97 protein-coding genes and 2 pseudogenes (1 of these 99 cut by a window edge) are annotated in these 102,241 nt (G+C 54.9%); 45 read left to right on the top strand and 54 right to left on the bottom strand.

Annotated features, from left to right (window positions below):
- A protein-coding gene (locus tag ABLV17_RS25210) for a LysR family transcriptional regulator (RefSeq protein WP_348854764.1) crosses the window boundary here: on the top strand, positions 1-379 show its end. It extends 557 nt beyond the left edge of the window; the window shows 379 of its 936 coding nt (coding positions 558-936); its start codon lies off the left edge, out of view; the stop codon is at positions 377-379.
- A gap of 41 nt (positions 380-420) precedes the next feature.
- Here ABLV17_RS25210 and ompW read toward each other — a convergent pair whose 3' ends face one another.
- Positions 421-1,059: an outer membrane protein OmpW gene (gene ompW, locus ABLV17_RS25215; RefSeq protein ID WP_045374891.1), complete on the bottom strand. Its 639-nt coding sequence runs from the start codon at positions 1,057-1,059 to the stop codon at positions 421-423.
- Positions 1,060-1,328: 269 nt separating this feature from the next.
- On the opposite strand from ompW, the gene ABLV17_RS25220 reads away from it, so the two are divergent.
- From ABLV17_RS25220 to yciA, 5 genes are all read left to right on the top strand, one after another.
- Entirely contained in the window at positions 1,329-1,742 is a 414-nt protein-coding gene (locus ABLV17_RS25220) for a YkgJ family cysteine cluster protein (protein WP_045393211.1), read from the top strand.
- 27 nt (positions 1,743-1,769) lie between these two features.
- On the top strand, positions 1,770-2,513 hold the full coding sequence (locus ABLV17_RS25225; RefSeq protein WP_348854765.1) for a YciC family protein: 744 nt from the start codon (positions 1,770-1,772) through the stop codon (positions 2,511-2,513).
- 51 nt (positions 2,514-2,564) lie between these two features.
- Entirely contained in the window at positions 2,565-3,104 is a 540-nt protein-coding gene (locus ABLV17_RS25230) for a septation protein A (protein ID WP_015366196.1), read from the top strand.
- A 286-nt stretch (positions 3,105-3,390) separates the two neighbouring features.
- Positions 3,391-5,574, top strand: coding sequence for a TonB-dependent siderophore receptor (locus tag ABLV17_RS25235; protein WP_308958474.1), 2,184 nt, complete (start codon positions 3,391-3,393; stop codon positions 5,572-5,574).
- 101 nt (positions 5,575-5,675) lie between these two features.
- Positions 5,676-6,074 (top strand): acyl-CoA thioester hydrolase YciA, encoded by a 399-nt coding sequence (gene yciA / locus ABLV17_RS25240; RefSeq protein WP_015705756.1) that lies wholly within the window; start codon positions 5,676-5,678, stop codon positions 6,072-6,074.
- Between the two features lie 33 nt (positions 6,075-6,107).
- Here the strand turns inward: yciA and ABLV17_RS25245 are convergent, their stop codons facing one another.
- Complete coding sequence (locus ABLV17_RS25245) at positions 6,108-6,644, bottom strand: YniB family protein (protein WP_047045057.1); 537 nt, start codon at positions 6,642-6,644, stop codon at positions 6,108-6,110.
- A gap of 151 nt (positions 6,645-6,795) precedes the next feature.
- On the opposite strand from ABLV17_RS25245, the gene hxpB reads away from it, so the two are divergent.
- From hxpB to ABLV17_RS25260, 3 genes are all read left to right on the top strand, one after another.
- Positions 6,796-7,464 carry a hexitol phosphatase HxpB gene (gene hxpB / locus ABLV17_RS25250; RefSeq protein WP_087859353.1) on the top strand — a complete coding sequence of 223 codons (669 nt, stop codon included), beginning with the start codon at positions 6,796-6,798 and terminating at the stop codon, positions 7,462-7,464.
- A 127-nt stretch (positions 7,465-7,591) separates the two neighbouring features.
- Entirely contained in the window at positions 7,592-8,182 is a 591-nt protein-coding gene (locus tag ABLV17_RS25255) for a metal-dependent hydrolase (protein WP_015705758.1), read from the top strand.
- A gap of 133 nt (positions 8,183-8,315) precedes the next feature.
- Entirely contained in the window at positions 8,316-9,707 is a 1,392-nt protein-coding gene (locus tag ABLV17_RS25260) for an L-cystine transporter (protein WP_015366191.1), read from the top strand.
- Positions 9,708-9,763: 56 nt separating this feature from the next.
- On the opposite strand, the gene cedA is transcribed toward ABLV17_RS25260, so the two are convergent.
- Positions 9,764-10,003 carry a cell division activator CedA gene (gene cedA / locus ABLV17_RS25265; protein WP_259678455.1) on the bottom strand — a complete coding sequence of 80 codons (240 nt, stop codon included), beginning with the start codon at positions 10,001-10,003 and terminating at the stop codon, positions 9,764-9,766.
- 205 nt (positions 10,004-10,208) lie between these two features.
- Between cedA and katE the strand changes: the two genes are divergently transcribed.
- A complete protein-coding gene (katE, locus tag ABLV17_RS25270) occupies positions 10,209-12,467 on the top strand; it encodes a catalase HPII (protein ID WP_348854767.1) in 2,259 nt (752 codons plus the stop codon).
- Positions 12,468-12,508: 41 nt separating this feature from the next.
- Here the strand turns inward: katE and chbG are convergent, their stop codons facing one another.
- From chbG to osmE, 8 genes and pseudogenes are all read right to left on the bottom strand, one after another.
- Positions 12,509-13,267: a chitin disaccharide deacetylase gene (gene chbG / locus ABLV17_RS25275; protein WP_348854768.1), complete on the bottom strand. Its 759-nt coding sequence runs from the start codon at positions 13,265-13,267 to the stop codon at positions 12,509-12,511.
- Positions 13,268-13,279: 12 nt separating this feature from the next.
- Complete coding sequence (locus ABLV17_RS25280) at positions 13,280-14,626, bottom strand: 6-phospho-beta-glucosidase (protein WP_087859349.1); 1,347 nt, start codon at positions 14,624-14,626, stop codon at positions 13,280-13,282.
- A gap of 102 nt (positions 14,627-14,728) precedes the next feature.
- Positions 14,729-15,568 (bottom strand): transcriptional regulator ChbR, encoded by an 840-nt coding sequence (gene chbR / locus ABLV17_RS25285; protein WP_045393229.1) that lies wholly within the window; start codon positions 15,566-15,568, stop codon positions 14,729-14,731.
- Between the two features lie 12 nt (positions 15,569-15,580).
- Positions 15,581-15,928: a PTS N,N'-diacetylchitobiose transporter subunit IIA gene (chbA, locus tag ABLV17_RS25290; protein ID WP_015366185.1), complete on the bottom strand. Its 348-nt coding sequence runs from the start codon at positions 15,926-15,928 to the stop codon at positions 15,581-15,583.
- A 52-nt stretch (positions 15,929-15,980) separates the two neighbouring features.
- On the bottom strand, positions 15,981-17,339 hold the full coding sequence (gene chbC / locus ABLV17_RS25295) for a PTS N,N'-diacetylchitobiose transporter subunit IIC (protein WP_015366184.1): 1,359 nt from the start codon (positions 17,337-17,339) through the stop codon (positions 15,981-15,983).
- Positions 17,340-17,350: 11 nt separating this feature from the next.
- A pseudogene (locus ABLV17_RS25300) lies at positions 17,351-17,416 on the bottom strand (hypothetical protein); the annotation flags it as partial.
- A 70-nt stretch (positions 17,417-17,486) separates the two neighbouring features.
- Positions 17,487-17,807 (bottom strand): PTS N,N'-diacetylchitobiose transporter subunit IIB, encoded by a 321-nt coding sequence (gene chbB / locus ABLV17_RS25305; RefSeq protein ID WP_015366183.1) that lies wholly within the window; start codon positions 17,805-17,807, stop codon positions 17,487-17,489.
- Between the two features lie 275 nt (positions 17,808-18,082).
- Positions 18,083-18,421 carry an osmotically-inducible lipoprotein OsmE gene (gene osmE, locus ABLV17_RS25310; RefSeq protein ID WP_045393231.1) on the bottom strand — a complete coding sequence of 113 codons (339 nt, stop codon included), beginning with the start codon at positions 18,419-18,421 and terminating at the stop codon, positions 18,083-18,085.
- 295 nt (positions 18,422-18,716) lie between these two features.
- On the opposite strand from osmE, the gene nadE reads away from it, so the two are divergent.
- Together nadE and cho are read left to right on the top strand one after the other, a co-directional pair.
- Complete coding sequence (gene nadE / locus ABLV17_RS25315) at positions 18,717-19,544, top strand: ammonia-dependent NAD(+) synthetase (protein ID WP_348854769.1); 828 nt, start codon at positions 18,717-18,719, stop codon at positions 19,542-19,544.
- A gap of 101 nt (positions 19,545-19,645) precedes the next feature.
- A complete protein-coding gene (cho, locus tag ABLV17_RS25320) occupies positions 19,646-20,509 on the top strand; it encodes an excinuclease Cho (RefSeq protein ID WP_213794827.1) in 864 nt (287 codons plus the stop codon).
- 91 nt (positions 20,510-20,600) lie between these two features.
- On the opposite strand, the gene spy is transcribed toward cho, so the two are convergent.
- The 5 genes from spy to ABLV17_RS25345 form a co-directional block, all read right to left on the bottom strand.
- Positions 20,601-21,083: an ATP-independent periplasmic protein-refolding chaperone Spy gene (spy, locus tag ABLV17_RS25325; RefSeq protein WP_015366179.1), complete on the bottom strand. Its 483-nt coding sequence runs from the start codon at positions 21,081-21,083 to the stop codon at positions 20,601-20,603.
- Between the two features lie 367 nt (positions 21,084-21,450).
- The gene (gene astE / locus ABLV17_RS25330; protein ID WP_213794828.1) at positions 21,451-22,413 is read right to left on the bottom strand and encodes a succinylglutamate desuccinylase; all 963 of its coding nucleotides are present in this window, start codon (positions 22,411-22,413) and stop codon (positions 21,451-21,453) included.
- A gap of 72 nt (positions 22,414-22,485) precedes the next feature.
- Entirely contained in the window at positions 22,486-23,961 is a 1,476-nt protein-coding gene (gene astD / locus ABLV17_RS25335; RefSeq protein WP_213794829.1) for a succinylglutamate-semialdehyde dehydrogenase, read from the bottom strand.
- Positions 23,958-24,992: an arginine N-succinyltransferase gene (gene astA / locus ABLV17_RS25340; RefSeq protein WP_213794830.1), complete on the bottom strand. Its 1,035-nt coding sequence runs from the start codon at positions 24,990-24,992 to the stop codon at positions 23,958-23,960. Before astA ends, astD begins: the two co-directional genes overlap by 4 nt.
- Positions 24,989-26,209, bottom strand: coding sequence for an aspartate aminotransferase family protein (locus ABLV17_RS25345; RefSeq protein WP_087859342.1), 1,221 nt, complete (start codon positions 26,207-26,209; stop codon positions 24,989-24,991). The genes astA and ABLV17_RS25345 overlap by 4 nt, the downstream gene beginning before the upstream one ends.
- 446 nt (positions 26,210-26,655) lie before the next feature.
- Here ABLV17_RS25345 and xthA point away from each other — a divergent pair, with 446 nt between their 5' ends.
- The 8 genes from xthA to ABLV17_RS25385 all read left to right on the top strand — a co-directional run bounded on the left by xthA (position 26,656) and on the right by ABLV17_RS25385 (position 34,297).
- Positions 26,656-27,462 (top strand): exodeoxyribonuclease III, encoded by an 807-nt coding sequence (xthA, locus tag ABLV17_RS25350; protein ID WP_045393250.1) that lies wholly within the window; start codon positions 26,656-26,658, stop codon positions 27,460-27,462.
- A 198-nt stretch (positions 27,463-27,660) separates the two neighbouring features.
- On the top strand, positions 27,661-28,320 hold the full coding sequence (locus tag ABLV17_RS25355; protein ID WP_213794841.1) for a TVP38/TMEM64 family protein: 660 nt from the start codon (positions 27,661-27,663) through the stop codon (positions 28,318-28,320).
- Positions 28,307-29,017 (top strand): TVP38/TMEM64 family protein, encoded by a 711-nt coding sequence (locus tag ABLV17_RS25360; protein WP_183269065.1) that lies wholly within the window; start codon positions 28,307-28,309, stop codon positions 29,015-29,017. Before ABLV17_RS25355 ends, ABLV17_RS25360 begins: the two co-directional genes overlap by 14 nt.
- Positions 29,014-29,577 (top strand): carboxymuconolactone decarboxylase family protein, encoded by a 564-nt coding sequence (locus tag ABLV17_RS25365; protein ID WP_087859338.1) that lies wholly within the window; start codon positions 29,014-29,016, stop codon positions 29,575-29,577. Before ABLV17_RS25360 ends, ABLV17_RS25365 begins: the two co-directional genes overlap by 4 nt.
- A 9-nt stretch (positions 29,578-29,586) precedes the next feature.
- Complete coding sequence (locus ABLV17_RS25370) at positions 29,587-30,765, top strand: ABC transporter substrate-binding protein (RefSeq protein ID WP_213794831.1); 1,179 nt, start codon at positions 29,587-29,589, stop codon at positions 30,763-30,765.
- A complete protein-coding gene (locus tag ABLV17_RS25375) occupies positions 30,738-32,270 on the top strand; it encodes a thiamine ABC transporter permease (RefSeq protein WP_348854771.1) in 1,533 nt (510 codons plus the stop codon). Before ABLV17_RS25370 ends, ABLV17_RS25375 begins: the two co-directional genes overlap by 28 nt.
- Positions 32,270-32,914, top strand: coding sequence for an ATP-binding cassette domain-containing protein (locus ABLV17_RS25380; protein ID WP_348854772.1), 645 nt, complete (start codon positions 32,270-32,272; stop codon positions 32,912-32,914). Before ABLV17_RS25375 ends, ABLV17_RS25380 begins: the two co-directional genes overlap by 1 nt.
- Positions 32,915-32,989: 75 nt before the next feature.
- The gene (locus tag ABLV17_RS25385; RefSeq protein WP_348854773.1) at positions 32,990-34,297 is read left to right on the top strand and encodes a rhodanese-like domain-containing protein; all 1,308 of its coding nucleotides are present in this window, start codon (positions 32,990-32,992) and stop codon (positions 34,295-34,297) included.
- Positions 34,298-34,302: 5 nt separating this feature from the next.
- On the opposite strand, the gene ABLV17_RS25390 is transcribed toward ABLV17_RS25385, so the two are convergent.
- Positions 34,303-34,935, bottom strand: coding sequence for a CDP-alcohol phosphatidyltransferase family protein (locus ABLV17_RS25390; RefSeq protein WP_348854774.1), 633 nt, complete (start codon positions 34,933-34,935; stop codon positions 34,303-34,305).
- 100 nt (positions 34,936-35,035) lie between these two features.
- Here ABLV17_RS25390 and ABLV17_RS25395 point away from each other — a divergent pair, with 100 nt between their 5' ends.
- Both ABLV17_RS25395 and gdhA read left to right on the top strand, forming a co-directional pair.
- Positions 35,036-35,434 (top strand): pyrimidine (deoxy)nucleoside triphosphate diphosphatase, encoded by a 399-nt coding sequence (locus tag ABLV17_RS25395; RefSeq protein WP_087859332.1) that lies wholly within the window; start codon positions 35,036-35,038, stop codon positions 35,432-35,434.
- Positions 35,435-35,625: 191 nt separating this feature from the next.
- Entirely contained in the window at positions 35,626-36,969 is a 1,344-nt protein-coding gene (gene gdhA, locus ABLV17_RS25400) for an NADP-specific glutamate dehydrogenase (protein ID WP_015705776.1), read from the top strand.
- A gap of 43 nt (positions 36,970-37,012) precedes the next feature.
- On the opposite strand, the gene ABLV17_RS25405 is transcribed toward gdhA, so the two are convergent.
- From ABLV17_RS25405 to selD, 5 genes are all read right to left on the bottom strand, one after another.
- Entirely contained in the window at positions 37,013-37,990 is a 978-nt protein-coding gene (locus ABLV17_RS25405; protein ID WP_045393270.1) for an NAD(P)H-quinone oxidoreductase, read from the bottom strand.
- A gap of 26 nt (positions 37,991-38,016) precedes the next feature.
- On the bottom strand, positions 38,017-38,868 hold the full coding sequence (gene hchA / locus ABLV17_RS25410) for a glyoxalase III HchA (protein ID WP_087859329.1): 852 nt from the start codon (positions 38,866-38,868) through the stop codon (positions 38,017-38,019).
- Between the two features lie 32 nt (positions 38,869-38,900).
- Positions 38,901-39,620 (bottom strand): PA1136 family autoinducer-binding transcriptional regulator, encoded by a 720-nt coding sequence (locus tag ABLV17_RS25415; RefSeq protein ID WP_348854775.1) that lies wholly within the window; start codon positions 39,618-39,620, stop codon positions 38,901-38,903.
- 139 nt (positions 39,621-39,759) lie between these two features.
- The gene (locus tag ABLV17_RS25420; protein WP_087859328.1) at positions 39,760-41,709 is read right to left on the bottom strand and encodes a DNA topoisomerase III; all 1,950 of its coding nucleotides are present in this window, start codon (positions 41,707-41,709) and stop codon (positions 39,760-39,762) included.
- A gap of 4 nt (positions 41,710-41,713) precedes the next feature.
- Positions 41,714-42,757 (bottom strand): selenide, water dikinase SelD, encoded by a 1,044-nt coding sequence (gene selD / locus ABLV17_RS25425; protein WP_032708315.1) that lies wholly within the window; start codon positions 42,755-42,757, stop codon positions 41,714-41,716.
- Positions 42,758-42,983: 226 nt separating this feature from the next.
- On the opposite strand from selD, the gene phoC reads away from it, so the two are divergent.
- Positions 42,984-43,730 (top strand): acid phosphatase PhoC, encoded by a 747-nt coding sequence (phoC, locus tag ABLV17_RS25430; protein ID WP_015705781.1) that lies wholly within the window; start codon positions 42,984-42,986, stop codon positions 43,728-43,730.
- Between the two features lie 310 nt (positions 43,731-44,040).
- On the opposite strand, the gene ABLV17_RS25435 is transcribed toward phoC, so the two are convergent.
- Positions 44,041-44,592 carry an NAD(P)H nitroreductase gene (locus ABLV17_RS25435; protein WP_072383763.1) on the bottom strand — a complete coding sequence of 184 codons (552 nt, stop codon included), beginning with the start codon at positions 44,590-44,592 and terminating at the stop codon, positions 44,041-44,043.
- Positions 44,593-44,756: 164 nt separating this feature from the next.
- On the opposite strand from ABLV17_RS25435, the gene sppA reads away from it, so the two are divergent.
- The 4 genes from sppA (at position 44,757) to ABLV17_RS25455 (ending at position 49,864) form a co-directional block, all read left to right on the top strand.
- Complete coding sequence (gene sppA / locus ABLV17_RS25440) at positions 44,757-46,610, top strand: signal peptide peptidase SppA (protein ID WP_308959102.1); 1,854 nt, start codon at positions 44,757-44,759, stop codon at positions 46,608-46,610.
- A 140-nt stretch (positions 46,611-46,750) separates the two neighbouring features.
- The gene (ansA, locus tag ABLV17_RS25445) at positions 46,751-47,767 is read left to right on the top strand and encodes an asparaginase (RefSeq protein WP_045393280.1); all 1,017 of its coding nucleotides are present in this window, start codon (positions 46,751-46,753) and stop codon (positions 47,765-47,767) included.
- Between the two features lie 10 nt (positions 47,768-47,777).
- Complete coding sequence (pncA, locus tag ABLV17_RS25450; RefSeq protein WP_047036894.1) at positions 47,778-48,419, top strand: bifunctional nicotinamidase/pyrazinamidase; 642 nt, start codon at positions 47,778-47,780, stop codon at positions 48,417-48,419.
- 188 nt (positions 48,420-48,607) lie between these two features.
- Positions 48,608-49,864: a glycoside hydrolase family 18 protein gene (locus ABLV17_RS25455; RefSeq protein WP_308959101.1), complete on the top strand. Its 1,257-nt coding sequence runs from the start codon at positions 48,608-48,610 to the stop codon at positions 49,862-49,864.
- A 79-nt stretch (positions 49,865-49,943) separates the two neighbouring features.
- On the opposite strand, the gene ABLV17_RS25460 is transcribed toward ABLV17_RS25455, so the two are convergent.
- Both ABLV17_RS25460 and msrB read right to left on the bottom strand, forming a co-directional pair.
- Positions 49,944-50,222, bottom strand: a complete 279-nt coding sequence (locus ABLV17_RS25460; RefSeq protein ID WP_015366149.1) for a YeaC family protein — start codon at positions 50,220-50,222, stop codon at positions 49,944-49,946.
- A 41-nt stretch (positions 50,223-50,263) separates the two neighbouring features.
- Positions 50,264-50,677: a peptide-methionine (R)-S-oxide reductase MsrB gene (msrB, locus tag ABLV17_RS25465; protein WP_045393286.1), complete on the bottom strand. Its 414-nt coding sequence runs from the start codon at positions 50,675-50,677 to the stop codon at positions 50,264-50,266.
- A 338-nt stretch (positions 50,678-51,015) separates the two neighbouring features.
- Here msrB and gapA point away from each other — a divergent pair, with 338 nt between their 5' ends.
- Positions 51,016-52,011 (top strand): glyceraldehyde-3-phosphate dehydrogenase, encoded by a 996-nt coding sequence (gene gapA, locus ABLV17_RS25470; RefSeq protein WP_004203784.1) that lies wholly within the window; start codon positions 51,016-51,018, stop codon positions 52,009-52,011.
- A 71-nt stretch (positions 52,012-52,082) separates the two neighbouring features.
- The gene (locus ABLV17_RS25475) at positions 52,083-52,967 is read left to right on the top strand and encodes a D-hexose-6-phosphate mutarotase (RefSeq protein WP_087859325.1); all 885 of its coding nucleotides are present in this window, start codon (positions 52,083-52,085) and stop codon (positions 52,965-52,967) included.
- 227 nt (positions 52,968-53,194) lie between these two features.
- On the opposite strand, the gene ABLV17_RS25480 is transcribed toward ABLV17_RS25475, so the two are convergent.
- The gene (locus ABLV17_RS25480; RefSeq protein ID WP_087859324.1) at positions 53,195-53,941 is read right to left on the bottom strand and encodes a MipA/OmpV family protein; all 747 of its coding nucleotides are present in this window, start codon (positions 53,939-53,941) and stop codon (positions 53,195-53,197) included.
- Positions 53,942-54,368: 427 nt separating this feature from the next.
- On the opposite strand from ABLV17_RS25480, the gene yeaG reads away from it, so the two are divergent.
- The 6 genes from yeaG to ABLV17_RS25510 all read left to right on the top strand — a co-directional run bounded on the left by yeaG (position 54,369) and on the right by ABLV17_RS25510 (position 61,407).
- Positions 54,369-56,303, top strand: coding sequence for a protein kinase YeaG (yeaG, locus tag ABLV17_RS25485; protein WP_015366145.1), 1,935 nt, complete (start codon positions 54,369-54,371; stop codon positions 56,301-56,303).
- Between the two features lie 117 nt (positions 56,304-56,420).
- A complete protein-coding gene (locus ABLV17_RS25490) occupies positions 56,421-57,704 on the top strand; it encodes a YeaH/YhbH family protein (RefSeq protein ID WP_087859323.1) in 1,284 nt (427 codons plus the stop codon).
- A 642-nt stretch (positions 57,705-58,346) separates the two neighbouring features.
- Positions 58,347-58,565: a cold-shock protein gene (locus tag ABLV17_RS25495; RefSeq protein WP_087859322.1), complete on the top strand. Its 219-nt coding sequence runs from the start codon at positions 58,347-58,349 to the stop codon at positions 58,563-58,565.
- Between the two features lie 205 nt (positions 58,566-58,770).
- Positions 58,771-60,258, top strand: a complete 1,488-nt coding sequence (dgcJ, locus tag ABLV17_RS25500) for a diguanylate cyclase DgcJ (RefSeq protein ID WP_271032359.1) — start codon at positions 58,771-58,773, stop codon at positions 60,256-60,258.
- A gap of 63 nt (positions 60,259-60,321) precedes the next feature.
- A complete protein-coding gene (locus tag ABLV17_RS25505; protein WP_308958960.1) occupies positions 60,322-60,822 on the top strand; it encodes a YbaK/prolyl-tRNA synthetase associated domain-containing protein in 501 nt (166 codons plus the stop codon).
- Positions 60,823-60,960: 138 nt separating this feature from the next.
- A complete protein-coding gene (locus ABLV17_RS25510) occupies positions 60,961-61,407 on the top strand; it encodes a DUF441 domain-containing protein (protein ID WP_045393296.1) in 447 nt (148 codons plus the stop codon).
- On the opposite strand, the gene ABLV17_RS25515 is transcribed toward ABLV17_RS25510, so the two are convergent.
- Entirely contained in the window at positions 61,391-62,185 is a 795-nt protein-coding gene (locus ABLV17_RS25515; RefSeq protein ID WP_162750167.1) for a helix-turn-helix transcriptional regulator, read from the bottom strand. The genes ABLV17_RS25510 and ABLV17_RS25515 overlap by 17 nt on opposite strands.
- 97 nt (positions 62,186-62,282) lie before the next feature.
- Between ABLV17_RS25515 and ABLV17_RS25520 the strand changes: the two genes are divergently transcribed.
- Complete coding sequence (locus tag ABLV17_RS25520) at positions 62,283-63,464, top strand: CynX/NimT family MFS transporter (RefSeq protein WP_087859318.1); 1,182 nt, start codon at positions 62,283-62,285, stop codon at positions 63,462-63,464.
- Between the two features lie 33 nt (positions 63,465-63,497).
- Here ABLV17_RS25520 and ABLV17_RS25525 read toward each other — a convergent pair whose 3' ends face one another.
- Positions 63,498-64,190 (bottom strand): CTP synthase, encoded by a 693-nt coding sequence (locus ABLV17_RS25525; RefSeq protein ID WP_113373626.1) that lies wholly within the window; start codon positions 64,188-64,190, stop codon positions 63,498-63,500.
- Positions 64,191-64,330: 140 nt separating this feature from the next.
- Here ABLV17_RS25525 and ABLV17_RS25530 point away from each other — a divergent pair, with 140 nt between their 5' ends.
- Positions 64,331-64,678, top strand: coding sequence for a DUF488 domain-containing protein (locus ABLV17_RS25530; protein ID WP_087859627.1), 348 nt, complete (start codon positions 64,331-64,333; stop codon positions 64,676-64,678).
- Positions 64,679-64,688: 10 nt separating this feature from the next.
- On the opposite strand, the gene ABLV17_RS25535 is transcribed toward ABLV17_RS25530, so the two are convergent.
- A complete protein-coding gene (locus ABLV17_RS25535; protein ID WP_015366135.1) occupies positions 64,689-64,937 on the bottom strand; it encodes a DUF333 domain-containing protein in 249 nt (82 codons plus the stop codon).
- 292 nt (positions 64,938-65,229) lie between these two features.
- Here ABLV17_RS25535 and ABLV17_RS25540 point away from each other — a divergent pair, with 292 nt between their 5' ends.
- The 3 genes from ABLV17_RS25540 (at position 65,230) to ABLV17_RS25550 (ending at position 66,731) form a co-directional block, all read left to right on the top strand.
- Entirely contained in the window at positions 65,230-66,252 is a 1,023-nt protein-coding gene (locus ABLV17_RS25540) for a sensor domain-containing diguanylate cyclase (RefSeq protein ID WP_271032357.1), read from the top strand.
- Between the two features lie 47 nt (positions 66,253-66,299).
- Positions 66,300-66,404, top strand: a complete 105-nt coding sequence (locus tag ABLV17_RS25545; protein ID WP_045374857.1) for a YoaK family small membrane protein — start codon at positions 66,300-66,302, stop codon at positions 66,402-66,404.
- Positions 66,405-66,608: 204 nt separating this feature from the next.
- Entirely contained in the window at positions 66,609-66,731 is a 123-nt protein-coding gene (locus tag ABLV17_RS25550; protein ID WP_015366133.1) for a hypothetical protein, read from the top strand.
- A gap of 46 nt (positions 66,732-66,777) precedes the next feature.
- Here ABLV17_RS25550 and ABLV17_RS25555 read toward each other — a convergent pair whose 3' ends face one another.
- The 3 genes from ABLV17_RS25555 to lpxP all read right to left on the bottom strand — a co-directional run bounded on the left by ABLV17_RS25555 (position 66,778) and on the right by lpxP (position 68,800).
- The gene (locus ABLV17_RS25555; protein ID WP_015366132.1) at positions 66,778-67,041 is read right to left on the bottom strand and encodes a DUF2534 family protein; all 264 of its coding nucleotides are present in this window, start codon (positions 67,039-67,041) and stop codon (positions 66,778-66,780) included.
- Positions 67,042-67,155: 114 nt separating this feature from the next.
- On the bottom strand, positions 67,156-67,794 hold the full coding sequence (gene leuE, locus ABLV17_RS25560) for a leucine efflux protein LeuE (protein WP_087859315.1): 639 nt from the start codon (positions 67,792-67,794) through the stop codon (positions 67,156-67,158).
- A gap of 91 nt (positions 67,795-67,885) precedes the next feature.
- Complete coding sequence (gene lpxP, locus ABLV17_RS25565) at positions 67,886-68,800, bottom strand: kdo(2)-lipid IV(A) palmitoleoyltransferase (RefSeq protein ID WP_308959135.1); 915 nt, start codon at positions 68,798-68,800, stop codon at positions 67,886-67,888.
- 925 nt (positions 68,801-69,725) lie between these two features.
- Here lpxP and ABLV17_RS25570 point away from each other — a divergent pair.
- Positions 69,726-70,913 carry an HD domain-containing phosphohydrolase gene (locus tag ABLV17_RS25570; RefSeq protein ID WP_271032355.1) on the top strand — a complete coding sequence of 396 codons (1,188 nt, stop codon included), beginning with the start codon at positions 69,726-69,728 and terminating at the stop codon, positions 70,911-70,913.
- A gap of 74 nt (positions 70,914-70,987) precedes the next feature.
- Positions 70,988-72,772: a diguanylate cyclase gene (locus ABLV17_RS25575; RefSeq protein ID WP_113373625.1), complete on the top strand. Its 1,785-nt coding sequence runs from the start codon at positions 70,988-70,990 to the stop codon at positions 72,770-72,772.
- A gap of 43 nt (positions 72,773-72,815) precedes the next feature.
- Here the strand turns inward: ABLV17_RS25575 and ABLV17_RS25580 are convergent, their stop codons facing one another.
- Together ABLV17_RS25580 and ABLV17_RS25585 are read right to left on the bottom strand one after the other, a co-directional pair.
- Complete coding sequence (locus tag ABLV17_RS25580; protein ID WP_308958765.1) at positions 72,816-73,244, bottom strand: glycine zipper 2TM domain-containing protein; 429 nt, start codon at positions 73,242-73,244, stop codon at positions 72,816-72,818.
- Between the two features lie 76 nt (positions 73,245-73,320).
- On the bottom strand, positions 73,321-73,731 hold the full coding sequence (locus ABLV17_RS25585) for a hypothetical protein (RefSeq protein WP_015366126.1): 411 nt from the start codon (positions 73,729-73,731) through the stop codon (positions 73,321-73,323).
- Positions 73,732-73,946: 215 nt separating this feature from the next.
- Here ABLV17_RS25585 and ABLV17_RS25590 point away from each other — a divergent pair, with 215 nt between their 5' ends.
- Positions 73,947-74,975, top strand: a complete 1,029-nt coding sequence (locus tag ABLV17_RS25590; protein WP_308958764.1) for a diguanylate cyclase — start codon at positions 73,947-73,949, stop codon at positions 74,973-74,975.
- Positions 74,976-75,485: 510 nt separating this feature from the next.
- Here the strand turns inward: ABLV17_RS25590 and ABLV17_RS25595 are convergent.
- The 8 genes and pseudogenes from ABLV17_RS25595 to tssI form a co-directional block, all read right to left on the bottom strand.
- On the bottom strand, positions 75,486-76,007 hold the full coding sequence (locus tag ABLV17_RS25595) for an SMI1/KNR4 family protein (protein ID WP_308958762.1): 522 nt from the start codon (positions 76,005-76,007) through the stop codon (positions 75,486-75,488).
- 16 nt (positions 76,008-76,023) lie between these two features.
- On the bottom strand, positions 76,024-76,422 hold the full coding sequence (locus ABLV17_RS25600; protein ID WP_221177580.1) for an HNH endonuclease: 399 nt from the start codon (positions 76,420-76,422) through the stop codon (positions 76,024-76,026).
- A pseudogene (locus ABLV17_RS25605) lies at positions 76,408-76,491 on the bottom strand (RHS repeat-associated core domain-containing protein); the annotation flags it as partial. The pseudogene ABLV17_RS25605 and the gene ABLV17_RS25600, both read right to left, overlap by 15 nt.
- Before the next feature lie 127 nt (positions 76,492-76,618).
- Positions 76,619-77,086: a hypothetical protein gene (locus ABLV17_RS25610; protein WP_047045164.1), complete on the bottom strand. Its 468-nt coding sequence runs from the start codon at positions 77,084-77,086 to the stop codon at positions 76,619-76,621.
- Position 77,087: 1 nt separating this feature from the next.
- Positions 77,088-81,194 carry an RHS repeat-associated core domain-containing protein gene (locus ABLV17_RS25615; RefSeq protein WP_308958761.1) on the bottom strand — a complete coding sequence of 1,369 codons (4,107 nt, stop codon included), beginning with the start codon at positions 81,192-81,194 and terminating at the stop codon, positions 77,088-77,090.
- A 10-nt stretch (positions 81,195-81,204) separates the two neighbouring features.
- A complete protein-coding gene (locus tag ABLV17_RS25620) occupies positions 81,205-81,333 on the bottom strand; it encodes a hypothetical protein (RefSeq protein WP_080961905.1) in 129 nt (42 codons plus the stop codon).
- Positions 81,330-82,883: a hypothetical protein gene (locus ABLV17_RS25625; protein WP_308958760.1), complete on the bottom strand. Its 1,554-nt coding sequence runs from the start codon at positions 82,881-82,883 to the stop codon at positions 81,330-81,332. The genes ABLV17_RS25620 and ABLV17_RS25625 overlap by 4 nt, the downstream gene beginning before the upstream one ends.
- A gap of 12 nt (positions 82,884-82,895) precedes the next feature.
- The gene (gene tssI, locus ABLV17_RS25630; RefSeq protein ID WP_308958759.1) at positions 82,896-85,112 is read right to left on the bottom strand and encodes a type VI secretion system tip protein TssI/VgrG; all 2,217 of its coding nucleotides are present in this window, start codon (positions 85,110-85,112) and stop codon (positions 82,896-82,898) included.
- A gap of 653 nt (positions 85,113-85,765) precedes the next feature.
- Here tssI and ABLV17_RS25635 point away from each other — a divergent pair.
- Both ABLV17_RS25635 and ABLV17_RS25640 read left to right on the top strand, forming a co-directional pair.
- Positions 85,766-86,185, top strand: a complete 420-nt coding sequence (locus ABLV17_RS25635; protein ID WP_015705808.1) for a translesion error-prone DNA polymerase V autoproteolytic subunit — start codon at positions 85,766-85,768, stop codon at positions 86,183-86,185.
- 2 nt (positions 86,186-86,187) lie between these two features.
- Complete coding sequence (locus tag ABLV17_RS25640; RefSeq protein ID WP_213316423.1) at positions 86,188-87,453, top strand: Y-family DNA polymerase; 1,266 nt, start codon at positions 86,188-86,190, stop codon at positions 87,451-87,453.
- Between the two features lie 94 nt (positions 87,454-87,547).
- On the opposite strand, the gene tssJ is transcribed toward ABLV17_RS25640, so the two are convergent.
- From tssJ to ABLV17_RS25700, 12 genes are all read right to left on the bottom strand, one after another.
- Positions 87,548-88,087 (bottom strand): type VI secretion system lipoprotein TssJ, encoded by a 540-nt coding sequence (gene tssJ, locus ABLV17_RS25645; RefSeq protein WP_308958758.1) that lies wholly within the window; start codon positions 88,085-88,087, stop codon positions 87,548-87,550.
- Positions 88,065-89,150, bottom strand: a complete 1,086-nt coding sequence (gene tssG, locus ABLV17_RS25650; protein WP_308958756.1) for a type VI secretion system baseplate subunit TssG — start codon at positions 89,148-89,150, stop codon at positions 88,065-88,067. Before tssG ends, tssJ begins: the two co-directional genes overlap by 23 nt.
- The gene (gene tssF / locus ABLV17_RS25655; protein WP_271032347.1) at positions 89,114-90,874 is read right to left on the bottom strand and encodes a type VI secretion system baseplate subunit TssF; all 1,761 of its coding nucleotides are present in this window, start codon (positions 90,872-90,874) and stop codon (positions 89,114-89,116) included. Before tssF ends, tssG begins: the two co-directional genes overlap by 37 nt.
- A gap of 72 nt (positions 90,875-90,946) precedes the next feature.
- Positions 90,947-94,330, bottom strand: a complete 3,384-nt coding sequence (locus tag ABLV17_RS25660; RefSeq protein WP_348854776.1) for an ImcF-related family protein — start codon at positions 94,328-94,330, stop codon at positions 90,947-90,949.
- A gap of 97 nt (positions 94,331-94,427) precedes the next feature.
- Positions 94,428-96,857, bottom strand: coding sequence for a DUF2235 domain-containing protein (locus tag ABLV17_RS25665; RefSeq protein WP_348854777.1), 2,430 nt, complete (start codon positions 96,855-96,857; stop codon positions 94,428-94,430).
- Positions 96,830-97,402: a DUF3304 domain-containing protein gene (locus ABLV17_RS25670; RefSeq protein WP_271031569.1), complete on the bottom strand. Its 573-nt coding sequence runs from the start codon at positions 97,400-97,402 to the stop codon at positions 96,830-96,832. Before ABLV17_RS25670 ends, ABLV17_RS25665 begins: the two co-directional genes overlap by 28 nt.
- Positions 97,403-97,522: 120 nt before the next feature.
- Positions 97,523-99,925 (bottom strand): DUF2235 domain-containing protein, encoded by a 2,403-nt coding sequence (locus tag ABLV17_RS25675; RefSeq protein WP_271031568.1) that lies wholly within the window; start codon positions 99,923-99,925, stop codon positions 97,523-97,525.
- Complete coding sequence (locus tag ABLV17_RS25680) at positions 99,898-100,470, bottom strand: DUF3304 domain-containing protein (RefSeq protein WP_271031567.1); 573 nt, start codon at positions 100,468-100,470, stop codon at positions 99,898-99,900. Before ABLV17_RS25680 ends, ABLV17_RS25675 begins: the two co-directional genes overlap by 28 nt.
- A gap of 116 nt (positions 100,471-100,586) precedes the next feature.
- Positions 100,587-100,736 (bottom strand): hypothetical protein, encoded by a 150-nt coding sequence (locus tag ABLV17_RS25685; protein WP_271031566.1) that lies wholly within the window; start codon positions 100,734-100,736, stop codon positions 100,587-100,589.
- On the bottom strand, positions 100,709-101,281 hold the full coding sequence (locus ABLV17_RS25690; protein ID WP_271031565.1) for a DUF3304 domain-containing protein: 573 nt from the start codon (positions 101,279-101,281) through the stop codon (positions 100,709-100,711). Before ABLV17_RS25690 ends, ABLV17_RS25685 begins: the two co-directional genes overlap by 28 nt.
- Positions 101,282-101,423: 142 nt before the next feature.
- Positions 101,424-101,873 (bottom strand): hypothetical protein, encoded by a 450-nt coding sequence (locus ABLV17_RS25695; protein ID WP_271031564.1) that lies wholly within the window; start codon positions 101,871-101,873, stop codon positions 101,424-101,426.
- A partial coding sequence (locus ABLV17_RS25700; protein ID WP_348854779.1) for a DUF3304 domain-containing protein occupies positions 101,846-102,241 on the bottom strand: 396 nt, incomplete at its 5' end. The genes ABLV17_RS25695 and ABLV17_RS25700, both read right to left, overlap by 28 nt.

Here is a 102,241-nt window from a genome sequence, read left to right on the forward strand (position 1 = left end):
TCTGCACGATGTTGATGAGCTTGCGCAGCACCGCTGTATCACTTTGCGTACGTTGGGCGGGATCCGCAACAGTTGGCATTGCTATAACGCCGCGGGTGAGAGTATTCAGGTAGAGGTCAACGGTTCCAGCGTATGCGATAACATTTTGCCGGCTATCGAGCTTGCCAAGCAGGGCCTGGGCATCGTATATGCCCCTTTTTACTCCGTCGCGGCGGAATTAGAAGCGGGTACGCTACAGCCCTGTCTGCCACGAGAACGCGGCGTGAATATGCAGGCGTGGTTGATTTATCGTCAACGAGGCGTGTTGCCGCATCGCGTGCAGGTGATAATGGATAGCATTATGGAAAGCGCCAAACTGCACGCTCATCGGCTGGTCTGAAGAGGATAAAACTGGCCGCAGGCGGCCAGTTTTATAAAGCATTAGAAGCGATAACCAGCAGAGAACATAAACACCCACGGATCCAGACGGGTACTGACTTTCTGGTCAACGCCGTTAGCTTTGAATTTCACATCGGTGTCGATATCCATGTACCAGACCGACATGTTCAGCAGCCAGTTGCGGTCAATCAGATAATCCAGACCAACCTGTCCTGCCGCGCCCCATGAATCCTTCAGACTCAGGTCGGAAAGCCCGGCGTCCTTACCGGTATCGTTGAAATCATTGTTAAAGAAGGTCGTATAGTTAATACCGGCGCCGATATACGGGCGCACTTTGCTTTGCGCATCGCCAAAGTACCACTGCGCCATCAGCGTCGGCGGCAACTGGTGTACGGTGGCGATAGTGCCGGTCGGCCCGGTACCGACCTTGTGGCGGAACGGCGTTGCCGCCAGCAGTTCGATACCGATATTGTCGGTCGCCATATAGGTAAAGGTTAAACCCAACTGGGTGTTATTACTGACGTTAAAACCGCCGAGACTACCCAGCACGTTGTCAGAGCCCTCAGTGGGGCGAACCGTCGCCGAGCCCGCGCGAATAAAAAACTCCCCCGCTTCATGCGCCCAGGCGCTACCACCAGAAAGCGTACCTAAGATCAATGCCGCCGCTGCTATTTTCTTCATATCCATGTCCCCATTATGGTTTTTATCAGCGGCTGCAAATATACCTACAATGAGTTAGCTTTGATCTGTTTTAGATCACACCAGGCCATTAGATTTAACATTTATTGATCCAGATTAATTTTTGCAGCAGTTAGTAACGTACTGATTCGTCTTTACATCAATTTTTACCCATGAGAAAAATTTTTGCTTGCCCCTCTTGTCGCCGATCGTGCGGATAGCTAATTTAATTGCCGACAATTTGTGTTGATGCGTTTTTTTCAGGTGTAATTATGAGTGAAATCAACCCGTGCATGACGTGCGGTGCCTGTTGTGCGTATTTTCGAGTCTCCTTCTACTGGGCTGAAGCCGACGACGCCGGCGGCGTGGTACCTACGCAGCTCACCGAACCCCTTACCCCTTTTCTGCGCTGCATGAGCGGTACCAATCAGCGGCAAAGCCGCTGTACCGCCTTAAGCGGTGAAATCGGCGAATCGGTACACTGCTCCATCTATCACCAGCGGCCTTCCCCCTGCCGCGAGTTTGCCATGTCAGGCGAAGGCGGCGAACTCAACGAAGCGTGCGATCGCGCCCGTGCCCGCTACGGCCTGCCGCCGCTGGGAACTCTTTACAAAGATATACCTACCGTGACCTCGGCAGAGACTGCTACCCAACCACGTTTTGCGGTACAATCCCCGGCTAGTTAAAACACCTGCAAGACTCAAGGAGAATGCATGTCTATCACGGCGAAGTCCGTCTACCGTGACACGGGGAATTTTTTTCGTAATCAGTTCGTTACTATTCTGCTGATTGCGTTGTTATGCGCGTTCATCACGGTAGTTATTGGCCATGCCTTTTCGCCCAGTGACGAGCAGTTATCGATCCTCAGCGAGGGCGATAACCTGGCGGGCAGCGCCGGCTTGTTTGAGCTGGTGCAAAACATGACGCCGGAACAGCAGCAGATCCTGCTGCGCGCGTCGGCAGCCTCAACCTTCTCGGGCCTGGTGGGGAATGCCATCCTCGTCGGCGGCGTACTGTTGCTGATTCAGCTAATCTCCGCCGGGCATCGCGTCAGCGCGCTGCGGGCAATCGGCGCGGCGGCGCCGGTTCTGCCGAAGCTGTTGCTGCTTATTCTGTTCACCACCTTCGTGGTACAGATGGGGATGATGCTGGTGCTGGTGCCGGGCGTGCTGCTGGCGATTGTCCTGGCGTTCGCGCCGGTGATGCTGGTGCAGGATAAAATCGGCATCTTTAGCGCAATGCGCGGCAGTATGCGTCTGGTGTGGGCGAACATGCGCCTGGTGGCGCCAGCGGTACTCGGCTGGCTGCTGGCAAAAACGGCGCTACTGCTGCTTGCTTCAAGCTTTGCAACGCTGTCGCCAAACGTTGCCGCCGTGGTCATTAATACCATCAGCAATCTGTTCTCTGCGCTGTTGCTGATCTATTTGTTCCGCTTGTATATGCTTATTCGCAACTAACTTTAATCAGGGCCGGGCATTCCGGCCCTTCCTGAACGACGGAATTGATGTATGAAGCAGTTTCTCGATTTTTTACCGCTCGTAGTCTTCTTCGCTTTTTATAAGATTTACGATATCTACGCCGCAACCACCGCGCTGATCGTCGCCACCGCGGTGGTCCTCATTTATAGCTGGGTGCGCTATCGTAAAGTTGAAAAGATGGCGTTGATCACTTTTGTGCTGGTCGCCGTATTCGGCGGGCTGACAATCTTCTTCCACAACGATGAATTTATTAAGTGGAAAGTGACCGTCATCTACGCCCTGTTTGCCGGTGCCCTGCTGTTCAGCCAGTGGGTAATGAAAAAGCCGCTGATCCAACGCATGCTTGGTAAAGAGCTGACGCTGCCGCAGCAGGTGTGGTCACGGCTGAATCTGGCCTGGGCGCTGTTCTTCATTCTCTGCGGGCTGGCCAATATCTACATCGCCTTCTGGCTGCCGCAGAATATCTGGGTCAACTTCAAAGTCTTCGGTTTAACGGCATTGACCCTGGTCTTTACCCTGTTGAGCGGCGTTTATATCTACCGCCACATGCCACAGGACGATAAGCACTAATACCGCTCACCGGTACGCGCTAGCCGGCGCGTACCGCCTCCGTTGTGCTTTTCATTTCTTTTCTCTACCTCCTATCCCGTTCAGTTCAAATTTAACTTCCGAAAGAGTGGGTAAGCCACCTCTTATTACGCCATTCCCCAACGGCTCGCCTTCACGCTTTCTTCATCAAACAGGAAAAATTGCGCCAATTGTGAGGATTTGATGAAGTTTCGTCTCGCCTGATTGTAATGATAATGATTATTATTAATATTCACGTTCTTGTTTTATTTTGATACGGATATTTACAATGAGAACGAACACCGCATTCCCCCTCGCTCCCCTTACCATCATTATCGCCAGCTTCTTTTCAGCGGAGAGTTTGGCCGAAGAAGCCGAACAGGATACTGAAACTATGGTGGTCTACAGCACCGCCGAAGAAGCGTTAAAACAACAGCCCGGCGTTTCGATTATCACTGCCGAAGATATTGCCAAAGAGCCGCCGGTTAATGACCTGTCAGAAATCATCCGTAAGATGCCCGGCGTGAATCTGACCGGCAACAGCGCCAGCGGTAGCCGCGGTAACAACCGTCAAATCGACATTCGCGGGATGGGCCCCGAAAACACGCTGATTTTGATCGATGGCGTACCGGTTACCTCACGAAATTCGGTACGTTACAGCTGGCGCGGTGAACGCGATACCCGCGGTGATAGTAATTGGGTACCCGCTGAAATGGTTGAACGAATTGAAGTCCTGCGCGGACCCGCTGCGGCCCGCTATGGGTCCGGCGCGGCCGGCGGCGTGGTGAATATCATTACCAAACGACCAACCAACGACTGGCACGGCTCACTGTCGTTCTTCACCAATCAACCGGAGAATAACAAAGAAGGCGCCACCAACCGGGCCAACTTTAACCTCAGCGGGCCGCTGGCAGGCGATGCCCTCACCATGCGTTTGTACGGCAACATCAATAAAACCGATGCTGACGCCTGGGATATCAACCATGTGCAGAATGGCTCATACGCCGCCGGTCGCGAAGGCGTGCGTAATAAAGATATTAACGCCCTGCTGTCGTGGAAAATGACCCCACAACAGATCCTCGATTTCAACTATGCCTACAGCCGCCAGGGCAATATTTATGCCGGCGATACCCAGTACAGTAACGGCAACCTTAGCCCCAATGGCCTGGTTGATTCACTCTACGGCCATGAGACCAACCGCCTGTATCGCCAGTCGTGGGGGCTAACCTATAACGGAATTTGGGATTGGGGACAGTCAAAAGCCGGCGTTTATTATGAAAAAACCAATAATACCCGCCTGCAGGAAGGATCAACCGGCCGCGTCGAGGGGATGATCAATAGCGATGAATACGCCACCAGCCGTCTGGAATCATGGCGCTCCACAGGCGAGTTAAACATTCCGTTCTACTGGTTGGCGGATCAAACGTTGACGCTTGGCATGGAGTGGAACCGCGACGAACTCAATGATCCGGCGTCGATGCAGGCCACTGACGTGAGCGGTGAAACCATCGCCGGCACCAGCGGCAATGCCGCCGATCGTAGTAGCAAAAACAGCGCCACGTTAACCGGGATCTACCTGGAAGATAATATCGAGGCCACGCCGGGAACTAACATCATTCCCGGCCTGCGTTTCGATTACCACAACCAGTTCGGCAGTAACTGGAGCCCAAGCCTCAACCTGGCGCAGGCATTAGGTGAGTGGTTTAAAGTAAAAGCAGGTATTGCACGGGTATTTAAAGCACCGAATTTATATCAATCCAGCGAAGGCTATCTGCTCTCCACCCGCGGCAACGGATGCCCGAACGCCATTGCAACAGGCAGTTGCTATCTGCTCGGCAACCCGGATCTGGATCCGGAAATCAGCATCAATAAAGAGCTTGGGCTGGAATTCAACGCCGGCGGCTATAACGCCGGGATCACCTGGTTCCGTAATGATTACAAAAACAAAATCGTCTCCGGCACCGAGGTGCTTGGCTACACTTCCAGCGGCAACAACATTCTACAGTGGCAGAACGGCGGCAAAGCCGTAGTAGAAGGACTGGAAGGGACCGTGCTGATCCCATTGATTGCCGAAACCCTGAACTGGCGCACCAACGCGACCTGGATGATTAAATCGGAAAGTAAAGATACCGGCAATCCGCTGTCGGTGATCCCGAAATATACTATCAATACCATGTTCGACTGGCAGGTAAACAGCAAACTGTCGGCTAACATAAACTGGACAATGTATGGCCGTCAAAAGCCGCGTCAGTACGCAGAAATTCGCAACGAGACCGGGGTTCTCGCCACCAATGAAGTCGGCGCTTATTCGATAATAGGGATCGGCGGCAACTATCAGTTGATGAAAGATATTCGCCTCAACGCCGGCATCAGCAACCTGTTTGATAAGCAGATTTATCGCGAGAACGCCGGTGCTTCAACTTACAACGAGCCGGGGCGCGCCTATTACGCCGGCGTTACCCTAAGTTTCTAATCTGCCGACGCCCGTACCGACGGGCGTATTCCCCTATTCTCTCTGCGCCGTTTTCATAGTAGCATCGCGCCTGATCTTCTTTGACTAGTACAGAGTATAGAATGACAACAACAGATCTCGCCCCGAAGGGCGAATTGGTTTTACGCACCCTGGCCATGCCGGCGGATACCAACGCGAACGGCGATATTTTTGGCGGCTGGCTGATGTCGCAGATGGATATCGGCGGCGCGATTATGGCCAAAGAGATTGCCCGCGGCCGCGTTGTGACCGTCCGTGTTGATGGTATGACTTTTTTACGCCCGGTCGCCGTTGGCGATGTCGTGTGCTGCTATGCCCGCTGCGTAAAACGCGGCAACACCTCAATCACCATTAATATTGAGGTATGGGTGAAAAAAGTATCGACGGAACCACTGGGCCAGCGTTACAAGGCGACGGAAGCCCTGTTTATTTATGTGGCGGTAGACAATGAAGGCAAGCCGCGAGCGCTGCCTGCCGAGTAGGAAATTGCCCGGTTCGCCGGGCAGCTCTTCTGCTTAAAGGAAACCCAACAGCGAGAAGAAAATATAACCAATCACAATCACCACAATCGGCAGTACGTACAGCGTGAAATACTGCTTCAGGATCGTATGACGCGGCACGACAATACGTTCGGCAAGCTGTTCACGAGAAAGGCCTTCCGCTCCTTTAGCCTGTTCCAGAATCAACTGATCTTCCACACCTTCGCGTAGAAACTTCGCCTGGCGGGCCATTCGCGCGCCGGAAGCCTGCAACGCCATGCCGACAAACACCAGCGCGTAGATAATCCAGAAACCGATGTTCAACGCATGTTTGAACTCCGGCAGCGGCGAGTTGTACCAGAAGAAATTCAGGAACGGCGTATTAAAACGCACCATCTCAATCATCAGGTGGGCGAAGTCCATCATCACCGCATCAATACCCGGTTTCTTTTCGCTATGCTCGTACATAAATTTCAGTACGGAAATCAGCGTAGACAGCACGGCTGGAATGAAGATGACCCATCCCAAAATGCGTTTAATGACCGCAATGCGTCCAGCTTGTTGATACGTCATGAGTTCCCCTTGTTTAAAACGCCAGACTCTTCATGCCGACATAGAGTCAGGTATAAGTCTATCTTCGTCAGCGAATTTCGCCTGCTTAAGCGCGGTATGATATACCATATGGACAATTTCGTTATCTACTTACGCCAATGGAGAGGAACTTATGTCAGCGAAGCGCCAGATTCTTGCCGCTATTTTCGATATGGATGGCCTGCTTATCGATTCAGAGCCGCTATGGGACCGCGCAGAGCTGGAGGTACTGGACAGCCTCGGAGTGGATATTAGCCGCCGTGATGAATTACCGGACCTGCTGGGGCTGCGCATCGACCTGGTGGTTGATTTGTGGTTTGCTCAACAGCCCTGGCGAGGCCCGGATCGCGCTGAGGTTACCGCCAGCATTATCCGCAGGGCCATTCAGCTGGTCGAGGAGTCACGGCCGCTGCTGCCCGGCGTGCGTGAAGCCGTGGCATTGTGTAAGGCCGAAGGACTAAAAATCGGCCTCGCTTCCGCGTCGCCGCTGCATATGCTGGAAAAAGTGCTGGAGATGTTTGAACTGCGCGACCAGTTTGACGCGCTGGCTTCCGCCGAGCACCTGCCATACAGTAAACCGCACCCCCAGGTCTATCTCGATTGCGCCGCTAAGCTTGGCGTCGCGCCGATGGCCTGCGTGGCGCTGGAGGATTCAGTTAACGGTATGATTGCCAGCAAAGCGGCGCGTATGCGTTCGATTGTCGTTCCGGAAGCAGAAAACAGCCGCGATCCGCGCTTCGTACTGGCCGATGTGAAACTGGCGTCTCTGCAGCAGCTGACGGTAGCGGACCTGCGCGGCTAAGCGACGTGCGCAGGCATGGGTGTCGTCAAAATATGTCAACCTTGTGACAAAGAGTTACACCGTCACCTCTTCCGTATACTGTATAAAAACCCTATACTGTATGAATTGACAGTTTAGGGTTTTTATCATGACGGCGGAAGGCCACCTCTTCTTTTCTATCGCCTGTGCGGTATTTGCAAAAAATGCAGAACTAACCCCCGTGCTGGCGCAGGGGGACTGGTGGCATATCGTTCCTTCCGCCGTGCTAACCTGCCTGCTGCCCGACATCGACCATCCAAAATCTTTCCTCGGGCAGCGCTTAAGCTGGGTCTCGAAACCGGTAGCGCGCGCCTTTGGCCACCGCGGTTTTACCCACAGTCTGCTGGCGGTATTCGGCGCGCTGGCGCTGTTCTACCTGAAAGTACCTGAGAGCTGGATTATCCCAGCGGATGCGCTGCAGGGTTTAGTGCTGGGCTACCTCAGTCATATACTTGCCGATATGCTCACCCCGGCTGGCGTACCGCTGCTGTGGCCGTGCCGCTGGCGGTTCCGCCTACCAATCCTCGCGCCGCGCAAAGGCAATCAGCTAGAACGCGCGCTGTGCATGGCGCTGTTCATTTACGCCGTCTGGATGCCGCAGAGCATGGCCGAAAATAGCGCCGTGCGCTGGTCATCAAATATGATTAATTCGCTGCAAATAACCTTTAATCGCTTTATTAACCATCAGGCTGAACGATAAATACGCTAAATGGTTTTTTGGTTATAACCCATTCCATTTGAGTATAAGAAAGCAATAAGGCCTTCTGCTACTCTTGGCGCCATAAGAGTTGGTTTCAGACCAACCCAGGTAACAAGATATCAGGAGAACGGGGATGAATTTTCCATTAATAGCGAACGTTGTCGTGTTCGCGGTTTTACTGTTTGCGCTGGCTCAAACCCGCCACAAACAGTGGAGCCTCGCTAAAAAAGTACTGGTCGGTCTCGTTATCGGCGTTATCTTTGGTCTCGGCCTGCAGCTGGTTTACGGCTCCGACAGCCAGGTTCTGAAAGATTCTATTCAGTGGTTCAATATCGTCGGTAACGGTTATGTGCAGCTGCTGCAGATGATCGTCATGCCGCTGGTCTTCGCCTCAATTCTGAGCGCGGTGGCTCGTCTGCACAATGCCTCACAGCTGGGTAAAATCAGTTTCCTGAGTATCGGTACGCTGTTGTTCACCACTCTCATCGCCGCGCTGGTCGGCGTGCTGGTGACCAACCTGTTTGGCCTCACCGCTGAAGGCCTGGTGCAGGGCAGCGCGGAAACCGCCCGTCTGAACGCCATCCAAAGCAACTATGTCGGTAAAGTATCAGATCTGAGCGTTCCGCAGCTGATCCTGTCGTTTGTGCCGAAGAACCCGTTTGCCGATCTGACCGGCGCGAACCCGACTTCTATCATCAGCATCGTTATCTTCTCGGCGTTCCTTGGCGTTGCGGCGCTGAAGCTGCTGAAAGACGATGTGGAGAAAGGTCAACGCGTTCTGACCGCCATCGACACGCTGCAGGGCTGGGTGATGAAGCTGGTGCGTCTGGTGATGCAGCTGACCCCATACGGCGTGCTGGCGCTGATGACCAAAGTGGTTGCCGGCTCCAACCTGCACGACATTATCAAGCTCGGCGGTTTCGTCGTGGCTTCTTACATCGCGTTGGGCATCATGTTTGTGGTGCACGGTCTGCTGTTAGCCGTCAATGGCGTCAGTCCGCTGAAGTATTTCCGTAAAGTCTGGCCGGTGATTACCTTCGCCTTCACCAGCCGTTCCAGCGCGGCTTCTATTCCGCTGAACGTGGAAGCGCAGACGCGCCGTCTGGGTGTACCGGAATCTATTGCCAGCTTCTCCGCCTCATTCGGCGCGACGATTGGTCAGAACGGCTGCGCCGGTATCTATCCGGCAATGCTGGCGGTAATGGTAGCCCCGACCGTTGGCATCAACCCGTTGGATCCAATGTGGATTGCCACCCTCGTGGGTATCGTCACCGTGAGCTCCGCGGGCGTAGCCGGCGTTGGCGGCGGCGCCACCTTCGCGGCATTGATCGTGCTGCCGGCGATGGGTCTGCCGGTCACGTTGGTCGCACTGTTGATTTCCGTCGAGCCGCTGATTGATATGGGCCGTACCGCCCTTAACGTTAACGGCTCAATGACCGCCGGCACGCTGACCAGCCAGTGGCTGCGCCAGACGGATAAAGCTATCCTCGATAGCGAAGAAGACGCCGAGCTGGCGCATCGCTAACGTTAACAGCCACAAAAAAGCCGCTGAAATTCAGCGGCTTTTTTTTGCCTACAAGCTCAAGCCTCTATTTCACCATCCTGGCGTATCTGATTAGCCCAACGCTGCGCCGATTCCGGCACGGTGAACGCCGGAGAACGGCGGAAACGCTCGCCCATCAGTACAAAGGCGACATACTTGCCCCGCAATATCCAGACATCGCGAAAATGGTCCATTTTAACGGCATGATCCGGCGGCGCAGGCTCGACGCGCGGCACGTAGCTAATGACAGGGCGATTTTGTTGGCGCAATGTTTTCATAACAGATGGATTCACTAAGCAAAGCGGGAACATAAACCCCTATCATAGCCGATCGCCCCCCTTTTCGTCGCCCCTCCTGGCACGATGCGCATTTTAGGATAACTCCATTCCTTTCAGAGCGGCATCCTCAGCACAATGTTCTATAGTTAGAAGGGTTTTGGTTTAGCAACGACCACTTTTAGCAATGAAAGCAGGAGACGAGCAGATGTCAGAAAAGCACCACGACCCACACAGCCGACAGGCTCCGGTACACGATAGCGATGAAGCAAAACCGGGCCTCGATTCACTGGCGCCAGAAGATCGCGAGTGGCGCCCTACTCCCCAGCCAACCGCGCCCGGGGAGGAACCGACGGCGCCGGGTAGCCTGAAAGCGCCGGATACCCACAGCATAAAATTAGATACCCTCGAGCCGCAGCGTAAAGGTGGTGAAAACTTTCCGCTGACCACCAATCAGGGGGTACGCATCGCCGACGATCAAAACTCGTTGCGCGCCGGCAACCGCGGGCCAACGTTGCTGGAAGATTTTATCTTACGTGAGAAAATTACCCATTTTGACCATGAACGCATTCCCGAGCGTATCGTTCATGCTCGCGGTTCCGCCGCACACGGCTATTTCCAGCCTTACAAAAGCCTGAAAGAGATTACCAAAGCCGATTTTCTGTCCGCACCGGAAAAAATCACCCCCGTTTTTGTCCGCTTCTCTACCGTTCAGGGCGGCGCGGGTTCAGCCGATACCGTGCGCGATATCCGCGGCTTCGCCACCAAATTCTATACCGAAGAGGGCATTTTCGATCTGGTGGGCAACAACACGCCAATTTTCTTTATCCAGGATGCGATTAAATTTCCCGACTTTGTCCATGCGGTGAAACCTGAACCGCACTGGGCAATCCCACAGGGACAAAGCGCTCATGACACCTTCTGGGATTATGTTTCGCTACAGCCGGAAACGCTGCATAACGTGATGTGGGCCATGTCAGACCGCGGCTTACCGCGCAGTTATCGTACGATGGAAGGTTTCGGCATTCATACCTTCCGCCTGATCAACGCCGAAGGCAAAGCCACCTTTGTGCGCTTCCACTGGAAACCGGTGGCCGGTAAAGCATCGCTGGTGTGGGATGAGGCGCAGAAATTGACCGGCCGCGATCCGGACTTCCATCGCCGCGATTTATGGGAAGCCATTGAGGCTGGCGATTATCCGGAGTTTGAGCTCGGCTTGCAGTTAATTCCGGAGGAAAACGAGTTCGATTTCGACTTCGATCTGCTGGATCCGACCAAGCTCATTCCGGAAGCGCTGGTACCCGTACAACGAGTCGGAAAAATGGTGCTTAGCCGTAACCCCGACAACTTCTTCGCTGAGAACGAACAGGCGGCATTCCATCCTGGTCATATTGTGCCGGGTATCGATTTTAGTAACGACCCGCTGCTGCAAGGGCGACTTTTCTCCTATACCGATACGCAAATTAGCCGCCTCGGCGGGCCAAATTTCCACGAAATTCCAATTAACCGCCCCACCTGCCCGTATCATAATTTCCAGCGTGACGGCATGCACCGAATGGAGATTGATACCAATCCGGCAAACTATGAGCCTAACTCTATCAACGATAACTGGCCTCGCGAAACGCCGCCGGCGCCGAAACGCGGCGGCTTTGAATCGCTGGCGGAACGTGTTGATGGCGAGAAAATCCGTAACCGTAGTCCCTCCTTCGGCGAATACTACGCCCAACCTCGCCTGTTCTGGCTCAGCCAGACGCCGATCGAGCAACAGCACATTATCGGCGGCTTTAGTTTTGAGCTGAGCAAAGTGGTGAGAGTCTGGATCCGCGAGCGGGTGGTCGATCATCTGGCGCATATTGATATCGGGCTGGCGGAAGCGGTAGCCAACAATCTCGGTATCGAACTCAGCGATGAGCAGCGGAATATTGCTCCACCAGCGCCGGTCAACGGCGTGGAGAAAGATCCTACCCTCAGTCTTTACGCCGATGGCGATGGCGATGTAAAAGGGCGAATTGTCGCGGTATTACTCAATGAGAAGACCTGCGCGCAGGATGTACTCAACCTGTTGCAGGCGCTGCAGGCCAGAGGCGTCCACAGCAAACTGCTCTATTCGCGTATGGGCGAAGTCAGCGCCGATGATGGATCGCAGCTACCGATCGCCGGAACCTTCGCCGGCTCGCCATCGTTGACGGTTGATGCGGTTATTGTTCCCGGCGGCGACCTGAGCAGCATCAGCGATAACGGCGATGCCCGCTACTACCTGCTGGAAGCCTATAAGCATCTGAAGCCCATTTTACTGGCGGGCGATGCGCGGCAGTTTAGTTCGCTGCTACAGGTGCCCGCTGCGGGTGAAGAAGGGGTTATCGAATGTGACGCGATTAATACGCTTAGCGTCGATAAGCTGCTGACGCTACTGGCCGCGCATCGCATCTGGTCCAGAAGCAGTAAAGTTGCGGCCATACCCGCATAGTAAAAAGCCCGGCAGTTCATGGCTGCCGGGCTTTCCTCTCTTTATACGTCGCGATAGTTTCCGAGCCTGTAGCCGCGTTCCGCGATCGCGTATTTCAGTTCGCCGGACGTCAGCACGTCCAGTTCGGTCAGCCGCGGATAGCAGTAAGCGCTGCCCATAATGGTGTTATCGACAAATGCCGGATGACACATCACTTCCAGCGAGTTTTCTTGCCGTTCGAGCGATGCATCCAGCGTTTGCAGGAACAGCGCTTGTGAAACCGCTTCACCGTAAAATTCACTGCTGAAGCCATCGCTACTGCGCGCCGCATCCTGGTCGAGGCCATTCAGCGCCGCCACCTGACGATCGATACGCAAAGCGACGCCCTTTTCGCGCGCAAAGGCGGCGACGATGGGGTAGATCTGCGCAATCATATGCACATGGTGGTGACTGTCGATGTGCGTTGGTTCGCAACCAAACAGTTCGATAAAACGCCGGTACTGACACTCCAGTTCGTGGGCGATCTCATCCAGCGGTAGGCTGTCCTCTTCCGCCATCTGCCAAATCCATTTGCCCAACCGCCCGTCGCGGGTTAACCCCGGCATCACCGATAATGGCTCGCCCAGCGTCAACACAAAGTGCATGCCCACCGCCAGCTCGGGCAGGCTGCGGCTTAATTGGGCGGCGTGGCCGATAGCCGCGCCGTTGACCAACGCCGTAGTCGACGTCACCAGTCCATTCTTGCAGGCTTCGATAATGCCGTAATTCTGCCCTTTGCTCAGGCCATAATCATCGGCGTTAACGATCAATACGCGTTCCATCGGCCGCTCCCATTACTGTTTCAGTTTTTCGATAGTCGCTGCAAAATTCGGCAGCCACTTCTCATGGGCGAGGATCATCTCCCGCGCCAGCTGCTCGGCATCGCGATCCGAATGAATCAGCGGGCTTAAATTGAGCGCCAGCAGCACATCATTGAGCTCGCCGCTCATTGCCGCCTGGCTGGCCGCCACTTCAAAGCCTTTGATGGTATAAATCAGTCCCAGCACTTTTTCATCAAAATGCGTGATTCGCGGCGTGGGTTTCGCGCCGTCGCGGCCCAGCGTACAGGTCATTTCTACCGCCCAGTCGGCCGGAATATTATCAACATGGCCATGGTGCGGAATATTCACATAGTGCTCGGCCTGCTTATCATTGTAGATGGCGTTAATCACCTCGCAGGCGGCATCAGAGTAGTAAGCGCCGCCACGCTGCTCAAGCTCCTTCGGCTTAATGTTCAGATCCGGATTTTTGTAAAGTTCGAACAGCTGCTTTTCAACCTTCTGCACCACCTGAGCGCGCGCGCCGCCTTTGTAGTACTCACCCATCTCAATCGCCAGCATCTCTTTCGGCTTGAAGTAATAAAGCAGATACGAGCATGGGATCAGGCGCAGTGAGCGAATCAATCCTTCGCTAAACGGCAGATCGAAGATATTTTTCACCGAGTTCGCGGTCAGGCGGCCTGAAGCCACACCGTCCAGCAGTTCATCGAAGCGCGACACGCCATTGACCAGTACATCGCGAACAAATACCAGGTGGTTAAGACCGAACAGATCGATATTCAGCTCATCGCTCGGATTCAGTTGCAGCACATCGGTAATAAACATCTTCATACCGATTGGAATGTTGCACACGCCGATAAAGCGCTTGAAGTTGGTGTGGCGGTAAACCGCCTCGGTGACCATACCCGCCGGGTTGGTAAAGTTAATGATCCACGCGTCGGGGCAAATTTCCTGCACATCTTTGACGATATCGAAAATCACCGGGATGGTACGCAGACCTTTAAACAGACCGCCCGCACCGTTGGTTTCCTGGCCCAGATAGCCGTGGCTTAGCGGGATACGTTCATCTTTTTCACGCGCTTTCAGCTGGCCAACGCGCAGCTGCGTGGTGACGAAATCCGCCCCTTCCAGCGCCGCGCGGCGATCCAGCGTTTTGTAGACTTTCATCGGCACGCCGGCTTTTTCTACCATCCGCTGGCACAGCGCATGGATGATATCGAGCTTCTCCTGCCCTTCTTCCACGTCCACCAGCCACAGTTCCGTTACCGGCAGCTCATGATAGCGTTTGAGAAAACCTTCCAGTAATTCCGGGGTATAGCTGCTACCGCCGCCGATAGTCACGACTTTTAATTTCTGGCTCATATCTTTCTCCCTTAGGCGCTACGCGTAGACGTAGACCGCTCTCCGCATAAATGCGGACAGTTAACTTGAATGAATAAACCGCGCGGTAAATACCGCTGCGAGTTAATTAATATTGGTCAGCTGTTTACGATAACTGCTTGGCGTGAATGAGGTCAGCTTCTTGAAAGTTTTAATAAACAGACTTGGGCTGCTATATCCTGATTCATACGCAATATCAGTGACCGAATAGTTGGTGATTTCCAGCTGTTTTTTCGCGAAATTGATGCGGATATCATTAATGATCTGCATCGGCGTCTTACCATAATAGCGCTGGGTCGCCCGGGTTAAATATTCTTGCGTTTTCCCGGACAATTGCACCATATTTTCCAGCGCGCTTTCGCCAAATTTATTTTTATCGTGCATATCCTCTACGGTATTTTTCAGCCAGTGAGGAATCACATCTTCAACGGGCTCTTCACGATAATGACGTAAGCGGTTAATGGTGTAAAACGAGACCAGTTCAATAAACTCGTCAAATTCAGTCTCACGAAAATTCAGTGAAGCAATAACCGACTCGATATAACTGAGAAAGGCGCTTTGCACCGCATAGACCTGAGAGGCGACCAGACCGAACGGCAGCAGCGGCAGATAATGTTTCTCAAAGAAGCGTCTGCTGATGCCAACGTTAAGAATGCGCGTCGCACCAAACTCGTAAAAGCTCTGATGGTGCGACCCCATTGGGATGAAGACAAAGTCCCCGCGCTCCAGCAACACCCGTTTGCCATTAATTTCCTGATAATAGCGCCCGGTTAAAACGATAGTGAATTCGTAGTAATCATGCTGGTGAAGCCCGCTCACGCTCTCCGTTTTGTTATAGATGACCACATGAAAGTTTTTCCCGTTGAAGAGCTGTTGTTCCCTGGCGGTACTGATCTCGGTGGTCATCATTTTCGGCTGCCTCATCGTTCGGATAGCCTATTGTACCTTCTCATGCAGCTCGATCAATTCGGCCACCAGTTCACGGGCCAGCATTGAGGTCATCAGATGATCCTGCGCATGAACCAGCACCAGACTTACCTTCATCTTGCCCTCGCCTTCATCGCTTTCAATCAGCTGGGTCTGGACGCGATGTGCTTCGCTCAGCGCCATCCGCGATTGCTCCATCATCGATTTCGCGGCGGCGAAATCCCCCTGCTTTGCCTGCTTCAGCGCCGCATAAGCCAGGCTACGCGCCTGCCCGGAGTTGATAATCAGCCCCATCACCACCTCTTCGAGGTCATTTTCCGGGGTTTCTACCGCGTCGATGTTATCCAGATCAAACATAATATTTCCCTCGTTTCTCAGGCGGTACGGGGTGAACCCGTACCGCTCGACATCAGAATTTCAGTGCGTTAGCAATATCTTCTTCGCTCTCTTCCTGCTCGATGGTGCTCTGCGCTTTGTTCGACAGGATGACGAACGGCAGGTACACGGCAGTAGCGACACAAAGGTTGAAGAGCGCGACCAGCAGGGCAGCAACGCTACCGTTACTGTTAAAGAAAGCGCCCAAACCGGTTGGCATCGTCCAAGGCGCCAGGTTGGTCACCGGTGGGATAATGCCGAGGCTGTAAGCGGCCAGCGTAATCGCGGCCAGAATCGGTTGTACCAGCACGAACGGGATGAACATAACCGGGTTCATGATGATCGGCAGACCGAACAGAATCGGTTCGTTAATCTGGAAGATGCCTGACGGCAGCGCCAGCTTAGCGACCTGACGATGATCGGCGCGGCGAGAAGCGATGAAGATGGCGATAATCAGACCCAGCGTCGCACCGGAACCACCCAGCAGGATGTAGGAGTCGAGCATCGGCTTCGCCCAGAAGTGAAACTGTTTGCCGGCTTCGATGGCCGCGTCGACAGAACCATACTGGTTATACAGCGCGATGTTTTCCAGCGCCCACGGCGTCATAATACCGTTATCCAGCGCGGTCAGCGCCAGCGAGCCGTGCACCCCGAAGAACCACAGCAGGGAGTTAAAGATAACGTACGCCCAGCCAACGACGCTGCCCATCGCCGCCAGCGGCGTGGAGATGGAGTCCATGATGATCTGATGGAAGTTGCTGCCGTAGTTTGACAGAATCCACGAAATAATGCCGAAGACTGACAAAATCAGGAAGCCCGGGATCAGCGCCGAGAAGGAACGTGATACCGATGACGGTACGCTATCCGGCAGTTTGATGACCCAGTTACGGCGAATAACAAAGGTGAACAGTTCCGCCACCACCAGGCCGATAATCATCCCGGAGATGATGTTCTGCCCGCCGAGCCAGTTGGCGCCGACGGCGTAGGCTTCACCCACGCTATAAGGCGTGACGGTCATAAAGGCGGCAACCGCCAGCAGACCTGCTGCCATGGGGTCGACTTTACGCTCCTCGGCCAGCGCGGCGCCGATAAAGAACGGCGCCATCAGCGACATAATGCCCAATGTACCGTTGTAGACATTACCGCCGATGGCTTTAAAGCCGTTTAAGGTTTCAATGGTGGAGGCATCCAGACGAATCCCCATTGAATAAAAGAAAGAACCTTCACCAAAGCTCAGAAAAACGTTGTTGATTAATACGAACATGGCCCCGGCGAGGGTCAGCGGCATTAATTTAATAAAGCCGTTTTTAATCGCATTAATGTGCGGTTGCTTTCCTATTTTAACTGCAAAAGGAAGGAGTACCTTTTCAAGCGAATCGATCACTTTACTCATAGTAAATACCCTTAAAAGCCGCAATAAAATATTACGGCGATGATGTATGAAATTACTCTTTGACGGGAAAATAAACTGTTGAATATCGTGGCGGCTAGTATTAATTAACTACCAGACGCCAGAATATCGCGAGTTTAAAAAATAAAATTATTGTGCAGCAGCTTTCTTAATGGCCGCGACGGCCGCTTTCAATACACCTAAGCCATCAACTTTACCGTACAGAATCGAATCAATTACCTCTACCGGTTTGTTCGGCAGTAGACGTTGAATTTCCGGCAACATATAAGCAATTTGTGGCCCTAATAATACGACATCCGCTTCCGGACCTTTTTCGCCGGCCAGCGTTTCAGGATACGCTTCAATAATAACCGGGACCTCATACTTTTCCGCCTGGGCGCGCATTTTGGAGACCAGTAATGAAGTGGACATGCCAGCCGAGCAGAACAGATAGATATGTTTCTTTTCCATGAACGCTTCCTCAATGTGTAGGACCAGGGCTTCAGCGCTGGCTGAGAGCCGGTAAGACTGGTAACTTTCGGTTAGTTTTGTTTATGCATTGAGTATACGGCAACATTTGGCGGCAGGATAATTCCCTGTTGAACAGAATTGTCTCTCATTGACCTCGCGTTTTGACTACCCTCACATTTCCCCCAAATAATTCGCGCAATTAAATAAGCATTAGCCGCCATAAAAAAGCCCGACCAATGGTCGGGCTTTCGTAGCTCTCAGCTTATGACGCGTAGTTATTTGCTGTTACGTGGATCGGTGTCGTACTCGGCGCAGGTCTGGTAGCCAGAGTTCATCACGTGACCGGTTTCGTCCAGCGCGACAAAGTAGGTTTCAATTTTACCATCCCGTTGACCCAGGATATAAGTCTGGCAGGTTCCGCGCGCGTGGATCATGGTGACTTCAGACGACGGTTTACCGGCAATCTGCATAACCTGGCTGCGGGTCATGCCTTTTTTGACATCCTTAACAACTGGCTGTGTGAACTGGTCTTTGGTGCGGTCATAGGCCGTACACCCTGCCAGCATGGTTAATACTGCCGCTGCGCCCATCAATCCTGCTAATTTTTTGTTCATATTCCGTCCTCATTATGTAATCGGCGTGTTTTAAGCCTGGAATAAAAAGCGTTATTTTTCAAGCCAAACGTCGAATTCATGTAAATTCAGAACTTTTCTGGTAACCAGATATGTGCAAAAAAACAGCGACGGAACGAACTCCTCTACGGACTTCCTGACACACCATAAGTAAAGACTATGTCATTGGCTGCCTTCTTTTCCGTCAGTCAGCGGTACCAGCCTTGTCGTTTCAGCAGCAAAGAGGTAGTTTTAGACCATGCTGGTTGCCATACAGGCTCACTTTCCGGAGGGCGTAATGACGCTTCAACAACAAATTATTCAGGCGCTGGGCGCGAAGCCGCAGATTGATGTCGAAGGCGAAATTCGCCGCAGCGTGGATTTCCTGAAATCCTATCTGCAGACCTATCCGTTCATTAAATCACTGGTGCTCGGGATTAGCGGCGGTCAGGATTCGACCCTTACCGGCAAACTCTGTCAGATGGCGATCGATGAGCTGCGCGCTGAAAGCGGCGATCGGAGCCTGCAATTTATCGCCGTGCGCCTGCCCTATGGCGTCCAGGCCGATGAGCAGGATTGCCAGGATGCCATCGAATTTATCCAACCTGACCGCGTGCTGACCGTCAATATCAAAGGCGCGGTGCTGGCCAGCGAGCAGGCGTTGCGAGAAGCGGGTATTGAGCTGAGCGATTTTGTTCGCGGCAACGAGAAAGCCCGTGAGCGAATGAAAGCGCAATACAGTATCGCCGGCATGACCAAAGGCGTGGTCGTGGGAACTGACCATGCCGCAGAAGCGATCACCGGCTTCTTTACGAAATACGGCGATGGCGGAACCGATATTAACCCTATCTTCCGCCTCAATAAACGTCAGGGTAAACAGCTATTGGCGCAGTTGGGCTGTCCTGAGCACCTTTATATGAAGCAGCCGACCGCCGATCTCGAAGATGACCGCCCTTCTCTGCCGGATGAAATCGCGCTAGGCGTGACCTACGAAAACATTGATGACTATCTGGAAGGCAAAACCCTGGACGAGAACATCGCCAAAACCATCGAAGGCTGGTATCTGAAAACCGAGCATAAGCGCCGCCCGCCAATTACCGTTTTCGACGATTTCTGGAAGAAGTAACGATTCCCCGACACCCCGGCCAGCGCCGGGGTTATTTTTTGTCCTTTTCGCCGCAAAATTCGCCTGCTATACTGGATACATAAACAGTATCAGGAGTTGTTGTGGCCAGAAAGCAATCAGCCCCGCGTCTGGAATTTGAGGCGGCGGCAATCTATGAGTATCCCGAACATTTGCGCCCATGGCTGGAGGCCTTGCCAAAGCTGCCGGGGGTATATCAGTTTCATGGTGAAAGCGAAACATTGCCGCTTTATATCGGTAAGAGCGTGAATATCCGCAGCCGGGTGCTGTCGCACTTGCGCACCGCTGACGAAGCCTCCATGCTGCGGCAGGCGCGGCGCATCAGCTGGCAACGCACCGCCGGGGAATTAGGCGCGCTGTTACTTGAAGCGCGGTTAATTAAAGAACAGCAGCCGCTGTTTAATAAACGACTGCGGCGTAATAAGCAGCTCTGCTCCTGGCTGCTGGAGGCGGGTAAACCGCAAATTGTGTATGCGCGAGAAGTCGATTTCTCCCATCAACAGCACCTCTACGGCCTGTTCGCTAACCGCCGCGCGGCCTTCCAGGCGCTGCAGAGCATCGCCGATGAGCACCGTCTGTGTTATGGCATTCTGGGGCTGGAGCCGCTGAGTCGCGGGCGCGCCTGTTTTCGTTCCGCGCTGGGGCGCTGCGCCGGCGCCTGCTGCGGTAGAGAGCGCGTCGAAGAGCATAATCAGCGGCTGCTGGCGCAGATGAGTAAGCTTCAGCTGGTATGCTGGCCGTGGGCAGGCCCGGTGGCGCTGGAAGAGCGCGGTCCGGATATGGTTCAGTATCACATCATTCATAACTGGCTGTGGCTGGGCGCGGTGGATTCAATGACGCAGGCCGCTGAACTCACCACACTGCCAGCCGGTTTCGATCACGATGGCTACAAGATCCTTTGTAAGCCTTTGCTCAGCGGTGAGTATCAGCTGCACCCGCTTGGCTAATGATATCGTAAACGTAAAAAACCGCCGGCCCTGCCCAAAGCCTTAATGGCAATGATTGGGCAAGACCGGCGGTCTTCATTCTTGGCGCTGATTACTCAGCAGGTGCAGGCATTTTACCTTCCGGCGCTTTACGTTCTGTCAGATGCTTCTCAAAATTCGCATTGAACTGTTTTTTCTGTTCTGGCGTCAGGATGTTGTAAATCTTGTTCTGGGTTTCCATACGGGAAAGCATCATCTCTTTATGCTGCGCTTCCATTTTATCAATCTGCGCGCTGGCTTTCGCTTTGTCGAAAGTATCGCTGGCGATCAGATCGTGCATGGCGCGACGTTCGTCAAGGGACGGACGTTTCATGTTCTGGCGCTGGCTTTTCATGATGTCGCGAACCTGCTGTTTTTGCGCATCGGTCAGGTTCAGGTCTTTGAACATCATATCGTGATGACCCGGCATACCTTTATGGTGCATCATCGGTTTGCTGTCGGTTTGGGTGGTGGCGGTAGTATCGGCCGCGTGAGCCAGGTTAGCAGCACCCAGAGCCAGAGTAGAGGCAACAAACAGAGCAGTAATCTTCTTCATGGTTATGTCCTTACTATCAGTTATTCTGACGGCGCATTGCCGTGTTGACGAGATTAACTTTACGCGCTTTATCGTCAATTAGTCAGTGCAAGCGTAAAACAATGAAAGTGTAAAAAACATTTTCTCACCAATTGTGGAGAAAATAAGGAAAATGAGGAGGGATATGCAACAAAAAATAAATAACAAGCTGTTTTATAAGGAAACTGTGAAGATTATAAAACAGTAGAGATTAAAAACAAAGCATTTAACCAGGAATAATCCGCAAACCATATCAATGGCACAAATAAATAAGATCGGCGTACAGCGATATTTCACTCGATATTCACAACCGCGAACAACAACGGCTGTGAATAGTTAAGAAAGGGAATTACAACCGTTCCAGCATCAGCCCAGCCCGTAGCCCTGGCGCCACGCCGGGGTTGGGAAACAGCACGTACTCTTGCGCCTTTTCGACGACATAGCGCGTTTCGCCATCCTCCGCCAGCAGCGTCCCGGCGCTGAACGGCGTAAAATTGAGCGTTTCCCCTGACATATGCAACCGGAACTGGTCGCTGTGGCGCGTGATCTGCTGCACCACCCGGTAGCGCAGCGGCGCAGGCGCCTCTTCCACGGTTAAATCGCCCACCAATAGTCTACTTAACGCCCGCTGCGTCTCTGAGAATTGGGTTAAATCGTTGTCGCCAAAAGGCAGCGCTTTGCCCAACTCCAGCGTACAGGCCAGCGCGGCAAAACGTTCGCAACTAAAGTGGGTAAAGGTTCCCGCCGGTTGTTGATGAAACACCAGCGCCTCCAGCCCGGCCGCGCCAAGCCAGCTGAGAAAATCTTCACTCCACGGCTCCTCGCGTGCCGGCAATACGCCAAAGCGCGGATGCAGCGAGCCGCGAATAGCGGTATGCATATCCAGATGCCAGCGCACGCCATGGCTATCGCTAAAGAAACGCGTCACAGCGCCTTCCAACTGCCGCGCCCGCACCGTTTCACCACCGGGGGCGAATTTGCGCCATCGCTCGCCGAACATGCGGTTCATATCGCTTTCGAGATAGCGTTTATTTTGCCGCAGCGCCGGCGGGTTGCCGAATATCACCAGCACACGCCAGCGCAGCGGCAGTTCGCCACTAAATAACTGCTGAAGCAAAGCGTTAACCATCTCCACCGGCGCGGTTTCATTGCCGTGAATACCGCACGAAAGCACCAGTGAACGTTCGCAGCGCGCATGCGGGGTCAACAGCAGGATGCCGCAATCGATCCAGTGCCAACGAAAATGGGCGGTTTCGCCATGAAATTGATGCGGCCAGCGCCCCGCCAGAGTTAATGCCAGAAAGTCGTCCACGACGCCTCCTCTATTACTGAAACGGATCGAGGAAAGCACGCGAGGCCGACAGTCTGGCCTCGCGTGCCTTAATCAGCTTGCCTGCGATGAAAAATCCAGACCCGGACTGAGCGTCTCCGGTAGCGTCAGTTCGGCAGATTCCAGGCTGGCCATCGGCCAGGCGCAATAATCGGCGGCGTACCAGGCGCCTGGACGATGATTTCCCGAAGCGCCGGTTCCGCCAAACGGCGCGGTACTGGCGGCGCCGGTGAGCGGCTTGTTCCAGTTGACGATCCCGGCGCGGGCCTCCAGCAACAGGCGCTCAAATTTGTCGCGCTCGGCGGAAATCAATCCGCAGGAGAGACCGAACCGGGTGGCGTTAGCCATCGCGATCGCTTGCGTGAAATCGTCATAGCGCCACACGCACAACAGCGGGCCAAAAACTTCTTCATCCGCCACCTGCTGTACGTTGCTCATGTCGATGATCCCCGGCGTCAGCAGCGAGGTACCGTCGCGCAGTAGACGCGGCTCCAGTAACGTCTGTCCGCCGCTCGCCACATGCCCAAGCCAGGCCTGATGCACCTTTTGCGCGGCCTGCGGCGATACCAGTCCGCCCAGGAACGGCTGCGGCTGCGCATCCCACTCGCCGGGAATAAGACGTTGTGACACTGTCACTAAACGCTGCAAAAACGCATCGCCCGTCGCGCCGCGCTTCACCAACAGGCGGCGCGCGCAGGTACAACGCTGCCCGGCGGTGATAAATGCCGACTGGATGGTCAGGTGGACCGCAGCGTCAATATCCTGCGGTTCGTCAACAATCAGCGGGTTGTTGCCGCCCATTTCGAGAGCGAGGATTTTTTGCGGCTGCCCGGCCAGTTGGCGATGCAGTTGGAAGCCGGTCGCGGAGCTGCCGGTGAACAACAGTCCATCGATATCCGCCTGCCCGCTCAGCGCCTCGCCGGTCTCCCGAGCGCCCTGCAGTAGATTCAAGACCCCAGCGGGTAAGCCCGCCTCCGCCCATAGCTTCACCACCGCTTCGCCGGTTTGCGGCGTAAGCTCGCTGGGCTTAAAGACGACAGTATTACCGGCGAGTAGCGCCGGCACGATATGTCCGTTAGGTAAATGGCCCGGGAAGTTATACGGTCCGAACACCGCCAGTACCCCGTGGGGACGGTGGCGCAGCGTGGCGGCGCCGTCGGCCATCGCCGTCTCGCTCTCGCCGGTGCGGCTATGATAGGCGCGCACTGAGATTGCCACCTTATTTATCATGGCGGTAATTTCCGTGGCCGCCTCCCAGCGCGGTTTACCGGTCTCGGCGGCAATAATCGCCGTCAGCTGGCTTTTGTTCTCTTCCAGCAGCGCCGCAAACTTCTCGACGATCGCCTGACGCGCGCTAAATGGCAGGCGGGCCCAGGCGGGAAAAGCCTGACGCGCGGCGCTAACCGCCTGCGCGACCTGCCCGGCGTCGGCGTCATTTCCCTGCCACAGCAGCGCCTGGTTGACCGGGTTATATTTACTGCGCTGCGGGCCGCGCCCGCTTTGCCATTCGCCGTTAATCCATAAACTCATGATGCTTTCTCCTCCGGGATCAGGCGGACCATCCGTACGCGGTCGCCTGGGTGGCATTTCAGCGTATCCAGCTCACGCGCGCTCAGCTGCAACGTTTCGCTATCCGGATCGGCATGGACCAAAATGGCGCGGAACTGCTGATACTGCTCGTTGGTGACCAGACACTGCGGCCACTCTCCCGGCGCAGGCTGCCCTTCTTCCACCGTCAGCAGGCGGCTTTTGCGTATCGCCCGCACCCGGTCGATTTCGCACTCCAGCGTCGGGCCGCCGTCAAAAATGTCGATGTAGTTGTTAAAACGGAAACCTTCTTTTTCCAGTACTGCACGCGCAGGCGCCGTTTGCGGATGAACCTGGCCGATGACCGCCCGCGCTTCATCGGAAAGAAAGTCGATATATAACGGATGTTTTGGCATTAATGCGGCGATAAACGCTTTTTTACCGGTGCCGGAGAGATAATCGGCGCGGGAAAATTCAATCGCGAAGAAGCGCTTGCCGAGGCTTTCCCAGAACGGAGAATAGCCATGCTCATCAATCACGCCGCGCATCTCGGCGACCACTTTGTCATTAAAGTGGTCGCGGAAACCGGCCATAAACAGCAGTCGTGATTTCGACAACAGGTAGCCATTGCCCTCTTTACGCCATGCCGGATCGAGAAACAGCGTGCAGAGTTCGCTACAGCCGGTGTGATCGTTGCTAAGAAACAGCGTTGGCAGCGCGTGATAAACGTTGAGCTCTTTTGATGCATGTACCTGCGTGCCGACCCGATAGTTGTACCAGGGATCGTTGAGGCCAACGGCGACTTCAATCGCGCAGATCCCAACGACCGCGCCGCTGACGCTATCTTCCAGCACAAAGACATAGCCCTGCTCGCTTTTCGGCAGTTCGCCGCGCCAGGTGCGCTGGGAGCGTTCAATGCGGGCAGCCAGCGTGGGTTCGTCCGCCGGCAGCGACGTCAGGCCGCCACCGGTTTCCCCCGCCAGGGCCATCAGCCCCGGCAAATCGGCTTTTTCAACCGGTCGGATCACCATCATGATGAAACTCCCGCAAGGAAGTGACGGCAGGCCAGCTCAAAGCGATCGAGACCGGTGTTCACCTCTTCCTCGCTCACGTTAAGGGCCGGAGCGAAGCGAACGACGTTTGCCCCGGCAATCAGTACCATCAGCCCATCTTCCGCCGCCTGGGTACTAATGGCTTTAGCTTTCCCGGCATATTCGTCGTTCAGTACACAACCAATCAGCAGCCCCAATCCGCGAATTTCCTTGAACAGGCCGTATTTGGCGTTAATCGCGCTCAGGCGTTCGCTAAACCACTGGTGACGTTGTTTAACGCCGTTCAAAAGCGCTGGGGTATTGACGATAGACAGCAGCTCCCCGGCAACAGCGGTGGCGAGTGGGTTGCCGCCGTAGGTCGTGCCATGGGTGCCGACGGTCATCACGCTGGCGCATTTCTCCGTCGCCAACAGCGCGCCGATCGGGAAGCCGCCGCCCAGCGCTTTCGCCGTCGACAGGACGTCCGGCGTCACGGCGTAGTGCATATAGGCATACAATTCGCCGGTACGCCCGACGCCGGTTTGTACCTCATCAAAAATCAGTAGCGCGTTGTGCTGGTCGCACAGTTCGCGCAGGCCGCGCAAAAATTCCGCTTTCGCCGGCACCACGCCGCCCTCGCCCTGCATCGGCTCGACGATCACCGCGCAGGTGTCGTCATTAATCATCGCGCGCGCCGAGTCGAGGTCGTTATAGGTAGCATGTTGGATCTGCGGCGGCAGCGGCGCAAAATCCTGCGAATAGGAAGGCTGGCCGCCAGCGGACACGGTGAACAATGTGCGCCCGTGGAAGGCGTTTTTGAACGCGACAATGCCGCTTTTGTGGCTGCCGTAATGATCGTGGGCGTATTTACGCGCCAGTTTCAGCGCCGCTTCGTTGGCTTCGGCGCCGGAGTTACAGAAGAAAACGCGGTCGGCAAAGGTGGCGTCGATAAGCTGTTTGGCAAGGCGTAGCGCCGGTTCGTTGGTGTAGCCGTTACCGGTATGCCAGAATTTTCCCGCCTGCTCGGTCAGCGCTTTTACTAACTGTGGGTTAGCGTGCCCCAGCGCATTCACCGCGATACCGCCGGCAAAATCGATATACTCTTTCCCCTGCTGATCCCACAACCGTGAACCTTCGCCGCGTACCGGAATAAAAGCCGCCGGCGCATATACCGGCATCATCCATTGATCAAAATTGCTACGCGTAATTGACTGAGACATATCGACCTCTTCCGGTAAATTAAAAGTAAGCACAATGTTAAAATTTATGAGTTATTACGCTGTAAATGTAGATTGCACGCATCGTGCCAGCCAGAGGCAAAAATGCATAAATTGAGCTCAATCACGTGATATCAATGAGTTACAGAAACTAATTATTCAATAAAAATGCATATTTAGTGAATAATCATCAAATAAACGGCGATGGATAGAGGAAAACGACGAGAAGTTATGCAGCGATAAGATATAATTCTGTAATTGTGATCCTCTACGAAATTTATCGTAGATATCTGCGCTTTTTTGGCGCGACATGCGCCAAAACGGTGCATAATTTGTGCGATTCGCTCGCCAACCGCAGTAATCGGTAGAATTAACCACCTGCCGGCAGCCACCATGATGAAATTCTGCTAACATCCTTGCACTATTCACCTTGCACAGTGGCAGCGACTATGAAATTCATCTCTTTTAATATCAACGGCCTGCGTGCCCGCCCCCATCAACTGGCCGCCATCGTCGATAAACATCAGCCCGATGTTATCGGCCTCCAGGAAACCAAAGTACACGACGATATGTTTCCTCTCGAAGAGGTGGCGAAGCTGGGCTACAACGTCTTTTACCATGGGCAAAAAGGCCATTACGGCGTCGCGCTGCTGACCAAAGAGACTCCGATAGCCGTGCGTCGCGGCTTCCCGGGCGACGGCGAAGATGCGCAACGCCGCATCATCATGGCGGAAATCCCCTCGCCGTTTGGCAATGTCACGGTAATTAACGGCTATTTCCCGCAAGGAGAGAGCCGCGACCACGAGACCAAGTTCCCGGCGAAAGCGGCGTTTTATCAGAATCTGCAGAACTACCTCGATACCGAGCTGAACAAAGAAAATCCGGTGCTTATCATGGGCGATATGAATATTAGCCCTACCGATCTTGATATCGGCATTGGTGAAGAGAACCGCAAACGCTGGCTGCGCACCGGTAAGTGTTCCTTCCTGCCGGAAGAGCGTGAATGGATGGATCGTCTGCTGGGCTGGGGCCTGGTGGATACCTGGCGTCACGCCAACCCGGATAATAATGAGCGCTTCTCATGGTTCGATTACCGCTCTAAAGGTTTTGATGACAACCGCGGTCTGCGTATCGACCTGCTGCTGGCAAGCTCGCCGCTGGCTCAGCGCTGCGTCGAAACCGGCATCGATTACGACATCCGCGGGATGGAAAAGCCTTCCGATCATGCGCCGGTATGGGCAACCTTTAAGCCGTAATTCTTCTTGGGGCTCCGGCGCGGAGCCCCGCTATCCTGAGCAAAATCAATAAAGTGAACGGTATACATTGTCGCTCGCGGCAATTTACTATACTGTCGCGCGCACCCGGCGTTTCCTGCCGGGCAAAACGAAGACAGGAGACCCCCATGCAAAAGAAGCCGTTATCCAACACGCTATAAACTGCTGTTTGCCGTACTCCTGTTTGCCCTGCTGGCATGGCTTGTTCATCACGCCGGGCTGACGCGACTGCTCAGCCACCTTCACGATCTTCAATTACTTATTCTGCACAGCGGTAGCGCAGGCTATGCGCTTTATATCCTGCTGTTTATCATCGCCGCCTTGTGCCTGATGCCCGGCAGCGCGTTGGTCATCGTCGGCGGTATGATATTCGGCCCCTGGTTGGGCACGCTTCTCTCGCTTATCGCCGCGACTATCGCCTCATCGCTGTCGTTCCTGCTGGCCCGCTGGCTGGGGCGCGAAGCGCTGCAGCGCTATTGCGGTCACCATGCCGTTTTTCAGGCGTTCGAGCGCGGCATTGCCCGCGGAGGCTGCGATTTTCTGATTTTCACCAGGCTGGTGCCGCTGTTTCCTTATAATCTGCAGAACTATGCCTATGGGTTGACGGCGATCCCCTTCTGGTCCTTTACGTTTATCTCCACCATCGCCACCCTACCGGGATTGTTTATTTATACTTTTATGGCCAGCGAACTGGCCCGCGATGGCATCACCCTGGCCTTTATTGGCAAACTCAGCATCGCCGGCCTGATGCTTTTTGTATTAACCCAGGCCGCCAGGCGGTATGGCCGCTATAAACGCATTAGTGTCGCAACATCCGCGGTAAGCGATGAAAATGGATAACAGAAAACGGCTGTGGCTCTCACGCGGCGCTATCGTCCTGCTGGCGCTGGCGGCGTTCATCGGCTGGTGGTTAATACCGGGCGTACGCTCCTTTGTGCAACATAGCCTTAGCGCGTTTGCCACTCTCGATCAGCAGGCGCTGGAGCGTTTTATTCACGCTTATGGCCCGCTGGCGGCGCTGGTCTCTTTCGGGCTGATGATCCTGCAGGCGATTGTCGCGCCGCTGCCGGCATTTTTAATTACCTTCGCCAATGCTTCGCTGTTCGGCGCACTGTGGGGCGGCGTGTTGTCATGGGTCAGCGCGATGGCTGGCGCGGCGCTGTGTTTTTTTATTGCCCGCGTACTGGGCCGTGAAGTGGTAGAAAAACTGACCGGCAAGACGGTATTACAGAGCGTAGATGGCTTTTTTAGGCGCTACGGCAAGCACACCATCCTGGTTTGCCGCCTGCTGCCCTTCGTCCCTTTCGATCCGGTGAGCTATGCCGCTGGCCTAACCTCAATCCGCTTTCGCCATTTTATGGTTGCCACCGGCGTCGGCCAATTACCGGCGACTATCGTCTACTCGTGGGCCGGAAGCCTGCTGACGGGGGGGCGGTTCTGGCTGCTCAGCGGTTTATCTATTTTGTTCGCTTTAGCTATCGTAGTCGCGATAGTCAAAGCGCAATACGTTGCGCATCACAACAGGAAATCGCCATGAATCTACCGCCGTTAACGTCGATTCCATTGATCCTGCGCCCGCAGGCGTGGCTACACCGTCGCCATTATGGCGCGGTACTCAGCCCTATCCGCTGGTGGGGGCGCATCCCGCTGGCGTTTTATCTGGTCTCAATGTTTGTCGGATATCTGGAACGCCGGCGCTCGCCGCTCGATCCGCTGCTACGCTCGTTGGTGAGCGCCCGTATCGCCCAGTTGTGTCACTGTGAATTTTGCATTGATATCACCAGTATGAAACTGGCGCAGCGCGCCGGCGGCAGCGAAAAGCTATTGGCGGTTAATGACTGGCGCAACAGCGGATTATTCAGCGATAGCGAACGGTTGGCGCTGGAATATGCCGAAGCGGCGAGCATGACGCCGCCCACCGTCGATGATGCGTTGCGCGCCCGGCTGGCGCAGCAGTTCGATGCCCAGGCGTTAACCGAGCTAACCGCGCTGATCGGCCTGCAAAATTTATCCGCACGCTTTAATTCCGCGCTGGCGATCCCGGCGCAGGGCCTGTGCCAAATCCCGAAGCCCGATGTTTCCGACACTCATCCCTAAGGAGTCAATATGCGCAGTCTGCGTTATTGTTTAATTTGGCTTGCCGCGCTGCTGCTGGCCCCGACTCTCGCCAACGCCGACGAGAACTGGCAGAGCATCAGCCAGCAGGCGCGTGGCCAGACGGTGTGGTTTAACGCCTGGGGCGGCGACCCGGCGGTTAACCGCTACCTCGACTGGGTCAGCGCCGAGGTGAAACGCGATTACGCCGTCGATCTGCGTATTGTACATATCGCCGATGCCGCCGATGCCGTTAAGCGTATTCAGACCGAGGCGCGTGCCGGGCGTTCCCGCGGCGGTTCAATCGATTTATTGTGGGTTAATGGCGAGAATTTCCGCACGTTGAAGCAGGCGAATTTACTGCAAAGCGGCTGGGCTGAAAAGCTGCCTAACTGGCGCTACGTCGATACGCGAAAACCGGTTCGCGAAGATTTCTCCCTCGCCACCGACGGCGCGGAATCCCCGTGGGGCGGCGCGCAGCTGACTTTTATCGCCCGCCGATCGCAGCTGGCTGAACCACCGAACAGCGCACAGGCGCTACTGGCTTTCGCCACAGCGCATCCAGGCAGCGTCACCTATCCGCGGCCGCCGGATTTTACCGGCACCGCTTTCCTTGAGCAGTTGCTGGTTGCGTTGACCGATCGGCCGGAGGCCCTGCGACAGCCGCCGCAGGAGACAAGTTTCGCCGCGGTGACCGCGCCGCTTTGGGCCTATCTCGACAGGCTACACCCGCTGCTCTGGCGCCAGGGCCGCGATTTTCCGCTGTCGCCGGCGCGGATGGACGCGATGCTGGCGCAAGGCACGCTACAACTATCGCTGACCTTCAATCCGCTGCATGCGCAGCAAAAAGCCGCCAGCGGCGAACTTCCGCCAGACAGTTATAGCTTCGGTTTTAAACAAGGGATGCTCGGCAACGTGCATTTTGTCGCTATCCCCGCCAACGCCCGCGCGACGGCAGGCGCACAGGTGGTTGCCAACTTCCTGCTGTCGCCACAGGCTCAGTTACGCAAAGCCGATCCGCAAATCTGGGGCGATCCCAGCGTACTCGATCCCGAAAGACTCAACGACGCCCAGCGCGCCGCATTGTACGCCGTACAACCGAAAGCGACGCCGCCGATGCTGGCAGAACCGCACGCCGCCTGGGTTGACGCGCTGGAGCAGGAATGGTTGCGCCGCTACGGTACCCACTAATTGCGCTGACGTGGGGAGCGATAGCGCTTATCTACCTCCCCATGCTTCCCGCCGCCGCTTTGATGGCGATACCCGCCGTCGACGCCGCGGCCTGGCGGGGGCTATTTAGCGATCCGCAGTTGCCGCAGGCGCTGGCCGCGACGCTAGTTTCTACGCTACTGGCGGTGGGCGGCGCGCTGTTCATCACCCTGACGGTGATTGGCGCGTTATGGCCAGCCGCCGGCTGGCAGCGCCTGGCGAGAAGATTACCGCTGCTGCTGGCCGTACCCCATGTCGCTTTCGCCACCGCCGCCCTGCTGCTATTTGCCGAAGGCGGCTGGCTGTATCGTCTGTTTCCCGCCTTGAGCCCACCGGCCGATCGCTACGGTATCGGTCTGGGCCTGACAATGGCGGTCAAAGAGAGCGCTTTTTTACTGTGGGTGGCGTATGGCGTACTGGGCGAAAAACAGCTGGCCGCCCAAACCGTAGTCATGAAAACCCTCGGCTACAACCGCAGGCAATGTCTGCAGTGGATTATTGTACCAGCGCTGCTGCCATCGATGAGCCTTGTTCTGCTGGCCACCGTCGCCTGGAGTCTGTCGGCGGTGGATGTCGCTTTGGTGATCGGTCCTGGAAATCCACCAACGCTGGCGGTACTGGCGTGGCAGTGGCTTAATCAGGGCGATCCGCTGCAACAGGCGAAAGGCGCGCTGGCCAGCCTGCTGCTGCTTGCCTTCACGTTAATCTTCGCGGCCATCGCATCGGTAGGCTGGCGCCGCTGGCGGCAAAGCATTCCCGCACTACGCGGCAAGCGCGCCCCCCCTGCCAACGCAGCGACGGGACATATTCTGGCGCAGGCGGTACCCGCCTGCGGTCTGGTTTGCGCGTTGCTGTTGGCTGGCATTTCACAATGGACGCTGCCAACGGCTGAGGCGATCGGCAACAGCCTCTGGCTGGCGTTAGGCGCGGCGATACTGGGGGCCGCGCTGTGTCTGCTGTGGCTGGAGTTCGGTCCCGCCAGATATAACGGACTCTGGCTGCCATTAATCATCCCGACGCTGCCGCTTGCCGATGGTCAATATCAATTAGCGCTCGCGGGCTGGCTCGACGGTCAATTGATGACGGTATTATGGGGGCATCTGTTATGGGTCGTGCCATGGATGCTGTTTATCCTCTCCCCGGCGTGGCGCAATCTTGATCCACGGCTGTTATTGATTGCCCGTACGCTTGGCTGGCGGCGCGGCCGCCTGTTTTGGTGGGTCAAATTGCCGTCAATGGCGCGCCCGCTGCTCACCGCGCTGGCAGTCGGGTTTTCGGTGAGTATCGCGCAATATCTGCCGACCGTGTGGCTCGGCGGCGGACGGACGCCAACATTGACCAGCGAAGCGGTAGCGTTGAGCAGCGGCGGCGACAGCACGCGGCTTGCCGCGCAAGCGTTATGGCAATTGCTGCTACCGGCGATCTGCTTTATGGTTACTGCGCTGATGGCCTGGTTTATAGGCCGTAGCCGCCGGGGATTACGCTAATGCTAACCGTTCACAACCTGACATTAACCCTCCACCGCCAACCGCTGTTATGTGGAGTAAATTTTTCTGTCGCCCCCGGCGAAGTGTTGACCCTGATGGGCCCATCCGGCAGCGGTAAATCAACCCTTTTTGCCTGGATGATCGGCGCGCTTGCCGACACTTTTCGCGCCGAAGGTGAATTATGGCTCAACGAACGCCGCTGCGACAGGCTCGCCACCGAAGCGCGGCGCATTGGCATCCTGTTTCAGGATGCGCTACTGTTTGACCACTTCAGCGTGGGCAACAATTTACAGCTCGCCCTGCCTGCGGAGATCCGCGGCGCGGCGCGCCAGGTTGAAGTTGAACAGGCGCTGGCGCGCGCCGGTATGCCGGGCTTCGCCTCGCGCGATCCGGCCACGCTCTCCGGCGGACAGCGCGCGCGCGTCAGCCTGCTGCGCGCTCTGCTGGCGAGACCGCAAGCGCTGCTGCTGGATGAGCCTTTTAATCGCCTGGATGCAGAACTTCGCGCCGATTTTCGCCAGTGGGTGTTTGCGGAAATTGACCGGCTGGCAATCCCGGCGCTCCTGGTAACTCACGACAGCCAGGATCTCCCACCGGGCGGACGCTGTATTAATATTGCCGCCTGGCAGGCAAATTCCGCCTAACCTGCGTTATCGCAAAGAAATTCCCTTATCAGGAGCAGAGAATGAGCCCTCCTCTTTCTACCGTCGGGCATTTCGATGAAACGTGTTTCTCAATTGACCGCACTCGCCCTGCTCATGGGGCTTGCTGCTTCCTCTACTTTCGCCGCTGATACCATGCCAACGCTGGACTTTTCAACGCTGCAACAGCGGCACGGCGTAGCGATAGACACTCGCCTCAGCGCTTTCTATAACGGTTGGCCGCAAAGCGCCAACGGCCCAGAGGGCCATGAACCGCAGGCGCTAAATCTCTCTGCTAGCTGGCTTGGCGCAATGAGCAACGAACAACTGCGTGCATGGGCTACTCAGCACCAGCTGCAGGCCGATACGCCAATCGCGTTATATGGCGGCGCTGACGATAACGCCAGGGTTGCGGCGCGCCTAAAAGAAGCCGGATTCACGAAGCTCAGCATGCTTAGCGACGCCTTCAGTCAGAGCGAGCGTCTGCAGAAGCTGCCGCACTTTGAGCAGCTGGTGTATCCGCAGTGGATCCACGATTTACAGCAAGGTAAAACCGTTACCGCCGCCCCGCAGGGCGACTGGAAACTGTTTGAAGTGGCCTGGGGCGCGCCGAAGTTTTATCTGCTGAATCATATTCCCGGCGCCGGTTATATTGATACCAATGAAGTGGAAAGCGAGCCGCTGTGGAACAAAGTGTCCGATGAACAGCTAAAAGCGATGCTGGCTAAACACGGTATTCGCCATGACACCACAGTGATTCTGTACGGCCGCGACGTCTACGCCGCCGCGCGCGTCGCGCAGATCATGCTGTATGCCGGGGTGAAAGATGTACGCCTGCTCGACGGCGGTTGGAAAAGCTGGTCCGACGCGAATCTGCGGGTCGAGCGCGGCATGCCAGCCAAAGAAAAAGCGGTGCCGGATTTCGGCGCGCCGATCCCCGGTCAGCCGCAGTTAATGCTCGATACCGAACAGGCGCGTGGGTTACTACACCGCCAGGATGCGTCGCTGGTCAGCGTCCGTTCGTGGCCGGAATTTATCGGCACCACCAGCGGCTATAGCTACATCAAGCCGAAGGGCGATATTGCTGGCGCCCGCTGGGGTCATGCCGGCAGCGATTCCACGCATATGGAAGACTTCCATAATCCGGACGGCACCATGCGCAGCGCCGATGATATCGCGGCGATGTGGAAACAGTGGAACATTCTGCCCAACCAGCAGGTCTCGTTTTACTGTGGCACAGGCTGGCGCGCCTCGGAGACCTTCATGTACGCCAGAGCGATGGGCTGGAAAAACGTCTCCGTTTATGACGGCGGCTGGTACGAATGGAGCGGTAATCCGCAAAATCCGGTAGCCACCGGCGAACGCGGCCCGGACAGCAGCAAATAATCCTACTACTGAGGGAGGCTCTGGCTTTGCGCCTCCCTCAACGTCAGGTAGCCGCTCCAGATACGGGTGAAGGTCGTCAGCCAGCATAACGCGCCGAAACACCACGCCAGCCAGGTGAAGTGCGCCGGAAACAGGCAACACAGCACAAATAGCAGGATTGTCTCCGTTCCTTCAGTCAACCCGCCTAGATAATAAAATGATTTATGCGCATAGCCCGGATTGGCAATTTGATGCTTTGCCGCAAGGGTCGCAAATGCCAGGAAGCTGCTGCCGGTGCCGATAAACGCAAACAGCAGCCAGCCGCCCGCCAGCGCATTTTGCGCCGGGTCGGCAACAATAAAACCGAACGGCACCAGCGCGTAAAACAAAAAATCGAGCGAAATATCCAAGAACCCGCCGGCGTCGCTGAGACCACGCCGCCGCGCCAGCGCGCCATCCAGACCATCCAGTAACCGGTTCAGCACAATAGCCGCCAGCGCGGCGCCGTACCAGCCGAGCGCCAGAAACGGCAGCGCCAGCACGCCGATAGCAAAACCGAAAAGCGTCAGGCCGTCAGGGGAGATCCCCGGACGGTCGAGCACGCGGGCGATAGCATTCAGTACGGGCTTCAATCGGGGATGCAGGCGGCTATCAAGCACGGTGACGCTCCATCAGGCTAAAAGGTTGTCGGTACAGGGGAAAGACGGAGATAATACGCCATTATGCGCAAGCCCGGTATTTGAATGATTCAGGATAACTATGCAAAAAACGATTGATGTCGTCGCCGCCATTATTGAACGTGACGGCAAAATTCTCCTGGCGCAGCGCCCGCCGCACGCCGATCAACCGGGGCTGTGGGAGTTCGCCGGCGGCAAAGTCGAACATGGCGAAAGCCAGCCGCAGGCGTTAGCCCGCGAACTGGAAGAGGAACTGGCAATTGTTGCGAGGCCAACCCGCTATATCGCCAGCCATCAGCGGGAAGTCTCCGGGCGTTTGATCCACCTGCATGCCTGGTGGGTCGCCGAATTTCGCGGTGAACCCGTCGCCCGTTACCATAGCGAACTGCGTTGGTGTACCCCGGCGCAAGCATTAGCATTTGATCTGGCGCCAGCGGATATTCCTTTGCTGAATGCCTTTATCGCTCAACAGGCAGGTTAGTTTCTCTTCCTCCTCTCCGACCTGGGTCATCGTTTTTAGTTATGACCCTTGTCGAATTATAAATTTTTCTCCGCGCTCAATTTTTCCTTGTCAGCCTAACGATTTCCGGTGTTATAGTCGGAAAAACGGCATTTTCAAGGCCGGGTATAAAAAATAACAAGCAACCACAACCGTAAGGGGAAATTACATCTATGGATCAGGCGTGTACTCTGGAAAGTTTTCTCGCCCGCGTTCAACAGCGCGACCCGCATCAAACTGAATTCGCTCAAGCCGTCCGCGAAGTGATGACCACTCTGTGGCCGTTCCTTGAACAGAATCCGCGCTATCGTCAGCTCAATTTGCTGGAACGCCTGGTCGAACCGGAGCGCGTCATCCAGTTCCGCGTCGTCTGGGTTGACGATCGCAATCAGGTTCAGGTTAACCGCGCCTGGCGCGTGCAGTTCAACTCCGCGATTGGCCCGTACAAAGGCGGCATGCGCTTCCACCCGTCGGTCAACCTGTCGATCCTTAAGTTCCTGGGCTTCGAACAGACCTTCAAAAACGCCCTTACCACGCTGCCGATGGGCGGCGGTAAAGGCGGCAGCGATTTCGACCCGAAAGGTAAAAGCGACGGCGAAGTGATGCGCTTCTGCCAGGCTTTGATGACCGAACTATATCGTCATCTCGGCCCGGACACCGACGTGCCGGCGGGCGATATCGGCGTTGGCGGCCGCGAAGTCGGTTTTATGGCCGGCATGATGCGCAAGCTTTCCAACAATAGCGCCTGCGTCTTCACCGGCAAAGGTCTCTCCTTCGGCGGCAGTCTCATCCGCCCCGAGGCCACCGGTTACGGTCTGGTTTACTTTACAGAAGCGATGCTCAAGCGCCACGGTCTTGGCTTCGAAGGGATGCGCGTCGCGGTCTCCGGCTCCGGCAACGTGGCGCAGTTCGCCATTGAGAAAGCCATGGAATTCGGCGCGCGCGTCATTACCGCCTCCGATTCCAACGGTACGGTGGTAGATGAAGCCGGCTTCACCAAAGAGAAACTGGCCCGCCTGATCGATATTAAAGAGCGTAGCCACGGCCGCGTCGCCGATTACGCGCGCGAATTCGGTCTGACCTACCTCGAAGGCCAGCAGCCGTGGTCAGTGCCGGTAGATATCGCGCTGCCGTGCGCGACCCAGAACGAACTGGACGTCGATGCCGCGCAAATGCTGATCGCCAATGGCGTTAAAGCGGTTGCCGAAGGCGCCAACATGCCCACCACCATTGCCGCCACCGATCTGTTCCTCGACGCTGGCGTGCTGTTCGCGCCGGGCAAAGCAGCCAACGCTGGCGGCGTCGCCACATCCGGCCTTGAAATGGCGCAAAACGCCGCGCGTATGGGCTGGAAAGCGGAGAAAGTGGATGCGCGTCTGCACCACATTATGTTGGATATTCACCACGCCTGCGTCGAGTACGGCGGTGAAGAGAAACAGACCAACTACGTTCGCGGCGCCAATATCGCCGGCTTCGTCAAGGTCGCTGACGCCATGCTGGCGCAGGGTGTGATTTAATCTGTGCCTTTATCCCCGACGCCCGGCGTCGGGGATATCAACGCTACTCCATGGTAATCACCACTTTCCCCAGATGATTACCGCTATCGAGGCAGGCATGCGCCTGCGCGATTTCAGCCATCGGATAGCTGGCGTAAATCAACGGCTTACATTTACCCTGCGACAGCAGCGGCCAGACGTGGTCCTTCAGCGCCTGAGCGATCTGCCTTTTTTCTTCCGCACTTCTGCCGCGCATCGTTGAACCGGTCACGGTCGCGCGCTTGAGCATCAAGGTTTGAATATCAACATCATGGGCGATTCGCCCGCCCATAAAGCCGATAATCACCAGCCGCCCGTCTCGCTTCAGCAGTTCCAGGTTACGATTAAAATAGGGTCCACCCACGATATCGAGAATAACGTCGACGCCTTTACCATCGGTCAGCTGAGTGATTTTCTCTGCGAAATCATCGGTTTTATAATTGATGGCCGTGGCATAAGGACGCAGCGCCGCCACTTTTTCTTCCTGCCCGACGGTGGTATAGACTTTCATACCTAACTCATGACACAACAGGATCGCCGTCGTCCCGATGCCGCTGGCCCCGCCGTGAATCAGGACGCTTTCATGAGGTTGCGCCCGGCCCATCTGAAACAGGTTCGCCCACACGGTGAAGAAAGTTTCAGGTATCGCCGCCGCTTCGCTAAAACTCAGCCCAGGCGGTATTGGCAACGTTTGCCCCGCCGGTACCGCGCAATACTCCGCATAGCCGCCTCCGTTGGTCAGGGCGCAAACCTTATCGCCGGGATGAAAATCCGTCACCTGCGATCCTACCGCCGCGACCACCCCAGCGACTTCCAGTCCGGGTATCGGCGTTACCCCTTCCGGCATCGGATAAACGCCCTGTCGCTGTAAGATATCCGGCCGATTGACGCCAGCCGCTTTAACCTGGATCAGGACGTCGTTATCACCCACCGAAGGGATGTCGCCTTCACCAATCTGAAGAACCTCCGGGCCGCCCGGTTGACTAATTGAGATATACTTCACTGCTCCCCCTCATCATCAGATTGCTGTTACTTTGCATATTCGTCGAGCAACGCTTTTGCCGCCAGTTGACCGAGCGCATTCGCCGCAAATGGACTGTCCCCGGTTAGCACTTTACGGTCCTGATGCACACGACCTTTGATATCGCTATTTACGATCTCAAGCCCCATTGCTTTCAACGCTTCACCAAAATACCAGGTCAGGTGACCGGGCATATAGCCGATATCCGGCGTTTGTTTATCGGCGGCATCTGGAAACGCGCAAATGGCATAACCGTTTAACGGATTCTCCCCACGGCGTAACGCGAGGAACGCCGCCGGGCCGTGACAGAGCGAAATCACAAACCGATCGTGTCGTAGCGCCCAGCGCAGCGTTTCGGCGACGTCTTCACTCTCCGGCAGGCCGATAAGCGCACCGTGGCCGCCGGGAATAAATACCGCCGCATAATCGCTATCAGCATCCAGCTGCGCTAAGACGTCAGAAAGCGCCAGCGGCTGGCGGAACTGCGGCAGATAACGCTCGAAGAACGGCATAATCTTTTGGTCTTCTCGCGGCATCGCCCAGTATTCAAACTTGACCATTTGCCCGGAGAGCGTTGCAATATCAAAATCGAAACCTGCGGCATGCAGATGGTACATCGGCAATAGCGTCTCCACCGGATGATTACCGGTCGAAAAGAGCGTGCCGTTATCGGTGGGCAGATAACGTTCATCGGCGGCGATAACCAGCACTTTACGCCGTCCATTATAACGCCGCGTATAATCAGCGCCGCTAAGGTCAGACACCGCGCTGGTAAATTGGCTGAGAGAATAGGCCGAAGGAAAAAAAGCATTCTCTTCAGCATGGTCCACCTGCGGTTGTTTACTGATTTGTTCGCTCATCATTTTTTCCTTTTCATCTGCGGATATAGCGATTATTCACTGTGAGGCGGCGATATTTCACCGTTCAGCATCGCCACCTGGACGGCCTGCGCCGTGGTCACTACCCTCAAGCGACCGCGCGCATGGCGCAAATGATTCTCCACCGTACGTTCAGAGATCCCCAGCACGGCGGCAATGTCTCCCTGCCTAAGCCCTTTGGCTACCAGAGTAAGTACTTCGATTTCTCTCCGGGTCAGTACGGTTGCATTACCTTTCTCAGCAGAGCTCAACAATCTTCGCGCGCAATGAAATGCCTCTATGCCCAGTAACATCAGCAGCATTTCGGCTCGCGGTGATGCGTCGATGGCCATGCCGCCAAGGCTCAGCGCACCTTCGATACCCGTGTGGCCAAAAATGGGGATCTGCATGCCATGAAGCGCGCCTTTCAGGGGAACGTCGACAATTTGATACTCACCGCTGGCCGTGTCACTACCGGTTTTTCGCCACAAAAATGGCCGGGAGGCATGGATAAAATGCTGGTTGACCGGACAGCGCTGCAGGTAGGTTTGTTCATCTACCTCATCGTCAAACCAGTGCCCTTCAATCCAGTAAATGCGTTCAATATAGGGAGTACGTAGTGGGGAAATAGAAAATAGTACGATCCGGTCATAGCCAAAAGCAGACATCACATTTCTGACGTGTCGTTGCAGTTCAGCCATGGTGCTGACTGACCTGATTTTGAGGATACTGTCCATTGGATCGTTTACCATCATTATCCCTTCTTTAACATCAATGCCCCTAGTTTAGAGCAAGAAGGCGGAAATGATATGCGGGAAAACCCTCAGCCGGGTTAAGCGCCCTCAGGCAGAAGTGCGTTTTAGCTAAGCCCCTCAGTGGCGAGGGGCGGAGAAATTATTGCGGATTTTCCGGCGCGATATCCGCCGCCGGCTTTTTCCCTTTCGGCTTGCCCTTCCCTTTACTAAACGACTTTTTCGCTCCGCCTGGCGCGGCCAGCCCGCGGAACTGGCGCACCGGCGTGCTCCGCGCCTGATCGATAAGCTGGAACAGCGTCCCCACCAGCGGCTGCATAAAGTCCTGATAGCGGCATTGTTTTTCGCTGATTTGCGTCAATACCGATTCCCAATGGGCGGTCATATCCGGGCGCGCGGCCATTTCCGGCAGGGAATGGATTAGCGCCCGACCAGCGTCCGATGAGTGGATATAGCGCCCCTTTTTATTCAGGAAACCGCGCTTAAACAGCAGCTCTATAATCCCGGCGCGGGTCGCTTCCGTCCCCAGACCGTCGGTCGCGCGGAGGATCTTTTTCAGTTCTTTATCCTGCACAAAGCGGGCAATACCGGTCATCGCCGACAGTAGCGTGGCGTCGGTAAAGTGGCGCGGCGGCTGGGTCTGTCGCTCCACCACTTCACCTTTTTCGCACAATAGCTCATCGCCTTTGGCGACCACCGGCAGCGGCGTACCATCGTTCTCTTCGTCACGCTCTTTATTACCAAGCAGCGCGCGCCAGCCCGCTTCGGCGAGGAAGCGCGCCTTGGCGACAAATTTGCCGTTAGCAATATCAAGGTCAATCTGGCACTTGCGGAATACCGCATCCGGGCAGAACTGCATCAGATATTGCCGGGCAATCAGGTTATAGACTTTCTCTTCGTTATCGTTGAGTTTGACCTGACTGCTGCGCGCGGTTGGGATAATCGCGTGGTGCGCATCGACCTTTTTATCATCCCAACAGCGGTTGCGGATCTCCGGATCCATCACCGGCTGCGGTAGCAGATCCGGCGCATGGACGCTAATCGCATTCAGTACTGCATGGCGGCCGGCAAAATGTTCTTCCGGCAGGTAGCGGCTATCCGAACGCGGATAGGTAATCAGTTTGTGGGTCTCATACAGTTTCTGGCAGATATCCAGCACGTTCTGCGCGCTGAAGCCGAAGCGTTTGGCCGCTTCGATCTGTAATGCTGACAGCGAAAACGGTAGCGGCGCCGGTTCGGAATCGCGCTTATCGTTATAGCCGGTCACGATTGCCGGCTGGCCTTCGATACGTTTAACCACATGCTCGGCCAGCGGACGATGCAGTAAACGCCCCTCTTCATCCTGATAGGGTTCGCAGGCTTCGCTTGGCACCCAGGTGGCGATAAACCGCTCATCTTTTGGCGTGACAATATGCGCTTTGACGTCAAAGAAATCTTTGGCGACGAAGTTCTCTATCTCTTCATCGCGACGTACCACCAACCCCAATACCGGCGTCTGTACGCGGCCAACCGACAACACCCCCTGATAGCCGGCATTACGCCCGAGAATGGTGTAGGCGCGGGTCATGTTGATGCCGTACAGCCAGTCGGCGCGAGCGCGGGCCAGCGCCGATACGCACAGCGGGACAAATTCGCTGTTCGCGCGCAGGCGGTTAATTGCCCGTTCAACCGCCTGTGGGTTCAGGTCGTTAATCAGGCAACGCTGCACCTGCTGGCGCTTTTCCGGCGCCAGCTGCAGGTAGTCCAACACTTCATCGACCAGCAGTTGCCCTTCTCTATCCGGGTCTCCCGCGTGAACCACTTCCTGCGCCTCGCCAAGCAGGCGCTTGATGACGTTCAGCTGTTTCGTGACCGACGGTTTTGGTTGCAGTTGCCACTTTTCCGGTACGATAGGGAGGTCAAGCAGGTTCCAGCGCGCATAGCGGCCGTCATAAACATCCGGCTGCGCCTGCTCCAGCAGGTGGCCGATACACCAGGTGACCACCTGCCCGTTGCCGCACTCAATAAAGCCATCGCCTTTACGATGCGGTTTAGGCAACACATCGGCGATAGCGCGACCAAGGCTCGGTTTTTCTGCAATAAACAACCGCATCTAATCAACGGATCTCGATCATTGGACGCCCGCCGCGGGCGGTTACCAGCTCGCCAATGGCGGCAAGCTTGATGCCAAATTCCGCAGCAGCGGCCTGGACTTCGGCTTCAGCTTCCGGCGTTACCGCCAGCAGCAGGCCGCCGGAAGTTTGCGGATCGCACAGCAGATCGCGCCATGCCGCCGGCATCTCGCCCATCAAGTGGCCGTAGCTGGCAAAGTTGCGTCCGGTGCCGCCCGGCACCGCTCCGGCGGCGATATAGGCTTCAACGCCCGGGAGTTTAGGAATATCGGCGTAGTTTAGCTGCGCCTGAACGCCCGCGCCGCGGCAGACTTCGCTGAGATGCCCCAGCAGGCCGAAACCGGTGACGTCCGTCATCGCTTTTACCCCTTCGATATTGGCAAATGCGGCGCCGGCAAGGTTCATCTGACACATGGTCTCCGTCGCCAGCCCCTGATGTTCCGGCTTCAGCAGCGATTTCTTCTCGGCGGTAGTCAGCACGCCAATACCCAGAGGTTTGGTCAGATACAGCTTGCAGCCCGCCTGCGCGGTGCTGTTTTTCTTGATACGTTCGGTTGGTACCACGCCGGTCACCGCGAGCCCGAAAATCGGTTCCGGCGCATCGATAGAGTGACCGCCCGCCAGCGCAATCCCGGCCTGCTGGCAGGCAAAACGCCCGCCTTCAACCACTTCGCGAGCAATCTCCGGCGCCAGCGTGTTGATTGGCCAGCCAAGTATCGCAATCGCCATAATCGGTTTGCCGCCCATGGCGAAAATGTCGCTGATGGCGTTAGTCGCCGCGATACGGCCAAAATCAAAAGGATTATCGACGATCGGCATGAAAAAATCGGTGGTGCTGATGATCGACGTCCCGTTACCCAGATCGTAGACCGCCGCATCGTCGCTGGTTTCGTTGCCGACAAGCAGGTTCGGGTCGACAAACTTCGCCTGCTCGCTATGCAGAATGGTTTCCAGCACCTTAGGGGAAATTTTACAACCGCAACCGGCTCCGTGGCTGTATTGCGTTAAACGAATAGCTTGCTCGCTCATGGACATCTCCTGTCATTGCAATCCCGCTATGGTAGCGCCCAAACGGCAAGGTGATAAGTGCGACAGTCCGAAATCGCGAGTGGTTGCTCATTAAGCAGACAAATATGCGTTTTTGCGATACCGAACAATTTTTTCAATGTGATTTTAACTTTTACTTACAGATGACAAAAATGTGACTAAAAACAAAACCATTGTTCTGGACATATAACACCGTAAGGAAATGTAGATGAAAAAGCGCGTTCTCGCCCTCTGCCTCGCCAGCCTGTTTTCCGTTAACGCTTTCGCACTGGTCCCTGCCGGCAACGATGCAACCACTAAACCCGATCTCTATTATCTGAAAAATGCCCAGGCCATCGATAGTCTGGCGCTGTTGCCGCCGCCGCCGGAAGTCGGCAGCATTGCATTTTTGAACGATCAGGCGATGTATGAGAAGGGACGGCTGCTGCGTAATACTGAACGCGGTAAACTGGCGGCTGAAGATGCCAACCTGAGCGCCGGCGGCGTGGCGAATGCCTTCTCCAGCGCCTTTGGTTCGCCCATCACCGAAAAAGACGCGCCGCAGTTACATAAGCTGCTGACAAATATGATTGAGGATGCCGGCGATCTGGCCACCCGCAGCGCGAAAGAGAAATATATGCGCATTCGCCCGTTTGCGTTCTACGGCGTTTCAACCTGTAACACCACCGAGCAGGACAAGCTGTCGAAAAATGGCTCTTACCCTTCCGGCCACACCTCTATCGGTTGGGCAACCGCGCTGGTACTGGCGGAGATCAATCCGCAGCGGCAAAACGAAATTCTTAAGCGCGGCTATGAGCTGGGCGAAAGCCGGGTTATCTGCGGCTATCATTGGCAGAGCGACGTCGATGCGGCGCGTATTGTCGGCTCGGCGGTAGTGGCGACCCTGCACACCAACCCGGCCTTCCAGCAGCAGTTGCAGAAAGCCAAAGATGAATTCGCCAAAACGCAGAAGTAACGTCATCGCCCTTGAACTCCCGGAGGCGGCGCTTAACGCGCCTTCTCCGGGCTACTAAATCGCACAGCGCTGTAGCCCCGGTAAGCGCCAGCGCCACCGGGGATTTTGAGATAACCAGCACCAGTAGTTTCAGCCAGCGTGATGAATAAATTAAAGGCAGGCCGCACGGACCGTGGATACTGTTATCGGTTTGCAACTTTTTTAAGGTTTTTACCCGGAGGCGGCGCGCTGCGCCTTCTCCGGGCTACTAAATCGCACAGCGCTGTAGCCCCGGTAAGCAGCAGCGCCATCCGGCGTAACAAGCACTGACTCAGAAGCGCGTGACGAACGGCGCGGTATCCGGACGCGCAAACGTGGTTGATGCTTTTAACTGCGGCGTGCCGAGATAGAGGAAACCGACAATTTTGTCCTGCTCGCGGCAGCCAAAGCCTTCGCGGACAACCGGGCTCTCGGTTAACGCGCCGCTACGCCAGATACCGTTATAGCCCTGCGCCACTGCGGCCATTTGCATCGCCATCACCGCACATCCTGCGGACATTTCCTGTTCCCACAGCGGTACCTTCGGATGTTCTTCGCAGCGTGCGACCACCGCGATAATCAGCGGTGCGCGGAACGGCGCATTACGTGCTTTTTCAATGGCTTTTTCATCCTGCCCGGCGGCCATCGCCCCTTTTTCCAGCAGTTGGCTAAAGCGTTCGCGGCCATCATCGGCAATAATAAAGAACCGCCACGGCTGTAACGTGCCGTGATCCGGCGCGCGCATCCCCGCGTGAAGGATATTTTCCAGCTGTTCACCAGCCGGAGCCGGGTCGGTCAGGCGCGACGCGCTGCGGCGATTTACCAGTAGTTCGAGAGCATCCATCTGTGTAACTCCTGTGATGTCATTTTGCATAAAATTAACATGCGCATGGATTTTGTTACAGCCCGATGGGTGATTCCTGCTGACAAGCGTCGGCACTCTCTTTAGGATAGCCAGACGCGGCAGCCCCTGCGGCTGACCCATCATCAAAATATTAGGGAGAATACATGCGAACCCTTTGGCGATTTCTTGCCGGATTTTTTAAATGGACATGGCGAATACTCAATTTCATTCGCCAATTCGCGCTGAACCTGGTGTTCCTGGCACTGGTGCTGATTTGCGTCGGCATCTGGGCGCAGTTTAGCAGCAGTACCGCGGAACATACCGCGCGTGGCGCGCTGCTGATGAACATCACCGGCGTGGTCGTTGATAAACCTTCCGCCAGCAGCAAACTGGGAGTCATCGGCCGCCAGCTGTTCGGCGCCAGTTCCGATCGTCTGCAGGAGAACTCGCTGTTCGATATCGTACAGACGATTCGCCAGGCGAAAGACGACCGTAATATCACCGGTATCGTACTGGATCTGAAAAACTTCGTCGGCGGCGATCAGCCCTCAATGCAGTACATCGGTAAAGCGCTACGCGAGTTCCGCGACAGCGGTAAACCGGTATATGCCGTCGGCAGCAGCTACACCCAGGGGCAATACTACCTGGCGAGCTTCGCCAATAAAATTTGGCTCTCGCCGCAGGGTGAAGTCGACCTGCACGGCTTTGCCACCAACGGCCTGTACTACAAGTCGCTGCTGGATAAATTGAAAGTCTCGACCCATGTTTTCCGCGTCGGTACCTACAAATCCGCCGTCGAGCCGTTCATTCGCGACGACATGTCCCCGGCGGCGCGTGAAGCGGACAGCCGTTGGATTGGCGAACTGTGGCAGAACTATCTCAACACCATTGCCGCTAACCGCCAGATCACCGCTCAGCAGCTGTTCCCCGGCGCGCAAGGCGTGATCGACAGTCTGCGTAAAGTCGATGGTGATACCGCGAAATACGCGCTGGATAACAAGCTGGTCGACGAGCTGGCCACTTCGACGGAAGTGGAAAAAGCGCTGACTAAGCAATTTGGCTGGAGCAAAGCGGATAACAACTATCGCGCCATTAGCTACTACGATTACAACGTCAAAGCGCCTGCTGAACAGGGTTCAGCGGTAGCGGTTATCTTTGCGAACGGCGCCATCATGGATGGTGAAGAAACGCCGGGTAACGTCGGCGGCGACACCACCGCGGCGCAAATCCGCGACGCGCGTCTGGATCCGAAAGTGAAAGCGATCGTTCTGCGCGTCAACAGCCCTGGCGGCAGCGTCAGCGCCTCGGAAGTGATTCGCGAAGAACTGGCGGCGGCGAAAGCGGCGGGTAAACCGGTGGTCGTCTCAATGGGCGGCATGGCGGCATCCGGCGGTTACTGGATCTCCACCCCGGCGGATTACATCGTGGCGAACCCGAGCACCCTCACCGGCTCCATCGGTATCTTCGGCGTGATTAACACGGTGGAAAATACGCTCGGTTCAATTGGCGTCCATACCGATGGCGTCGCCACCTCGCCGCTGGCCGATGTCTCGACCACCAAATCGTTGCCGCCGGAAGTTCAGCAGCTGATCCAGATGAGCATCGAGAACGGCTATAAGCGCTTTATCACTCTGGTCGCCAACGCGCGTAAGAGCACGCCGGAGAAGATTGACCAAATCGCACAAGGCCACGTCTGGACCGGTGAAGACGCCAAAGCCAACGGCCTGGTAGATAGCCTTGGCGATTTCGACGACGCGGTGGCGAAAGCCGCGGAGCTGGCGAAACTGAAACAATGGCATATCACCTGGTATCAGGAAGAACCAACGTTCTTCGCGATGGTGATGGATAGTCTGACCGGTTCGGTGCGCGCTGCTCTGCCGGCCGCGATTCAGGCATATCTGCCTGCGCCGGTTGCGGCTGCAGCGGACGTTGTGAAAACGGAAAGCGATAAACTGGCGGCATTTAACGATCCGCAGAACCGCTATGCCTTCTGTCTGACCTGCGCCAATATTCGTTAATACCCCGTCTGCCCCCACCGTGGGGCAGCGTTTCAACGACATTAAATTCAAGCGCTTCTCTGCAACTCCCAGGGTTAGCGCTTTATTTTTTTGCCTGCCACTTTATACTGCGCCTGTTCACGTCCAACCTAAGCGATGCTATGCAAAAGAAATCGATTTACGTTGCCTACACCGGTGGGACCATCGGTATGCAGCGCTCCGATCACGGTTATATCCCCGTTTCCGGCCACCTGCAGCGCCAGCTGGCGCTAATGCCCGAGTTCCACCGCCCGGAGATGCCGGACTTCACTATTCATGAATATGCGCCGTTAATGGACTCGTCTGATATGACGCCGGAAGACTGGCAGCATATCGCTGACGACATTCGCGACCACTACGACCAGTACGATGGTTTTGTTATCCTGCACGGCACCGATACCATGGCCTTCACCGCTTCGGCGCTGTCGTTCATGCTGGAGAACTTAGGTAAGCCGGTCATTGTGACAGGGTCACAAATCCCGCTAGCCGAGCTGCGTTCCGATGGGCAAATCAACTTGCTCAATGCGCTGTACGTCGCCGCCAACTATCCCATCAACGAAGTTTCGCTGTTCTTCAATAATCGTCTGTATCGCGGTAACCGCACGACCAAGGCCCACGCAGACGGTTTTGATGCCTTTGCTTCGCCAAACCTGGCGCCGCTGCTGGAAGCCGGCATCCATATCCGCCGTCTCGGTACCCCGCCGGCGCCGCACGGAAATGGCGAGCTGATCGTCCACCCGATTACGCCGCAGCCTATCGGCGTGGTTACTATCTATCCTGGGATTTCTGCCGATGTGGTGCGTAATTTCCTGCGTCAGCCGGTGAAAGCGCTGATCCTGCGCTCCTATGGCGTAGGCAATGCGCCGCAGAACGGCGAGTTTATTCAGGTCCTGGCGGAAGCCAGCCAGCGCGGCATTGTGGTGGTGAACCTGACGCAATGCATGTCGGGTAAGGTGAATATGGGTGGCTATGCCACGGGCAACGCGCTGGCGCAGGCCGGAGTCATTAGCGGTTTTGATATGACCGTGGAAGCGACGCTGACCAAGCTACACTATCTGCTCAGTCAGAACCTTGATGGTGCGGCCATTCGAAACGCCATGCAGCAAAACCTGCGCGGCGAATTGACCCCCGATGAGTAAGGAGCAAGCCATGAGCCACCGCGCACTGCTATTGGTCGACCTGCAAAATGATTTCTGCGCCGGCGGCGCACTCGCCGTCCCCGAAGGCGACAGCACCATTGATATCGCAAATCAGCTGATCGACTGGAGTCTGGCGCGCGGCGACGCCATCATCGCAAGCCAGGACTGGCATCCGGCCAACCATGGTAGCTTTGCCAGTCAGCATCAGGCCGAGCCCTATGCCCAGGGAGAGCTCGATGGCCTGCCGCAGACTTTCTGGCCGGATCACTGCGTGCAGCATAGCGATGGCGCCGCGCTGCACCCGTTACTGAAACAGCAGGCCATCAACGCCGTGTTTCATAAAGGGCAAAACCCGGCAATCGACAGCTACAGCGCGTTTTTCGACAACGGTCACCGGCAGAAAACCGAACTGGATGGCTGGCTACGCGCGCACGGCGTGACGGAGCTGAACATTCTCGGCCTCGCGACGGATTACTGCGTTAAATTTACCGTGCTCGATGCGCTGGATTTGGGCTACACCGTTAACGTTATCACCGACGGCTGTCGCGGCGTCAACCTGCAGCCGCAGGACAGCGCCGTTGCCTTTATGGAAATGGCCGCCGCCGGAGCCACGCTCTACACCCTCGATGACTGGCTGGAAACTCAGCCCTGACCTCACGCCCGACGCACCTCACGCCGGGCGCACCTCACGCCGGGCGGTATTTACCGCCTCGTTGACCTCGATAAATTGAGCTGTCTCGCAGTTTCCCCGGATAAGGGCTGATACTGTGGGCAGGCTGTTTTTTCGCCACGCCATTTCCGTGGCGTGTGTTTATTTATTATTGTCAAAGAGGAACTCCGATGAAACTTTTGCCCTTGCTGGCAGCATTCCCCCTACTCTGCGCCTCTGTCGTTTCCGCGCAATCTTACATGTCGGTCGGCTACTTTAACGGCGGCGGCGACGTCACCGCAGGCCCCGGCGGCGATATCGACAAGCTTGATGTCCGACAAATAACCCACCTTAATTACTCGTTCGGCCTTATCTACAACGATGAAAAAGACGAGACCAACGACGCGCTGAAAGATCCTGACCATCTCCATCAAATCTGGCTGTCGCCGAAAGTACAGGCGGATTTACAAAAACTGCCGGCGCTACGTCAGCAAAACCCGGATCTAAAAGTCCTGCTCTCCGTCGGCGGCTGGGGCGCGCGTGGATTTTCCGGCGCGGCGGCCACGCCGGAAAGCCGGGCGGTGTTTATCCGTTCGGTCCAGCAGGTCATTAACCAGTATGGCCTTGATGGCATCGACCTTGACTGGGAGTTTCCGGTTAACGGCGCCTGGGGATTGGTGGCCAGCCAGCCGGCGGATCGCGATAACTTTACCGCGTTGCTTAAAGAACTGCGTGCCGCCGTCGGCACAAAGAAACTGGTGACCATCGCCGTGGGCGCTAATGTTGAAAGTCCAAAAAGCTGGGTCGACGTGAAAGCGGTCGCCCCGCAGCTGGATTACATCAATCTGATGACCTACGACATGGCCTACGGCACGCAATATTTTAACTCAAATCTCTATGACTCCCGCCACTGGCCGACCGTAGCCGCAGCGGATAAATACAGCGCCGATTTTGTGGTGAATAACTATCTGGCAGCGGGTCTGAAACCAAGTCAGCTGAATCTCGGGATTGGTTTCTATGGCCGGGTCCCGAAACGTGCCGTCGAGCCAGGGATTGACTGGAGTAAGCCAGACGCGCAGAAAAACCCGGCTACCCAACCTTACTTCGGGGCGCAGCAAATCGAGTTGTTTAAATCGCTGGGTTATGACCTGAGCAAAGATACCTATGTGAAATACAACGATATTGTTGCCAAACTGCTCAACGATCCGCAGAAACGCTTTACTGAGCACTGGGATGACGAAGCGAAGGTGCCGTGGTTATCGGTAAATTCTGCCGATGGCAAAGCGCTGTTCGCCCTGTCCTACGAGAACCCTCGTTCGGTGGCGATCAAAGCCGATTACATCAAGAGCAAAGGGTTAGCAGGCGGTATGTTCTGGGAGTATGGCGCTGATGATAAAAACCAGCTTGCCCGCCAGTTGGCCGAGTCGTTAGGCATTAAGACGCAATAAAGCATGAGCCCCGGAAGCCCTGCGCAACCGGGGTGACATGAAGAGCCGCCCGGCTAGACCGGGCGCTCAGTACGGCAGGTTACTGCGGTTTGAACGTTGCAATCGGCTTCGGCACGATACCGAAATCCTCTTTCAATTGCTGTTTACTCTTCATCACCATCTGACCGTTGGTGTCGATGGTCATGTGCTGCGCATCCGTGTTGTTGCGCGCCTGCCACAACATCACCAGCTGCATGCTGTTTTCTTTTTGTTCCGGGGTCAGCGCAACGCCGTCCGGCCATTTTCCTAACTCCACCGCGGTGGCTAAACGTTGGTACAGTTCCGGCGTCATACTGGCAATAATTTGCTCGATATCCATCATCTGCTCATCCGTCTTGGAATAATTTGCTGAATCGTTTCTTAGCCTTTAGTTCGTTCGCCGTTTTGGTCATCGGTGAAGCTTAAAGAGGCCGAATTGACGCAAAAACGCTCGCCGGTCGGCTGCGGGCCATCCGGGAAGACATGCCCCAGGTGCGCATCGCAATTGCCGCAGCGAATTTCCGTACGCTGCATCCCGTGCGAGTAATCATTGAGATAACGAATCGCGTCGTCGCTCACCGGCTCATAGAAGCTCGGCCAGCCACAGCCGGAGTCATACTTGGATTGTGAGTGAAACAGCGGCGCATCGCAGACCAGGCAGTGGTAGATGCCGTCTTTTTTATTATGTAGCAGCCGTCCGGTAAACGGCGGTTCGGTACCGTGATTCTGCGTCACATAAAACTGCATCTCGCTCAATTCTTGTTTGAGCTCGTCAGGAGATGGTTTATTAGCCATGTGATTACTTCTCGCTTTGAAAGGGCAACTTTACCCGTCGATTCTAACAAAACATTAACAATGAAACCTGTACTTTTGTTCTAAACTTATCCGATGCCATCAGGCAGCCAGATAATTGTGATGCTAATCACATTTTTATCTTATATGACCTTTAAAATTCCGGACGCAGTCCCCATATGGAATTGGGCTCAAAGGGAGAGTGAGGCAAATCAATCGCGCAAAGGTCTGCTCAGGATTGATTTGTCGCAATGATTGACACGATTCCGCTTGACGCTGCGTAAGGTTTTTGTAATTTTACAGGCAACCTTTTATTCACTAACAAATAGCTGGTGGAATATATGACTATCAAAGTAGGTATCAACGGTTTTGGCCGTATCGGTCGCATTGTTTTCCGTGCTGCTCAGAAACGTTCTGACATCGAGATCGTTGCAATCAACGACCTGTTAGACGCAGAGTACATGGCTTACATGCTGAAGTATGACTCCACTCACGGTCGTTTCGACGGCACCGTTGAAGTGAAAGACGGTCATCTGGTCGTTAACGGTAAAAAAATCCGTGTTACCGCTGAACGTGACCCGGCTAACCTGAAATGGGACGAAGTTGGTGTTGACGTTGTTGCTGAAGCAACCGGTATCTTCCTGACCGACGAAACCGCTCGTAAACACATCACCGCTGGCGCGAAAAAAGTCGTTCTGACTGGCCCGTCCAAAGACAACACTCCGATGTTCGTTCGCGGCGCTAACTTCGACACTTACGCAGGCCAGGACATCGTTTCTAACGCATCCTGCACCACCAACTGCCTGGCTCCGCTGGCTAAAGTCATCAACGACAACTTCGGTATCGTTGAAGGCCTGATGACTACCGTTCACGCGACTACCGCCACTCAGAAAACCGTTGATGGCCCGTCTCACAAAGACTGGCGCGGCGGCCGCGGCGCAGCTCAGAACATCATCCCGTCCTCTACCGGCGCTGCTAAAGCGGTAGGTAAAGTACTGCCAGAACTGAACGGCAAACTGACCGGTATGGCGTTCCGCGTTCCGACTCCGAACGTATCCGTTGTTGACCTGACCGTTCGTCTGGAAAAAGCAGCGTCCTACGAAGAAATCAAGAAAGCAATCAAAGCGGCTTCTGAAGGCGCAATGAAAGGCGTTCTGGGTTACACCGAAGACGACGTTGTATCTACCGATTTCAACGGCGAAGTTTGCACTTCCGTGTTCGATGCTAAAGCTGGTATCGCACTGAACGACAACTTCGTGAAACTGGTTTCCTGGTACGACAACGAAACTGGTTACTCCAACAAAGTTCTGGACCTGATTGCTCACATCTCCAAATAAGTTGAGATGAATAAGTAATCAATAAGAGCGGCTTCGGTCGCTCTTTTTTTTGCCTGAAAGAGGATGGCGTAATGATTAATAAAATTTTTGCTCTCCCGGTGATTGAACAACTTTCTCCTGCATTCTCCCGCCGTAAGCTGGACGATCTTGAACTTATCGTCGTTGACCACCCGCAGGTAAAAGCTTCCGTCGCCCTACAGGGCGCTCACCTGCTCTCCTGGCAGCCGGCCGGTGAAGAAGAAGTTTTGTGGTTAAGCAACAATACCCCATTTAAAAACGGCGTCGCCCTGCGCGGCGGCGTACCAATCTGCTGGCCATGGTTCGGCCCGTCAGCGCAGCAGGGGCTACCGTCGCACGGTTTCGCACGCAACCTGCCGTGGGCGCTAAAATGCCAGGACGAAGATGAAAACGGCGTGATGCTGACCTTCGAACTGCAGAGCAGTGACGAAACCCGCAAATACTGGCCGCACGACTTTACGCTGTATGCGCGCTTCAAGCTGGGTAAGACCTGCGAGATCGAACTGGAAGCCCACGGCGAGTTTGAAACCACATCCGCCCTGCACACCTACTTCAACGTTGGCGATATCGCGGCGGTGAAAGTTAGCGGCCTTGGCGACCGCTATGTTGATAAAGTGCTGAATGCCGAAGAAGGCGTGCTGAAAGACGGCATCCAGACCTTCCCGGACCGCACCGACCGCGTTTATCTGAATGCCGAAGCGTGCAGCGTGATTCATGATGACGTGCTGAAGCGCAACATCGACGTGATCCATCGCCATCACGGTAACGTCGTTGCCTGGAACCCGGGCCCGGCGCTTTCCGTCAGCATGGGTGATATGCCGGATGACGGCTACAAAACTTTCGTGTGCGTGGAAACCTGCTGCGTTACCGCGCCGCAGAAAGCCAGCGAAGAGAAACCCACTCGCCTGGCGCAGACCATTCGCGTTGTGAAGCGTTAAGACCGACAAGCGTCTGGCGTGAGCGGATGGCGCTTCGCTTATCCGGCCTACTTAACACCGTGTTTTCCAGGCGACAGTGGGCTCGACCCGTAGGCTGGGTAAGGCGTAGCCGCCACCCGGCATAATCGCGAATTGTCGTGGGAGGTCGCCACTTCCGCACCACCGTATAGCAAAACAGGGCATAACGCCCTGTTTTGATGCATAAAAAAGTCTGTGGAAGTGCACTATCAGAAGGAGTAGGTGATCCCCGTCGAAATCAGGCCGCTCCAGGATTTGTCCACCATCGGGCTATCGGTGATTTCGTCAGACAGACGAGTGTAACGGGCAATACCGTAAACGCTCCAGTCGCCGAGGAAACGATAGTTCGCCGCCAGCTCCAGATACGGGTTCCAGCTGCTGTCAGGATCGTAGCTGCGCATGCCGCTACGATTCGACTCATGCTTCGAGACGCCGTAGTAGTATTCGTTTTGATTGTCGCTGTTCCACTCCACGCCAATACCCGGCGTCAGGGTCAGGTTGCCGTTGGTATAACGATACAGCCATGCCAAATCCCAGGTGATGCCGTTGCTGTTGTCCAGCGTATCGCCGGCCAGCGTCGTACGCAGGAATCCGTACTGAGTGTTATGAACGTAGCTTAAACCCGCCATCATGGTGGATTTGCGGCGATCCAGCTTGCGCATCTGCGAATTGTCGCTGTCGCCCGGCTTGAAATACATTGGCGACCAGTAAGCGGTCACGGACAGTTTGTCGTTGGTATCATTCCACAGGTAGTAGCCACCACCCAAACCGTGGAACCAGAAGTTTTCACTTTCATAACTAATGACAGGTACTGGGTAAACATCTGCATCATATTGTTTATAAGGATGCTCGACGACGCCCACGCCGGCCCCCAGCGTTAACTTCCCGTCAGCGTGCACTGCGCTAGCTGACGTCGCGATGAACACACCCAGTGCCAGAAGTTTGATTTTAGTCACGATCCATATTCCTGTTGTCAAATAATTAGCGCGTGCAGTTTAACGTCGTAGAGGTCATGCCTCAAATGCTTTACTTGCTCTTACACTAAACCGAACAATTTCCCACTGCTTAATGACCGCCCTTTTGCGACTTCATGACAGATTAATGAAAGGCTTTGGCAAGATATGCGAAAAATTGCCTGGTTTCCGGATGAGTTATTGATATGTCATTGAAATTGAGTTTTAGCGGCATGCAAGTTTTCTAAATGCATCTACGCTTAAATTTAGAAGGTGTAGTCGCAGAGCACGTTATCCAAATCGCTTCTGTAACCTGGCACGAGGGTTGCTGATAAGTAAAGGATGTCGTTCAGCCTGCTCCTTCCGGGGGCCCCTACTATTCATATGAACGGCTCTCAACCTGTGCTAAAAAACGAAAGGACGGCATGCCATGAATATATTCGATCACTATCGCCAGCGCTATGAAGCTGCCAAGGACGAAGAGTTCACACTGCAGGAGTTTCTTACCATCTGCCGGCAAGATCGCAGTGCTTATGCCAACGCGGCAGAGCGGCTATTGACGGCCATTGGTGAACCAGTCATGGTCGATACGGCCCTGGAGCCGCGGCTGTCCCGCCTCTTTTCAAACCGGGTTGTCGCACGCTATCCGGCGTTTGAAGAGTTCTATGGTATGGAAGATGCCATCGAGCAGATTGTTTCCTATCTGAAACATGCTGCGCAGGGTCTGGAAGAGAAAAAACAGATTCTGTATTTGCTGGGGCCGGTCGGCGGCGGTAAATCCTCGCTGGCGGAACGTCTGAAATCGCTGATGCAGCGAGTGCCAATCTACGTGCTGAGCGCCAACGGCGAACGCAGCCCGGTCAACGATCATCCGCTGTGCCTGTTTAACCCGCAGGAGGACGCGCAGATCCTCAATAAAGAATACGGCATTCCTAACCGTTATCTCGGCACAATAATGTCGCCGTGGGCGGCTAAACGCCTGCACGAGTTCGGCGGTGATATCACTAAATTCCGCGTCGTGAAAGTGTGGCCGTCAATCCTCGAACAGATTGCCATCGCCAAAACGGAACCCGGTGATGAAAATAACCAGGACATTTCGGCGCTGGTGGGGAAAGTGGATATCCGTAAACTGGAACACTATGCGCAAAACGATCCGGATGCCTATGGTTACTCCGGCGCGCTGTGCCGCGCCAACCAGGGGATCATGGAATTCGTCGAGATGTTTAAAGCGCCGATTAAAGTATTGCACCCCCTGCTGACGGCGACCCAGGAAGGCAACTATAACGGAACCGAGGGTATCTCCGCCCTGCCGTTCAACGGTATTATCCTCGCGCACTCCAACGAATCCGAGTGGGTGACCTTCCGTAATAACAAAAACAACGAGGCGTTCCTTGACCGTGTCTATATCGTCAAAGTGCCTTATTGCTTGCGCATCTCGGAAGAGATCCGTATTTATGAAAAATTGTTGAATAACAGTGAGCTGACCCATGCGCCATGCGCCCCTGGAACGCTCGAAACGCTGTCGCGCTTCTCAATCCTGTCGCGCCTGAAAGAGCCGGAAAACTCGAGCATCTACTCGAAGATGCGCGTCTATGACGGCGAAAGCTTGAAAGATACCGATCCGAAAGCGAAATCCTACCAGGAGTATCGTGATTACGCCGGCGTTGACGAAGGGATGAACGGTCTCTCTACCCGTTTTGCCTTTAAAATTCTCTCAAGGGTGTTTAACTTCGATCATGCCGAAGTGGCGGCTAACCCGGTCCATCTGTTCTACGTACTGGAACAGCAAATCGAACGCGAACAGTTCCCGCAGGAGCAGGCCGAACGTTATCTGGAATTCCTCAAAGGCTATCTGATCCCGAAATACGCCGAGTTTATCGGTAAAGAGATCCAGACTGCTTATCTTGAGTCTTATTCCGAATATGGACAGAACATTTTTGACAGATATGTCACTTATGCGGATTTCTGGATTCAGGATCAGGAGTACCGCGATCCGGATACCGGGCAACTGTTCGACCGTGAGTCGCTGAATTCGGAACTGGAGAAAATCGAGAAACCCGCCGGGATCAGCAACCCGAAAGATTTCCGTAACGAAATCGTCAACTTCGTGCTGCGCGCCAGAGCGAATAACAGCGGACGTAATCCGAACTGGACCAGCTATGAGAAACTGCGCACGGTTATTGAGAAGAAAATGTTCTCCAATACCGAGGAGCTGTTGCCGGTCATTTCGTTCAATGCCAAAACGTCTACCGACGAGCAGAAAAAACACGATGACTTTGTCGATCGCATGATGGAAAAAGGCTATACCCGTAAACAGGTGCGCCTGCTGTGCGAATGGTACCTGCGGGTACGTAAATCGTCCTGATAGCGACAAACCCGGTAGCCGCGGCTGCCGGGTTTCTGCACCACTGCTCGTATAACGAAAGACATATACCCTAAGCAACATCAGGGTACAGTTGGCAAATGCAGTACAGGAGGGCATATGACCTGGTTCATAGACCGACGCCTGAACGGGAAGAACAAAAGCGCTGTCAATCGTCAGCGCTTTCTGCGCCGTTACAAGGCGCAGATAAAGCAGTCGATCTCCGAAGCCATCAATAAACGTTCGGTGACCGATATCGACAGCGGTGAATCCGTCTCCATTCCGACGGACGATATTAACGAGCCAATGTTTCATCAGGGGCGCGGCGGGCTACGTAATCGCGTCCATCCCGGCAACGATCACTTTGTGCAGAACGACCGCATTGAACGCCCACAGGGCGGCGGCGGTGGAGGCGGCGGTGGTCAGGGGCAAGCCAGCGCCGATGGCGAGGGCCAGGATGAATTCGTCTTTCAGATTTCCAAAGATGAATATCTTGACCTGCTGTTTGAAGATCTGGCCCTTCCCAACCTGAAGAAAAACCAGCAACGCCAGTTGAACGAGTTCAAAACCCATCGTGCGGGTTTTACCGCCAACGGCGTGCCGGCCAATATCAGCGTGGTGCGTTCATTACAGAATTCGCTGGCGCGGCGAACCGCGATGACCGCCGGTAAGCGGCGCGAACTGCGGGCATTGGAAGACTGTCTCGATACCATTGCCAAAAGCGAACCAGCGCAGCTGCTGGAAGAGGAGCGGCTACGTAAAGAGATTGCGGAACTGCGGGCTAAAATTGAGCGCGTGCCGTTTATCGACACGTTTGATTTACGCTATAAAAACTATGAGAAACGACCGGAGCCTTCAAGCCAGGCGGTGATGTTCTGCCTGATGGATGTTTCTGGTTCAATGGACCAGTCCACAAAAGACATGGCGAAACGTTTTTACATTCTGCTGTATTTGTTCCTCAGCCGGACCTATAAAAACGTTGAAGTGGTCTATATCCGCCACCACACCCAGGCGAAAGAGGTGGATGAACATGAGTTTTTCTATTCCCAGGAGACCGGCGGCACGATTGTTTCAAGCGCCCTGAAGTTGATGGATGAGGTTGTTAAAGCCCGCTATGACCCGGCGCAGTGGAATATTTACGCCGCGCAGGCGTCGGATGGCGATAACTGGGCAGACGACTCGCCGCTGTGTCATGAACTGCTGGCGAAGAAAATACTGCCGGTGGTTCGTTACTACAGCTATATCGAAATCACCCGCCGCGCCCACCAGACTCTGTGGCGCGAGTATGAACATCTGCAGGCAACATTTGAGAATTTTGCTATGCAGCATATTCGCGATCAGGAAGATATTTACCCGGTGTTCCGCGAACTGTTCCATAAACAAGGCACCACCAGCAATACTTAGCCTCATCAATCAGCCAGATAAATACCCATTCTGGCTGATTTTTCTGTACCACAAACACATAAATAGCCAGGTTCAGGCTCCGCTCATTTACATTTAGATAATTACCGAATTAATCCTTTACGCATTGGGCCTCTGGATGGCTAAAATAAATGTTGCACTATTTTTTCTACTATGCGTTAATGGCTACGTCGATTTGAAAGACAGAAAGATATTACCCAAGCAGTTACTCACACCTCCAGGCGCTATCGCTGATACCACCTTTCCTGAGTCTCTCCAATAGTATTAAGATTCTTCTGCAAATCAAATCCTGTATGCTTTGATACATTAAAAAACTGGATAGAAGATGACTAATAAGAGTAATGGCTTAGTAAGACGGTTAAACGCCGGCTAAATTTGATGCGAACTTCTGATTTACGATAACGATGACGGCTTTGACCTGAGTAGATAAATAAGAAGCATCTCATTCAAATCACCACAAAATGGCATAAATTGATAACATAATTTGTCAGACATGCTATTTTTAGTAGTAACATTAAAGATATTTCCGTTTTGAAGCTCAGCTCACCAGAAACTTTACGTATTTATAATCTGTGGATGAGTGACAAAATGTAAAAAAACATAATAATATAAAAGGATAAAATTATGATTAACAATATTCATTTCCGATGCCCGTGCTGCCATGGGTCACAGTACAGAACCTCACATTTTGATGTGAGCGAAAAAAATCCCTTCGGCGCGAAATGCATTTTTTGTAAATCCGACATGGTGACTTTTGACAATATCGAATCTATCGATGTTTATCAGCCTGTCATGTCACAGCTCGCCGGAAGTGGCAAAATGTTTGCTTCCGCCGCCTCATGAGTGGCCTTAGGCCAGTCCTGCGCACTCTTCAGACACGCGTCATGAAGAGTGCCGCTTTTTAGTCCAGCCTGCCTTGCCCTATTCTCCACTCCTGAACTATCTGTCAGCATAGTTTTCTGACCAGCCGTTCGTTCACCCACGCTCTGGTAGCCAGTTTATCCACTATGATAAAATCAGCTAAACGAGTAGGACGAATGCAAACATCATGAAATTACAGAATAAATTACTGCGACATGTTATTTCCGCAGGCGTCGTGGTGTTGACGTCTTCATTTCTCGTATACGAATTAATCGCTACCCATCGCGATATGTCAGGCTATATGCGATACATCATAGAAAAAGGAGAATCGACCTTTCTCTATGATAAGTATCAGAATCAACTCATCATCTCTCAGTTTCTGCGCAAGCTGGATACTCCCCCAAACCAAACAGAGTTAGAACAGGTCTGTAATAGCGTACAACACAACGGGGATGTCAGTGGTTTGAATATCGCCGGCTATACCTATCCCCAATTGCATGGCACCCTAAGCGCCGCACATGCCGACTGCGGCAAATGGCGTGGCGATATTCCTGCGCTCCAGGCATTCGATCGCGCGGTTGCCAGAAATGATAGCTGGCAGCCAGAGGTTCCTGCGACGCTCAAATCAGAAAAACGCTTTCGCTATTACATAGATCTGGTAAATAAATACATCTACTTTTATGCGCCCGTCAGAATTAAAAGCAATCCGATACAGAACTGGAATTTTCTTCAGGACAGTAAACTGGGTATTAGCCAGGCCAGCCTTGATGGTTTAGAACAGGGTCGTTCGCTCATCTCGACCGTGTATGTTGATGCGATGACGGGAAAGAATATTTTATCGTTTTTAACGCCAGTGTATTTCAAGGATAAACTCAAAGGCGTAGTGATGGTCGATGTGACCGCGCAAGAGATTGAGGCCTTGTTATACACCAGCGACCGACCTTTGGTGTGGCGCTATCTGGATATTACCTTGAAGGACTCCGATACCGGCGCGCTCATTGAGGTACATAATAGTAAAACACATCTGTTGAATTACGCCCATTACACCCATCAGGTAGCAGAAAACTTACGGATAACCTTATCTCTTGATATTATGTATTTTCTGCTCAGCTCGTGGAAACTCTTCCTGTTTTATTTACTCTCAACCGCCGCGTTACTGCACCTGGTGCGGGTTCATTTCCGCCACTACAACTCGGTGTCGAAAGAGAATATCAGCGATACCATGACCGGCCTTTATAATCGTAAGATCCTTACCCCGATGCTGGAATCACGCCTGCAACGACTTACCGCGCAAGGGGTTAACGTCGTTACAATGGCCCTTGACTGCGATGGACTGAAAAAGATCAACGATACCTGGGGGCATAACGCCGGCGACGAAGCGATTATTCTTCTGGCGCAGGCTATTTCCGCTTCTATTCGCAGCAGCGATTATGGCGTGCGCTTAGGAGGCGATGAGTTCTTTCTAATTCTGATCGATTATCCGGAAGATGAAGCGGAAAATATCCCGGCGAGGATCCGGCAATATCTGGCGATTCATGACCATCAACAGCGCGTCGATTTCTCCTGGGGAGCGGAACATCTCGCGCCAGAACACTCACTCGGTGAAGCAATGAAAGCAGCCGATGCGCGCCTGTATATAAACAAAAAGCAGAAAAAAATCCCCGGCATTCGCTGATAAGTTTTCATTGCCGCCGCGCGGAGTTAAGCTTGCCCTTTTCAGCAGAGGAACCATCGCAATATGCAATCGCCAGAGACAGCCGACATACACCAGCGGTTATGCCGCCTCCTTGATGAGCAGCAGGCTCGCTATCGGGTCATGGAACATGAAGCCGTTGGCAAATGTGAAGCCGTATCAGCAATCCGCGGTACCGCGTTGGGACAGGGCGCCAAAGCGCTGGTCTGTACAGTGAAAGGTAATGGGATAAACCAGCACGTACTGGCTATCCTTGCCGCCGATCAGCAGGCCGATTTATCCCGTCTGGCGCAGCATATTGGCGGCAGTAAAGCGTCGCTCGCCAGCCCGGCGGAGGTCGATGCTCTTACCGCCTGCGTATTTGGCGCCATTCCGCCCTTTAGCTTTCACCCTAAGCTAAAACTGGTCGCCGACCCGATGCTGTTCGAACGTTTTACCGAGATAGCCTTTAATGCCGGCCTGCTGGAAAAATCGATCATTATGAATACCGACGACTATCTGCGTATCGCCCGCCCTGAGCTGGCAGCGTTCCGTCGCGTCATTTAGCACATCGCCAGTGTGCGACAAGATTCGCGGGCGGCGCTGGTAGACTGATTTGCAGTAAATAAATTAAAAGCCTGTTTATTCACGCGATTATGCGTAGAGTAAGCAGGTTTCTTTTTTATTTTGGCAAGGACCTCTGGAATGTTCGATACAACCCTGTTTATCTTGCTGGGGCTGGCGGCGCTCGGCTTTATCAGTCATAACACCACGGTCGCTATCTCAATACTGGTGCTCATCATCGTGCGGGTGACGCCGCTTAATGTTTTCTTTCCCTGGATTGAAAAGCAGGGGCTGACCATCGGTATCATCATTTTGACCATCGGCGTGATGGCTCCCATCGCCAGCGGAACGCTACCGCCCTCAACGCTGATCCACTCTTTTGTGAACTGGAAGTCACTGCTGGCGATTGCCGTGGGCGTGTTCGTCTCGTGGCTCGGCGGACGTGGCGTCGCGCTAATGGGTTCGCAGCCTCAGCTGGTCGCCGGGCTGCTGGTGGGTACCGTACTGGGCGTTGCGCTGTTTCGCGGTGTCCCGGTCGGGCCGCTTATCGCCGCCGGCATTATTTCGCTTTTTATCGGAAAGGCTTAGATAAACTGGCGTGGTAGCGGCCAGGCGTTTGCCCTAATCCTTTTTTAAACATGGTGATAAAGGCGGTTGTTGAATCATAACCGAGCGTCTGGGCGGTTTGCTGTACCGTCTGTCCGCGCACCAGCATCTGCAGCGCCAGGATCAGCTGCAGCTGGTGCCGCCAGCGGCGAAAGCTAAGCCCGGTCTCCCGCACCACCAGCCGTGCCAGATTGCGTTCGCTCATGGCGAACGCCGCCGCCCACTGCGAGAGCGTCTGCCAGTGCGCCGGATCGCGGGCCATGGTGTCGGCCATCCGGCGGATCTTCGGATGTCCTGAAACCGGCAGCTGCAGATGTTCCTGCGGTTGTTGCGGTAGCTCATCAAATAATACCTGCACCAGGCGCTGCGTAGGCGACGTGTCAAGCGCCTCCCTGCCGCGTTCGGCAAGGGTCATAATCAACTCTCGCACCAGCGGTGAGATTTTTAACGTGCAGCAATGCTCAGGCATCGGCGCCGCCCCCGGCTCAATGAACAAAAAGCACACCTGCGCTCCTGGCGTTGCGCGATTGCTGTGCGGGAGTTGACCCGGTACCCACACCGCATACAGCGGCGGCACCATCCACATGGCGTTATCCACTTCGCAGGTTAAAGCGCCGTGCAACGCGAGGATCAGCTGACCTTTGCGGTGCTGATGACGCGGAATAAACTGCTCGTCGTCCACCACCTGAATGCGAAACGCCAGCGCCGCTTCATGGCCGCTATCTGGTTCATAGCCGTCTAAACCCAGTCCAATCATCAAATTGTCCGATATTAGCGATAATCTGTCATTTTAGCTTGATTCAAACAGCCGTTAAACAGGCTATTGTTACGACCCTGTTTATTAGTCTGAGAATGTTATGAGTCCTGTTTCTTCCTCTGCCAACGGCAACAAACTGCTGCTGATTGTCGGAATTTTATTTATCGCCGCCACGCTACGGGTAACTTTCACCGGTATCGCCCCACTGCTGGATGCGATACGCGCTGAATACCAACTGACGACGGCGCAAACCGGGCTGCTCACGACCCTGCCGCTGCTGGCCTTCGGGCTGGTCTCTCCGCTGGCGGCCGGCGTCGCCCGCCGTTTCGGCATTGAGCGTAGCCTGCTGCTGGCGATGGTGATTATTTGCCTCGGGATCGGATTACGTTCCCTCCCCTCAGCAGCCTGGCTATATATCGGTACAGCGCTCATTGGCTGCGGCATCGCGCTGGGTAACGTGCTGTTGCCAGGGTTAATTAAGCGTGATTTTTCCGGCCATGTCGCCCGGATGACCGGCGCCTACTCCATTACCATGGGCGCGGCGGCGGCGGCAGGTTCCGCGATGGTGGTGCCGCTGGCGCTGGCGGGGTTTGGCTGGCGCGGCGCGCTGCTGCTACTGATGGTTTTCCCACTGCTGGCGCTATTACTCTGGCTGCCGCAGGCCCGTCGTCAGGCTTCCACGCCGATGACCGGATCGGGCGCTGCGCACAATCGGGGGATCTGGCGTTCGGCGCTGGCCTGGCAGGTCACGCTGTTCCTTGGGATTAATTCACTGGTCTATTACGTTATCGTTGGTTGGCTGCCCGCAATCCTGCAGAGTATGGGCTATAGCGAAGCGCAGGCTGGCTCGCTACATGGCCTGCTGCAGCTGGCAACCGCCGCGCCGGGCCTGGCCATCCCGCTGGTACTCCACAGGCTAAAAGATCAGCGCGGCATCGCCGTTCTGGTAGCCTTAATGTGCGTGGTAAGCACGCTGGGATTGTGGTTACTGCCCGGTCAGGCGGTGATCTGGACATTGATTTTTGGCTTCGGATCCGGCGCCACCATGATCCTTGGCCTGACGTTTATTGGTCTACGCGCCAGCTCAGCGCATCAGGCCGCGGCGCTTTCCGGCATGGCGCAGACTATTGGTTATCTGCTGGCCGCCTGCGGACCGCCGCTCATCGGTAAAATCCATGATGCTTACGGCGACTGGCATATACCGTTAATCATCGTCGCACTCATCGCAGTGGTCATGGCGCTGTTCGGCGCCCTTGCCGGCAGGGCGCGGGAAATTCATTAATCACAAGAGTCGGCAGCCAGGGCTGCCGATTTTTTATTGCCGGGCCGCGTGCAGGAAAGCCTGTACCAGCGGCGCCGGACGCCCTTCCAGCGCGTTGCGCTCGTGCTGGAACAGCGTGGCGACGAAGAACGGATGGGTGGTTAACTCCACGGCGCGGATCTCGCCGTTCTCATCCCACCCGGTTACCCGCAGCGCGCCCTGCTCCAGTTCATGGGCAAAGCTTTCGGCAATACCGTAGTTACAATGATATCCCTCTTCAATACTGTCCCGGCCATAAGCGCGGGCGATCAGCGTGTTCGCGCGCAGTTCGATAGCATCTGATTTTTCCACCAGCGAACAGCTTAATGGCGCAATGACCATTCGCCCTTCGCTATCGGTTTCGGCGTGCGCCGCATCCTGCCATCCCATAACATTACGGGCATATTCGATAATCGCGTGCTGGAAACCGCCACAGGTGCCGAGGAACGGAATGCTATTTTCGCGGGCATAGCGAATGGCGATGAATGCGCCATCGGCGTTTTTATACGGGCTGGCGGGAACCACCCAGATGGCGTCATAATCGGTGAGCTGGTCTGCGCTGACAATCTCGCTGGTGGCTAACCAGTCATAGCTCACCGGTTGTTCCAGGACCGCGGCAGCATCATCAATAGCCAGCGGAATAGCCTTATGGGCAATCACGTCAGGGTTGTAATCGCCAACAAGGGCAATGCGCAAAGGGGTGTTCATAGCAGGATCCTTATGTCTGAGGATTATCGGGCAACACAAGGAACCTCAGATTAGCGATATCATTCGCGGAACACAATGGTTATTTAGCGGCGCGCTGCACGGGCTTGCCGCCAGAATGACATAACGACGGGAGAATAATGATGATTCAATGTAAACGCGTTTATGACCCTACAGAGGCCAGCGACGGTTACCGCGTGCTGGTCGATCGCCTGTGGCCACGGGGGATAAAAAAAGAGGATTTGCATTATGACGAATGGTGTAAAAGCCTGACGCCTTCCAGCGATTTACGCAAGGCTCTGCACGGAGAAGCGATTGACTTCTCTCACTTCCGCCAGCAGTACCGCGAAGAACTGGAAACCCATCGCGATGAAGGTCTACGGCTCGCCAAATTGGCCAACCAGCAGCCATTAACCCTGCTCTATGCGGCAAAAGATACGCAACAAAATCATGCGCTGGTGCTGGCGGAGTGGCTGAAGAGCTTAATTTAGCGGCGGCGAATTATTTCTTCGCCGGATGATCGCGCCGCCACAGTTCCCATTCATCAAGCGTTTCGCCACTGGGAAGTTTACAGTCGGTGCGTACGCCCTGAGGCGTCTGGACCGGAACCTGCTTACCGCCCTTCTGGTCGCAATAGACGGCGGCCGGATTGGCCATACCGATCGAATTTGGCGGCGGCGGCGCATCAGGCTGTTGTGACTGAGCGCAGCCCGCTAGCATCAGCGGCAACATCATTACTATCCACTTCATAATTACTCCTGTTTTATTCAAAGCGACCTTTCGCCCTGAATCTCCACGGTTTCTCCATTTTAACTACACTTTTGCCCTTTAGAGTAGCGCTCGTTCTCGAATTGACCAGAGAACAGATCATTCCATAATCAATGAGTTTTGCCCCATCGCCCCCGATGGGGCTTTTTTTTACCGTCGCGATAGCAGATATCCCCCTGCTAAATGTGATACATTCGTTATAAATTTGTTTGTTATTAGCTGTTCGCTGCGCCAGCTCGCAGTACTGCGCTAACCTCCGGGGGCCGTTTCATTCATGTCAGACTTCATTCTTGCCCGCGTCTCACAGACGCTTGCTACCGAACGAACGCTCGAAACGTTGGTGCGACAACTGCTGGAAATGCTGGAGCTGGTGACTCGTATGGAGTCCACCTATCTGACACGGATTGATTTAGAAGCGCAGCGCCAGTTAGTCATGTATGCCCACAACAGCAGCGAAATGCAGATCCCGGAAGGCTTTTCCGTTCCCTGGGACGAGTCGCTCTGCAAACGCGCAATCGATGATAACTGTATATTTTGCAACGAGGTTGGCCAACGCTGGCGCTCCTGCACCGCCGCGCAGGAACTCGGGATCGCCACGTTCTTTAGTATTCCTGTCCATCTTGCCGATGGTTCGTTATATGGTACGTTGTGCGCCACCAGCCGCGTCAAACAGCCCTATAATCTTGAAGGTGAGCAGGTAATGATCCTGTTCGCCAGCCTGATCTCCCATTACGTGGAGAAAGAGACGCTGGTTCAGCAGCTGCGCAGCGCGAATGCGGCGCTGGAGATGCACTCCTATACCGATGAGCTGACCGGTCTGGCTAACCGCCGCGCGTTGTTTAAACATCTTAAAACGCTGTTTACTCAAGCTCGCGCCCAGCAGCGCAGGCTCCTGCTTATTTTTATCGACCTCGACGATTTTAAAGCGATTAACGATAAACTGGGCCACCCCTGCGGCGACAGTTTTCTCATCCAGATAGGTGAACGATTAAGTGCCAACGTACGTAACGAAGATACCGTTGGCCGCCTCGGCGGCGATGAATTTTTAATCATCGGCCCGGCGCTTGAATCATCTGAGCAGGAGGCATTTATTGCCCACCTACGCCAGCAGCTTACCGGGCGTTACCGTCTGGCCGGACACGGTATAGAATACCCTGGCGCCAGCTTTGGAGTGATCGAAGTCGATCCGCAAAATATGGACGTTGAGCAGGCGCTGCGCGCAGCGGATGAAGCCATGTATCACGATAAAAACTCGCGCCGCAAGCTGACCATTTTCGATATTGACCAGAAAGCATAACTTTCCAGTATGATTGATAACATAACGTTAAGAGACAGGAACTAAGCATGAAATTGGGTATTCTTTTTCCGGTGGTGATTTTCATCGTCGCCGTGGTCTTTCTGGGCTGGTTTTTTGTTGGCGGCTATGCGGCGCCAGGGGGGGCATCATGAAAAAGACGACCATCATTATGATTATCGTCGCCATCGTGGTGATTGCCGGCACCGAATTGGGCTGGTGGTAATCTCAATTTTTCCCGCCGCCCCGCTATTGCAGAGTTGTCTTATCTACTCAATAAGTTAGGACGATACACTCATTTCATCAGCCGCTTCGCTGTATTTATGCAGCAAAGCGGGCATTAACTGGAGAAGTGAGTAATGAAAAAACCGATGGTGTTACCGTTGATTATTGCGCTGTGCACGCTGTTATCGGGATGTATCGTGGATGATGGTTACCATCATCGGCACCACCACCATCATCATCATGATCGAGGATGGTGACAGACGGGATCACGCAAAAGGCGAACTAGTGTTCGCCTTGTTGCTTTTAGTCCTGACGGTCAGAACCTAAAAACAGAAAGCCCAGCGGGATAGCAAATAATACGGTGAACACGGTACTGTAAACCATCACCATCGCGCCTTGCAGGAAGAACATCGAGGTTGTCCACTCCGAGTACGGCATATTGTACTCGCTCACCACGCCACCGAACGTTGCGCGGCCCACGACGGCAAGCGCAATAGCAAATACCGTCGCCATCGACAACAGAAACTTCTTGCCGTTTTTATTACTGAGGATTTTTTGCAGAATCATCCGGGTTCCCTTCTCTGTGAGCGATAATCGGCTGTATATGTAACACCAATGCAATAAAAATTGAAGGGTTTTTGTTACAACACAGCGATTATCGCTGGCAAACCGATTCCGGGATCAGGACTGCAGCGTCGCAAGACGTGCGGCAAAGCCAACAAAGACCAGGCCGATCAGGCTGTTGCCCAATTTCGCCAGTTTCTTTTTGGTTTTCACATAGCGCGTAACAAACGAGCCAGACAGGATAAGGAAGCTCATGTAGACAAAGCTAATGATCTCCAGCGTCAGCGCCAGGATAAAGAACGCGACGCCCGGCGATGTCGCATTAACGTCAATGAACTGGACGAAAAAAGAGACATAGAAAAGGATCGCTTTCGGGTTGGTCAGGCTCAGGGTTAACGAGCGTTTGAGGATCGCGCTCCCCGGCTCAGCATCGGCGGCATCATGCCCCTCGCGCTGTTTAAATACCGAGTAGAGCATTTTAGCGCCCAGCCAAAGCAGATAAATCGCGCCGAGATAGCGCACAATATTAAACAGCACCGGCGTCGTTTTGATAAGCGTCGCAACGCCAGCAAATGCCAGGAACATCAGAACCGCGTCGCCGATAAACACACCGGCGGCGGCAAGGTATCCTTTCTTAACGCCGTGCGCGATACCGGTTTTCAGTACAAAAAAGGTATTGGGACCAGGTACGAGAATGATAAAAATAGCCCCGACCAGGTAGGTCAGATAATTCAAAACACCAAACTCAGCGAACACGCTGCACTCCTTCGCTTTCAACAAAAAGTATGATCCGGCTCACGTTAACGCAACTGCGGTCATTTTGAAAGCGTAGAGCGCAACTGTGGTACTAATATACCGAAGTTTCGCCAAGCGGGCGGGTTTTGAACCGGCGATGCACCCACAGGTACTGCTCCGGCGCACGCAGAATTTCGCGTTCAATGACCTTGTTGATATAGCTGGCGGCAATCTGTTTATCTTCGCCGGGATAATCATTCATAACTTCACTGATATGCAGGCTGTAGCCTTTACGATCCAGCTTGCGCACCATACTGATACTCAGCATTTTCGAACCGGAGAGGCGCGACAACACCCAAGTACCATTAGTCGTCGCCGCCTGTGGTACCGAGAAGAACGGCGCAAAAACGCTGCCCTTCGGGCCGTAATCCTGATCCGGCGCAAACCACACCGCCTCACCGGATTTCAACGCATGTACCAGCCCGGAGAGATTACGACGGTCGATCATCGCTTTATTCGAGCGCAGACGAGCGCGAGTCTGCACCCACTCCATAAGCGGGCTATTGTGCGGGCGATACGTCGCCATCATCGGACGACACAAGCCCATTGCGCGGCCACCCAGCTCCAGTGACATAAAGTGAATGCCAACAACCATCACGCCTTTATCGGCGCTAAGCGCAGCGTTCAGATTAGCGATGCCTTCGACGTCAAACCAATTTTTAACGCGTTCATCGCTCCAGAACCACGCCATACCCGTTTCGATAAGCCCCATGCCGAGGGACATAAAGTTCTCTTCCAGCAGCTTTTCGCGGGCAGCGCTGGACATTTCCGGGAAGCACAGCTCAATGTTACGCCGGGCGATGTGTTCCCGACGTTTCAGAAAGCGACGCGATAGCCGCCCTGCGCTGGTGCCGAGCGTATGTAACACGGGATAAGGGAGTTGGACGATTAACCAAAGAATGGCCAGGCCAAACCAGGTCACCCAATAACGGGGAAGCAATAGATGTTTTTTAAAGGCGCAAGACATGGTTTTTCCTGTAAACATTAAAATATAGGGTAACGCTTAAGGAAAAAACGAGTCCCTTCATCCGTCATTAGGCGATACAGCAAGTCAGACAATAGTAATCCTGGTAAATTCACGGCAGCAAGAAAAAATTACACTTAACGCTAAAATACATAATAGATTCACAGATGTTACAAATTGTAAAGCAGAATTGAGGTCCGTTCATTCATATTCACACTGATAATCATTTTCGCGCTAATGATTTTTTCTGATATAGGAATGGACTTAAACTGCCATCTGGCGATTTTACAAGCGTGGATTCACGCAGGCCGCTACTGACGCTGCCTCCCAGCGCATCAAGCCCCGAACAGTAACGACCAAAAAACATACATACCTCAAATGCGTTCAATACAAACAATCACTGTAGATAATAATATTCACATACCGCGCTTGCTAATTAAAATGTTAGTAATTAATAAATATAAATAAGAACAGGATTATTTATGCTTACTGATAAATACTGACAAAAGTATAGCGTTGCAGCTAGTAGTCACGTTCGCAGGAATATCGACCTCATCCCCTCTTGATTACTCTTCGATGCACTCCAGGCAATAAAGCGGCATTGCCGATGCCATCTCACAAAATTGAGACTGACAAAACATTATCGCGGATTTGGGCATTGTCCAGTCCGCGCTCACCGTCTCCTGAAAGGTGATGTAAAAGCCATCACTCCTCACCGCAACTAGATATGAATCAAACTGTGAAGTGATTCATCATGTGATTACCACAATGAAAGCGACTATGTGAGCTAAAATGAATTGTTTACGGAGCGTGGATGAAGCCTCAGATATGCGTCGCTTCACTCGCGCCGCGTCCGGGAGGCGTTTGAGCGCACTTTCGGATGCCACAGGATTAACGGCAACAGCGGATTGCATGGACGGAGAAAAAAATGCGTATTGCCTTAAAGTCGGCTTTAATGCTGATCACGCGCGTCATTAATGCCATCAACCCGAGGCTGGATCTGCATTTACAGCGCACGGCGCTGATAAGCTACAAATTATCACTGGCGTTGGATCTTCCAGCTCCCCAGCAAAAAACCGTTTTTCTGGCCGCGCTGCTGCATGATATCGGCGTACTTGGCGATAAGCGGCGCATTGACTCACTGAATGCGATAGATAATCTTTATGACCCACACCAAATCCGCGGCGTACAGATGCTTGCCGGCCTGGATACTTTTACTCTTATCAGCCCCATTATTGGCGATCACCACTTTAGCCCTACTCGCAAAGGTAATCTGGAGCAGCATATCGTCTATTTTGCGGACTGCTTTGAACGGCTCCTTCCTACGCAAGGCGTCGTTGCCCCGGACCAACAAAAAACGCTCATCGCCCGCTTTGTCGATGACTATCGCGATATCGATCCGCCACTGTGCGATACCCTGTGTGAACTGGCGCAACACCCTACCTTCTGGCGCCATATGCAAGCAGAACATATTCAGCGGCTGCTGGAAATTGTGGGACCGATTAATGACGTATTTATTGACATCGATGGTCTGAAAGATATTTGTTTGCTGATCGCGAAAATTGTCGATACTTACAGTAGTTTCACCGCCAGCCACAGCATTATGGTTGGCGAAATTTCTTATGCCCTCGCCGTCTATATGAATTTACCGCCGCTGGTATGCCGCAAAATTGAAATTGCCGGCTATTTGCATGATATCGGCAAAATATATATTCCACTGGCGATCCTCGAAAAACAGGCTGAACTTAGCGATGACGAAGCGCTATTGATCCGCGAACATAGCTATATGACCGGTGAAATATTACGAGATTTCACCGATCTGGCGGAAATCATCGATTGGGCCGCTAATCACCATGAAAAACTCGATGGCAGCGGCTATCCACTTCATTTAAATCATCGTTATTTACACCTTCCAGACAGAATTATCGCCGTTGCGGATATCTTTACCGCGCTCGTTGAGGATCGCCCTTATCGGCTCGGAATGCCGTATCAAGAGGCGTTACATCTTATCGAAGCTGATGTTATAAATGGCGCTCTGGATAACGATGTGTATCTTGTTTTGCGCCAGCATGCCCAGGCGCTACATCACCTCGTCACCCGCATACCGCGCCTTTGAATCTTCTGATTGGCGGCGTGGTTCTATAATAAAAATACGAATCGCTCATTCATCTGCCTGCAAGGAAATACTCGGTGAGAATCGCCACCATGACTAACTGGGCCTACGGGATCACCGTAGGGCTGACCATTGCATCCGGTATTGCGATGCTAATGGCTTCCGGCGCCGATCGCGCTGAACGCCAGGCAGTACAACAACGGGATACGTTCGTTCGTCTTGCCGATGAGATAGAAAGCGACGCGTGGGAGCTTTCAGACCTCGCGCGACTGTACGTCATCGAAAAACAACCAGAGACGCTGCAACAGTATCGTCAGCAGATCCAAACTCTCAAATCAATTGAAAATCGGTTGCTTAAACTAAAAGACATTGGCGCCAGCCAGCAGGAGCTGGCGCTGTTGCGCGACGGTCTGCGTATTGCCGATGAATTACAAGATGAACAGCAGACCGCCATCGATCGCGTCGCTCGCGGCGAAGAGAAAGAGGCTATTTTGCAGGTTTACGGTAAGCCTTATGAGCAGGAGTTGGAGCGTGTGCAAACGCAAATCGATCATTTCCGCCTGCTGCTGGAAGGCCGAACGAACAACGCCATGCAGCAGGCGACTGAAAAATCGCGCCTCTGGCGGACGCTTTCGGAAGCGATGGTTGGCCTGACCGCCTTGATGTTTTTATTTGTTCTCGGCTTTATTCTCAAACGCCGGGTGCTCACCCCTGTGGTACGACTCAGCGATGTGGTACAACGTCTGGCATCGCAGGATTATGCCGTCGAACCACCGCACTTCAAACAGATCGATGAAATTGGCGATATGGCGCAGGCGATCCGCATCTTTCGCGAAAATGGCCTTGCCCGCCAGCGCCTTGAACAACAACGCGATGCCGACTGGGCCGTTCGTGAACTGCTGGCGCGCATGACTCAACGCTTGCAGGGATGTGAGTCATTTGAGGATGTGGTGAAGGTCGCTGAACTTTTCGCCCCCAATATCGCGCCTGACGTTCCTGGCCGGCTGTATATTCTGGATACCGATCCCTGGCAGATGCGCTGCGTCGCGCAGTGGCTTTCGCCACCTGACGAGGAGGCCGTGTTTTATCCCGATAACTGCTGGGCAGTACGCCGAGGCCTCAGCCATCCGCCGGTTAACGGCGAACCGGACATCGCCTGCTATCATCTGCCGCAAGAATGCAACGAGCAATCATTATGCGTTCCACTGATCGCGCAGGGTGAAGCCATTGGCCTGCTCTCTTTCCGTAATGTCACCAGTGAGACAGCCCCTTCCCGCGCCTATCTTGAACTCATGGCGGAAGCGCTGGGTCTGGCGTTGTCCAATCAGCGTCTGCGCAACGCTCTGCTGGAAAAAGCGTTGTTTGATTCTCTGACCGGGTTGCGAAACCGCCATCATCTTGAGGAAGCGCTGCATACGCAGATGAATCTCGCGGTACGTAACAACAGCCCGCTGAGCTGCCTGATGATTGATATCGATCACTTTAAGGCGGTTAACGATAATTACGGCCATGAGGCGGGCGATCTGGTGATTAAAAACGTCGCGGCGATCATCCAGCGCGCGGTTCGCGATATTGGCATGGCATTCCGCTATGGCGGCGAAGAGTTTTTGGTGCTGCTTTCCGGCAGCGATGAGGCCAGAGCGGAAACCTGCGCGACTGAAATCTACAACAACGTGAGAAATATGACCTTACGCTGCGGGCTGACGGATATAGGCCAGGTGAATGTCTCTATCGGTATCGCCAGCTATCCGCAACACGCACAAAGCGACAGCCTGCTACGTGCCGCAGATGCCGCATTGTATCGGGCGAAAGAGCTGGGACGCTCGCGAATTATCCGCTTTGATATGCTGAAATCGGCATAACATGTCACCCCAAACGGGAGTGTATCCGCTCCCGTTTGGCGCATTACACCGATTTGTCCACCCGGGTATCATTTCCCGACGTCAGGATGCGCACCTTATCTCCCTTATTGAAGATAAGCCGACCGTCGTAACCCTGTAGCACCTGTATCACCTGACCGCTACTGATTTTGATTAACAGTTCGACCTGCTGAGCGCCCTGCTGCCGATCCTGGTGATAGCGAGAGGCGCCAGCACCGGCCAGAGCGCCTGCGGCGGTCATCGCCGTCTGCCCTTTGCCGTTGCCGAACTGATGACCGACCACGCCGCCCAGCGTTCCTGCCGCCAGCGTGCGAAGCGGCTGGCGCTGATGCGGAGTGCTAATAATATGGCTTTCCTGTACGACGCCATAATCAACCAACGTTTTAGTCCCGGCGACGCCAGCCTGGCTAAACAACGCGGCCATTCCCAGCGCAATAAAGAGAAACTTCTTCATGATGACACCCTTGTCTTTTCATTGCGGAAAGTCAACTATCAATGCTCCGCCGGGCTGCGGAGCATTAGGACATCGCTTAGTTGAGTGCCTGCTGCAGATCTTTTTTTACCTGCTCGCGCTGTTCAGCCGTCAGCACCTGATTAATGCCGAAGTAATATTTCACGCGGTAATAACGCGTCTGCTGATCCAATTGCGCAAAAGCGGCTAGCTGCTGTTTTACTTTCGCATCGTCCCATTTACCGGACTGAATTACGTCAACCAGAGCCCCATCCTGGTAACCACCAATTTTGATATTTTTGAGGTTTGTTTCCAGCTCCTGACGCAGGGCCTGAATTTTGCTGACCTGATCGTTGCTCAGCTTGAGATGTTGCACCACCGGGTCCTGGGATAACGGCGGCACTTCGGCTGTCGTCGCAGCCTGAGCGGCAACGGAAAGACCCGCAGTCATCACTACGGCGGCCAGGGTGTTACGCAAGAAAGTATTCACGATAAATTGTCCTTAATACGCTTTATAAAGAGTGCGGATTATTACCTCCGAAATATGATCCATCTGTAACTAAGCGTTAAATTTAAATCTGGACAAATTTACAATAGATTTTATTTAATAGATAAAATAGCTGAGATGTCAGCAGCCGATCTTTTTTTAACTACACTTATTGTTAAATTGGCTGAATATTCTCTTCGACCCATCAGGAACGCCTTATGCCACCACGTAGCGCCAGCGATCTGTACGCCGAAATGAAAAATATGTCAGTAGAAGAGCGTATTCGCTTTTTCTCGCTTTCGCTTGCGGAAATGCATCGTGAGCTACAGGAGAGCATCAGCGAGATTGAGTCGATGCAGCGAGCGCTGGCCGAAAGCGAGGAGAACCATCGACAGCTGGTTGAGACTGCACAGGATGCGGTGATTACCATCAATCATGCTGGGGTGGTGATTAACTGGAACCAGGCAGCGGAAAGAATGTTCGGCTGGTCCGCAGGGGAGGCTATCGGCAACAACCTGGGCGAGATGATCGTGCCGGAAGAGTTTCGCGAGCAGCACGCGCGCGGTTTAATGCGCTTTCAGGCGGCTCAGCCGTCGAATATCCTTAATCGCACCATCGAAATTACCGCCCTGCATCGCACTAAAGGCAAGTTCCCTATCGAGCTGTCGATCTGGCCGCATCAACAATCAGGCAAGCAGATTTTCTCCGCGTTTATTCGCGATATCACCGACCGTAAACAGCGGGAGCAGGTGGTCTGGCTGCATGCCAATTTCGACGCGCTGACCGGATTGCCAAACCGCAGGCTGTTGGTTAATCGCCTGGAGCTGGCGATTACGCAGGCCATCGCCAATGAGACAGAAGTAGCGCTGCTCTTTATCGATCTCGACCGCTTTAAGCCGGTGAATGACGTTTACGGCCACGCCGTGGGTGACGAACTGCTGCGGCTAGTGGCGTTCCGTCTACAAAGCGTTTTACGAGAAGGTGATACGGTGGCCCGCCTCGGCGGCGATGAGTTTATCGCCCTGCTCCCCGGTTTAAAGGCAAACGATCCGCTCCCCCGACAAACGGCGGAAAAAATCAGCAATGCGTTGACTCAGTCATTTTTGATCCACGAGCATGTTATTACGATTTCCGGCAGCATCGGCATTGCGCTTTTCCCTCACGATGCCGCAGATGCCGATACATTGCTGAACAGTGCGGATAAAGCGATGTACAGTAGTAAGAAGGGGACGCCGCGAGAGAGGTAAGTAAGGTATTCAGCCGTTTCAGCGTCAAAATACTGGCCCTGAAAACGCAGCGGATTGCTGATACGATCGGCGTAGACCTCCCCTTTTTCTCCCCATACGCCCGTCTTCTCAGACCACACTATCTCGCCCTGCAATGGCGTCAGGCGGTGCTGCCGGCTGCCAGTATCAAAAATACCCTGTGCCGCCGGCTGGAATCTTTTTTCCCGACATTATTCCATTTGCTAAAAGGGCTTTCGCATTGCAAAAACCACCAGTAGCGTGGATTTTTATCATTTAAAGAAATAGTTCTTACTCTCGCTAAAAAATAAACTCTCTCATTTTCGATTACTTTATAAAATTTCCAGAATGTTTATATCTGTCAGGAAGCAAGACTCCCTAAATCTTATGATCCCATTTATTAATTTTTAATACTTGACATTATAGATGTGCAATCCAATTTATTATTAAACCCTGCATGATAATTAACCATGCAGGGTATTAAAGAAGTACATCCTTAAATTAAGAGTATCATTACAATCCCGTAGACAACTTCATTCCTTTATTGACTGTTAGATTCATTATACTTCCAAAAAAATCTGAAAAGGTTTTATTTATAAGATAAAGATGGTTTAAATCATCATCATCACTAATATCATAGCTTTGTTTATTATCCTCAGCATGTAGGCAAGTCCGGTCCCAGTAATAAACTCCGGCCAAATCATTTTTAGTTATCAGGACATAGCCATTGTCACTTGGATCCATGCCAATTATTAGTGCACCATCAATAAACGATATTTCATATAGTAACTCTTCATTAATTTCAACTATATCAAAATTACTATTACTAGTCTTATAACCAAGAAGCACATCGAATGAAATAAAATCATTATCAACTTTATCGAATGGTAGATCGCAATAGTCAGGTGCCACGATTCTATATCCATTGTATTTTTTTAAAAAATCTTTGTAATCATCAGGAAAAGCAACAGAGAAATGTCCCTCCAGATAACTAATATCTTGTTTATCAATACTTAATCCAGTCAAAATAGGCATTCTATAACTCCTGATATTATTGACAGTTGCTTTTTATTTTAGATACACCGCCTCTATGGGTGAACCGGCGATGAATATTTTTGGGCACTTCCTGCATTGTGATGCCATTTTGATGATGATGCCACGTATTAAGATCATAATTCGCCCGGCCTTTTGGCGCTAATGCATCTGCTTTACCAAAATCTCCTCCAGGTGACTTACTATGATCTCCCCTTAAGTCTGGAACATTAACACTCTGCCTTTCATATGGTGTAAAATCTGGAAACCCTTCTGGATAGCGAACAACATTGCCAGCACTATCTTGGTATACCCAAACTTTGCTTTCAACTTCTTGCCAAACCGTTCCCCCTTTATTAAGCCACTTGCTTATATCAGGTGAGTTTAACGGTTTTCCAGTCAGCCCCCACGGATCCACCCATCCCAGCGGGTTCGGCGCATACTGATAAACATTCAGCCCACCGGCTAATCCAATCGGATCAGACGAACAATCCTATCCCCTGGGCCAATCGTACCGTCAACCCGCACCAATCTAAGCTCTAAGATAGAGTTCCCAAAGCGCAGCGTTGCTATAAAGGCCGGGAAGAGTTAATTTATTACCCGGCTTTGCTTTGTTATTTACATGGATTCCAAAATGAAAAATCCCCTATATATATTTCATTCAATTTCAAGTCGGACGGAATGTTATCTATACTGTCAGCTATCTCATCAAATGGTGAGGGTAATATAAATTGAATGCCAAAATCCTCGTCTATAATAATGGAACCATTAAATATTCTTTGCCGATAAGTGAGTTTTTTTATCTCACCAAATTCTTGACCGGCATATAATAAGTTTTTGTATAACCCTTTGTAATTTTGATTACATCCAATAGAAAATATATTTCCATCAGGTTCGGTTGATATAGTTAAAGTATCATCCAATACATAGGCAAATCTCTTACTCGCATCAGGTAGAAGATACTCTTTGTACTCAACACAATGGTCAGCATACATTTCAGCAAGATAGACAGATATATTTGTATTTAACAGCACATCGCCTAACGAATGAAATGATTTTATTTCTGCAGAAAAATCAAACATTTTACATCCCACCATTTACTAATACACCGTCGACATAAACAGGAGAGTCCTTTATTAGATCATAATTTTCAAAACCACCATGACCTATACGTCCATATACGATATCCTCACCTTCACTATTAGTCCTATAAACCTTCCAGTAATCATTTCCATGAATATTTTGTTGTTTTGCGTTACCACCAGGATGATAATCTAATTTATATGTTGTACCAGATTTTGTCGTTTTCACATATTGTATATGTTGAATAGCCTCAGGCCTACCAGCTTGTGGATAGATCTTCGTCCAACCTTTAGATGTTAAAAGGGAGTCTATTTCAGCCGGAGTTTTACCTGTTAATTTATTTACCCACCTTTGGGTTATATTGTCCTTTTCCGCGAAGCCACATTTTAGTCCCAGCGGATCGATCCAGCTTAATGGGTTCGGCGCATACTGATAAACATTCAGCCCGCCGGCTAATCCAATCGGATCCTGACTAATAAATCCCGCAATTTCAGGATCATAGTAACGATGTCGATTATAGTGCAGCCCCGTTTCAGCGTCAAAATACTGTCCCTGGAAACGCAGCGGGTTGCTGATACGATCGGCGTAGACCTCCCCTTTCTCTCCCCATACGCCCGTCTTCTCTGACCACACTATCTCGCCCTGTAATGACGTCAGGCGGACCGGCGCGCCGTTCGGGTCACAATGATAGTGCCAGCTCTCCTTCCTGCCCGCTTCCTGCGTCAGCAGCGCCAGCGGCTGAAAACTTCCCGGATAGTACACGTACTCGCGCATACTGCTGAACAGCGTTTCCTGCGCTTTCTGCCGCTGCAGCCTGCTGCTGGTATCAAAAATGCTCTGTGCCGCCAGCGGTTCGCGGGTGATAGTGACCGTTTCCCCCGCCAGCGCGTCGCCCTGCCAGTAGAACCAGCGCGTCTCTTCCGCCGTCTGCTTGAACACCCGGCGCCCCAGCCCGTCATAGCCGTAACGCACCAGCCGCTCACCCTTGCGCACCGCCACCAGTTGGCGGTTATCGTCCCAGCTGAAATCCTCTTTCTCGCCGTTATGCCGGACATCGCGCCGCTGTCGCAGCTCGCCCGCGCGATCGAATACATAACGCACCCCGCGCTGCTGCCCCTCGCGGAACCAGCCCCCGGCGCTCTCATTCACCGCCCGGGTCTGCGTCTGCAGGTGGCTGCCCGCCGCATCCTGCACAAACTGCCGCAGCGTACCGTCCGGCGCGGTATGGGCCGTCAAGCGCCCCACCGGATCGTAAGCGTAACGATCGCTGCCCCACAGGCTGTCATCGCGCCGGGTCAGGTTACCCAACCGATCCCAGCTGAAACCGCTGGCGAACAGCGGTAAATCATTCTGCAACACCTGCTGCGACGTCAGTTGGCCGAGCCGGTCGTAGGTGAAATGACGCGTCACCTCTGCCGACAGCTGCTCGCTGACCCGCCGCCCGGCCTCATCGTAACCCAGCACGATCGGCGCATCGTCATTCAGCTGGATCTGGCTCAGCCGGTCATACTCATCCATGGCGTAACGCACCTGATGACCGCTGTCGCTGCGCCGGGAGACCAGCAGGCCGCGCTCGTTATAGCCATAATGCAGCTGAAAACCGTCCTGCTCCTCCAGCAGCACCCGCCCGGCGTCATCATAGCGCCACGCCAGCCGCCGCCACGGATTCTCACACAGCAGCATCCGCCCGCAGGGATCGTAATGATACTTCGCCTGCAGGGTATCGCCGCTGCGCCGCTCGCTTAGCCGCCCGCCGCGGTCGTAACCGTAGCGCACCAGCCGCCCCAGCGGATCCTCACGGCTGATCAGCCGGTTGCCTTTATCCCAGCCATAACGGGTTACCTGTCCCCAGTAATCGGTCTCCGCGGCGATGCGCCCCAGCGCGTCGCGGTCCAGCTGCCAGCGCTGACCGTTCTGGTTGATCACCGCCAGCAGGCGATCTTCCAGGTCGTACTGATAGCCAAGCGTCGCGCCGTCCGGCGTCTCGCAGGCGGCCAGCATTCCTGTGCGGTTATAACGAAAACGGGTTATCTGGCCGGCTTCATCGGTGAAGTGAACCGGTGAATCTTCCCGGTCGTAAGCGACGCGAATTTCGCCGCCCTGCGGATTGACCATCGCCACCAGCCGATCCTTGCTGTCCCAGTGGAAACGGCTGCTGCCGCCGCCGGCGTCAATACGCTCCTGCAGGGTGCCGCGCGCGGAATGCCGCAGTTGAGTGGTTCCCGCGCCAGCCTGGCTCAGCGCCTGCAAAAAACCAAACCGATCATAGCGATAGCGACTCTGCCCGGAACCCGGCACGTCCGCCGCGCTCAGTTGCCCGTGCTCATCATACTGATAGCGCGAGGTGACGCCGGTAGGGTCCGTTCCCGCCAGCAGGTTGCCGCGTTCGTCATAGTCCGAACGCCAGCAGGCGCCTTTCTCATCAATCAGCGTCAGCACATCGCCGTCTTCATTGTAGGCCGCCTGAATCTGGCTACCGTCCGGCAGATGTTCGGCGATCATTCGCCCCTGTTCATCATACTCCCAGCGACGCGCGCTGCCGTCCGGCTCAATGAGTTCGACGGTGCGGCCAAAATCATCGTAGTGGAAGACGGTATTGCCGCCGGTCGGATCGATCTCCGAAACCGGCAGGCCGTTATCATCAAAGCTGACAGACGTTACGTGGCCGTTGGAATCGGTGATTTCCACTTCGTTGAGCAAGTCGTGCCAGGCGAAATGGTAATCCCATACGCCGCCGTCGCCCCAGGCGTGGACGACCCGCCACTCGTCATTGAACTGGTAGTGGAAGCCCTGGCCGTTACGGTCGACATGGCTGGTCATATGGCGCTGTTGATAGTAGAAGCGCCGCGGATGCGAAAGCGCATCGATCTCCGCGCTCAACTGATTATCGCTATCGTATTCATAGCGGGTCAACGGCGTGATCTCGTCATCCAGCGCGTTACGCAGGCGTAGCGCCCGCAGGCGGCCATCCTGCCAGGTGACGAGGATCTCCCTGCCGCTCATGCCGCGCGTGCTGAACTCGCGGATGCGCTCAAGTTCGCGTCCCTGCCAATCGAACTGCCAGCCGTTACCGTTACGGTCCGCCAGCCGGTAAATCGCCAGCGGCCCGCGCTTACCGCGAAATTGCAGCCGCGCGCTCCCTTCCTGCTCAACATGCCAGAAGCATTCGCCATTGCGGGTTTCTCGCCACAGGCGGCTGCCGTCCGGCAGGCCGACAATAGCCTGCTCGCGGCCGTCGGACTGCGGCAGCGCCGCAAACAGCGTCATCCCTTCCGGCTGGCTCAACACCGCGACGCCTTCATCGGCCAGTATTTCAAGGCGGGTGTCCGCCGGGGTTGACCAGCCGTAACCGCACAGCCCTTCTTCATCAAGATCCGCCGACGAGTAGCTTCGCGTCCACGCCAGCGGCAGGCGGCCGGGTAACAAAAAATCCTCATGCTCCAGGCTCACGCTACCGTCGCGGATATCAACCGGTTCGGCGCGTAGCACCCGGCATTTCAGGACGCCGGGATCCATGTTGCGAAACAGCTTCTGGCGCAGTTTTTTAAACCGCCGCATAAACAGTCGCCACTGCGGCGTTTTTTTAACTTTCTTCAACCCCTTGCCCAACCCGCTTAACCCGGCGCGCATCAGCAGCGCCATCAGGTTGATGGTTGGCGGCCCGCCAACAATCACATTGTTGGGAATCGCGAGGTTAAACGTCAGCGGCAGCGTCAGCGAGAGCGGCTTTGGTTTGCTCAGGCGCTTCATGCGGAACGGCGGCACCATTCCGAGGATGTTACAGCTCAGTACCGGCATGCCGATGCGGGAAAACGGCTCGCCGTCGACGGCGACGGTTTTACTGCCCATAAACAGCTCGTCTTCCATCTGCGGGCCGCCAGGCGCGCGCAGCGGCGGCACCCACACCCCGCCGACCGGGATATGTACCGCAATACCGCCGGTCCCCGCGCTGGCGCGTTTGATGCTGTTGACGTGCACGGTAGTCCCCAGCAGCGGCAGATAATCAAACACGTCGAAAACGATGCCAATATGCGGCGTCGGCAGCGGCCAGGGATAAGTATGGATATCCAGGCCAAGCTGCGGGTCGAAGTGAGCGCCGGAATGCATCAGACGCGCCTCAGAACATGGCGCGCAGCAGCGCGCGCAGGAAGGTACGCACTTCGGTGGCGAAACCGCCGTCCGAGAAGCTTAAAAACAGGATTGCCAGCAGCGTCACGGCAACAATAATAATAATCCGGGTCTTCATAGCGGGTTGCTCCCTGCAGTTTCAGTGGATGATGCATCGGTATTTCCCCAGGCTGGCAGGCTTTGCCATTCACCCGGCGGGGCATCAAAGGGGTGGGCGATCTCCGGCAGGCCGTTCCAGTGCGGATGCAGCGTCTCCCGCGCCAGGCGGATCACGCGACGAAAGCTGTCATCGCCGCCGCGGATCAGTTTTTCCCGCGCTTCGCGGATCAGCGCGAACGCGGCTTCCAGCTGTAGCTGTAACTGCCGGTCCACGCGTTTTACCTGTTCGACGGCGGGTTCCCGCGGCAAGCGGTCTTCCGCCTGCTGGATTAAGCGCTGTTTTTCGCTTTGCCAGCGCGTCGCGCAGGCCTCAAGCGCTTCGGTCCGTCGTTTATCATGGATGCGCAGCAGATCCTGAAATGCCAGCGGCAGCGTAGTCTGGGCGCGCTCCTGGCGTGGGATCGGCTCCGCCGCCTGGATAGCGTGGGCATACTCCTCCATCGCTTTTGCCCGGTGCCCGGCGAGGTTGAGACAAAAACCGGACATCCGCCAGCCTTCCACGGCAAATACCGGGTGTGGAATGGTTTGCGCTTCGCCCGCCGCCCGGCGATAGCCTTTCGCCGCCTGGAGATACTCTTTTCGTGCGAACCAGGCGCCAGCCTCGCCAAAAGTGCTTTGGGTACGCAATTGCCCTTTAAGCGCCGGGTCGGCAATTTCGCCGCTGATGTTTTGCGCCTGGCGGTAGTGATCGACGGCCCGTTGATGATCGTTACCTTTCAGCCAACCGCCGGCGATCAGGTTATGCATCATCGCCTGCTGCTCGGCCCAACCGCAGCGCTGGGCGACGCCGAGCGCCATACCGCCGCGCACGGCCACCTGCGCGGCGCTGCCTTTTTCCAGCAGCAGCATGGCATCAGCCAGATAGCGGCGAAACAACAGGCGATCGGGATTCGGATCGCTCTGCCCGCGCGCGGTTTGATGCATCACTTTCATACTGTCGACGTCATCGGTCAGCAGCCGTACCCTGCGTGGATGCGCCTCATACAGCGGCTGCCAGATCGGTTGCTCAAGGGTGTCGATAAGTAACAGTCTGGCGTTGCACGCCTCCTGCGCCAGCCAGCCGTTCAACCAGCGGTTCAACGCCTTTTCATCGCTGACGGCGGAGGGTTTCAGCACCAACACCAGATAACGTAAATCGTCATGAAATGTCGTCGCAAAATCCTGCAGCATCTGCCGCAACTGCGCCGGGCTATAGGTTGGGAGAAAGCGTTCGGCATCCCACATGGCGGCATCCGGCGTCGCTTCGTAGTGTTCCACAAACTCGCGCCCGAGCGCGTCGCTGTAGCCATAGCCGGTCTCAAACGGCGTGGTTAGCCCCAGCAACAGATCCGGCAGCGAGCGCCCTTCAGGGTGCTGCTGCAGCGCGATAAAACCATCAAGCAGCGACTCGCCGCCGGCAGGCACCCGCCAGATAAATAAGCGGATCTGCTCCGCCTGCTCGCTGGCGTCCAGCCAGCTAAGCTCAAGCTCGCTCATTACTTTTTCGGTCGGATTCTTCGCCGCGTTCATTCCCTTTTCCTGTCAGGCATTGAGCTCAATCTTCTTACCATTCACCATCACGCCGGCGGCGTTAATGGTGATCGTCGACCCGCCAGCGGTAATCTCCACGCTGCCGTTGCTTATCAGAATGCCGCTTTCGCCCACGTTGATATGTACGGTATCGGTAGCGCTGTCGGTTACGCTCCCTTGCGTAAAGCGGGTATCACCGCCGGTGATGCTCAGGGTACGCCCGGCGCCGATCGTCACCTCTTGCTTACTGGTGATGGTCTGCGTTTGCTTACCGGTCACGGAAATATCGTGATTGCCGGTCACTCCCAGCGTCTGATTGCCGGTGACCTGCACGTTACGATTTTGCTGGACGCTGACGCTTTCGTTACCCTGCACCTGACGGGTGCGATCCTGTACTACCGTCAGTGACTGCTTGCCTTCGACGGTCGCGGTATGGTCGCTTTTCACCGTGGTGGTATGGTTGCCGCTGATGGTTTCATCGCGGTTCTGCTCAACGCTTAGGGTCTCATTCCCCTTCACGCTTTCGGTACGGTTCTGCTCAACGGTGGTGGTTTCATTACCATTGATGGTTTTGCTACGATCTTTGCCGACGGTAACGCTTTCATTGCCATCCACAGTGCGGGTGCGGTTCTGTTTGATATGGCTGGTTTCGTCTTTGCCGACGGTTTTGGTGCGGTTATTGCCGACATCATGGGTCTCGTCGTTTTCGACTTCAGTATCCATGTTGCGCTCAGCGTGCAGCCAGAGCTGCTCTTCGCCGGGTTTATCTTCAAAACGCAGGGCGTTGGCGTTGTCCGGCGAACCATCCTTTGAGCGGCTCATAAAGCCCATTTGCGTGGCTGCAGCCGGTAGCGCCCACGGCGGCATACTGGCTTCGTTATAGACGCGACCAATGACAATCGGCCGGTCCGGCTCGCCGTTAATAAAGTCCACCACCACTTCATCACCGACGCGTGGGATCTGCACCCCGCCGTAACCCTGGCCGGCCCAGGCGCTGGAAACGCGCACCCAACAGGAGCTATTTTCATCGCCCTGGCTTTCGCGGTCCCAGTGGAATTTCACCTTAATCCGGCCATATTTATCGGTCCAGATCGATTCTCCTTTCGGCCCTACCACGCGGGCGGTTTGCGGCCCGTAGGTGCGCGGCCAGTCGGTCCTTGACGCGGGGACAAATGGCGTCGCGGCGGGAATAACGGTGAATGTGATGCGGTGCTGCGCGGTATTTCCGCCGCCGGAGGCATACTGATTCTCTTCAAAATCATAGCGGGCGCCCACCACCAGCCATTTAGCGTTATCAGCCATGTTAGGCGCATGCGTCAGGGTAAACGTGTGTCCCGGGACGATACCGGTCGCGGTGGCGATACCCTGAGTTTGCTGCTGTTCGGCCTGCCAGGACTGCTGACGAATACGGGCGTAGGCTTCGCCGTCGCCGTGCTCCATAAAGCGCCCCGGCCAGTCGTAAACGTCGATTTTGCCCGGCGTCGGCGAGACCGGGTTCTGCAGCGTTTGCAGCATCCAGGCGTGGGGCTTGCGAAAATCATAGTCATCGGTGCTGTAAAGCCCCGGCGTGACGACGTGGCTCGCCATCAGCTGGCTGATGCCCTCTTCGCCGACCGCGCCGCCGCCCGGCTGCGCATGCCAGGGAATAGTTTCATAACCGGGGAAAGATTCAGCCTGCTGATAGTCATCCATCAGCACCAGGGTATGGCCGTCTTTATCGTGGCGGAACAGATAGCTAATACCTTCCAGCTCCAGCAAACGGCTGATGAAATGGAAGCTGCTTTCCGCGTACTGTACACAATAATCCCACTGCCGGTAGCTACGCGTAAGTTTGTCCTCAAACTTAACGTTATGCTCGCTAAACAGTTTGGCCACGATATCCGGCACCCGCTGCTGCTGGAAAATACGGAAGTTGCGGTCGCGCATCATCGGCCAGAAATCGGGTTCCAGCGTGGTCTGATAGACGGCGTAGCGCGTCTCGCCAAGATCTTCGGCGCGCACGGTTACGGCGGTGATTTTGCCGGAAAGATAACGCTCCTGTCCCCATTGGCCGGGAACCGCCACCGTCATGTTTTTGCCGAGCATGGCCTGACGGTCGATAGCAAAATCCTGGCTGAGTAAATCGACCTGAAAGTGGAAAGGTTCGGACAGTTTCTCCTGCCCGCTGAATTTCCAGAATAATAACGAGGAGCTGTCGACAGATGACAGGATCGATATCCGATTAACCATATGGATTCCTTTATGGTGCAGGCAGCCGCGGGGCTAATTCCTTAAGATTGATAAATTATCCTGAATATTTATCAGAAGTCATCTCTCTGCCCGAGATTTCACCCAGGAATACTCTTAATTATTCAACTCTGTGCTTTTGTTCATCTTTATACCGTCATTATTAGTAGTGGAGCTTTCTTAACAGGCATTAATTACTGGTTTGACTTATTAGAAACGGTAATGAGGTAAGTCTGAAAATAGTCTCCTGGCGCGAAGAAATATGTTTAAACCGGCCCGGACGCTTTAAAATAATCGCGGCTGCGAACTGCCATCACAGCCATTTGCTCACCGGCCTGCTCTTGCATACGGTCGGCCGGTGAGCAATCCCTGCGCGTTAATCGCGCAGACATCCCCTGCCTCGTTAATATCAGATCCTTTACCTCAGTCATATTCAGATTGTTTTTACATAAAATCGTCACGCTATTTTCGCCAGCTAAACGGCGCAGTCGCTAATATTAGCGATGAGGTAATCTATTGTTTATCAATCGGCTTCAGGCATAACCCCCCCGCCTGCCGGGCGCTGGCGCAGGTTTTGATAAGGTACGACCCTCTTGATCTCTGCCACCGATCTACAATACTGTATATACATACAGTAAAGATAATCGGTGATCATCATGCAGTTTTTCACACTAACCGAGCTACGCCAGATCGTGGCATTACCTCTGTTCAGCGACCTTGTTCCCTGCGGTTTTCCTAGCCCCGCGCAGGATTATGTTGAACGGCGTATCGACCTGAATGAACTGCTGATTCAGCATCCAGGCGCCACCTACTTTGTGAAATCAAGCGGTGACTCAATGATTGGCGCTGGCATTGGCGATGGTGATTTACTGGTGGTGGATAGCTCCCGCAAGGCCGTCCATGGCAGCATCGTTATTGCCGCGGTGGATGGGGAATTCACGGTTAAGCGCCTCCAGTTACATCCTGTTGTCATGCTCAAACCTGATAATCCCGCCTACCAGCCGATTATGCCAGGCAGTGAAGAGTGTCTGGAAATTTTTGGCGTGGTGACCTACATCGTGAAATCGGCGGGCTGATCGTGTTTGCCCTGTGTGATGTGAACTCGTTCTATGCTTCTTGTGAAACCGTCTTTCGCCCGGACTTACGCGGCCGCCCGGTGGTTGTTTTGTCCAATAATGACGGTTGTGTGATTTCACGTTCTGCGGAAGCCAAACCGTTTGTGAAAATGGGTGAACCGTACTTTAAACAAAAAGATATCTTCAGGCATTATGGCGTGGTTTGCTTCAGTAGCAACTATGAACTCTACGCCGATATGTCCAACCGGGTAATGACGACGCTTGAAGAGATGTCGCCTCGCTGTGAAAAATACTCCATTGATGAAGTTTTTTGCGATCTTACCGGCGTGCGTAACTGCCGCGTTCTTACCGAGTTTGGACATGAGCTCAGAGCCACGGTGCGGCAACGCACGCACCTGACGGTGGGCGTCGGAATAGCCCAGACAAAAACGCTGGCTAAACTGGCGAATCATGCGGCAAAACGCTGGCAACAGCAGACAGGAGGCGTGGTTGACCTGTCGAATGCGGAGCGGCAAAGAAAATTGATGGCGGCGCTACCGGTGGAAGAGGTTTGGGGAGTGGGTCGACGCATCGCGAAGAGGCTTGAAACGATGGGGATCCGGACGGTATTGCAGTTGGCTGACACGGATATCCGATTCATCAGAAAACACTTTAATGTCGTACTGGAAAGAACCGTCCGTGAATTACGCGGCGAGCCCTGTCTCGAGCTGGAAGAGTTTGTCCCGGTAAAGCAAGAGATTATCTGTTCCCGTTCGTTCGGCCATCGCATCACCGAGTACGAAGAAATGCGCCAGGCCATCTGTAGTTACGCCTCCCGGGCTGCAGAGAAACTTCGTCAGGAACATCAATACTGCCGGTTTATCTCCGTCTTTGTAAAAACGTCGCCCTTCGCGCCTGACGAACGGTATTACGCCAATAATGCCTCGGTGGCCCTGCTTACCCCAACGCAGGACAGCAGGGATATTATCGCCGCCGCGACGCGTTGTCTGGATGCCATCTGGCAAAGTGGTTGCCGGTACCAGAAAGCCGGGGTGATGCTGGGCGATTTTTATAGCCAGGGCGTCGCGCAACTTAATCTGTTTGACGAAAATGCGCCGCGAAAAAATAGCCAAAAACTGATGGAGGTGCTGGACCGCCTGAATGCTGAGGACGGACGTGGAACGCTTTACTTCGCCGGCCAGGGTATCCAGCAACCGTGGCAGATGAAGCGGGAAATGCTCTCCCCGCGATACACTACCCGATATAGCGATCTGCCCACGGTTAAATGATTCCCCGACAGGCCAAACCTTAAATAAAATCAGGTTTGGCCATCATGGCGTCCGTCAGGTTATTTATGGAATATAAAATTGCGCAGCGCGTTTCTCACTTCTCCTTCCGCGGTTGCAGAACAAGTTGATGATGGCTGGCCTCAATGACGCGCGCGCGGTCCAGGTCAAGATCCTCACGGGCAAGCACCAGCTTCCAGTCGTTTTTCGTCAGATCCGGCGCCCGGAACAGCGCCACCACGGCAACATACTGCGCCTGTTCATCCAGCGGCATGGTGAGACTCATCTCCGTTCCCGGTTTGAGCACCAGGCTGCGGCTGGCCAGTTGGTCGTCTTTTAATATCTCCTCCCCCTCCGCCGCCAGCTGCTGGTAAACCGTCTTATCGAAAGTCTTGCGATCTTTCAGCACATAGACCCGTACCATCACCGGCTGGGAGGCGCTGTTATCCTCGCGGTTATCGGTGTTTAACGCATTGCGCGCGCTAAAATCCAGACGCAGCGTTTTCACCTGGCGATAAAATACTGACTTTACGGCGGACGAAGCGCCGTCGCTGATTTTCTGTGTTAGCCCGCAACCCGCCAGCATGAACGGCAGAAGAATCAGTGCGGATAGTTTAAGCGAAGTGATATGCAACACGTTGGTTTCCTTGTGATAATGATGCAAGCGGCATGCCGCGGTAGCCGCCCAGTTCCGTGGTAAACGTGGCCGGTAAATCCGGCGGAACCGCGTCCCCTTCCATGCCCAGAACGCCGCTTATGCCGAGCATAAACGGCGTTTCGCCAAGTACCGGCGCGGGTAACAGCGGCGTGGGAAGCGTTAAGGTGATTTTGGCCTTATAGCGCCAGCCGAGATAAACCCGCAGCAGAACCAGAAAGTCCGCATAGATTTGCCCTTCCGGCATCCAGCCTGCGGCCTCGGCGATATCATCGGTATACAGCGCGATCAGCAGCTGGCTGGCAATCTCGGTCGTTTCATCGCCCAGTACCGTATAGCCATCAAGCAGGAAATCGTTATCGCCGTAAAAACCCAGCGGCTGCGCCGGGTACACCGTCCGTGGGCAGTGCGGCGACGCTTCCGCCCGCGTATGGGGCGCCAACAAGCGTACCAGCGCCTGAATTCCCTCTTCGGTACGCGCGGGCAGGCGCATCACGCTGAGTAATGCCAGAAAGCGAGATACCGGCGCGGCAATATGCTGAGCGGTACCGGGAATGCCCAGCCCGATCAGCCCCAGCAGGCTCTGCGAAGTACGGTCGCAACCGCCGTCTTCAAAGGTTGCCGGATACGAGTATTTGCGCCAGATGCGATAAAACTGGCTCAGAATGCGGTGGTTAAAAATATCGAGAAATGCTTCCTGCGCCTCATGCCCTTCTCTTTGCTGCGCAATATCATCCAGCCAGGCGGTAGGCAACGGCGAATCGACACCGTATAGCCCCATAAAGGTGGTGCGCAGCGTCGGCGGCGCGTCGGGATGCGCCTCATCATACTCCACCGCTTTGAGTTCGCTGACCGGAAAACCCATTCCCGGATGCGGGCGAAAGCGTATCGGATCATCCGCCGGGTTCAGCGTGCTGCCTAATGCCGGCGCGCCAGGTCGCGATTTTTCCAGTAGCTGGCAGAAACGGTAAAAGTTGATGCGCTGAATATCCCGCTCAAGCCGCGGGCTCAGCCGGGAATGCGGCGTTTGTGGTTCTCCTGCCATTCGAGACGCTCTCCGGTAGGTTGCAGTATCAGAATCAGACGATTAAACAGATGGATGTCGGTATACAGGGCAAAGAAGCGGTTGAGCATCTCGCCAAACAGGCAGATGTCGCCGTGTCCGGCGAAGCCGTTACCGTCGAGCGTCACTTCTATCTGCACGCCGCGTAGAAAATGCCCCTCGGCAAAACGCTCCACCTCACAGTGGCTCACGTCGACGATCGCCTGCAGGCGACGGCGGTTCATTTCGTTGTCCGTCCAGTCATACAACGCCAGCGCGCCGCGCAACACTTCGGCGTTATCCATCATCCACAGGAAGCTGCTGCCGAGATGGCTCAGCACCCGCCAGTGAAAACGATCCCGATCCGGTGGATAACACGGCAACGTCGGCGCGCTGAGATTGCGCACCTGGAGGCGCGACGTTGTGGATTTGACCACCGTGTCCAGCAACGTGCTTTGCAGCGCCCGGCGCGGCAGCTGGCCGTTGGTGCCGATCAGGCTCAATGACAGGGTTTCATTCTGCGGCACGCGATGCTGGTCAAACGCCTCGCCGCCCAGCGTCAGCCAGGTATCATGCAGCCCGGACGGGCCACGTTTAACGCGCGTGTGGTAATAATATTCCGGCGCATCATGGCGCAACATGCCGCCTTTGTGGCGAAAACTGGTAAAGGGCACATACGCCTGGGTGCCGGAAAGGCGGGAAGAGGTGACGGACTCCACCGAATAGATTTCGGTGTGCCCATCCTGGACACGCATGGGGCGCAGCAGATACTCACTTTGTAGTGAATCCAGATGCAGCGGGTCCGACTCCAGCGGGAACAGGTTAATAACCGGGGTGCAGTGTAAGCGCAAATGTTTCTCTGACAACGCATACTCCTGCGGCCACGGTTTATCCAGCACCACGTCTATCTCAAACCATCCCGGCGCATCAGGAAACGTCATATTCTCCAGCCCGCACAGCGCGACCGACATAAACTTTTCACGAAAGCTGAAATACTCCAGCAGCAACTGGTAGCCGCTGAACCCGCCGCTTTGAGGCAGCAGCGCCTCATCGTTGCCAAACCCGCAGACGGCAAAATGGGCCGCCAGCGGCCTGCTATCAACCTCCCCCGCCAGACGTATGCCGATGTGCGCCACATTCAGGGTCAGCGCTTCATGCAGCGCGCAGGCCAATGGCGCATCGGCGTTCAGATACAACGGAATACGGCTCAGGTCGAGCGCCCGCCAGTCCACCAGCGCGCTACAGTCAAAACGCAGACAAATCGCCTGGCGGCCATCTGCCAGCGTCCTGATACTGGCGCGGGAGAGCGCGAGCGGCTGTAAGGTTAGCGGCTGGGTCGTGGTGTAACGGCAGCGGGTGCCCGTCTCGCCGATGGGCCGGGAGATCACTTCCGTTCCCTTCTTCAGCCGCTGCGGCTCTTTCATCTCCCGCCAGTCGACGCTGAATTCCACCATCGCCAATGACGGAATGGTACGGAGATAATGCGGCCAAATCATACTCACCAGCCCGCCGGTCAGCTCCGGCAGGTCGTCGTCGAGCTTTTCGCGCAGCCGCCCCATCAGGAAAGCAAAACCTTCGAACAGGCGCTCAACATAGGGATCGCGGGCGCCGGCTTTATCGAGGTTTAACGCCGCGGCGCGATCGGGATGGGCGCGGGCAAACTCCTCGCCAGCTTCGCGCAGGTAGCGCATTTCAGCGTCAAAATAACGCAGAGTTAAATCATCCATGGAATATCTCAAATGTCAGAATTGGAAAACTCGCCGCTTGTAAAGCAGCGCTTACAGCGTGAGTGTCGGCCCTTATTCCTCTACGCCACCGTCAGCAAACGGTTCCGCACGGGGAGCCTCCACGATGAAAATCTGTGTCGGCACCGTGAAGTTTCGCAATTTCAGCAACGCCAACGGGCCATCGCCGAGTTCGGTACGCAGCAGCCACTGCAGTTGCCGGTTATCCGGCGTATTGACCGTCAGGCGAAACAGCCCATCGCCGATCTGCTGGCGCTTCATTCTCTCCAGCATACGCAGCGTGCCCCACGGGCCGCTGTCGTTCGCCAATAGCCGGGCGCCCGCCGCCGTTGAGCTCCAGCTCAGCATCGCGCCGGGTTTGTTGAACGTCCCCGGCCAGCGAAAGCTTTTCCATTCGGCAAGCTGGTTAAAGTAGTGCAGATTCTGGCCGTCGAGGGTGAGCTGCGTTTCAACAATGCCCGGCGTCGCCACCCCCTGTAGTTCAAATCCCATTCCCTGGCTGCCGTCGGTAAACAGAATGTCGGACAAGGAACTCAGTTGATTAATCGCCTTCAGGAAGGCCGGGTTAAACGTCAGCCCCTGGCTGTGCGTGCTATCGGCTACCCAGCGACTGCCCTCCCGGTTAAGTACGCCGCCCAGCTGTCGGGCGAGAAACTGGTCGATCCGCCCGCTATCGCGACGGATGAATGCCGCCAGCATCGGTAGCGAGACATCGTTTTTGCCCGCGGCAAACGGATAGCGGCCGTCGAAAGCCGAATGCCAGTTAGCGACCACAGAACGCTGCCACGCCTCGTTCAGGCTGGCCGCCGATGGCTGCAGCACCGTTTCCCAGGCCTGCGTCAGCGGCTGGACGAACATGGTCTGGCCGAAACCGCTCCACTCTTCGCCGAGGCTGGCCGCCACCAGGCTGCCGTACTCCTGGGTGTCGGTCAGATCGACGCTTTTACCCTGAAACACGGTCTGCGCCAGCTGCTGCATCATCGCCTGCGGGTCGGGGGCGTTTGCCACCTGCTGGAGCCGCAGGCGTACGCGAGTCAGGCGAGTCAGCCAGGTCTGTAAACTGAGGGTGCTATCTGCGGCGACCACGCTCTGAGAGGGATTTTTGCCCATCAGCGCCAGCAGCGGCCCAAAGGTACTCTCCAGCGGGCCGCGCACGCCGCCGGCCTGCTGATCGATAAACGGCTGCTTATCCTTATCGAGTAGATTTTTAGCCGACTTCACCAGCGAATCCGCCACGCCCTCACGCTGCTGCCCGGTCTGCCCCTGCCAGGCAAGGGTATTCATCAACGCAATCAGCGGCGACTGACGAACGTCGCCCCCCAACGTCAGCTGATCGGTCACATCGGCAATATTGCGCGCCGGATTCAAGCGAATGCTATTGAGAAAACCCAGCCACGCCCCGGCGAAATCGGTGAAATAGCGATCGGTCAGCCGCTGTTTCAACGCCTCCGGGGAGACATCGCCGCTGACGGTCTGGCGGCTATCGCTCAGCACCCAGTCGATCTCATCGCGCCTGGCCGCCACCGCCTTATCGATCGCCTCGCGCACGCCGCCTTCCCACGCCTGGCGGGTGAACATCCCCGGAACCACCTCTTCCGTGGTAAACAACCGGCTGGCATTGGTCTGCGGCGTCATATCTTCCAGCGTCATGTCGGCATAGTTGCGGCGCACCTGCAGCAGCATGTTCTCGTAAAGCGTGCTTTCAGCGTTGCGCCGCCCGATTTGCGCCAGCAGCACCTGACGCGCTTGCGTCACCAGCGCGGCGTCCGGGGTGATTTTCCACGCCGGCTGCGACGGCAAGTTGTCCATATAGAAGGCCCATAGATCGGGGGCGATACTCTGCCATAGCGCCTGGGCGACTCCCTGACGCGTCTGCTGCGCGGCGGTCATTGTCTGGCGGTAAAACGCCGCATCGGCTTTATCCGGACGCGCCATCATCAGATAGGCCTTTAACTGGTCATAACCCGCTTTCGCCAGCTGCGCCCGCTGCGGGCTGCGCGGCGGCAGGTTGACCAACACCGTCAGTTGCCGGGTGAGCGCTTCTGCCGCCGCGTCGCGGATCAGACGCTGGTTAGCCCGCCCATACCACGGCAGCAGCGCGGTAGAAAGCGGCGCATTATGATTAAGACCAAAGCGCTGATACCAGGGCGCGCCGTTGGCGAGCTGATTCTGTAGACGGCCGATATCGTTACGCAGCACCTGCAAATCGATCAGCTGTTGGTCGTTAACGACGGGCTGCCGCAGCAGCTGTACCCGCTGGGTGGCGCTGACAATTTGCTGGCGGTTGACGATAAAAGAGAGCAGGCTTCCCGCCGCCCACAAGCCAAACAGCGCCAGCAGGCCGACGCCGAGGGAGCGGCGCCACGCCCCCCCCACCGGCACGCCGCGCGCGCGGCCGCAGTCTGCGATGATCCCCTGCCAGACGGCCGGGGCCGGCCAACGGTGGGGATAGAGCCCATTGTCCACCGCTTCTTCCGCCTTTAACGAGGGGCTGAACAGCAGACCGCGGAGCGGGATCTGTTGCAGATGCCCGGTAAGCCACGGCGTCAGTAGCGTCTTCCAGCCGCTGATACCGCCCTCCTTCAGCCATTTAGCGACACGCAGCAGGTAATCGTGGGACGAATCAGCGCACAACTGCTGGGTCCCCTGCGCCAGCATGGCGGGCAGAATGGCGCGAAGCTGCCGTTCAACATCCTGCGGGACGGCCCGCGGCGGGAACAACGCCCCCAGCGTCTGGGTAATGCGCGTATCCTGCGGCCAGTCGCTGTCGTGGAGTTGCCACAGATAGACCGGCGGCTGGTAGCGCAGGACCTGCGTAACCTGCTCCAGCGTACGCAAATACCCGTCCAGGGTCGCGGCGGTGGCCTGAGCATTGTCCAGCGCCAGCACGATACCATCCAGCGGTCGGCGGCCGCGCAGCCGACGCAGGGCGCTGAGCCGCTCGTTATCCACCTTCGCCGACAGGCTACCGCCGTGAATTAGCACCGTACCGCGGCCCTCCAGCCATTGCTGTTGCGCAAGGCCTGGAGCGATGGCGGCAATCTGCGCCGCCTCGCCAGCGACCCACAGCAGGCGGACCTTATTGCGCCACAATCGGCCGTAGCGGCGACGAAGTGTGTGCTTTAAGGACGCAAACGGCTGCGCCGGTTTTGTCTGCTGGCTAATAAAAGTCTGCGTCTGACGCTGTTGCCCATCGGCTTTTTGCCTGATAAACAGGTGGAAAGCAATAAAGCCCAGTATCCAGAGACAGAGACCATACGCCCAAATCAGGCCACAGACGGTCACTATCTCGCGGACCGCCGTCCACTGCAGCGTGCGGTTGGCGTGCCAGTTCCACCATCCCAGACCGCTTAGCAGGACCACAATTGTCCAGACGGCAAGACACAGGGTCGCGGTAGCCGCTACGGTCATTACCGCGGCATTTTTTTCCTTGAACATAAAATTGATGATTTCCTTAGCCACGGGCGTGCATCATCACGCCCGTATAGCGTTATTAAGGATACTTAGCGGATATAATGAATATGGCGATAACGAATTAAGGCAGCAGTATTTTAAAAGCCTCGCTTTTTATATCGCGATATATTTTACCCAGCACGCCCGATACCGTATTCAGATCTTTCATATCCGTTCGCGCCTGCACTAATATATCGCCAACATTAATATCTATAATCGCTTTTACCCGCTGGCCAAATTGTTTCACCGAATCCCACGTATCGTCATCGTTATCGTAAATCGTCCGCGACGCAAAATAACCGTGGGAAAACGAGGAATGCAGCGGGTCGTGATTATATTTAGCCAGCGTGTCATGCACGTAGTTATCGTAAAAATCCAGCATCGTCGGCGAGCCCATCAGCGCCGCCCGCCGGGCATCGCCGCTTTTCTTGATCTGGATATATTCCGACTCCTGCGCCGCCACCAGCGGACCGCCAAGCTGGTTGGTCTGCGTGGTGGGGATCACATCCAGCAGTACCTGAGCCAGCAGCGCCACGATACCGGTATGGGCAAAGTCATAGCCCCACGCCGCGCGGTCCAGCCGATCCTTATCGATAAACGGCACTTCTCGCGGTCCTTCGCTTTCCGCGGGCGCCGACGACGACGGCAGCGCGCCGGACGATTCATTCAGCGCCTGCTGATAAAAAGGCTTACGCTGATAATACTTATCGGCGTATTGCGGGCTGGCAAAGCGTTCGGTGCGCCAGGCGGTGATCCAGCTCAGCTGGTCCGCCAGCATCACCTCCAGCGCTTTGGCCTTCAGCGGCACATACACCGGTTCCGGCAGCTTGCCCAGCGGGCCGTTCTCCGGCGGCTTCACGGCGGCGGCTTTCGCCTTATCGCTATCCGCCTTGTCGTGAGCCGCCTTCAGCGCGGCAACCGGATCCCGGCCCTGGGCCACGGCGATGGCCACCACCTCCGCCTCGTTGACGGCCGGCGTTTCGGTCTTCGCCCCCGCCTGCTGCGCCCCGGCCTGCTGCCAGGCATTAAACAGGGCGATGGCCTGGGCGGAGATTTTGAATTGTTTTAATACGTCACCTTGCATTATCCGATAGGTTTTCTCTTTAGCCCCGCCAGGCATCACCTCCTCAGGTACGCTCAGCGGCGCCCCGGCGTCAAAGGCGGCGGCATACATATCGTGCAGCACAATCTTTGACAGCAGGCTGGCGGCATCGGTCTGCACCTTACCGAGTTCGGTGGGCTTACAGTCGCCGCCGACATCGGCATGCATCCCGGGGTAGACCACCTCCACTGCCCCGGCCGGATATTTACCGTCCGGACCGCGGATGGAGTCCAGCGGCAGGTCGCCATGCTGTTCGTGGCCGGCGACAAAGTGGTAGCAGCTTTTTAAGAAACCTTTGGTGGTCGGCAGCCGCAGGCTGTTGGCTGCCCAGCCCAGATGCCCGGTGGCCGACGGCAGGATATGCGGCACGCCAACCGCCGAGACCGTATCCAGCAGCCCCATAAACTCGATACTGATGGGGATACCCAGCAGGGTCGGGCCCCCGGGCACCACCGTCCCCGTCGGCAGCATATTTGTCGCATCGAGCGGCATTTTAGCGTCATCGAGCAGCGACTCCAGCCCGCGGGCAAAGGCGCGGGCGGTGGCGGCCCCCCGGCAGTAGCCGTAGACAAAGAGCTTGATTTTGGCGATGCGCCGCTGCGAGCGCTGGATATGCTGCCGCGTCGGCTGCCGCGGCCACTGATTGACCACGCACCCCAGATAGTCGTCGCAGAATTTGTCAAGCGCGCTTTTACGGTTGAACTTCTGGGTCAGCCGCGAGAAGGGCCAGACGGTGGCCATACTGTTCCGATATCTGGTCAGTTCACTGTCTTTGATCGCGGTTTTGTTCACCGCATAGCAGATGCTGCTGTAGGTTTTTAGCAGCGCCTGATTGATACGGTCCTCACCGCCGTTGGCAAACAGCTCGCCGTCCAGCGAGTAGTGCTCTTCGTCAATCTCCGGAAAGCGCGCCCCACAGCCGGGAAAGTAGTAACAAAAGAAACCATCGTTATCAGCTGAAAAGCTCTGATCCGTCCAATTGGCCGCATGGTAAAGGCGGCCAATATTGGTCAGCGGCGGATTACGCGAACCGTAGACCTCATCAGCACCTTCTTTAGTACAACAGGTACCGTCGAAGAACAGGCTGATATGCAGGCTGGCCGGGCAGCCCGGTTCCGTTTTTTTGTCCGAGGGATGTTCTGACTCTTTAACATACCCCTCCAGGTACTGCCTGGCGTAGTTGCCTTCGGTCTGCGTTCTGCTCGCCGGCAGGCGGCCGCGCTCGTTGTATTCGGTTTTCTGCTGCGTGGATTTACCCGCGGGCTTTTTGTCATCCGGCCCGGGAAACTTCGGCGGTAAGCTGGCCGCTTCCGCGGTGGAGGTTTTAACCGTGACCGGGGTAGCACCGGTCTGAAAAGCCGCAATAAGCGCCTTCAGTGAATTCAGCGTGGACTCTGCGGTGTCGGACATACGATGTTCTCCTTAACATGCTTATAAAGTATATTTTTTGCTCTTTCCTTCCAGTCTGGCGGCGACTGGGGAACCGGATACCCCGGTTGTCCCGGTGGAATGCAGGAACGGACTATCCGCACCTTATCGCAGGGGAAAATATGCACATGAAAACCGCAAGCCTGATCCTCCTCCCAGCGTTCGATAGGGACGATGATCGGCCCATGGCGCTGATAGTGAGTTTCATAATCATCGGGCATCTCACTCGATTTCATCCAGGAGTTAGGATCGGAAGTCCAGGTGATTTTTGCCGTCAGGCCCGGCCGCCAGACATCTGGCACCATCACGCAGCAGAAGCCGCCGCCGCCGCCGTAGGAGTTCGCCCTTGGCCCCCCATAACCGTTGACCTCCACCGAAACGATAGCGTCCGGGCCGTGGTTTAACAACGTTATGTCAGCGCCGCTCATGCCGTCGCGACTGTGGTCGCGACAGGCCGTCAGCAGGCAGAGAAAAACGGCGGCCAGCATCGCCAGCCCGCCGGGCAAAATACGGATATGCTTTATCATTGATGTGTCCTTACAAAAGAAATTAAATGCGTCGTTATTAAGAGATGACGTGATGACAGGTTTGTATTTTTATTAATATATAAGCCTCCCGGATATTTATGGCAATGATATTTATAGTGGTCAAATAAAATTGGCCGCTATAAATATCTTCAGCTGTATTTTCATATCCGTTCGCGCCTGCACTAATATATCGCCAACATTAATATCTATAATCGCTTTTACCCGCTGGCCAAATTGTTTCACCGAATCCCACGTATCGTCATCGTTATCGTAAATCGTCCGCGACGCAAAATAACCGTGCGAAAACGAGGAGTGCAGCGGGTCGTGATTATATTTAGCCAGCGTGTCATGCACGTAGTTATCGTAAAAATCCAGCATCGTCGGCGAACCCATCAGCGCCGCCCGCCGGGCATCGCCGCTTTTCTTGATCTGGATATATTCCGACTCCTGCGCCGCCACCAGCGGACCGCCAAGCTGGTTGGTCTGCGTGGTGGGGATCACATCCAGCAGCACCTGGCCCAGCAGCGCCACGATACCGGTATGGGCAAAGTCATAGCCCCACGCCGCGCGATCCAGACGATCCTTATCGATAAACGGCACTTCTCGCGGCCCTTCGCTTTCCGCGGGCGCCGCCGCCGACGGCAGCGCGCTGGCCTGCTCATTCAGCGCCTGCTGATAAAAAGGCTTACGCTGATAATACTTATCGGCGTATTGCGGGCTGGCAAAGCGCTCGGTGCGCCAGGCGGTGATCCAGCTCAGCTGGTCCGCCAGCATCACCTCCAGCGCTTTGGCCTTCAGCGGCACATACACCGGATCCGGCAGTTTACCCAGCGGACCGTTCTCCGGCGACTTCGCGGCGGTGGCAGCGGCTTTCGCCTTATCGCCATCCGCCTTCTTGCGAGCCGCCTCCAGCGCGGCGACCGGATCCCGGCCCTGGGCCACGGCGATGGCCACCACCTCCGCCTCATTGACGGCCGGCGTTTCGGTCTTCGCCCCCGCCTGCTGCGCCCCGGCCTGCTGCCAGGCGTTAAACAGGGCGATGGCCTGTTCGGAGATTTTGAATTGTTTTATAACGGCATTCGTCATTATCCGGTAGGTTTTCTCTTTAGCCCCGCCAGGCAATACTTCTTCAGGTACGCTCAGCGGCGCCCCGGCATCAAAGGCGGCGGCATACATATCGTGCAGCACAATCTTTGACAGCAGGCTGGCGGCATCGGTCTGCACCTTACCGAGTTCGGTGGGCTTACAGTCGCCGCCGACATCGGCATGCATCCCGGGATAGACCACCTCCACCGCTCCCGCCGGGTATTTACCGTCCGGACCGCGGATAGAGTCCAGCGGCAGGTCGCCGTGCTGCTCGTGGCCGGCAACAAAGTGGTAGCAGCTTTTTAAAAAACCTTTGGTGGTCGGCAGGCGCAGGCTGTTGGCCGCCCAGCCCAGATGCCCGGTGGCCGACGGCAGGATATGCGGCACGCCAACCGCGGAGACCGTATCCAGCAGCCCCATAAACTCGATACTGATGGGAATGCCCAGCAGGGTCGGGCCGGCCGGAACCACCGTCCCCGCCGGCAGCATATTTGTCGCATCAAGCGGCATTTTTGCATCATCGAGCAACGACTCCAGCCCGCGGGCGAAGGCGCGGGCGGTGGCGGCCCCCCGGCAGTAGCCGTAGACAAAGAGCTTGATTTTGGCGATGCGCCGCTGCGAGCGCTGGATATGCAGCCGCGTTGGCTGCCGCGGCCACTGATTGACCACGCACCCCAGATGGTCGTCACAGAATTTGTCAAGCGCGCTTTTACGGTTGAACTTCTGGGTCAGCCGCGAGAAGGGCCAGACGGTGGCCATACTGTTCCGGTATCTGGTCAGTTCACTGTCTTCTATTCTTTCCTTTTTCACCGCATAGCAAATGCTGCTGTAGGTTTTAAGCAGCGCCTGATTGATACGATCCTCACCGCCGTTGGCAAACAGCTCGCCGTCCAGCGAGTAGTGCTCTTCGCCAATCTCCGGAAAGCGCGCCCCACAGCCGGGGAAGTAGTAACTGAAGTAGCCGTCGTTTTCCGCAGTTTCATCCTGCTCTTTCCAGTTTGCCGCATGGTAGAGGCGGCCAATATTGGTCAGCGGCGGATTGCGCGAGCCGTATATCTCATCAGCCCCTTCTTCATTACAGCAGGTACCGTCAAAGAACAGGCTGATATGCAGGCTGGCGGGGCAGCCCGGTTCCGTTTTTTTGTCCGATTGATGATCGGACTCCCCGACATATCCCTCCAGGTACTGCCTGGCGTAGTTGCCTTCGGCCTGCGTTCTGCTCGCCGGCAGGCGCCCGCGCTCGTTGTATTCGGTTTTCTGCTGCGTGGAGTCATCCGCTGGCGCTTTCCCCTTTTTATCATCCGGCCCGGGAAAGTGTGGCGGTAAACTGGCCGCTTCTGCGGTGGACGTTTTGACAGCGACCGGGGTGGCGCCGGTCTGGAAGGCGGCAATAAGCGCCTTCAGGGCACTTAACGTGGAGTCTGCGGCGTCGGACATACAACTTCCTCCCTGATATGTTTGATAAGTATTTTCTGAGCTCTTTCCTTCCAGTCTGGCGGCGACTGGGGAACCGGATATCCCGGCTGTCCCGGCGGGATGCAGGAACGGACTATCCGCACTTTATCGCAGGGGAAAATATGCACATCAAATCCGCAGGCCTGCCCCTTCTCCCAACGTTCGATAGGGACAGTAATCGGCCCATGTTTCTGATAGTGAGTTTCATAGTCGTCCGGCATCTCACTCGATTTCATCCAGGCATTAGGATCGGAAGTCCAGGTGATTTTTGCCGTCAGGCCCGGCCGCCAGACATCTGGCACCATCACGCAACAGAAGCCGCCGCCGCCGCCGTAGGGATTAGCCCTGGGGCCCCCGTAACCGTTTACCTGCACCGAAACAATGTCATCCGGGCCGTGGTTATAGACATTTATGTCAGCGCCGCTCATGCCGTCGCGACTGTGGTCGCGACAGGCCGTCAGCAGGCAGAGCAAAACGGCGGCCAGCACCATCAGTCCGCCGGGCAAAATACGGATATGTTTTATCATTGATGTGTCCTTACAAATATAAAGTGATGACTTATTAATAAATGGCGTAATTAAATGCTTGTATTTATGCTAATAGATGAACCTCCATATATAACTGATAATGATATTTGTAGCGGTCAAATAAATTTGGCTGCTACAGACATCAATACCGGTTTTCCAGATGCTTCCACAGTGGAGGTTTTAACCGTGACCGGGGTGGCGCCGGTCTGAAAGGCGGCAATAAGCGCCTTCAGGGCATTCAGCGGAGAGTCTGAGGCGTCGGACATACAACTTCCTCCTTAATATGTTTGAAAATGATCTTATCCGCTCGTTGCTCCCAGTCAGGGGGAGACTGGGGTACCGGGTAGCCCGGCTGTCCCGGTGGAATGCAGGAACGGACTATCCGCACCTTATCGCAGGGGAAAATATGCACATGAAAGCCGCAAGCCTGATCCTCTTCCCAGCGCTCAATGGGTACGGTAATCGGGCCATGGCGCTGATAGTATTGCGAATAGTTTTCAGGCATATCGCTTATTTTCATCCAGGAGTTAGGGTCAGAAGTCCAGGTAATTTTTGCCGTCAGCCCCGGGCGCCAGACATCTGGCACCATCACACAGCAGAAGCCGCCGCCGCCGCCGTAGGAATTGGCCCTTGGTCCCCCGTAGCCGTTCACCTGCACCGAAACGATGGCGTCCGGACCATGGTTTAAAAGGGTGATGTCAGTGCCGCTCATGCCGTCGCGACTGTGGTCACGGCAGGCCGTCAGCAGGCAGAGAAAAACGGCGGCCAGCACCGCCAGTCCGCCGGGCAAAATACGGAAATGCTTTATCATTGATGTGTCCTTACAAATATAAAGTGATAACTTATTAATAAATGACGTAATTAAATGCTTGTATTTATGCTAATAGATGAACCTCCATATATAACTGATAATGATATTTGTAGCGGTCAAATAAAATGGGCCGCTACAGACATCAATACCTGTTTTCCAAATGATAAAGCCGGCCGATATTGGTCAACGGCGGGTTACGCGAGCCGTATATCTCATCAGCCCCCTCTTTAGTACAGCAGGTACCGTCGAAGAACAGGCTGATATGCAGGCTGGCGGGGCAGCCCGGCTCCGTTTTTTTGTCCGATTGATGATCGGACTCCCCGATATATCCCTCCAGGTATTGCCTGGCGTAGTTGCCTTCGGTCTGCGTTCTGCTCGCCGGCAGACGGCCGCGCTCGTTGTATTCGGTTTTCTGCTGCGTGGAGTTATCCGCTGACGTTTTCCCCTTTTTATCATCCGGCCCGGGAAACTTTGGCGGTAAACTGGCCGCTTCCGCAGTGGAGGTTTTAACAGCGGCCGGAGTGGCTCCGGTCTGAAAGGCCGCAATAAGCGCCTTCAGGGCACTCAACGTGGAGTCTGCGGTGTCGGACATACGACTTCCTCCTTGATATGTTTAAAAATAACGTTATCTGCTTTTTTATCCTCATCAGGATGAGGAAGTATAGGGTATTTCGGATCTGCGCGACCGTAGCAGGAACGTACTATCCGCACCTTATCGCAGGGGAAAATATGCACATCAAAACCGCAGGCCTGCCCCTTCTCCCAGCGTTCGATGGGTACAGTGATCGGGCCATGGCGCTGATAGTATTGCGAATAGTTGTCAGGCATATCGCTCAGTCTCATCCAGGAATTAGGGTCGGAGGTCCAGGTAATTTTTGCCGTCAGGCCCGGCCGCCAGACATCAGGCACCATCACGCAGCAGAAGCCGCCGCCGCCGCCGTAGGAGTTCGCCCTTGGCCC

The sequence above is a fragment of the Klebsiella sp. CN_Kp091 genome (assembly GCF_040065095.1).
GTDB lineage: Bacteria > Pseudomonadota > Gammaproteobacteria > Enterobacterales > Enterobacteriaceae > Klebsiella > Klebsiella aerogenes.

Excerpts from the sequence above, each read along its gene's own strand:
- ompW (WP_045374891.1), bottom strand. The coding sequence starts at position 1,059 with ATGAAGAAAATAGCAGCGGCGGCATTGATCTTAGGTACGCTTTCTGGT.
- ABLV17_RS25220 (WP_045393211.1), top strand. The coding sequence starts at position 1,329 with ATGAGTGAAATCAACCCGTGCATGACGTGCGGTGCCTGTTGTGCGTAT.
- ABLV17_RS25225 (WP_348854765.1), top strand. The coding sequence starts at position 1,770 with ATGTCTATCACGGCGAAGTCCGTCTACCGTGACACGGGGAATTTTTTT.
- ABLV17_RS25230 (WP_015366196.1), top strand. The coding sequence starts at position 2,565 with ATGAAGCAGTTTCTCGATTTTTTACCGCTCGTAGTCTTCTTCGCTTTT.
- ABLV17_RS25235 (WP_308958474.1), top strand. The coding sequence starts at position 3,391 with ATGAGAACGAACACCGCATTCCCCCTCGCTCCCCTTACCATCATTATC.
- yciA (WP_015705756.1), top strand. The coding sequence starts at position 5,676 with ATGACAACAACAGATCTCGCCCCGAAGGGCGAATTGGTTTTACGCACC.
- ABLV17_RS25245 (WP_047045057.1), bottom strand. The coding sequence starts at position 6,644 with ATGACGTATCAACAAGCTGGACGCATTGCGGTCATTAAACGCATTTTG.
- hxpB (WP_087859353.1), top strand. The coding sequence starts at position 6,796 with ATGTCAGCGAAGCGCCAGATTCTTGCCGCTATTTTCGATATGGATGGC.
- ABLV17_RS25255 (WP_015705758.1), top strand. The coding sequence starts at position 7,592 with ATGACGGCGGAAGGCCACCTCTTCTTTTCTATCGCCTGTGCGGTATTT.
- ABLV17_RS25260 (WP_015366191.1), top strand. The coding sequence starts at position 8,316 with ATGAATTTTCCATTAATAGCGAACGTTGTCGTGTTCGCGGTTTTACTG.
- cedA (WP_259678455.1), bottom strand. The coding sequence starts at position 10,003 with ATGAAAACATTGCGCCAACAAAATCGCCCTGTCATTAGCTACGTGCCG.
- katE (WP_348854767.1), top strand. The coding sequence starts at position 10,209 with ATGTCAGAAAAGCACCACGACCCACACAGCCGACAGGCTCCGGTACAC.
- chbG (WP_348854768.1), bottom strand. The coding sequence starts at position 13,267 with ATGGAACGCGTATTGATCGTTAACGCCGATGATTATGGCCTGAGCAAA.
- ABLV17_RS25280 (WP_087859349.1), bottom strand. The coding sequence starts at position 14,626 with ATGAGCCAGAAATTAAAAGTCGTGACTATCGGCGGCGGTAGCAGCTAT.
- chbR (WP_045393229.1), bottom strand. The coding sequence starts at position 15,568 with ATGAGGCAGCCGAAAATGATGACCACCGAGATCAGTACCGCCAGGGAA.
- chbA (WP_015366185.1), bottom strand. The coding sequence starts at position 15,928 with ATGTTTGATCTGGATAACATCGACGCGGTAGAAACCCCGGAAAATGAC.
- chbC (WP_015366184.1), bottom strand. The coding sequence starts at position 17,339 with ATGAGTAAAGTGATCGATTCGCTTGAAAAGGTACTCCTTCCTTTTGCA.
- chbB (WP_015366183.1), bottom strand. The coding sequence starts at position 17,807 with ATGGAAAAGAAACATATCTATCTGTTCTGCTCGGCTGGCATGTCCACT.
- osmE (WP_045393231.1), bottom strand. The coding sequence starts at position 18,421 with ATGAACAAAAAATTAGCAGGATTGATGGGCGCAGCGGCAGTATTAACC.
- nadE (WP_348854769.1), top strand. The coding sequence starts at position 18,717 with ATGACGCTTCAACAACAAATTATTCAGGCGCTGGGCGCGAAGCCGCAG.
- spy (WP_015366179.1), bottom strand. The coding sequence starts at position 21,083 with ATGAAGAAGATTACTGCTCTGTTTGTTGCCTCTACTCTGGCTCTGGGT.
- astD (WP_213794829.1), bottom strand. The coding sequence starts at position 23,961 with ATGAGTTTATGGATTAACGGCGAATGGCAAAGCGGGCGCGGCCCGCAG.
- astA (WP_213794830.1), bottom strand. The coding sequence starts at position 24,992 with ATGATGGTGATCCGACCGGTTGAAAAAGCCGATTTGCCGGGGCTGATG.
- ABLV17_RS25345 (WP_087859342.1), bottom strand. The coding sequence starts at position 26,209 with ATGTCTCAGTCAATTACGCGTAGCAATTTTGATCAATGGATGATGCCG.
- xthA (WP_045393250.1), top strand. The coding sequence starts at position 26,656 with ATGAAATTCATCTCTTTTAATATCAACGGCCTGCGTGCCCGCCCCCAT.
- ABLV17_RS25360 (WP_183269065.1), top strand. The coding sequence starts at position 28,307 with ATGAAAATGGATAACAGAAAACGGCTGTGGCTCTCACGCGGCGCTATC.
- ABLV17_RS25365 (WP_087859338.1), top strand. The coding sequence starts at position 29,014 with ATGAATCTACCGCCGTTAACGTCGATTCCATTGATCCTGCGCCCGCAG.
- ABLV17_RS25370 (WP_213794831.1), top strand. The coding sequence starts at position 29,587 with ATGCGCAGTCTGCGTTATTGTTTAATTTGGCTTGCCGCGCTGCTGCTG.
- ABLV17_RS25375 (WP_348854771.1), top strand. The coding sequence starts at position 30,738 with ATGGTTGCGCCGCTACGGTACCCACTAATTGCGCTGACGTGGGGAGCG.
- ABLV17_RS25380 (WP_348854772.1), top strand. The coding sequence starts at position 32,270 with ATGCTAACCGTTCACAACCTGACATTAACCCTCCACCGCCAACCGCTG.
- ABLV17_RS25385 (WP_348854773.1), top strand. The coding sequence starts at position 32,990 with ATGAAACGTGTTTCTCAATTGACCGCACTCGCCCTGCTCATGGGGCTT.
- ABLV17_RS25395 (WP_087859332.1), top strand. The coding sequence starts at position 35,036 with ATGCAAAAAACGATTGATGTCGTCGCCGCCATTATTGAACGTGACGGC.
- gdhA (WP_015705776.1), top strand. The coding sequence starts at position 35,626 with ATGGATCAGGCGTGTACTCTGGAAAGTTTTCTCGCCCGCGTTCAACAG.
- hchA (WP_087859329.1), bottom strand. The coding sequence starts at position 38,868 with ATGAGCGAACAAATCAGTAAACAACCGCAGGTGGACCATGCTGAAGAG.
- ABLV17_RS25415 (WP_348854775.1), bottom strand. The coding sequence starts at position 39,620 with ATGATGGTAAACGATCCAATGGACAGTATCCTCAAAATCAGGTCAGTC.
- ABLV17_RS25420 (WP_087859328.1), bottom strand. The coding sequence starts at position 41,709 with ATGCGGTTGTTTATTGCAGAAAAACCGAGCCTTGGTCGCGCTATCGCC.
- selD (WP_032708315.1), bottom strand. The coding sequence starts at position 42,757 with ATGAGCGAGCAAGCTATTCGTTTAACGCAATACAGCCACGGAGCCGGT.
- phoC (WP_015705781.1), top strand. The coding sequence starts at position 42,984 with ATGAAAAAGCGCGTTCTCGCCCTCTGCCTCGCCAGCCTGTTTTCCGTT.
- ABLV17_RS25435 (WP_072383763.1), bottom strand. The coding sequence starts at position 44,592 with ATGGATGCTCTCGAACTACTGGTAAATCGCCGCAGCGCGTCGCGCCTG.
- sppA (WP_308959102.1), top strand. The coding sequence starts at position 44,757 with ATGCGAACCCTTTGGCGATTTCTTGCCGGATTTTTTAAATGGACATGG.
- ansA (WP_045393280.1), top strand. The coding sequence starts at position 46,751 with ATGCAAAAGAAATCGATTTACGTTGCCTACACCGGTGGGACCATCGGT.
- pncA (WP_047036894.1), top strand. The coding sequence starts at position 47,778 with ATGAGCCACCGCGCACTGCTATTGGTCGACCTGCAAAATGATTTCTGC.
- ABLV17_RS25455 (WP_308959101.1), top strand. The coding sequence starts at position 48,608 with ATGAAACTTTTGCCCTTGCTGGCAGCATTCCCCCTACTCTGCGCCTCT.
- ABLV17_RS25460 (WP_015366149.1), bottom strand. The coding sequence starts at position 50,222 with ATGGATATCGAGCAAATTATTGCCAGTATGACGCCGGAACTGTACCAA.
- msrB (WP_045393286.1), bottom strand. The coding sequence starts at position 50,677 with ATGGCTAATAAACCATCTCCTGACGAGCTCAAACAAGAATTGAGCGAG.
- gapA (WP_004203784.1), top strand. The coding sequence starts at position 51,016 with ATGACTATCAAAGTAGGTATCAACGGTTTTGGCCGTATCGGTCGCATT.
- ABLV17_RS25475 (WP_087859325.1), top strand. The coding sequence starts at position 52,083 with ATGATTAATAAAATTTTTGCTCTCCCGGTGATTGAACAACTTTCTCCT.
- yeaG (WP_015366145.1), top strand. The coding sequence starts at position 54,369 with ATGAATATATTCGATCACTATCGCCAGCGCTATGAAGCTGCCAAGGAC.
- ABLV17_RS25490 (WP_087859323.1), top strand. The coding sequence starts at position 56,421 with ATGACCTGGTTCATAGACCGACGCCTGAACGGGAAGAACAAAAGCGCT.
- ABLV17_RS25495 (WP_087859322.1), top strand. The coding sequence starts at position 58,347 with ATGATTAACAATATTCATTTCCGATGCCCGTGCTGCCATGGGTCACAG.
- dgcJ (WP_271032359.1), top strand. The coding sequence starts at position 58,771 with ATGAAATTACAGAATAAATTACTGCGACATGTTATTTCCGCAGGCGTC.
- ABLV17_RS25505 (WP_308958960.1), top strand. The coding sequence starts at position 60,322 with ATGCAATCGCCAGAGACAGCCGACATACACCAGCGGTTATGCCGCCTC.
- ABLV17_RS25510 (WP_045393296.1), top strand. The coding sequence starts at position 60,961 with ATGTTCGATACAACCCTGTTTATCTTGCTGGGGCTGGCGGCGCTCGGC.
- ABLV17_RS25520 (WP_087859318.1), top strand. The coding sequence starts at position 62,283 with ATGAGTCCTGTTTCTTCCTCTGCCAACGGCAACAAACTGCTGCTGATT.
- ABLV17_RS25525 (WP_113373626.1), bottom strand. The coding sequence starts at position 64,190 with ATGAACACCCCTTTGCGCATTGCCCTTGTTGGCGATTACAACCCTGAC.
- ABLV17_RS25530 (WP_087859627.1), top strand. The coding sequence starts at position 64,331 with ATGATTCAATGTAAACGCGTTTATGACCCTACAGAGGCCAGCGACGGT.
- ABLV17_RS25535 (WP_015366135.1), bottom strand. The coding sequence starts at position 64,937 with ATGAAGTGGATAGTAATGATGTTGCCGCTGATGCTAGCGGGCTGCGCT.
- ABLV17_RS25540 (WP_271032357.1), top strand. The coding sequence starts at position 65,230 with ATGTCAGACTTCATTCTTGCCCGCGTCTCACAGACGCTTGCTACCGAA.
- ABLV17_RS25545 (WP_045374857.1), top strand. The coding sequence starts at position 66,300 with ATGAAATTGGGTATTCTTTTTCCGGTGGTGATTTTCATCGTCGCCGTG.
- ABLV17_RS25550 (WP_015366133.1), top strand. The coding sequence starts at position 66,609 with ATGAAAAAACCGATGGTGTTACCGTTGATTATTGCGCTGTGCACGCTG.
- ABLV17_RS25555 (WP_015366132.1), bottom strand. The coding sequence starts at position 67,041 with ATGATTCTGCAAAAAATCCTCAGTAATAAAAACGGCAAGAAGTTTCTG.
- lpxP (WP_308959135.1), bottom strand. The coding sequence starts at position 68,800 with ATGTCTTGCGCCTTTAAAAAACATCTATTGCTTCCCCGTTATTGGGTG.
- ABLV17_RS25570 (WP_271032355.1), top strand. The coding sequence starts at position 69,726 with ATGCGTATTGCCTTAAAGTCGGCTTTAATGCTGATCACGCGCGTCATT.
- ABLV17_RS25580 (WP_308958765.1), bottom strand. The coding sequence starts at position 73,244 with ATGAAGAAGTTTCTCTTTATTGCGCTGGGAATGGCCGCGTTGTTTAGC.
- ABLV17_RS25590 (WP_308958764.1), top strand. The coding sequence starts at position 73,947 with ATGCCACCACGTAGCGCCAGCGATCTGTACGCCGAAATGAAAAATATG.
- ABLV17_RS25595 (WP_308958762.1), bottom strand. The coding sequence starts at position 76,007 with ATGCCTATTTTGACTGGATTAAGTATTGATAAACAAGATATTAGTTAT.
- ABLV17_RS25610 (WP_047045164.1), bottom strand. The coding sequence starts at position 77,086 with ATGTTTGATTTTTCTGCAGAAATAAAATCATTTCATTCGTTAGGCGAT.
- ABLV17_RS25615 (WP_308958761.1), bottom strand. The coding sequence starts at position 81,194 with ATGCATTCCGGCGCTCACTTCGACCCGCAGCTTGGCCTGGATATCCAT.
- ABLV17_RS25620 (WP_080961905.1), bottom strand. The coding sequence starts at position 81,333 with ATGAAGACCCGGATTATTATTATTGTTGCCGTGACGCTGCTGGCAATC.
- ABLV17_RS25625 (WP_308958760.1), bottom strand. The coding sequence starts at position 82,883 with ATGAACGCGGCGAAGAATCCGACCGAAAAAGTAATGAGCGAGCTTGAG.
- tssI (WP_308958759.1), bottom strand. The coding sequence starts at position 85,112 with ATGGTTAATCGGATATCGATCCTGTCATCTGTCGACAGCTCCTCGTTA.
- ABLV17_RS25635 (WP_015705808.1), top strand. The coding sequence starts at position 85,766 with ATGCAGTTTTTCACACTAACCGAGCTACGCCAGATCGTGGCATTACCT.
- tssG (WP_308958756.1), bottom strand. The coding sequence starts at position 89,150 with ATGGCAGGAGAACCACAAACGCCGCATTCCCGGCTGAGCCCGCGGCTT.
- tssF (WP_271032347.1), bottom strand. The coding sequence starts at position 90,874 with ATGGATGATTTAACTCTGCGTTATTTTGACGCTGAAATGCGCTACCTG.
- ABLV17_RS25660 (WP_348854776.1), bottom strand. The coding sequence starts at position 94,330 with ATGTTCAAGGAAAAAAATGCCGCGGTAATGACCGTAGCGGCTACCGCG.
- ABLV17_RS25665 (WP_348854777.1), bottom strand. The coding sequence starts at position 96,857 with ATGTCCGACACCGCAGAGTCCACGCTGAATTCACTGAAGGCGCTTATT.
- ABLV17_RS25670 (WP_271031569.1), bottom strand. The coding sequence starts at position 97,402 with ATGATAAAGCATATCCGTATTTTGCCCGGCGGGCTGGCGATGCTGGCC.
- ABLV17_RS25675 (WP_271031568.1), bottom strand. The coding sequence starts at position 99,925 with ATGTCCGACGCCGCAGACTCCACGTTAAGTGCCCTGAAGGCGCTTATT.
- ABLV17_RS25680 (WP_271031567.1), bottom strand. The coding sequence starts at position 100,470 with ATGATAAAACATATCCGTATTTTGCCCGGCGGACTGATGGTGCTGGCC.
- ABLV17_RS25685 (WP_271031566.1), bottom strand. The coding sequence starts at position 100,736 with ATGTCCGACGCCTCAGACTCTCCGCTGAATGCCCTGAAGGCGCTTATT.
- ABLV17_RS25690 (WP_271031565.1), bottom strand. The coding sequence starts at position 101,281 with ATGATAAAGCATTTCCGTATTTTGCCCGGCGGACTGGCGGTGCTGGCC.
- ABLV17_RS25695 (WP_271031564.1), bottom strand. The coding sequence starts at position 101,873 with ATGTCCGACACCGCAGACTCCACGTTGAGTGCCCTGAAGGCGCTTATT.